This is a genomic window from Pseudomonas psychrophila HA-4 (assembly GCF_000282975.1).
Lineage (GTDB): Bacteria > Pseudomonadota > Gammaproteobacteria > Pseudomonadales > Pseudomonadaceae > Aquipseudomonas > Aquipseudomonas psychrophila_A.
The window spans coordinates 1-115,343 of sequence record NZ_ALJC01000100.1 but is presented as its reverse complement, the minus strand read 5'-3'; the positions used below and the strand labels follow the sequence as shown (position 1 = coordinate 115,343).

Here is a 115,343-nt window from a genome sequence, read left to right as displayed (position 1 = left end):
GGATCTGAAATCGGGCAAATATAAAGTCTCGATTGGTGACGTAAGCACCGCCGCTCAAGCTGCCAACGGCGTTTTGGCCGCGGCCATCGCCAATAAAGGCGATGAAAAGAACATTCAGCCAGCCCTGTTGATGTTTGCTGACATCGCGAAACAAGGCCGCCTGTCGCTGGCCAACCCGACCATCGCAACGATGGAAAAAGGCGAAATCGAAGTGGGCGTGGTCTGGGACTTCAACGGTCTGAGCTACAAGGCAAAAATGGCCAACCCGGATGACTACGTGGTACTGATCCCGTCCGATGGCTCTGTCATCTCGGGTTACACCACCATCATCAACAAATACGCCAAACACCCGAACGCAGCCAAACTGACCCGCGAATACATCTTCAGCGATGCAGGCCAAACCAACCTGGCACGTGGCAACGCGCGTCCGATTCGTGCCGAGCACCTCACGCTGCCCGCCGATGTCCAAGCCAAGCTGCTGTCTAACGATCAGTACAAGAATGTGACCCCGATCAAAGACGCCGACGCGTGGGAGAAGACCTCCAAGTCCTTGCCTCAGAAGTGGCAGGAAGAAGTCATCATCAACATGAACTAAAGGACTGACCAACCCCTGTAGGAGTGAGCTCGCTCCTACAGATTTAGTGCTTTACCCCGGAGTCGCAGTGCATGAGACACAAGGTTATTTTGGTGGTACTCGACGGACTCAACTACGACGTTGCCCGCCATGCCATGGGGCATTTGCAGGCCTATGTCGGCGCAGGACGCGCAGCACTTTACACACTCACCTGCGAATTGCCGGCGCTGTCGCGGCCTCTTTATGAGTGCATTCTCACGGGTGTACCACCCATTGAAAGCGGTATTGTCCATAACAATGTGTCGCGCCTGTCCAACCAACGCAGTGTTTTTCATTACGCCCGCGAGGCTGGTTTGAGCACCGCAGCCGCGGCCTATCACTGGGTCAGCGAACTGTATAACCGCTCGCCGTTTGTCGCCGCCCGCGACCGTCACACCGATGACAACGATCTGCCCATTCAGCATGGGCATTTTTATTGGAACGACCACTACCCCGATTCCCATGTGTTTGCCGATGCCGAAAGCCTGCGCGTGCGCCATGCGCCGGACTTTTTAGTGGTGCATCCGATGAACATCGACGATGCCGGGCACAAGCACGGCCTCGACACCCCGCAATACCGCAACAGCGCGCGCTCGGCCGACATTATTCTGGCCGACTATCTGCAAGGCTGGCTCGATGCCGGCTACCAGGTCGTGGTCACCGCCGATCACGGCATGAACAACGACCGCTCGCATAATGGCCTGTTGCCCGAAGAGCGCGAAGTGCCGCTGTTTGTGCTGGGCGAAGCGTTCAGTCTCAACCCGGACGCCACACCTAAACAAACCGAACTGTGTGGCACGATTTGCCAGTTGCTGGATGTCGTCCACGACAAACCGTTTTGCCAAGACTTACTGAGGCCCACGTCATGACTCGAGGTAAATGGCTGGGCTTATTGTGCTTGGTGCCTTTCGCCGTCGTTTTCATCGTGTTCCAGATCGCCCCGCTGGTGTGGGTGATGATTCATAGCGTGCAATCGGAAGAAACTGGTTGGGGTCTGGACAACTTCAACAAGATATTCGCTTCAAAATTCTATTTGCAGGCGATCCAGCACAGTCTGGAAATCAGTTTCTGGTCCAGCGTGTTCGGGATTGTGATCGCCGTGCTCGGGAGTTATTCACTGCACAAGGTCGATTCACGCCTGCGCAATTTTGTGAATGCCTTCGCCAACATGACCAGCAACTTCTCCGGCGTGCCACTGGCGTTTGCCTTCATCATTCTGCTGGGCTTTAACGGCAGCATCACGATCATGCTCAAACAGGCGGGGATCATCGAAGATTTCAACCTCTACTCGAAAACCGGCCTAATCATTTTGTACACCTACTTCCAGATTCCACTGGGGGTGTTGCTGCTCTACCCAGCCTTCGATGCCTTGCGTGAAGACTGGCGCGAGTCGGCAGCCTTGCTCGGCGCCAACAGTTGGCAGTTCTGGCGCTATATCGGCGTGCCGGTTCTGACGCCAGCACTGCTCGGCACCTTTGTGATTCTGCTGGCCAACGCACTCGGCGCCTACGCCACGGTGTACGCCCTGACCACCGGCAACTTCAACGTGCTGCCGATTCGCATCGCCGCGATGGTGTCAGGCGACATTAGCCTGGATCCGAACATGGCCAGTGCGCTGGCCGTGATTTTGGTCGGGTTGATGACCTTAGTGACGCTGGTGCATCAGTGGCTATTAAAGAGGAGCTACCATGTCGCGCGCTGAAGCCGGGACTGCCAGCGTTTACCACCGCAGCGTGGTTTACCTGCTGTTCATCATTTTGCTGTTGCCGCTGCTCGGCACCTTTGTGTATTCGATTGCCAGCAGTTGGTCAGCCACCGTGTTACCCAGTGGCTTTACTTTCAAGTGGTACCTACAACTGTGGAGCGACCCACGTTTTTTGACTGCATTCGGGCATTCGCTGCTGATTTGCGTCGGGGCGCTGGTACTGTCCGTAGTGCTGATTTTGCCCTTGTTGTTCGTCGTGCATTACCACTTCCCCAAACTCGACGCGCTGATGAACATCCTGATTCTGCTGCCATTTGCCGTGCCGCCAGTGGTGTCGTCGGTCGGTCTGCTGCAACTGTACGGCTCCGGGCCAATGGCCATGGTTGGCACACCCTGGATTCTGATCGGCTGTTACTTCACCGTGGCCCTGCCGTTCATGTACCGGGCCATCACCAACAACCTGCAAGCCATCAACCTGCACGACCTGATGGACGCCGCCCAACTGCTTGGCGCGAGCACTTGGCAGGCAGCGTTTCTGGTGGTGCTGCCAAACTTGCGCAAAGGCTTGCTGGTGGCGTTGCTGCTGTCGTTCTCGTTCCTGTTTGGAGAGTTCGTCTTCGCCAACATTCTGGTCGGCACGCGCTACGAAACCTTGCAGGTGTTCCTCAACAACATGCGTAACAGCAGCGGCCATTTCACCAGCGCGCTGGTGATCTCCTACTTCCTCTTTGTACTGGTGCTGACGTGGGTTGCCACCTTCCTGAACAAGGACAAAAGCCAATGAGCTTCGTCAGCGTCGAACAACTGCAAAAAACCTACTCCGGCACTCCGGTGTTTAGCGACATCAATTTCACCATCAGCAAAGGCGAGTTCGTGACCCTGCTCGGCCCTTCCGGCTGCGGCAAGTCCACATTGCTACGTTGCATCGCCGGGCTGACGCCGGTGGATCAAGGCAAGATTCTGCTCGATGGCCAAGACATCGTCCCGCTCAACCCGCAGAAACGCGGGATTGGCATGGTGTTCCAGAGCTACGCGCTGTTCCCCAACATGACCGTTGAACAAAACGTGGCCTTCGGCCTTCGCATGCAAAAGGTCAAGGCGGATGACAGCCACAAGCGGGTGGCCGAGGTGCTGCAACTGGTGGAGCTCAATGACTTTGCCAAACGCTACCCGCACCAGCTCTCCGGTGGCCAATGCCAACGCGTCGCGCTGGCCCGTTCGCTGGTAACACGCCCGCGTTTACTGCTGTTGGATGAACCGCTGTCGGCACTGGACGCACGCATCCGCAAACACTTGCGCGAACAGATCCGTCAGATCCAGCGCGAACTGGGGCTGACGACGATTTTCGTCACCCACGACCAGGAAGAAGCGCTGACCATGAGTGATCGTATTTTCCTGATGAACAAAGGCCGAATCGTACAAAGCGGTAACGCCGAAAACTTGTATGCCTCTCCAGTAGATGTGTTCGCCGCAGGTTTTATCGGCAACTACAACCTGCTGGATGCCGAAACGGCCAGCCGACTGTTGCAGCGCCCGGTCACCAGTCGTATCGCCATTCGCCCGGAAACCCTAGGTTTGAGCCTGCAAGGCGAGCCGGACACGTTAATACACAACCATAGTCTGCTGGGCAATGTGATCCGCTATCGCGTAGAAGTACGCGGCGTGGAACTGGTCGTCGATGTACTTAACCGCTCACCGGCCGATCTGTACCCGGATGGTCAGCGCGTGGCGCTATCCATCGATACCAGCACCTTATGTGAGGTAGCCTGATGCGTTTGAGCATGATGAAGAGGGAGTTGTACTGATGGCCCTGGCAATTTTTGATCTGGATGAGACCTTGATACACGGCGACTGCGCCACCCTGTGGAGCGAACAAATGGGCCGCTTGGGCTGGGTCGACCCCAAGTCGTTCATGCAGCGTAACAACGAGCTGATGCATGCCTACAGCCAAGGCCAGTTGAAGATGGAGGACTATATGGCCTTCAGCCTAGAGCCCTTGGTGGGCCGTACGCCTGAAGAAGTCGAGCATTTGGTCGGGCCGTGGGTTGAAGACTTCATCGAGCCGATCATTTTCAGTGATGCGACCAAAACCATTGCTGAGCACCGCAAGGCAGGCGACCGCATTTTGGTTATTTCAGCGTCGGGCACGCATCTGGTCAAACCCATAGCCGAGCGCTTGGGCATAGATGAAGTGCTGGGGATCGAACTGGACGTGGCCCATGGTTTTTACACGGGTAAAACCGTCGGCACCCTGACCTACCGCGAAGGCAAAATTACCCGCCTGCTGGAGTGGATGGACGCGCAAGAAGAAAACCTCGAAGGCGCGAGTTTTTACTCCGACTCTCGCAACGACTTGCCGTTGTTGCTCAAAGTGGATCACCCGCATGTGGTCAACCCGGACCCGGTGTTGCGTGAACACGCTGAAAAGGCCGGGTGGCCGATTCATCATTGGAAGTAAGGTCAAAAACACCCACCCTAGCCCTCTCCCGCAGGGAGAGGGAACTGATTGGGGAATATTCAAGATTCGCAGCGACATCAACGTGCTATTTCGAATCCATAATCGACGCGGTTTCTCAGGTCGCTGACTACCTGAAGACTACTCGGTTAATCCCCTCTCCCCCCGGGTTAGGGTGAGGGAAAATGGCCGTTTTAAACCAAGCTCGCGTCGATCACTAACACCAGCTTGCCCGACACCTGATTACCGGCCAGTTCGTCAAACGCCGCTTGCGCCTCTGCAATTGGGAAGGTTTTGGCCAACTGTGGGCTTAAACGACGCTCAGCGAACAACGGCCAGACCTGCTGACCCAGATCGCTTAACAAATCAGCCTTGAACTGATCATCACGGCTGCGCAAGGTCGAACCCAGCAACTGGATTCGCTTGCCCAACACCAATGCCAGGTCCAGCTCAGCTTTGCGCCCGCCCATCAGGCCAATCAACACCCAACGCCCGTCCAGCGCCAGCAACTTGAGGTTGGACTCCACATAATTGGCGCCCACTGGGTCCAGCACTACGTCAAACGGGCCAAACGCTTTAAGGCTGTCCAGCCCTTCTGTGCGCACAGCGCCACCCTGCGCGCCCAACGCCTCGCAATAGGCCAAACGCTCGGCCGAACCGACCGTCACCCAGCACGGGCTGCCAAAGGCTTTGCACAGCTGAATAGCGGCTGAACCAACTCCACTTGCTCCGGCATGCAACAGCACTTTTTCGCCGGGCTTCAGGGCCGCCAGTTGGAACACATTAAGCCAGGCGGTGCTGTACACCTCGGGCAATGCCGCCGCTTCAATCAGCGACAAACCTTCCGGCACGGGCAAGGCATGGCGCGCATCAACGACCACCTCCTCAGCCATACCGCCGCCCGCCAACAGCGCGCACACCCGGTCGCCGACCTGCCAGGAAGAACCCGGCCCCACTTCACTGATCACGCCTGAACACTCCAGCCCCAGCATTTTGCTGGCGCCCGGCGGTGGCGGATATAAACCCGCACTTTGCAGCAGATCGGCGCGATTCAGCCCCGCAGCCGCCACACGAATCCGAATTTGCCCTACATCGCAGCGTGGGCTTGGCTCTTCAACCCATGTCACTTGACCTTCAACGCCTTGCAATGCTTTCACAGTGCCTCCATAGTGAGTCTGGACTGAGCCCGGTGCTGTTGCATCGGGCTTCTTGCATTATGCGGCCGGTCCTTCACGGAACCGGCGACTTCAAAGACGGCCTAATATGCGTTATCAATTGCCCCCGCGTCGAATCAGCATGAAGCATTTATTCCCTAGCACCGCACTTGCCCTCTTCATTGGCTTAGGCGTTTTGCCGTTCTCGGCCACTACGTTCGCCGCTAACAGTTGGGATAACCTTCAGCCAGATCGTGATGAGGTAATTGCCAGTCTTAACGTCGTTGAGCTGCTCAAACGCCATCATTACAGCAAGCCGCCACTGGATGACGCGCGTTCCGCGATCATCTATGACAGCTACCTGAAGCTGCTCGACCCTTCGCGCAGTTACTTTCTGGCCAGTGATATCGCCGAATTCGACAAATGGAAATTCCAATTTGACGATTTCCTCAAAAACGGCGATCTCAACCCCGGCTTTACCATGTACAAGCGCTATCTGGACCGCGTGAAAGCGCGCCTAGACTTCGCACTGGCCGAGTTGAACAAAGGCGTTGATTCGTTCGACTTCACGGCCAAGGAAAACTTGCAGATTGATCGCAAGGACGCCCCATGGCTCAAGACCGAAGCCGAACTCAATGACCTGTGGCGCAAACGCATCAAGGACGAAGTCCTGCGTCTGAAAATCGCTGGCAAAGAGCCATCGAAAATCCAGGAACTGCTGACCAAGCGCTACAAGAACCAATTGGCGCGTCTGGACCAGACCCGCAGCGAAGACATCTTCCAGGCGTATATCAATACCTTCGCCATGTCGTACGACCCGCACACCAACTATCTGTCGCCAGATAACGCGGAGAACTTCGACATCAACATGAGCCTGTCGCTGGAAGGCATTGGCGCCGTGTTGCAGAGCGATAACGACCAAGTGAAGGTTGTACGTCTGGTACCAGCAGGCCCGGCCGACAAAACCAAACAGGTCGCTCCGGCTGACAAAATCATCGGCGTTGCCCAAGGCGACAAAGAGATGGTCGACGTCATCGGCTGGCGTTTGGACGAAGTGGTCAAGCTGATTCGTGGCCCTAAAGGCTCTGTGGTGCGCCTGGAAGTGATTCCGGCCAGCAACGCGCCTAACGACCAGACCAGCAAAATTGTGTCCATCACCCGTGAAGCGGTGAAGCTTGAAGAGCAGGCGGCGAAAAAATCGATCCTGAACCTCAAGCAAGATGGCAAAGACTACAAACTGGGCGTGATTGAAATCCCGGCGTTCTACTTGGACTTCAAAGCGTTCCGCGCTGGCGACCCGAACTACAAGAGCACCACCCGCGACGTCAAAAAACTGCTAACCGAGTTGCAGAAAGAAAAAGTCGATGGCGTGATTATCGACCTGCGCAACAACGGCGGGGGTTCGTTGCAGGAAGCGACCGAGCTGACCAGTCTGTTTATCGACAAGGGTCCAACGGTACTGGTGCGCAACGCTGACGGTAAAGTCGACGTACTCGAAGACGAAAACCCGGGGGCGTTCTACAAAGGCCCAATGGCGTTGTTGGTCAACCGTTTGTCGGCGTCAGCGTCGGAGATTTTTGCCGGGGCCATGCAGGACTACCACCGTGCACTGATTATCGGCGGCCAGACGTTCGGCAAAGGGACGGTGCAAACCATCCAGCCACTGAACCACGGCGAGCTGAAACTGACACTGGCCAAGTTCTACCGCGTGTCCGGTCAGAGCACCCAGCATCAGGGCGTACTGCCTGACGTTGCCTTCCCGTCGATCATCGACACCAAGGAAATCGGTGAAAGCGCGCTGCCAGAGGCCATGCCGTGGGACACCATCCGTCCTGCGATCAAGCCTGCGGCAGACCCGTTCAAGCCGTTCCTGGCGCAACTCAAGGCTGAGCATGATGCACGCGTGGCTAAAGATGCCGAGTTCATCTTTATTCGCGACAAGCTAGCCCTGGCCGACAAACTGATGGCCGAGAAGACCGTCAGCCTCAACGAGGCAGAGCGTCGCGCCCAGCACGCTGACATCGATGCCAAGCAGTTGGTGATGGAAAACGCCCGCCGTCAGGCCAAAGGCGAAGCACCGCTCAAGGAAATGAAGAAAGAAGACGAAGATGCACTGCCGGTCGAGCCTGAAAAGACCAAGCCAGAAGATGACGCCTACCTGAGTGAAACCGGGCGGATTCTGCTGGACTACCTCAAGCTCAACTCACAGGTAGCCAAAAAGTAAGGCACCGTCTCAGTCCTGTAGGAACGAGCTTGCTCGTGATCTTTTGAGGATTAAAAGATCGCGAGGCAATCTCATACGACAGTGTAAAAAAGGGCGGGCCGCTAAATGCGGCCCGCCCTTTTTTGTCCTTACTGAGCGCCTAGCGCGTAATGCTTGGCCAATGCAGGATCGGCCAGCAATCCTGGTCCGCCCTGCCGATACAACTCAACCAGCTTGAGCGAAGCCAATGGGTGCCCGCCTTTAGCCGCTAATGCCCACCAACGTGCCGCCTCAGCGGCGTCCGGGCCTCGAACAGTCGTGCCAGCCAAGCTAAATACGCCGAGCTGATACGCCGCCTTGCCATCACCGCCTAACGCCGCGAGACGCAACAAACGCACGCCCTCCTCACGCGCACCCAGCCCTTGGCCACGAAAGGCCAAAATGTGCCCATAGAAGCTCTGAGCACGGGTATCGCCCAGGTTGGCCATGCGCGCAAACTGCCCTTCCATCCAGCGCCACAAACGCGGCTGACGCATACACCATGGCCGGTGAAACAATTTGCGCGCAACGGTATAGCTCACACGGGCCTTTAGCCGGAACAGCACTCACGCCTCCTCATGTTCGTAGGCATGTTCAAACACCCGAACCACCTCCGAGGCATGCCACGATGCTGCCGCAACACCGTCTGGTGGCCCGGAAAAACGTCCCAACCGCTCCACACATTCAAAAAAGCCAGTACGCGGCAAACGGCTGGCCCCCTGACTGATAACCAGCGAACTGCGCAATGGCTGCTCGGCCTTGGCATCCATAGCAGCCAAGTGCTCCAGCGCAGACGTCAGGGTCAGCATGGCCGGACTGGGCAACTGCAAACGCTCCAGCAGCGCGCGATACGTTAGCAAATGGCGCTGTCGTCGCGCCTGATTAAGCTCAGCCAATAACCCATCCCAGTGTTGGCGACTGATGCGCACGCTCATGAGGCTTCCCTCCAGCCCGCCACACCCAGCTCCCAAGCCAGGCTACGGCGAATGGCAAGATCCGGCAGACGTTCGCCGGTTTCGATCATTCCAAGGTACGAAGGGCTGATGCCTACCGTACGCGCCAGCACCTCTAGCGCCAATCCCTTGCCTTCGCGTAAGCCGCGCAACTGATCAAGCCCAGGCAATGCCTGCACGGGCTCTGGCGGCTGTCGCTCAGATTCAGGAGTGGTTGTTGCCGTAAGCGCAGCTACCTGATCATTTAAACCCGCGGCCTTAAGAAGCGCCTGGTAGCTATCCCATGAGAGAACCGCGTATTCGGGTTCACCATCACGCTTGATAATTTGAAGATCCATTGCTAAACCCCGTCAGACTTTTATTCAGATCGAGTCGGAACTTTCCTTAGAAGCTTAATCCTAACAGCAGCCAAGGTCTCTGGGGTTTTGATCTTTGCGAGGCTGCATCGGCTGAGCGGCTGCGAATAACCCAAAAATCGACAAATGTTATCCACACAAATTGTGGATAACCTTGTGAACAGAGCTGATTTTCATCGCTGAAAGCCACGGCCCGCAAGGGCTGCGCTCAGATCGGGCATTTTTTACACACATAAAAAAACCCATAAATTCATTGACTTGCTGGCCCGCAGCTACTAGCCAATGCGACTGATGGGGGAAATTGCAGATGATCAAGCCTGGGTTTAAACCGCCATTTAAACCCCAGAAACGACAACGCCCCGTCGAGACGGGGCGTTGTGCTTACAAAAGGCTACTTATTTAGCAGCGTCTTGCTCAGGTTTTGCAGGGTCTTTGATGCCCAGCAGTTCCAGGTCGAATACCAGCACCGAGTTGGCCGGGATCGACGGGCTTGGGCTTTGTGCGCCGTAAGCCAGCTCGCTAGGGATGTACAGTTTGTACTTCTCGCCTACGTGCATCAATTGCAGGCCTTCTACCCAACCCGGAATCACACCGCTCACCGGCAGATCAATCGGGCTGCCACGCTCTACCGAGCTATCAAACACTTTACCGTCGATCAGCTTGCCTTCGTAGTGAACAGTCACAACGTCGGTTGCTTTTGGCTGTGGACCATCGGCCTTTTTAATCACTTCGTATTGCAGGCCAGAAGCGGTGGTGACAACGCCCGCTTTCTTGGCGTTTTCTTCGAGGAATTTTTTACCTGCGGCAGAGGCTTCGTCGCTCATTTTAGCCAGACGCTCTTCAGCGCGCTTTTGCAGGGCGGCGAACGCTTCAATCAGCTCGTCATCCTTAAGCTTTTGATCTTTTTTGCCAACGGCATCTTCGATACCCAGGGCTACGGCTTTGGAATCCAGATCATCCATGCCTTCTTGAGCCAAGCTTTTGCCCATGTTCAGGCCAATGCCGTAAGAGGCTTTTTGTGCCGGGGTTTTCAGCTCTACGCTGGTCTGCGAATCGCAACCCGCCAGTACCAGGCTTACCAGAGCCACAGCTGCCGCCAACCGATGCTGTTTCATGCTATTTCCTTGTTCATGCGCCAAATGGGCAATCGAATAAAGCCGCGAGCTTATCAGGCGGCCGCAACCAATGGCTACCGGCATGAGAGAGACAAATCGCGGATAAGTTCACGGGCTAATCACAATTCATAATTACCGCAACTTTTGCTAACACTTCAAGCAATCTGTCAAACCTGAACCTCACATTACCGAACAAACCGCTAGCCACTTGATGCTAGACGTTACCTGAGGCATAAGGCTGTAAAAATTCTTACAAGGAGCGTTACTGTGCGTTTGTTTTACCGTGTGTTGGCAGGGTTAGCCGTAATTTTGGCACTGGGGATTTGCACCGTTATTTATTTCATCGCCAACCCAAAACTACCCGCCTACGTGCCCCCGCAGCAATTGCACTATCTGGATCAATGGAGCCCGTCCGACCGGCAAACCTATTACTACACGCCTCAGGGCACGCAAGTGAAAGGCCTGCATTACGACTGGTTCAGCGCCCTTGAGCTACCTTTTTCAAAGCAACCGTTTGCCGCGCCTGAGTACCTGGCGCGTTTTGGCTTTCTGATCGACCCTAAACAGCATGCCAGCGCAGCTAACCCGGCCAACTTGCCCGTGGGTTTCACCCGCCATCAAAACCCGGGTAGCCAGGTTGAGTACCTCGACATCACCTGTGCGGCCTGCCACACCGGCGAACTGCGCTTTAAAGGACAAGCGCTACGGATTGACGGCGGCCCGGCGCAACACGTGCTGCCGTCAAGCGTACCGACCCTGCGCGGTGGCAGCTTTGGTCAGGCGCTGGTCGCCAGCCTCGCGGCCACGTATTACAACCCTTGGAAATTCGAGCGTTTCGCCCGCACCGTACTGGGCGACAAGTACGAATCGCAGCACCAACAGTTGCGCAACGACTTCAAGGCCTCGCTCGACACCTTCCTCGCGGTGGCTTGGAACGACACCCATCGCGGCCTGTATCCCACCCTGGAAGGTCCGGGCCGCACCGATGCGTTCGGCCGAATTGCCAATGCCAGCTTTGGCGACGCGATTTCACCCGACAACTATCGGGTCGCCAACGCCCCGGTGGACTACCCGCATCTGTGGGACATGTGGACGTTCGACTGGGTGCAATGGAACGGCTCGGCCCAACAACCCATGGCGCGCAATATCGGTGAAGCCCTGGGCGTGGGCGCCACCCTGAACTTCTTCGACAACCATGGCCAGCCTCTGCAAGGCGAAGACCGTTACCCATCGAGTGTTCGGGTCCGCGACTTGAACCTGATCGAAGAAACCCTGCAAAAGCTCAAGCCACCCGTCTGGCCCGAAGCCCTGTTCGGCACGATTGATCGCCCGCTAGCTGCCAAAGGCCGCGCACTGTTCACCGAGAACTGTGCCGCTTGCCACGTGCCAGCGGTGGTTGAAGAGAACGGACGCAGGGTCAAGCAACTCAACATGCTGCCGGTCGAGGTGATCGGCACCGATCCCAACACCGCCAATAACATCGCCGACAACCGTTACGACCTGAGCGCTCTGCAATGGGACCCCGCCGAACTCGCCACCCTAAACGTGGATTTGTACCCCAAAAGTGAGCAGCCGCTGGACATGCACCAGCTGTCGGTGGCCAAAGGCTTGGCATACGTCACCGCCTTTGTCGAAAAGCACGCGTATAAAGAAGCCAATATCGGCCCTGAAGAACAAGCGCGCCTCAACGGCTACGGCCTGCCGATTGGCGTGATGGAGTTACGCGCTTACAAAGCGCGACCTCTGGACGGGATCTGGGCCACAGCGCCCTACCTACACAACGGTTCGGTACCTACGCTGTATCAACTGCTTTCGCCGCAATCAGAACGTGACCAGACCTTCTATCGCGGCAGTTTTGAATACGACCCGCGCCACTTGGGCTATCGCACCGACGCCTTTGACGGCGGTTTTGTGCTCGACACGCGCATCAGCGGCAACCACAACAGCGGCCATGAATTTCGTGCCGGCCCCCTCGGCAAGGGCGTCATCGGGCGCCAGTTGCAGCCTGAAGAACGTTGGGCGCTGCTTGAGTACCTGAAAGTGCTTGGCGGCCCACTCGAACAACAGTTGCCCACCGAATAATGGTTTAAAAGGATGTTTGCATGCTGACCACTTTATGGCTTCGACTCGGTACCTGGCTGAGCAAACTGTTGCTGACCCTAATCGTACTGGGACTGCTCGGCTGGGCGCTGGCAACAGGCTGGTATGCCTGGCAGCAGCGCGGCCCGGTGTCAGCTCAGGAGCAGATCCCGGCAGATGAGGCCGCGATGACTCAAGACACCATCCAAACCGCGATCAAAATCGTCGACCAACACCGCGAAAACACCCGCTACCTGCGCGACGCCCACGCCAAGGCCCATGGCTGCGTCAAAGCCGACGTGCAGGTGCTGGATGACCTCGACCCGGCCTTGCGTCAAGGCGTGTTCGCCAGCCCCGGCAAAACCTGGCAAGCGGTGATGCGCCTGTCAAACGGCAATGCCTACCCGCAGTTCGACAGCATCCGTGACGCGCGCGGCATGGCGATCAAGTTGCAGGACGTGCCGGGGACGCAGTTGCTGGCGAGCCAGCAAGGTCGTGGCGAGCAGGATTTTGTGATGTTCAACCATCCCAACTTCTTCGTCAGCGATGTCGCCGAGTACCGCCAGAACATCGCCGCCCAGGCTGACGGCAAAAAGGTGCTGGCTTTCTTCCCCTCGTGGAATCCGGACACTTGGCAAGTGCGGCACTTGTTTATTGCCTTGGCCACTTTGGCGCCTGCACCGGCCAGCCCGACGCAAACCACCTACTTCTCGGTATCGCCGTATAAGTTTGGCTCAGCCAACGCAAAATTCCGCGTGGCACCCGACCCGGACAGTTGCCCGGCGTACACCCTGCCCGAGCAAAATCAAAAACTGCCGAACTTCCTTCGCAATGCACTGAACCAGCAGCTATCCACAGACCGGGTGCCAGCGTGTTTCGTGCTGCAAATCCAGCGCCAAGACGCCAATCGCTTTATGCCGATTGAAGACACCAGCATTGAATGGAAAGAGTCAGATGCGCCGTTCCAAACGGTTGCGCGGATCACCGTACAACCACAAGACTTCGACACCCCAAGCCAGAACCTAGCGTGTGACAACCTCTCGTTCAGCCCGTGGCATGGCATTGAAGAGCACCGGCCGCTTGGCGGCATAAACCGCCTGCGCAAAGCGGTGTACGACTCCGTGAGTCAATACCGACACAGCCGCAACGCCGAGCAATAAGCGCAACCTAGGGATGTCATGTTCGCGCTGCATACACCGCATTGCCCGCGTCCTCGGCCAACCGGCGGAACACCAGCGCCGATGCCATGCAGGCCAACCCACACAGCACCAGCATCCAGGCGACGTCGCTGGTCTGCGGTACGGCGTGGCCACGTATGTCCATCAACACCCCGAGCAACGCCGCAACCAACCCTACCGATAAACTCATGCTCAATTGCACGGTCACCGCTGACAGGCTGCTGGCACGGCTGCTGAGTGCTGCGGGCACATCCGCGTAGGTCAGGGCGCCAAGGGTGCTGTACTGCAACGAACGAATCACCGCACTGCCAAACAGTATTAGTACGATCACGCTGTAGGGCGTGGTGCTGGTGAAGCTGGCACAGGCGGCCAAGGTTAATCCGGTGAGCACGGCATTGGTGATGAGCGTGCGGCGGATGCCGAATCGGCGCACCACACGCACTGCCAGCAGTTTCATCAGAAAAGCCCCTGCGCCCCCGGCCAGAGTCAGCAGACCGGCGTGCAAGGGGCTCAGGCCAAAACACAGTTGAAACATCAGCACCAGTAAAAACGGTAAAGACGAGGTGCCCAGTCGCAACAGATTACCGCCCCAAAAGCTGATGCCATAACTGGGGATACGCAGCAGTTTCAGATCAAGCAACGGCTCGGCGTAACGTCGCGAATGACGCAGGTATAACGCGCCACACACCACCCCGACGCCGACCATCAAAGCCACCCAGTGTCGCGGCAGCAGGCCGTGCCCGAGGGCTTCGAAGCCAAACACCAGCGCCGCCATGGCGATTGCACTGAGCACCAACCCGCGCATGTCTAGACCCCGCTCACGGACACCGGGGTAATGCGGTACATGGCGCAGCACCAGCACGATACCGACCAGACCAATGGGCACATTGATCAAAAAAATCCAGTGCCACGACAGGTAGGTCACCATCAGCCCGCCCAACGGCGGGCCGATCATGGGGCCGATCAACGCCGGGATGGTCAGGTACGACAAATTGCGCAACAGGTCTTCACGCGGCGACCAACGCAGCAAAATCATTTGCCCCACGGGCACCATCATGGCCCCCGCTGCGCCTTGCAGCATGCGCGCCAGACACAGTTGCAGCAGTGAGCTTGAGGCTGCGCACGCCAGCGACGAGACGATAAACAAGATGATCGCCACCACAAACAGTCGACGCGGGCCAAAGCGATCCGCGGCCCAGCCACTGACCGGCACACACAGCGCTGCCGCCAGCATGTACAGAGACACCACCAGGTTCATGCGGATGCTAGGCGCGCCGAAGTCGCTGGCCATTTGCGGCAAGGCGGTCATTACCACCGTCGAGTCGATCAGTTCCATGCACAGCGCGCAGCCAATAATCATCGGCACGCGACGCGACAGTGGTGGTGAGTCCTTCACGCAGATCCCTTCAAATCGCCAACTTCAAAAAGTCGAACGACATACGGCGCCCGCTCTCCAGGTGCGGGATGGCTTCCAGCAATGCCTGGGTATAAGGATGTTGCGGGTGGTCGAACACATCGCGCACGCGGCCGCTCTCGACCGCCACGCCATCCTTCATCACCAGCACGTCGTCGCTCACATGGTTGATCACCCCAAGGTCATGGGAGATGAACAGGCACGCCAACCCCAGCCGTTGTTTGAGGTCATCCAGCAGTTCGAGTATCTGCGCCTGCACCGACACGTCCAGCGCCGAGACCGGCTCGTCGCAGACCAGAATCTGGGGCTGCGCCGCCAGTGCTCGGGCAATGGCGATGCGCTGGCGCTGACCGCCCGACAACTCGATAGGCCGACGCTCCAGCAAGGCCGCATCCAGGTGCACCAACGCCAGCAGTTCTTCTGCACGGGCGGCCCATTCACTGCGTTTATGGCCTGCCACCTCCAGTGCTTCGCTCAACACCCGGCGCACGTTGTAGCGCGGGTCAAACGAACTCAGCGGGTCTTGAAACACCACCTGAATGCTGCGTCGCAGTTGGCGTTTTTCCACGGCAGACAAGCTCAACCACGGCTGCCCCTTGATCTGGATGTCGCCGCTGTCAGGGGTTTCCAGACCAAGGATCATGCGCGTGAGGGTGGTTTTACCCGAACCGGACTCGCCCACGATGCCCAGGGTTTTGCCACGCCGCAGTTGCAGTGACACGTGGTTGACCACTGTGCGCAACGTGCCATCCGGCCCCTTAAAGGCTTTGCTCAGCGCGTTGACCTGCAACAAGGGCGGGGTGTGTTCTGCCTGCGTCGGCACAATGGCCAATGGCGTGCGCGCCGCTCCTTGGGTGCGGCGAAAGTGTACCGCCCTGCCCGCGCGCAGCAGGTATTGAGTGTAAGGATGCTGCGGATCGTGCAGCACCTCGTCGACGCTGCCTTGCTCGACAATAATGCCGTTGTGCATCACCGCCACCCGATTGGCCAGCCGCGAGACCACGGCCAAGTCATGGCTGACGATCAACATTGCGGTGCTCTCCCCGCGCAGGGATTCAAGCAAGGCCAGCACCTGCGCCTGCACGGTGGTGTCGAGTGCGGTGGTCGGTTCGTCGGCAATCAGCAAACGCGGGTTACAGGCAATGGCTGAGGCTATCAGCGCACGCTGACGCAAGCCGCCAGACAGTTGATAAGGAAATTGCCGCGCGCGCAATTCAGGCTCCGGCACCCCCACCGCGCGCAGTAATTCAATGACTCGGGCTTCGCGCTGCGCCCGATCCAGATCGGTGTGCAAGTGCAACGGCTCGGCAATTTCTTTGCCGACCGGACGCAATGGGTCGAGCGAGCCCAGCGCGTCCTGCATCACAAAACCAATCTGCGCACCGCGCACCTTGCGCCACGTGCGCTCATCAAACTGACGCAAATCTTGCCCGGCAAACGCTAAGCGGCTGGCCTGCACCTGCGCCCCAGCACCCGTTAGCCCGGCCAGCGTACGCGAGGTCACGCTCTTGCCCGAGCCAGATTCCCCCACCAACGCCAAGCACTCGCCGCGGTGCAGCTGAAAACTAACGCCCTTAAGGGTCGGGGCTGCATGGCTGCCAAAGCGCACCTGCAGGTCTTGAACATCAATCAGCGGTTGCGTGCTCATGAACGTTTACCTTCGCTGCGACGCAGCAGTTCGCGGCCGATCACACTGATCGAAACCACGGTCAATGTGATTGCCAGCGCCGGCCAGGCCACGAGCCACCAAGCGTTGGCCAGGTAGTTGCGGCCCATGGCAAGCATTCCACCCCATTCAGGCGCAGGCGGCGCGGCACCAAAGCCTAGAAAGCTTAGGGCGGCACCGTTAACGATGTTGCCGCCAATACCAATGGTGGCGAGGATCAAAATCGGTTTGATTGCATTGGGTAGCACATGCCGCAGGATCACTGAATGCCGGGGCAGACCCAGCGTGGTGGCGGCCTCGACGTAACCGGCGCCGCGCACCACCAAAGTTTGAGCCCGCACCAGTCGCGCATAACGCGGCACGTTGGCGATACCGATGGCGATGATCAGGTTCAGTTGCCCCTGACCGAAGAACGTGATGACCACCAGCGCCAGCAACAGGTCAGGGAATGCCAGCAGCACGTCGACGAGGCGCATCACGGCGCCGTCCAACCAGCGCGGTCCAAGCCCCGCTGCCAACCCGAATACCGTGCCAAACAGCAGGCCAATCGCCGTGGCTGACACACCCAGTACCAGAGACGGACGCGCGGCGTACACCAGCCGGGTGAGGATGTCGCGACCGTTTTCATCCGAGCCCAGCCAATACTGACTGCCGGGCGCGCTATACGCCGCACGGGAGATTGCTTGGAACGGGTCGCCCGCCACCAGCCAGCCCGGCTGGATGGCCGCGATCACCAACAGCAGCACGAACAACCCTGCCAGCAGAAGGCCCGGACGCACGGCCCAACGCCGCGTGCTGCGCGGGCGGGCGATGTGGATCAGGCCAGCAGGTACGTTTTGATTAATCGACAGGCTCATGGTTGCGGCTCCTAATGTGCGGCTCACACCGCACTGGCTTCATCGCGGGTGGCGCCGTGCGCGCTGTCCTGCTCATGCAGCGCACGCCACGCAGCACCAGGGCTGATGCCATTGAGGTAGTAATTGCCCAGCGCCCGCTCGCGGTAGATGGCCGGGTTGTGCGAGGCCAGCGTGCGAGCGTTGCGCCAATGCCGATCAAGGCGCCGGGCTTGGCTGGTGGCCGAGGCACCGCCGACTTCAAATAGCAACGTGGTGGCTTCAAGTACCTGCTCAAGCACCACTTGCTGGGCCTGAAACGTGCGGATGTCGGCTTCGACGTAGTCGGCTTCCTGCGCGGTTTCGCTCAGTTCCGCCTGATGCACGTTTTCCAGCACCTGCGCCGTGGCCAGCACCAGGGTTTCGCTGGCGAAGGCCAGACTCGACAGACGACCAATCACCCGCTGCACCAGCGGGTCATCTTTAGGGCTGGATTGACCCGGCACACCAAACGCACGGGTGCGCCCTTGCACAAACTCAGTTGCATCGCGCAACGCGGCACGGGCAATACCGGCCAAAGTGGCGAGGTGGAACAGTTGGTAGAACGATGAGATGTACGACTCGGCTCGTAACTCGCCGGGTTTAAAGCGCCGCAGTACGTGCTCGTCAGGCACCGCGACGTTGTCGAAACGGGTGGTGCCGCTGCCGCTCAGGCGCTGGCCAAAACCATCCCAGTCATCTACCCGGGTCACGCCGGGTGCATCCACGGCCACCACCACGCTGAAAAAATCCTTGTCGTGCATGGCCACGGCGGCTACCCAATCAGCGTAGATCGTGCCGGTGCAGTAATACTTTTCGCCATTTAGCCGCCAGCCGTCTTCTGCCGCTGCCAGAGACACCGAGTTGGTGCTGCTGTCGCTGCGCTCTGCCATGGCCGCGCCCCACAATTGCCCGGCCACCACTTTAGCGAACCAGTAATCCTGAGAGGCCACATCGCGGCTGGCCAGGCGGCCTTCGACAAAGCCGAAGTGCGCCCGCACGATTTGCGGCAGGTTCGAATCAGCCTCGGCCAGATCAATCAACAGGCCAAATAACACCGGTAAGCTGATGCCTGCACCTGCGTGCGCCTGTGGGACGCGCAGCGCGCTAAACCCCGCATCACGCAGCAGGTTCACGGCGTCAAACGCCAACTGGCGCTGCTGCTCACGTTCGATGGCGCCCGCAGCAATCTGTTCGAACAGGGGTTTGAACCGCGCCTGCAGCACGCGGTAAGAGGTTTGCTCAGTCATGGCAGGTCCTTGCGAGAAGATGGCATCACACGGCTTTGGCACGCGGGTCCACCCAGTGATTGATCAGGTCGACGAGAAAGTTCACGACCACGTATATAGCCGCTGCCAACAGGGTGATCCCCAGCAGCAGCGGCACATCCTTAGACACGGCGGCATCGAGCATCAGGCGGCCAATGCCTTGGCGGGAAAACAGCAACTCGATCACCACCGCCCCGCCCAACAAGCTGGCGAAGACAAAACCTGCGAGGGTCACTAAAGGCACCAGCGCATGGCGCAAGGCGTGCTTGAGGCGTACGCCGGTTTCGGACATGCCCCGCGCACGGGCCATGGCGATAAAGGGTTGTTCGAGGATGTCTTCCAGAGACTGGCGCAACACTTGGCTCAGCACCGCTGCGACTGGCAGCGCCAAGGCCACACTGGGCAAAATCAATGCCCGCCAGCCGTTCGAACCGGACGGCGGCAACAGGTGCCAGCCGAAGGCGAACACCAACAACAGGATCAAACCGATCACAAATGAGGGGGCCGAAGACACCACCAACTCAGTGCCTGACACCAACGAGCGAATCCACGGCGCACGGTTGGCGCTGAGCACCGCGACCACCACCGCCAGCAATACCGCCAGCGCCGCCGCGCTGAGTGACAATTGCGCCGTCGCGCCCAGTTTGCTGGCGATCACCTGCCCCACCGGCTTGCGCAAATTGTAAGAGTCACCCAAATCCCCTTGCGCCAACCGGCCCAGGTACTGGCCGTATTGCACGATCAACGGTTGATCGAGCCCGTATTCGGCACGCACCTTGGCAATCAACTCGGCACTGGGCATTGCACCGGGCCCACCGAGAATGGCCATCGCCGGGTCGCCAGCACTCAGATTAACGGCTAGAAATGTCAGGGTGGCCGCGCCCCAGAGCACCCCAAGACCCGACAACAATCGACGAACTATCAGGCGCAGGTTTTTCATTTAGCCTCCGGGTCGAGCCATACGGCGGTGAAGATCGGCGTGTTGTGCGACGTGTCGAACATCAAGCCCTTGACCTTATTGCGAAAGGCCACCAGTACATGGCTTTCGTACAGCGGCACCGCCGGGACGTTTTCCACCAGACGCTGTTGCGCGATGCTGTAGAGCTTTTGCAGCTCGACCGGGTCGGTCGTCAGCCGAGCCGCTGTCAACGCCGCATCCAGTGGCTCGTCACGAAAACTGCCGATGTTCTGGCCGATAAACGTCGGCGTATTGATTGAATGGCTGTGATAGAGGATGTACAGCCCATCCGCGGTGTTGGTGTGCCAATAACCACCCCCCAGTAACTGGAAGTTGCCGGTGTAACGCTGTTCGGTGAGTTGGGCCAGGGGGATCAGATCGATGCTCAGGTCGAAGCCGACCTTCTTCAAATCAGCTTGAATCGCCACTGCCACGCTGCTGGGATAAGCCCCGGTTTCGTAAGTCAGCACCCGCGCTGCTAGGCGTTTGCCATCTTTGACGCGATAGCCTTGGGCGTCGCGCCCGGTCCAACCGGCGCGGTCTAACAGGCGGTTGGCCTCGGCCACGTCATAACGGAGCGCGTCTTTAAACGCCGGGTCGTAATAGCGGGTATTGGACGCCAGCAGATCAGTCTTGGGCTGGTACTCGCCAAAGCCAGTGATCCACGCCAAGCCTTCACTATCAATGGCTTTGGCCACGGCACGACGAACTACGACGTCCTCAAACGGAAATTTTTCAACGTTAAAGGTCAGGCTGCGAAATGGGTTGCCCTTACGCACGCGGCTGTACATCTGCAAGTCGGGGTTGTTGCGAATAGCACGGGCGTTTTGCGCAGGCGCATCGACGGTAAAGTCGGACTGGTCCGATTCCAATGCGCTAAAGCGGATCATCGCCTCGGGCACGATGCTCACTTCTAGACGGTCGAGGTAAGCTTCGCCCTGATGCCGGGTCACCGCAGGCGCCCAGTGGTAGCCCGTGCGTTTAACAAAGTTCAAGCCTTGGTCGCGGGTATAGCTTTCAAGCACGAAAGGCCCGGTGCCGATCGGGTGTTCGGCGATGGATTTAGGGGCATGTTCAATTTGACGCGGCGACAGCATGCTCAGGTAAGACTGCGCCAGCACGTCGAGAAACGGTGAGTACGGTTCGCGCAGGTGCGCTTCAAAGGTGTATTCATCAACAATCCGCCCGTCGACATAAGGGGCGATGTACGCGGCTGCCAAGGGCGACTTGGTGGCGGGGTCGCGCATGTGTTCGAGGTTGAGTTGCACGGCGCGGGCATTGAATTTCTCGCCATCGCTGTAGGTCACGTCATCGCGCAGATGAAAGGTGTATGTCTTGCCATCCGGCGAAATGTCCCAGGACTTCGCCAGCCACGGCGAGATATTGCCGTTTTCATCCTGATAAACCAGGCAGTCAAATAGAATGCGCCCCAGCCACTGTGTGTTGCCGTGGGAAATCGAATGCACGTCCAGCGTTGTTGAGTCGGACGCAGTTGATACCCGCAACGTTCCGCCCGGTTTGCCGGGACTGGTTTCGCGGTAGTCTTCGGCGTGGCTTGCGCTGCCTGCACCAGTAACGTTGGCACGCGGTGCCTCGCTGGCTGGCTTGCAGGCGCCCAGCACCATTACGCAGGCGACTGCGGCCAGACGGGCGAGCTTTGTGGTTAGGGTCATGTGCTTTCTCCGCCAGCGCCGCGTGTTCACACGACGCTGGCTGCGCAGGCTTAGAAGTTGTAAGTCACGCCAGTGAATGCACCGAAACCATCACCCGGATACAGCGCTGCCGTGTCTTTGCCCTGAGCGTCGTAGGACGGCGCGATGGCGGTCACGTAGTCCTTGTCGGTGAGGTTTTTCAGGTCCAGGTACACCTGCCAGGTTTTGCCCGGATCGTCGAAGCCAAGCCGTGCGCCCCAGAGGGTGTAAGACGGTGCGTAGAAGGTGTTGGCGTAGTCCACTGCGGTGCTCGACGCCGAGCGCACGTTGACCCCGGCATAGAAACCGCTGGCAAATTGATACTGCAACTCGGCTTGGTAAATATGCTTGGGCAGCCCTGGTAGTTCGTTCTTTTTGAACCGTGGGTCATTTTCGTAGTGGAAATCGTTGAGGGTGTAGGCTTGGCGCCAGTTCAACGTGTCGCCGTTGGCTCCCTCCCACAAACGGGTGCTCAAGCCCGCTTCAATACCTTGGTGAATGGTCGGCGTGGCATTGGAGGTGGAATTCACCGCTGCTGAGGTGCTGGTCGCAGGGAGCACTTCAACGGTGAGCAACTCGTTCTTGATCCACGACTTATAGAGCGCCAGGCTGCCGTCAAAGATGCCCGATTTACCCTTGATGCCGAATTCAACGGTGTTGGCCGCTTGCGGGACCAGTGGTTTGGCGTAGTTGCTGGTGACCCCGGAGCCCGAAATGGACCAAGAGCTTGGCGGATCGATGGAACGGCTGACGTTACCAAACAGCTGTACGTCGGGGGCGATGTAGTAACGCAGGCCGATCCGAGGCGCGAGTTTCCATTCGTCGTAACGGTAATGGTTCGGCAGGCCGCTGGTGTTGGCCCGGTCGCTGAACGAGACGTCGACATCGCGCTTGATGTTAATCGCTGAAACGCCGGTGGCCAGGTACAACCTGTCGGTCAGGCCCAAGTCGTTTCCGACGCTGAACACATGGTCGAACGAGCCGTCGTACGAGACCTGCTTTTGTAAGATGTCGAGGTCTTTACTGCCTTTGTAGGTCCGCACCCCAGCACGCACATGCTCGGTGCTGCTCCAACCAACCGTGCTGGTGCTCGACAGGCCGAACAGGTCGTCATTGCGGCTGTAATTAAGCGAGTAGTTAATGTCGCGCCAATCCCAGTAGTTAGGGTTAACGGTACTTTTTTTGCTGAGAATCTGCGGGTAGTCGTGGTACACCACCCCGGCTACGAGCGTGGCGTCATCATCAAAGGTGTAGGTGGTTTTGCTGCCAACCCACGTCGAGCCGCGCTTGGTCGAGTCGGCGCGCGTATCGCGCGTGGCCACGTTGGTCTGGGACGAGTTTTTCTTCAGTTGTGCCAGCGTCAGCGCGCCCGAGTTCTCGTGGTATTCCTCGCGGTAACGCAGGTACACACGGGTTTCCAGTTTGGGGTTGAAGCGGTAGCCGAAGTTAGTGACGATGCCCTTGGCCTTGGTGTAGGTGAAATCCTGGTAGCCGTCGCGCTTGGAGTTGTCGATGCTGACGTAATAATCGGCATCGCCCACCACGCCGCCGGTGCTCAGCGTCTCTTTCTGCCAGCCAAAACTGCCGCCTTCAACCTTAATGCGATTGCCCGGCGCCGTGAGCCCGGTATTGGTCACAAAGTTGATGGCGCCCCCCAGCGACAATGCGCCGTACTCAAAGGCATTGGCACCGCGCAACACTTCGGTGTAATTGAGGCCTTGGGTATCCAGCAACTCGTAGGGCGTGCCACCCGCCCCCGTTAGCGCGAGGCCGTCGAAGAGAAACTTGGTGCCTTCGCGGAAATAGCCGGGCGAGGTGTTGGCACCGGAACCACGAATGGAAATCTTGATGGCGTCGTTACCACCTGCCGCTTGGGCATACACGCCCGGCTGATAAGCGAGCGTGTCTTCCAGCGTGGCTGAGCGGCCCTTTTCCACTTCTGCCTGAGTGACCAGGCTCGTTCCGCCAGCCACTTCGTCGAGCTTGGCTTTGGCAGCTTGCACGTCGGTTAGTTTGGCCGCCTGTACCGTGACGGTGCCTAAACGCCTATCGCCATTTGGGCTGACATCATCCGCTAGGGCAAAAGGTGCGAGGGTTAATAGAGCGCTGCTAACAGCGAATAAGGATGAGTGCCGTAAAACAGCCGTTGTTGCTAAATGCACGCGTTTCAAATTGTTGTTCCCCACCTGAATAGAAAATAGGCGAGTTTCTATTGGAATAGTCAATCTCACGATATAGGGGCTATTGCAGCGAACGTGCCAACTGGCCAAGTGCCTTGTTTATGGGCATTCAGGCGGAAATGTCACTCAGGCGACTGTTGCATTACGCGCCTACTGCCGATCAAGTGTTGATAAATAAACAGCTGAGCGAGCTAGACGGGTCGAGATAGTGTGTTGCCAAAAAAAGACCCGCACGGTCGGAACCGAGCGGGTCTTTGAGTGCTAATCCACCTGTAAGCGCGAGCTTGTTCTAGCGCTCTTTTGATCTTTTAAAAGATCAAAAGACACACTCACTCTAGGGGGGCGGCCGCCAATAACGGGGCAACGTAGGCAAAACGTTTAGTTCTACCCCTGATACGTACAGGCTGAGCCTCAGGCAAAGGTGCAAATGGCTCCCATGAGGCGTCTACCCTTCCTTCCTGCGTCCACAGGTCATCCGTTGTAATTACCTCAAGCCGACCCGCTTCAGCGACACGCTGTACATAAACCTGAGCACTGTCGTCATAAGGGAATAGTTGTGCTCGGATATCTGAGACCGTGTTATGTGAGCGACTTATCTGTGACAGTAATTCGGATTCAGAGACCGAGGCTTCACTGTGATATCGCAGCAACCCTCCTTCTCGGGCACAAAAAAACACCTCACAACCAGGCATTGAACGTGCCAGCAACAGGCTGATTAATAAATTACTGGGCGAAAAAAAATCGCCAAACAAATCATTGGTGCTTTCATGCAGAAGCACATCAGGCTCGTCACCCGAAAGATAAATCCCAACGATTTGATACCCATCGGGTAATACCGGCACACCGTGTTCATTCTTGGGGAAAACTAAATCCTGTTTGAACGCCAAGAAAGGCGTTTCTATGGGTCGGGTGCACGCGTAGCCCTCCGCACTAGAGTCTTTAAGAACAAAGCCTGCAAATTGAGTATGCTTGCGTAACTGCATCAGCCCCTGCACCGCCTTTACCGCCTCCACAGAATTGCCAAACACCTTTTCACACAGTGGCTGCTTAACGACCTCAGTCTGCTCACGTTGTTGATCGAGCTTCCAGTCAGGCCCCAGCTTGGAACGCCGTGACCACTGACCGCCAGGCAATACCACACTGAGATCGCCCGCCAAGCAGATCAAGCCAATTAAATGAGACGGCATTAAAGAGCCCAGATCATAAGCGCGTTCAAAAGTACTCGGGTGCTGGGGCCGTGTGCGCATGAATAATGGCAATAGCGCCTGTTCAAGATCAGAACCGCTGGCGATGTAACTCAGCACGCCCTTATCTGGGCAAGACAAATAGAAGCGCGGGTAGTTATGTCTGTATCGAATGGCCAAGCTCAGGTCTTGAATCGAAAAAAAGCTGTCTTGCAACTCGCTTTCTGAATGCACCGTCCACGCCACTCGATCAATGGTGGTATTGGAGTGATACATCCCTTCAATGGTGTATCCCTCAATGGGCAGAAACAGCCCCTCTTCTGATAATGACAATACTGAGGCGGGGTCAAAGGACAATCCCGACCCTGACTGCGGCAAAGTGGCGTAATAGCGATTGTGCTTTGCGAGAATGAAACCGCCATAGACGACGTCACTCTTGATCGCTGCAATTAATGTGTGCGCATACACGGCCGCATCATCAGCACTGATATAGGCAGGGCTTAAAGCTGGCGTTAACACTGAAGCGGTTATAAGGCTGTTACTCATGAAAATATCCTTGTCTTGGCATGGGCTGAGCGTTTACGCCCAGCATGAAGTCATGCGTTGATTGTCAAGGCATTCAAGGCAACACGTGCGTTATTGGGTTAGGCCCACATGCGGTATTGGCTCACGCGCCACTACCGCTATGAATTGGACAGAATCGCCCTTTTACGCATCAGCCTGATCAGTGAACCGGCAGTTCAACCCCTTCAAACAGGTCTTCAAGTTCCTGTTTGTTATGGCAGGCAATCGCCTTGGCCATTACTTCGCGGGTCAGGTGCGGGGCAAACTTCTCAATAAAGTCGCACATGAAACCACGTAGGAAAGTACCGCGACGGAAACCGATTTTGGTAATGCTGGATTCGAACAGTTCGCTGGCATCCAGTACCACCAAATCGTTATCCAACTTGGTATCGACTGCCATTTTGGCCACGATGCCAACGCCCAGACCCAAGCGCACGTAAGTTTTGATGACGTCAGCATCGGCGGCGGTGAACACCACTTTGGGTGTCAGGCCACGATGGCTGAACGCCTCGTCGAGCTTGGAGCGACCGGTAAAACCAAAGACGTAGGTCACGATGGGGTATTCGGCAAGTGCTTCGAGGGTCAACTTCGGCAGCTTGGTCAGCGGGTGGCCCTGAGGTACGACCACACAGCGGTTCCAGCGATAGCACGGCATCATCACTAGGTCGCCGAACAATTCCAGCGCCTCGGTGGCAATCGCAAAATCAACCGTGCCATCAGCGGCCATTTCAGCAATTTGCATCGGCGAACCTTGATGCATGTGCAAAGCCACATCCGGGTATTGCTTGATGAAGTTGCTGATCACCGGCGGCAAGGCATAACGCGCCTGGGTATGCGTGGTGGCAATCGACAAGGTGCCTTTTTTCTCGTTGGAAAACTCTTGAGCAATCTGCTTGATGCTCTCGACCTTGCGCAAGATCTCACCGGCGGTGGTGATGATGCGCTCACCCGCTGGCGTGACACGGGTTAAGTGCTTGCCGCTGCGGGCAAATACTTCCACGCCCAACTCGTCTTCTAGCAAGCGGATCTGTTTGCTGATACCCGGCTGTGAGGTGTACAGACTCTGGGCGGTAGCCGAAACGTTGAGGTCGTGGTGCGCCACTTCCCAGATGTAGCGCAGTTGTTGAAGCTTCATATGCGTCCCTCAAAGCAAATAGGCGCCATGGGTATCGGCGGCGATATATAACTATATGGAAGGTCAGAAGAATAAATCTAGAACTTTTTTATCGTTTTAAGCAGTTGGCCATCTTCACACATCCGTGCGACGCCGACGTTGCAACAAAGGCACCAGGTACACCGGCATCTGTGCCTGCTCTACAACCCGCGCTGCGGTGCGCCCCAAATGGCTATTGCCCCCCGTAGGCTGGCCGTGACTGCCAAGAATCAGCAAGTCGACGCAGAGCTTAAGCGACTGTTCCAGAATGACTTGCGAAGGCTCCCCCTGAATAACCTTGACCGAGCGGATCAAGCCCAGTTCCTGCTCACCTTCGGATAACTCATCACGAAGACTGTCGAGTACACGTTGCTCGATGTTAGAAAGCATCGTGGTCATACCTTGCTGCTGCAACTCATTCAGCGCCTGTTCATCGAGATAGCTTTGCAGTACCGACTCGGCGAACAACCCCATGGGTTCAACCACGTGTAACACGTGCAAGTCTGCTCTGAAGCTGCGAGACAGCCCTAAAGCGTGTTGCATCACTACTGGCGCGTAAATACCGAGGTCAGTGGCGTACAGTATCGAGCGAATCATACGACCTCCTCGCAGCCTGATATGGGCGAGATAAATTCAGCTTAGCAGCGCCAAGAATAGTACGGCGACCCACGCGATGACTTACACGCGATGTTTATTCGTGCACTAAACCACCCCGTTCATTACTGATGCCATGCGGAACATGGCCCGTAGCCACAACTTGGCGTGCGCTCTCGCAATGGCCGGCCTGATCGTCAAAAAAAACATCGGCTGCGAACGCCTCCAAAAATGCAGACTTATCCAGTCCGCCAAGAAACAGCGACTCATCCAGGCGGATGTCCCAGTCGCGCAGCGTACGAATTACCCGTTCATGGGCAGGTGCCGAGCGGGCAGTGACGAGCGCTGTGCGGATCGGGCAAGCATCATCAGGGAACTCGCGCTGTAACAGGTTCAAGGCTTCTAGGAAGCCCTTGAAAGGGCCTCCGCGCAGCGGATTGCGTGCCGAGTTGCGCTCCAGCGACTGGAACGCCTCAAGGCCACCCGACTGATAAATACGCTCTGACTCGTCTGAAAACAACACGGCGTCGCCGTCAAAGGCGATGCGCAGCTCATTGTTTTCAGCCCGTCGGGTACCGCCAGAGAGGATTGTCGCGGCCGCAAACCCTGCGTCCAGCGCACTGCGAACATCATCAGCATGCGTCGACAAAAACAGGTCGCAGCCAAAAGCATTGAGGTACGGGTGAGGGTTGCGCCCGCCGGAAAATGCCGCGCGGGAGATGCCTAGGTCGTGATGCTGGATCGAGTTGAACACCCGCAGCCCAGTGTCTGCACTGTTACGTGATACCAGCACCACCTCTACCCGTTCGCGCCCGAGGCTGGCATTGAAGCTGAGGAGCTTTTTGACCAACGCAAAAGCATCCCCGGGCTCAAGCACTTCATCTTCATGTTCGATCTGGTACTGGCGATAAGCCTCAATCCCCTGAGTCAGATAGACTTGGTGGCTGACGCTCAAATCGAACAGTGCCCGAGACGAGATGGCCAGCACCAGCTTGCCCTTTAAGCCTTTGCTCATATCATCTCCGCAGCATGGTTGAAGGATTCAAGGAAGCTCGTCGGGCTCAAGCTGCAAGGCCAGACGAATGTGATGAGCCAGTTCGCCTTCGCTGAGGCGAGACTTCAATTCACCGTAGAACTCACCGTCACGCACGACAAACAGCGCAGGAAGGTGGAAGATCTCATAGCGCTCGACCAGCCCACCGTTGTTACCCGCGTCAATCCAGCACAACTGATCAATGGGTAACTGCATGTCAGGCAACATCCTGCGCGCTACCCGACAGCTCGAACACCCGATACTGGTGAAGACCACCAGCGAGGTGCCGGGCAACGTCAGCAGGCGCTGGTCGGCATCAAAGTCAGTCAGTTCCATTTCAGTCACTATACTCACTCAAACAATATCAAATTGCTGGCACTCGGAGTGTGCGTACATGGGTCGTTTTTTACCTCACCCAGATGATGTACCTGTTGAGATAACCCCCCGTAAAGAACCCGCTCTTTCGCGCCAGAAGCTGCACTCTATCAGCCTCGGTGGCGTCGCATGCAACAGTGACAGAGGCTGGCGACGCGGCACGGCGGTAGATATGTACATGCCAAGCCTAGGTCAAACAGCGCACTACCCCGGCTATATCGCTTGGTGCAAGAAACAGCCTGAGGGTTATCGGGTTGGCGTGGCTTTTACTGATGACCAAACCTTGTTTGGCGCACGTATGGGCGAGCAGGTATGCCAGATCGAACACTATTTGCGCCTGCAACATCAGCAAAACCTCCTCCCTGCGAATATGGAAGCGCTGGCACTGGAATGGGTCAATTTGCATGCCGTGGAGTTTTCCCAAGCGACCTTGGAGCGTGCATTAGCACAACCCGCGCTGGATTAAACCGCTGTATGCCCATTGTCGAATAACCGCTTAACGCGTTAAGGTTCGGCTCCCCGATGCGCTCAATTAAGCTGTGCTCCGCCGCACGGGGAACGCTGGCGGCCGGCACCCGTGACCTGACGAGTAACACGATGGCTGATTTACCGATCGACGACCTTAACGTTGCCTCCAACGAAACCCTGATCACACCTGACCAGCTCAAGCGCGAGATCCCTCTCAGCGATACAGCCTTGCAGACTGTGACCAAGGGCCGTGAGGTCATTCGCAACATCCTTGATGGCAAAGACCATCGACTGTTCGTTGTCATCGGGCCTTGCTCGATCCACGACCTCAAGGCTGCCCACGAGTACGCAGAGCGTCTGAAGGTGCTCGCGGCTGAAGTCAGCGACACGCTGTATGTGGTCATGCGGGTGTATTTCGAAAAACCACGGACTACTGTGGGCTGGAAAGGCCTGATCAACGACCCGTACCTGGACGACTCGTTCAAGATCGAAGACGGTCTGCACATCGGCCGCAAATTGCTGCTAGATCTGGCAGAAATGGGCTTACCTACTGCCACAGAAGCCCTTGATCCGATTTCTCCGCAATACCTGCAAGACCTCATCAGTTGGTCGGCGATTGGTGCACGTACCACCGAGTCGCAGACTCACCGCGAAATGGCCTCCGGCCTGTCCTCGGCCGTGGGCTTTAAGAACGGCACCGATGGCGGCCTGACTGTGGCGATCAACGCCTTGCAGTCAGTGTCGAGCGCGCACCGCTTCCTAGGGATCAACCAGGAAGGTGGCGTGTCCATCGTCACCACCAAGGGCAACGCTTACGGTCACGTGGTATTGCGCGGTGGCAACGGCAAGCCAAACTATGATTCGGTCAGCGTGGCACTCTGCGAGCAGGCACTGACCAAGGCCAAGATCACCCCGAACATCATGGTCGACTGCAGCCACGCCAACTCCAACAAAGACCCGGCGTTGCAACCGCTGGTGATGGAGAACGTGGCTAACCAGATCCTCGAAGGTAACCAATCGATTATCGGCCTGATGGTCGAAAGTCATCTGAACTGGGGTTGCCAGGCAATTCCTAAAAACCTTGACGACTTGCAGTACGGCGTCTCGATCACCGATGCCTGCATCGACTGGGCGAGCACCGAAACTACCTTGCGCAGCATGCACGCCAAGCTCAAGGACGTTTTGCCGAAACGCGCTCGCGGCTAATTATTCAGCGCACACAAAAACGCCGGGCTAGCCCGGCGTTTTTTATGCAGTGTTGTTTCAGGTCTTGGCCTGGGCGCGCTTGTGACGCTCCATGTAGCGCTCTACATAGGAGCATGAAGGGATTACCTCGTAGCCCATTTTCTCGGCAAAATCGAGCGCTTGCTCGGTCAAAGCCGCCGCAATACCCCTTCCGCGAAGGGCGTTGGGTACAAACGTGCGATAGATATCCAGAGTCTGCTTACCCAGATCCATGTAGGTCAGGTAGGCACGGTGACCGTCGATAGTGGTCTCGAACTGGTGACCTGCCTGGTCATGGTGGATGGACAGCGCCTCGCTCATCATTACTCCTCGCGGGTCTTGGACTGTGACCCCTACCTTACTGGTGTTTTTCCGCCGAGGGAACTACTAGGCCATCATAGTCGCTCTCGCAATTAATGCTCAGTGCGTGCACACACGCAAAAACAGAGGAAAAAACTCGATCAAATTTTTCCCCAAGCTATGCAGCGAATGCGTCCAGAACATTTTTCGGAAGGTTGAAGCTAAGACGCATGCGCCCTCTTGAAGTCACTTCGGACTGTCTTTATATTTGCTCACAGCACGCTGGCAGCCAGCCAAAAATAGCTGTTTTTGTCAGACACATTCTGATAAATCTAGCCTATTGGCGTTGATTGCCAATTATTTTTTTTGGTTCTTGCGCTAGGTCAGTTTACTTACTACAAGTAATGGGTAGTATGTACGCCGGCTGTTTCCTCATGTTGAAGGAGCAGCTTCAATTAGAAAGTCCTTGAAGGGGAACACGATGAACAACGTTCTGAAATTCTCTGCTCTGGCATTGGCCGCAGTTCTGGCTACCGGTTGCAGCAGCGTATCTAAAGAAACTGAAGCCCGTCTGACTGCAACTGAAGATGCAGCAGCTCGTTCCCAGGCTCGTGCTGACGAAGCCTACCGCAAAGCTGACGAAGCTCTGGCTGCTGCTCAAAAAGCACAACAGACTGCTGATGAAGCTAACGAACGTGCTCTGCGCATGCTTGAAAAAGCAAGCCGCAAGTAATAGTCCTTCGGGATTATTATCGAAGCCGACCCATTCATGGGTCGGCTTTTTTTATGCCTGCCCATAACTAAGCCGAGCATAAAAAAACCGCCAGAGAGTTAACCGTGGCGGCTTTTTAGTGCTTTAGCGCTATTACTGAACGTAGTCCAGCGACTGACCTAACGGGGCTGCGGTACTGGCACTGCCAATCTCTTCAGGTATCCCGGTTTCAGCCCCGACAACAGGGAAGGCCTTGTCTTTGTCGATCTGGATGCTGTTTTCAAGGTCTTTATGCTTTAGCAAAAAGTTGATAAAGGCCGCGTACTTGTTCTGAAGGTCTTCGGGAGTCAAATGCGACTTATCACTTACAGCAAGCAATGAGCCATCTTTAACATTTAGCGGTTCGTGGACCTCAAGGAAGACTTTGCCGCCACTGACACCGATTTTGTAAGGTTCGTTAATGATCCTGACTGGAGTGCCGACCGGCACCATGTCGGCCATTTCAAGCACGTTCTTGTTCAGCATTCGGAAGCAACCATGGCTGGTACCTGTGCCGATACCAAACTTGGCGTTCGAGCCGTGAATCAGGTAGCCGGGCATGCCAAGTGTGAATTTGAAGGGCCCTAACGGGTTATTAGGGCCAGCAGGCACAACATTCGGCAGTGGATCACCGTTCAGGGCGTGCTCGGCCTTGATCGAGGCGGGAGGCGTCCAAGTAGGGTTTGGCGTCTTGGCGGTGACTTTCGTCAAGCCCAGCGGCGACCCCCAGCCTTCTCGGCCGATACCCAGCGGAAAGGTATAAACCTTGTTTTGATCTTTAGGGAAGTAATACAACCGGTACTCAGCCAGGTTGATCACGATGCCTTCGCGCTTGCCCGGCGGCAAGATGAACTGGGTCGGCAAGACAATGTCGGTATCGACGATCGTTCCATCTAGGTTCTTTTTGACCGGCAACCAGGCATCGACGCCCGGGTTGGCGGCAATCATTTCCGAGTAACCCAGTTCGTACTCGTTACCAAGGTCAGAGAAGGAATCCTCGTACTTACCCTTGATAACCTGCACCTGCCCGACCACGTCTTCACCTGGCGGCGGCAACGGAAATTCAAGCGCATAAACGGGACCCGCAACACACAGTGCGGCAACTGACAGGTAGCGGGTGACGGCAGGTAGGCGCGACAACATCCGGGACATCCTTCGCAGAATCAACGGGGGATAAAAAAGGGAGTGTACACGCCGCCCTGAAAAGCCGGGAGGCGTCGTATTACGTCTTAAGGCTTCAGACAGGTTGAATCATAGTTCAAAGCGCAACTCAGGCCAGATCGGCTCCGTGCCACGGCGCTGCGACTCGATGATCGCCCGGCACAGCGGGCACAGCCGATGGTCCTGAAAAACCTTGCGCGTGACATCTGACCAACGCGGCTGCGCAGGCAGCAACGAGCCACACAACGTGCGGTCAATCGTGCCGCCCAGCTCCAATTGGCGTGTTACCAAATGCACCCGTACTTCCTGGCAGGCGAACAAATCGAGCTGTTCATCGGGCTCGATCAGTTGATAAGCATATAAAGACCAGGCAGGACGCGACATCAGGGGCTCCAAATCGGGGGGGCGCCACCTTAGCCGAAAGAATGCCGCTAGAAAAGCATCAAAGCAGCGGTTTTAGGGTTGGCCACACATTATCTAGCAAACGGCCCTGTGCATTGGCCTTCGGATGCAGTCCGTCCGCCTGAATAAACTCCGGATGGCCACCCACGCCTTCCATGAAAAACGGCACCAGCGCGACCTTTTTCTCGCTGCCCAGATCGCTATAGACCTTGGCAAAAGCATCGGTATAGCGCGGTCCATAATTGGGCGGCAACAACATGCCCAAAACTAGCACCTTGGCACCCGCTTTTTGCGAGTCGTCGATCATCGCGGCAAGATTTTGTTTCAATTGTGCAGGCGGCTGGCCGCGCAGCCCATCGTTGGCGCCCAGCTCAATAATCACCACCTGCGGTTTATGCTCTGCAAGCAGCGCCGGCAACCGATTTAACCCGCCTGCGCTGGTGTCGCCACTGATCGAAGCATTGACCACTTGGTCGCCATACCCCTGCTCTTTCAGGCGCTGTTGCAGTAAAGAGGCCCACCCCAGACGGGTATCCAGGCCCAAAGCCGCGCTGATACTATCGCCGACGATCAAGATTGTTCCCGCTGCTGCATTCTGCGCTATACACATCAGGGCCAGAGCAGCACTTAAAAACCACGTACGCATTGGATTCTCCATGGGCGAAAGTATTCTCACCGCGCAGAACCTTAGCAAAGTGGTTCCCAGCACGGAAGGCGAGTTAACCATCCTGCACCCTTTGAGCCTTGAACTGCACAAAGGCGATAGCCTGGCGATAGTCGGGGCATCGGGTTCTGGAAAATCCACCCTGCTGGGCCTGCTTGCCGGGCTCGACCTGCCCAGCCAGGGCGAAGTTATTTTGGCAGGGCATGCGCTCAGCACGCTGGATGAAGACCAACGCGCACGGGTGCGTGCCGAACACGTCGGCTTCGTCTTCCAGTCATTCCAACTGCTCGATAGCCTCAACGCGCTGGAAAACGTGATGTTGCCGCTGGAACTGGATGGCCGCAAAGACGCCCGCGAACACGCGCGGCATCTGCTGGAGCGTGTCGGCCTGGGCCAGCGCCTAAGCCATTCACCGCGCCAACTGTCCGGTGGCGAACAACAGCGCGTTGCCATTGCCCGCGCATTTGCCGCCAACCCGGACGTGCTATTTGCCGACGAACCCACCGGCAATCTCGACAGCCACACCGGTGAGCGCATCACCGACTTGCTCTTTGAACTGAACAAAGAGCAGGGCACCACGCTGGTTCTGGTGACCCATGACGAACGTCTGGCCCATCGCTGCCGACGCCTGATCCGCCTTGACGCCGGCCACTTGGTCGGCCCTCTGGAGCCTTGATGGCACGCCTGCCACTGTTGCGCATGATCAGCCTCGCCTTCCGCCAACTGCTGCGCGATGCCCGTGCGGGTGAGTTGCGGGTGTTGTTTTTCGCCCTGCTGGTCGCGGTGGCTGCCAGCACCGCCATCGGCTACTTCGGTGCTCGCCTTAATGGCGCGATGGTATTGCGCGCCACCGAATTCCTGGGCGCCGATCTGGTGCTGGAAGGCAGCTCGCCTGCCCGCGAAGAACAAATCAAGGTCGGTAAAGAACTGGGCCTGCAACATGCGCAGATCGTCGAATTCTCCAGCGTCATTGCCACCGACAACGGCATTCAGTTGTCCAGCGTCAAAGCCGCCGACAGCGCTTATCCGCTGCGCGGGGCACTCAAAAGCGCCGCGCAACCCTTCGCGCAAGAGAAACCCGGCGGCGGCCCAACGTCTGGCGAAGCCTGGGTTGAGCCCAGACTGCTCACCGCACTCGACCTGCATGTGGGTGACGCGATTGATGTCGGCTCAAAAACCGTCAAGGTCACCCGCGTTCTGACCTACGAACCCGACCGCGCCGGTAATTTTTACAGCCTCACCCCACGCGTACTGATCAATCTGGACGACCTTAAGGCCACCGGTATCGTACAACCCGGCAGCCGGGTCAGCTTTCGCGAACTGTGGCGCGGCGAAACGCCTGCACTTGAATCGTATCGCCAAACCATCAAACCGGGCCTCGATGCCAACCAGCGCCTGCTGGACGGCCGCGATGGCAACCAGCAGATTGGCGGCGCCCTAGGCAAGGCCGAGCGTTACCTGAATATGGCCAGCCTAGTGGCAGTGCTGCTCGCCGGGGTCGCTGTTGCCTTGTCGGCAACCCGTTTCGCCAATCGCCGTTTTGACGCCAGCGCCCTACTGCGCTGCCTAGGCTTGTCGCGTCGAGAAACACTGTGGCTATTTGCCCTGCAGTTGGCCATTCTCGGGCTGCTGGCAAGCCTCGCGGGCGCTCTTCTCGGCTGGTTCGCGCAACTTGGCTTGTTCGCCTTGTTGCACGACTTGCTGCCCGCCGACGTTCCGCCCGGTGGCCTGATGCCCGCGATTGCGGGGATGGGCACCGGGCTAGTCGCACTGGCTGGTTTTGCCTTGCCGCCCTTGGCCGCACTGGGACGCGTACCGCCACTGCGGGTGCTACGCCGTGACATCCTGCCGATCCCGGCCAGCACATGGAGCGTCTACGGGGCCGCATTGCTGGCGCTGGGCCTAATCATGTGGCGCATGAGCTTGGATCTGGTGCTGACCTTCGCCCTGCTCGGTGGCGGCGTTATTGCTGCACTGCTGCTTGGCAGCCTGTTGTTGCTCGGTTTGCAGGGACTTCGTCGCGGCCTGGCCGGAGCCTCATTACCGTGGCGCTTGGGTTTGGGGCAATTACTGCGCCAGCCCTTGGCTGCTGCGGGTCAAGCTCTAGCCTTTGGCCTGATTCTGCTGTCCATGGCGCTCATTGCCTTACTGCGCGGTGAGCTGCTCGACACGTGGCAAAATCAACTGCCCAAAGACGCCCCCAACTACTTTGCACTGAACATCCTGCCCGTCGACAAAGACACCTTTGGCGCACGCCTGCATGAACTTCAAGCACAAGCAGCACCGCTCTACCCTGTGGTTCCCGGACGCTTGATCAGTATCAACGGTGAGCCCGTGCAAGAGCTGGTCACTAAAGACTCCAGTGGCGACAAAGCCGTGCAGCGCGATCTGAGCCTGACTTGGGCGGCCGATCTCCCCGAAGGTAACGAACTGACCGCTGGCCAGTGGTGGACGGCGCAGCCAACCGGCGACGTACCGGGGGTGTCGGTTGAGGCCAAAGTGGCCGAAAGCCTGAAGCTAAAACTGGGCGATCACTTAGTGTTTACAGTGGCCGGGGTTAACCGTGAGGCCCAGGTCACCAGTTTGCGCAGCATCAACTGGGACAACTTCCAGCCCAACTTCTTCATGATCTTCCAGCCCGGCACCTTGCAGGATTTGCCAACCACCTACCTCACCAGCTTTTACCTAGCGCCGGGTCACGACAAAGAAATCATCGAGCTGTCACGCAGCTTCCCGGCAGTGACCATTCTGCCGATTGATGCCTTGCTCGAGCAGCTGCGCAGCATCTTGGCGCAAGTCACGATTGCCATTGAGTACGTGCTGCTGTTCGTGTTGGCTGCGGGGATGGCGGTGCTGTTTTCCGGCTTGCAGTCCACCCTGGATGAGCGCATTCGCCAAGGTGCGCTGCTACGGGCACTGGGCGCCGAACGCCAACTGCTGATTAAGGCCCGTCGTATCGAGTTCGGCTTACTGGGCGCCACCAGCGGTTTGCTCGCAGCATTGGGCGCCGAACTGGTGAGTCTGGCCCTGTATCGCTATGCCTTTGACCTGCCTTGGCATCCGCATCCATGGCTGTTGCTACTGCCTGTGATCGGCGCCGTGATGGTCGGCGGTGCGGGGGTGTTTGGCACCCGCCGGGCGCTGAATGCCAGCCCGCTGACAGTGTTGCGCGAGGGCTGATAGACTCGCCACCTTCTCTGCCAACGGATTGCCCATGAGTCGCTACCGTCCTCCCCGTCCTGCCGGCACCGCGCTGATCACTCCCGAAGGTGAAGCGCGGATGCGCGCAGAACTGCATGAGCTGTGGCATGTGCGCAGGCCGCAAGTCACGCAGTCGGTCAGTGAGGCGGCAGCTCAGGGTGATCGTTCGGAAAACGCCGAATACACCTATGGCAAAAAAATGCTGCGCGAGATCGACAGCCGTGTGCGCTTTCTCACCAAGCGCCTTGAAAGCCTGAAAGTGGTGAGCGAAAAACCCAGCGACCCGAACAAGGTGTACTTCGGCGCATGGGTCACGATTGAAGATGAAGACGGCAAACAATCGCGCTACCGCATCGTCGGCCCCGATGAACTGGACCTTAAACAAGGTTTGATCAGTATCGATTCCCCTCTGGCTCGTGCCCTGATTGGCAAATCGTTGGATGCCGAAGTCCAAGTTCAAACACCGACCGGCGAACAGTGGGTCTATATAGTCGCTATTGATTACCCCTGATTAGCAGCACCACTCGTTATTCAAGGCATGGAAGCCACTGAATACAACCCAACATGAAAAATGAATGAAGAACCTGCGTGCGTAAGTGGCATTTCTTACAGGCTGCATCGTAGTTGTGTCGTTGAACGTTGAGCCCGCACAACTAAACTCAGGACTTCAAACACTCACATTATTTTAATGGAATAAATTAATGACACTATTAACTCGCCTATTCGCCGCACTTTCACTGAGCTTGCTCGTCGCCACTACCACGACAGCTCACGAGCCAGAGCCCGCAAGCGCAAACAGATCCGGGCTGTCTGAAATCAAGAAAAAACGATTACCAGGCTCGGGCCCCTATATCTATAGAGGTTGCATTACCCTGTTTGGTGATTATTGGGTTGAAGTACTGCCTTTTCGTTCGACTCACTCGACGGCAGAAGAACTAATGTCCAACCAATCAAATCTTCGAGACTGCGTTAAAGCGTAAAAGTCGACTCAGCAGCATCGCGCAAGTGCTTTCCTGTCAGCGTTGACTGTTAAGCAAGGCTGACCGGAGGGCGCATATACGCTCATTAACGCAGGGTAATCAAACCCTGACGCGATACACGGATCAGGTTGCGAATGACCTGCTCCGCATGTTCTGCGGCGGGCGACTGAATCACCGCTAAGTCAAAACTGTCATCGGCAAAGCGCGTCAGCCCGTCACCCTCTTCGACAAACTGAATCAGAAACGCCGACGCCCGGCCTTTGCGACGTGGCCAGCCGTCGAGATAACGCAGCAGCGTCGGCTGGTGTTTACCACCCAGAAGGATTTTTGGATTGCGAAACGTCTGATTGGCCGTGATCGGCGCAAGACGTACGAAGGGACGTGGTTGACTCATGAATCGGTTCTCCGCCTCAAGGTTCTGCGTGGCAGGTGAGAGGCATCACCGAACCAGCGCTTTAGCGGTATTTCGAGGCCTGTTTCAAGCCTCTTAGAAGGTCATTCGACCCTCTGGCGCCCCGCAAGTAGCTGTTTAAATCGGCGCAAGAAACATCCTAGATAAAGCTGGTTACAACTGTCAAGAATCATGTTTCACGAAAAAGGCTTCGAGCCAAAGAGCGGCGCATGAGCCACTCTTTCAAACCCGTTCGATCAACTGAAACCCCTGCGTCATAATCCCTTGTTAGCCTGCCTCCAAAAAATCTTTTGTAACATTTATTTAGGAGCCCGTAATGAGCGACGAGAAAGACAAGGACACCCTACTGCCTGCCGACACCAGCCGCCGGCGCTTCCTAGCCGGTGCTGCCGCGCTGGGCGTGGGCGCTGCAACCTTGAGCGCGTGCGGGAGCAGTGAGCAAAACAGTCCGGTCAAGGCGCTGCCGCTGACGCCCGCCGAGCTGGACAAAAAACTCCACGAGCAGGTGAAAACCATCGTGGTGATCTATGCCGAGAACCGCAGCTTCAACAATCTGTTTGCCAATTTCCCGGGCGTAGAAAAACCCTTGTCTGCACTCACGCCCGCCGATTACCAGCAGCGGGATCGCGATGGCAGCCTCTTGCAGACCCTGCCAGCCGTCTGGGGCGGCATCTTGCAAGTCGGCCCGCAGACTGTTGACGGCGTGACGTACGAGCAAGGAGTGCAGTTTCAGGAAAACCTGCCTAACGCGCCATTCGCGCTGAAGGGCCCGAACCACGAGGACCTGCCGCTGAGCCTGGTGACCCGAGACCTGTGGCACGTGTTTTACCAAAACCAAATGCAGATCAACGGCGGCAAAAACGACCAGTTCGTCGCATGGGCAGACTCCGGGGGGCTACCGATGGGTTACTACCCTCAGTCGCAATATTCGCTGCGCCTCTGGGACGTAGCGCGCGAGTTCGTATTGTGCGACAACTTCTTTCAGGGCGCTTTCGGCGGCTCGTTCCTCAATCACCAATATTTGATCAGCGCCACCGCGCCGTTCTATCCGAACGCCACCACCTCAGTGGCCAAGCCGCAGATTGCCACCCTGCAAGGCGACGACCCGACCGGAACGCGCCTAAAACCGCTTGAAAAAACCCCGGACAGCGCCATGACCGGCGCGCCTCAGTTCGGTCCCAGCGCACTCACGCCAGATGGTTTTGCCGTCAACACCATGGCCCCGCCCTACTGGCCGACCTGGATTCGTGACCCTGAACGCCCGGACTATTCCAAGCCTGATCTGCCAAGCGTGCTGGTGCCACAAAGCCACGAGCACATCGGTGACAAACTGAGCAAAAAGAACATCGACTGGGCCTGGTACGCGGGTGCATGGCAAGCCACATTGGACCAGTACAAGGATTCGGGCGGCATTCCGAAAATCCCGAACTTCCAGTACCACCACCAGCCGTTCAACTACTTCACCCAACAAGGCCCCCAAAATCCGGCAGAGCGCAGCAAACGTTTGCGTGACGCCGGGCTGGGCGACGAAGCCAGCACCAACCGCTTCCTAGCCGATGCCGAGGCAGGCAAGTTGCCCGCCGTGTCTTTCTACAAACCTCAGGGCAACCTGAACCTGCACGCAGGGTATGCCGATGTGGCCTCCGGCGACCGGCACTTGGACCGCACACTTAAAGTGCTGCGCAACAGCCCGCAATGGGAAAACATGGTCGTTGTGCTCACCGTCGACGAGAACGGCGGTTGGTGGGACCACGTGGCGCCGCCCAAGGGCGACCGCTGGGGCCCTGGCACGCGAATTCCTGCGCTGGTGGTGTCGCCCTTCGCCCGTAAAGGCACGGTTGACCACACGGTATATGACACAGCTTCGATCCTGCGACTGATCACCCGCGTGCATCAGTTGGAAGTGCTCGACGGTCTAAAACAGCGTGACGACGCAATGAAAGCCCGCGGCCAAGCGCCCATGGGTGATCTCACCAACGCGCTAACGTTCTGACTCAGGCCGTTTACCCACCCCCTGCGCTACACGCATAAAAAATCCGCAGCCCTTAGCGGCGCTGCGGATTTTTTGCGTGTACAGGCCGCGGCTTAATCAACAATGGCACGGTCTATCGACAACTTACCCGCACCTTCGAACAACACCGCCACAGTGCCGCCCAGCAGAGCCAGGGCGAATTCATAGCCGTTGTTGGCCATAAACAGACCGTTATGGATGTGAACCGAGAAGATCGCCACCAACAACGTAAACGACAAGCCCAATGCTGCTGGACGCGCCAGTAAACCCACAATCAATGCCAAACCGCCAAAGAACTCAGTACCACCCGATAACAGCGCCATCAGCGTGCCGGGCGCCAGACCAATGCTTTCCATCCATTGCGCGGTGCCGGCCAGTCCACCGCCACCAAACCAGCCAAAGAGCTTCTGCGAACCATGGGCCGCAAAGATAATGCCGACGAAGACCCGCAATACAGTCAGGCCGTAACCGGCACGTGTTCCTAAAACGGTCTGAATCAATTTGCTCATGGTGCAGTCCTTAAATTAGTTGGGGAATGGACGCCATATTAATCAGTTTTTTCCTTGTTAAAAGTCGAATAAATCCTACATAAGAATCGAATTATTCGATTATTTACGTGAGGCCACCGTCCGTTCTGCAGGCTCTAAAGAGTCACGCTCACGAGCGAAGGCCAAATAGTATTTATTCACGCTATTAACATAGCTGACGCCACTCATGCCCACCTGCTCCATGGCAATTCGTTCCACTTGGAAAAACCATTGATTGGGATTCAACCCCCGGCGCTTGGCCTCTGCCCGCATGGCCTGCACCCGTTCAGGGCCCATGTTGTAAGCGGCCAGCACGAAGGCCATCCGCTCACGCTCGTTAAGTTTGGGACTGGAGAAAAATTTGCGACGGATCAGCGCCAGGTACTTGGCACCGGCCTGCACATTGCTATCGACATTTTTAATGTCATTGACCCCCACCCGCTGGGCGGCGGAAGGGGTAATCTGCAGCAACCCGGTGGCGCCACCAGAACCCCGAGCAGCGGGATCCAAGGCCGACTCTTTAAACGCCAGTGCGGCAAGATTAAGCCAGTCCATGCCCTGTTGCCTCGCATGCTTTTGCAGCACGGGCCGCAGTTTTTCGAGCTTTTGTCGGTCCGCTTTGGCCAGTGGGTAATGCACGCGATACAAACGTCGGTACACCCGCTCAAACGCTACATCCTGATTAGACGGCGCCTTATAGCTGGCCAAAAACTTGTCGACACTGGCGTGCAACATGGAAGCATCGCGGCGAACGAACCAGCGCATCGCTGCCGGTTCGCTGATCAGCACCTGGCGATCGAAACGAAGTTTGGGCATCAACGTAGCCCAGCGCTCGGCAATCGGTTTTTCCACAATCGTCAGATGAAAGATCCCGGCCTGTACCATCTCCAGCACATCTTCCACCGCCAGACTCGGATCGACCCATTCAACCTTGACCGGTGGCAATTTGCGCAACGCCAGCTTTTGGTTGATCAGATTGATTGAATCACCCGCTGCACTGCCCGTGGTCAGCGCCACCGTTCGGCCCGAGAGTTGCTCGAATCGGGTGTAGTGGCGCTCACCTTTGACCCCGACCAGCAACAAAGGCACACGTTCGACGATAGGGTCGCTCGGGCTCACCGCGTGGGTAGGTTTGACGTCCAGCAACTCCCCCGGCGCCATTAAATCGCCCTCACCGCGCATCAACGCACCGAGCAACTGGTCTTTTGCCTTAGGGATAATTTTGAGGGAGATCTCTTGCCCGTCACGCGCCCGGGCATTGAGGTAACGCTCGAAGGCGCGCAAGCGGTGGTATTCAACACCGATGTCTTGGCCCTGTACTTCGCCAGAGCTGTTGCGGCTTTGATTAACCAGCACCCGCAACACTTGGCTGCTGCGAATCTGCGCCAGATCGCGGACCTGACTTGGCTGCCCGACCTGTAAAGGTCCAGCCAGGCGTGCCATCGCCGGGACCGGCAACAGCATCAGGCACAGCGCAATCAATAACGTAGGTCTCGTCATCTGTTCTCCGGAAAGAATACAGTCCAGCACCGCGTCGGATTACCCGACAACCGGTCGCCCCAATGAGGGATTTAAGCGCTGGAAACAGAGCGCAATACAGCCAATGCACCCTGAAATAGAAACGGGCATTGCGTTGTTGCGGCATTCAAAGACAACCATAACCGTCTGTAGTTCTTGGTTTTTCTTATAAATCTACAGCTCTGATATGCTTCGCGGCCTGTGGCCTGAGGTAGCACCATGCAACTCATCGATATCGGCGTCAACCTGACCAATCCAAGTTTCGACGGCAAACATCACGCTGTTTTAGAGCGTGCTTACGCTGCTGGCGTCGCGCAATTGGTCCTCACCGGCACCAGCGTTGAAGGCAGCGAACGCGCCTTACAACTGTGCCGCGAGCTGGACGAAAACGGTGATCGGCTGTTCACCACCGCCGGCATTCACCCGCACTCGGCCAGCGACTGGAACGGTGACAGCGCCCAGCGTTTACTGGCCTTGCTCAAAGAACCTAACGTGCGGGCCGTAGGCGAATGCGGGCTGGACTTCAACCGCGACTTCTCACCCCGCGCCCAACAGGAGAAAGTGCTCGAAGAGCATTTGGCAATGGCCGTTGATTTGCAGATGTCGGTGTTCCTGCATGAGCGCGACGCTAACCAACGCCTGCTGGAGATCCTGCGTAACTACCGCGACCACCTGCCGGCAGCAGTCGTGCACTGTTTCACGGGCGAGAAGCGGGCATTGTTCAGCTACCTCGACCTGGACCTGCACATCGGTATCACTGGCTGGATTTGTGATGAACGGCGCGGCACTCACCTGCACCCGCTGGTGCGTGACATCCCACGGGGTCGGCTAATGCTTGAAAGCGATGCCCCGTACTTGCTGCCGCGCACCCTGCGACCTAAGCCCAAAAACGGCCGTAATGAACCGAGCTACTTGCCGGAAGTTTTGCGTGAAGTGGCCGTGCACCGCGAAGAAAGCGAGCACGACCTCGCGGCCCATACCACGGCCTGCGCCCGGGCATTTTTTGGTTTGCCGACACTCAATGCGTAACCCCAACTGCCGCAGGCTTCGATAAGGTCCGAAGGGCCCTGGTTGTCCACAAACAGGGCCGCTACGCTGCCCATCGCAGCCTCCGGCAGCGACTACAGTCCTTGACCCACATCAACACTGCCTTTACTGAGTAGCGGCACAATGATGGCACCTTGCCAATATTGTTTCCGCAAAATCAGAGAAGACCTTCCATGGGTGCCTGGCTTAGCAACATCTCGCTTAAGTACAAATTCTGGGCCGTAAATGCAGTGGCCTTTGTCACGACGTTGCTGTTGGTGCTGTATGCCGTGCAACTCGAACAGCAATCGCGCAGTGACGCTGCACAGAGCAATGCCGAGGCCCAAGCGAATTTACTCAGTGTCTGGCCCGCGGCCCAAGCATGGCCTGAAGCCCGTGATCTACTGCACATCGCGCCCGATGATGTCCCGACGCTCAACGATCAGCCACTTTCGCAGTTGAGCAATGCCAACGGCTGGGTGTCGATCAATCGCATGCCGCTGTTTGGGCAAAACCCGTTATCAGGGGCCGCAGTGGTCACCCGCGAGAATGGCCAAAAAGTCGCCGTACTGGCTTATGCACCAAGCTTGGCTCAAGTGTTCGTTGAACGTTTACCCAATTATGCGATGGCCGTCTTGGTGTTGATGCTGGCCATGCTCGGCGCCTCCCAATTGCTGATCCGCTTTTTGCTCAGCCAACTCAACACCCTTAAAGACGTGATGTTGCATGTCGAAAAAACTGGGGACTTGTCAGCTCGCGTGCCACTGGCCTGCACGGATGAAGTCGGGCAGATGGCCAACGCTTTCAACGCCATGCAAGCGGGTTACCAGCGCGTGGTGAACACGGTGGCTGACACCGCAGCGCAACTTGACGCCGGGGCTGCGCGCTTGGCCAGCAGCATGAATGACGTGCAAAACGGCATGCTCGGCCAGCAAAGTGAGACCGATCAGGCCGCGACCGCAATTAATGAGATGACCGCCACGGTTTATCACATCGCACAACACGCAGGCGCCACCCGAGATCTGTCGCAAACCGCCGACAACCTAGCCGGCAGCGGGCAGCAGGTGGTCAGTCGAGTGCAACACTCCATCGCCAGCCTGTCTGACGGGGTACAAAAAACCGCCGAGATGATTCAGCAATTGGCGCAAGACAGTCAGAAGATCAATAGCGTAGTCAATGTGATCCACAGCATTGCCGAACAGACCAACCTGCTGGCACTCAACGCCGCCATCGAGGCCGCACGGGCGGGCGAGATGGGGCGCGGCTTTGCGGTCGTCGCCGACGAAGTGCGGCACTTGGCCAAACGCGTACAAACGTCCACCGACGAAATAACCTCAATGGTGTCAGCCTTGCAAGCAGGCACCCGCGATGCGGTGGACTTTATGCAGGAAAGCTCCTTCAAGGCCGACGATTGTGTGCAACAAGCACAGGAAGCAGGCGCCGCCCTGGCCGAGATTACCCACGCAGTGGCGCAGATGCGCGAAAGCAACACGCAAATCGCCGTGGCCGCCGAGCAGCAAAGTCAGGTTGCGGAAGAAATGAACCGGGCCGTGGTCAGCATCCGCGATGTGACTGAAAACACCGTCCAGCAAACCGTCGATTCGGCGACCACCAGTAACCAGTTGGCAACACTGGCCGCAGAGTTAAACCGCGCCATTGGTCAGTTAAAGCTATAAGGCCAATAGCCAGACTTGATTCGCCGTGCGCCCATCACGGCCCTATTCTCTGTTCATCCGGTTCAGACACGACTGAACCCTTCAAACAAGGAGATTGATCATGGGCAAACGTCATCCCAACCTACCCGCCTGGCAATGGCGCTCAAACCCACAGAGCAATCACAGCGCCAACCGTCAGGCAGTGCACCTGATCGCTGTACCGATGATGGTGCTGGCCTTTCTTCTGTTGGCCTCTGGGGTGTTCAGCAACGATGCACCGAGCGCCGTGATTGGCTTAGTCGCTCTGTGTGCAGGCATGGTGATACAGCGCCAGAGCCGTCAGCAAGACGCCAAGGCTCAGGCGGCACAGCGCAGTAAAACCTTTTGACTAGCCAAAGATGGCTACGGTCTGGCGACTGATCGCTATCAGTTCGCCATTGGGGGCCCACAGATTGGCCGCCACATGGCCGTAGCCGTCACGGGCATGCTCAATAACTGCCAAGTATTGGCACCACTCAAGGGTGCTGGCCTGAGGCAGCGGTTGCACAAACTCAACCGTCCACGTCAGCGTGCTGCCCGAAGTCGGCTTGTTCAAAAGCGGCAGCAAGGCCGGTGGCCACGCATCAACCAGCGCCAACAAATGGGTTTCAGTCAACGGTTGTTCTTCCACCTCGCCCGCTAAACGCACCCAACCGCCCATTTCCCGCGTGCCACGCCCGGTAAACGGAAACGCACCCACTGCCCAGCCCATGGACAAATGCCGCATAAACTCTGGCGTAACGCCTTTGATGTAGGGCAATAACGGGCATTCTTGCGGCGCTTTCATTTGCGGTGCAGGCACACTATCGACCTTAACCACAGACTCGCGGGCCGCACCAAAGCTGCCTTGAACCAGTGTCACCACCTGGCCTTTTTGCACAGCACGGCCCAGCACTTGGCTGACAGCCTTGCCTTCACGCAGCACCTCAACTTCAAAACTGATCGGTACGCCAGGCTCGGCAGGTCCGACAAACGTGACGGCAAGCGAGCGCAACGCACGCTCGGCCGACACCTGAGCAAGCATGGCTTCGTATTGCAAAGCCACCACCAACCCGCCAAAACTGGCACGCCCCTGCCCCCAATCTTCAGAGATCGTCACGTCTGACGGATTTTTGCGCACTGCGTCGACCAATTCTGAAAACTGCATAAACACCTCAAAGCAGAGAAATATGACGCGATACTACTGATCTGCTTGAGGCTGCACAGCACTCATTTACGCCAAATCAGCTGCTGAAAGAGCAGTCAGGCAGCAATATGGCGCACGCAACTGCTACGAAATCGACATGCTATACACGGCTAAACCGCGCCGCACTCAATTTGACCAGCGCCCGGTCAGCGCGTTTCTCGCTGCGCTTGAGCGTTGCACGCCATTGCTCGATGCAAGGTTGCAGGTCTGGCTGCTGCTCTGCCTGCAACAACCACTGCCAGGCGTCATGCCATTCACCCAAAGCCTTTTGCGCGTCTTTGAGCCGGTTCATCAGCCCTGCGGGGATGCTTTCCAGTTCTGGATAGGCTTCGGCGCCATAACGCACGCGCTTGATCAACAACCGCACTTCATGCCGGTCGTGACCCGGATCACTCAATGCTTTGTGCAATGCCTTCCACTGCTTGGCCAACACCGCGCCAATGCGCCCACGCAACCCGCGCAGCAAGCCTTCACGTTGGGAGGCGCGCAAAAATCTCGGGAACACATCCAGGATCATCAGCAGTTGCGACAGCTCAGTACTGTCTGCCACCCGCTCATAACTGCCTGCCAGCTGTTTCAAACGTCGCGTGGCCAGTGCGGGGTGACCGTGTTGCTCAAGGTGCGCGGCCAACACTTCCAGGTCACGCAATGGCGTTGTTAACACACCGACCTGAGACGCCGACATTTCAAGCTGAACCACGCCCGGCAAGCCCCGCAACGGGCGTAACAAGCTGCGCAAACGACGCACAGTGGTCCGCAGGTCATGCAGCGCCTCTGGGTCTGTCTCAGCCTGCAAGCGCGCCTGACAGGCCAGCAACCTGACCTCCAGGCGCAAGCAGTTGACTACGATCCGATCAACCAAATCAGACATCCTTTCCCTCCCCCGTTACCCCGATTTAACGCCCGGCACGGGACTCACGAATATAGAAACGCGCTTTCTCGGCTTTGGTGGTGCAGCCTTCAAACGCTTCGAATTGTTGCTGGGTTTTTGCCGCCGTCAGCAAAGACAACGCCTTGGAATAACTGACCGTGCCTGCAAAACCTTCAGCTTTGGCCAAATCCAGCTCATGCCACGCCGCATCCAGCTGAGTACCGCAACTGTCACGATAAACCGTTTTACCCGCGCAACCGGCCAAAGCAATTGCCATTAATGGCACACAGATCCAAGCTTTCATGGTTCATCCCTCAGATTATTGTTCACAGCCAACTAAGACGAGCTACAGGCCTAAAAGTGCCCTTATGCCAAATACTGCACGCTCAAGCGTACCCAGCGATCTTTTGATCCTTTAAAGCACCCTAGGCCAGATCGCCTTTACAGCCTAGCTGGCAGATACGGTTTGAGCTGTCGTTACACGCCACAAAAAGGCATTGTAAGCACTTGTCTGGCAAAGGGCCGCGTCATGAAAAAGCGTATTGCATTGGTACTAGGCTCAGGTGGCGCGCGTGGGTATGCCCATATCGGCGTAATAGAAGAACTCGAAAGCCGTGGCTACGAGATCGCCTGTATTGCCGGTTGTTCGATGGGCGCGGTGGTCGGAGGCGTTTATGCGGCGGGCAAACTGGATCAGTACCGCGACTGGATTCAAAGCCTCGATTACTTGGATGTTCTGCGTTTGGTGGACGTGAGTTTTCGGCTGGGGGCCATTCGGGGTGAAAAAGTCTTTGGGCAAATACGTAATATCGTGGGCGAAATCAACATCGAAGACCTGCGCATCCCCTACACAGCCGTTGCCACTGACCTGACCCACCAACAGGAAATATGGTTTCAGGAAGGCTGCCTGCACCAAGCCATGCGTGCTTCTGCCGCTATTCCTAGCCTGTTCACCCCCGTGATGCAGGGCAACCGAATGCTGGTTGACGGCGGCTTGCTCAACCCTTTGCCCATCGTCCCGGTGGTGTCCAGCCATTGCGACCTGATCGTCGCCGTAAACCTGAACTCAACCACACAAAACCACTATCAATTACCCGTCATTCAGCGCCCGGCAGCGTTTAAAGGGCGCTTTGATAATTTGATGAGTTCGCTGGGCTCGCACATTCCGTTTCGCACCAAACAGGCCGAACACCTGCGCAACCTAGAACAGGAAATGCTCAAGCCGTTTGCCGAGCAGCCCGTTGAAGAGCAACCCAACCCTTGGCTTGAGTCAGCCTATCCAAAAAGCCGGCAACCCGCCCTCGCCAACGAAGGCGCGCCAAAATCGGCCACGGGCTCGGTCATCGTCGACAACGTCGGCCCCGCGTCGCTACTGGATTTGATCAACCAGAGTTTTGAAGTGATGCAAACCTCTTTGGCGCAATACAAGATTGCGGGCTACCCACCCGACATTTTGATCAACGTGCCAAAACGGGTGTGCCGTTTTTTTGAGTTTTACAAAGCGCCGGAGCTCATCGCTTTAGGCCGTGAAATCGCCAAGGACACGCTGGATCGCTACGAAGCGGATCAACGCATGCACCTCTGACGAAATTTCAGCTCAAGAGCCGATAACCGACCCCGGCCTCGGTGGCGATAAAACGCGGCGAGGTTGGCTCATCAGCCAGTTTCTGGCGCAAATGGCCGACCACAATGCGCAGGTAGTGACTGTTCTCGATGTGGCTCGGCCCCCAAATATCCTTGAGCAGTTGCTGCTGGGTAATCACCCGGCCCGGATGCCGCGCTAGTTGCGCCAGCACCGCGTATTCCTTGCGCGTCAGCGCCACTTCCACACCGTCGAGCAGCACCCGGCGAAACGCCAGGTCGATGGTTAACGGGCCCAGCTCAACCGCCGCTTGCTGGGCTTCACCCGTGGGCGCCTGACGCAGCAAGGCGCGGATGCGCGCTAAAAATTCCTGAATCCCAAATGGCTTGGTCACGTAGTCATTGGCCCCGCCATCCAACGCCTGAACTTTTTGCGTTTCACTGGCGCGCACCGAGAGCACCAGCACCGGCGCATTGGACCACTCGCGAAACTCGCGCAATACCTGTTGGCCGTCCATGTCCGGCAAGCCCAGGTCCAGCACCAGTACGTCCGGCTTGTTCAACGCCGCTTGGCTCAAGCCTTCAGCCCCGGTCGCGGCTTCCAGCACGTTGTAGCCTTGAGACACCAGACTGATGCGCAAGAACTTGCGAATCTGGGGCTCATCATCAATGACTAAAACAGTCGCGGGCAGGCTCATGACAGTTCATCGCGGCAAAAGTATGGCCAAAGAATATCAGTCTTCACGCTCCGCCTCTTCCTGATCCATGGCCGGTTGATCGCGCAACGGCAAATACAAGGTGATGCAGGTGCCCTGCCCGCCAATGCCGTCGCCCACGGTGATGCGGCCACCATGCGCGCCGACCATCCCCTGACAAATCGCCAACCCAAGCCCCGTGCCCTGCCCCCCGCGATCTCCACGGGCAGCGGTGTAGAACATGTCAAAAATCTTCGACCGGTCTTCTTCGGGAATACCCGGCCCCTGATCGCTGACGGAAAACCACAACTCACCTTCGTCAGCACCTGCGCTCAATTGCAACTGAGCATGAGGCGGCGAGAAGCGTGCAGCGTTTTCCAGCACATTAATCAGCGCCTGCTCGATCAAGGCGGCATGAACGTGGAGCAATGGCAGTTGTGGCGGCACATCGACGTGTACCTGCAACGGCGCCAGCACGGTGCGCAATCGGTTCAAGGCGCTGCCCGCAATGTCGGCGGGTGAGACCCAGTCCCGGGCCAGCTTCAAGGCGCCGTGGCCAAGCCGGGTCATGTCTAGCAAGTTCTGTATGTAGCGATCCAGACGCTCGGCTTCATCGCGGGTGCCTTCGAGCAATTCGCGTCGATCAGCCAGCGCGATGGCCTCGCCCAAGGCCAGCAAGGTATCGATGCTGCCGCGCATGGTGGTCAGCGGGGTGCGCAAGTCATGGGACACCGACGCCAGTAACGCGCTGCGCAATTGTTCGGTTTCGCCGTGCAAACGGGCCGCTTCCAGGTCTTGCGCCAAGCGTGCACGGGCCAGCGCCTGTGCCAGCGGCTGGCTCAGTGCCATCAGCAAGCGCCGACGTTGGCCGCTCAGTTGCTGACCCTCTTTAGGGCAAACCCCAAGCAGGGCCAACGGCCCTTCTTCAGCACTCAATGGCCACCACCACCAATTGCCCATTGGCAAGGTGCCCGTGCCTTTACCCGCCGGTTGGTCGTGTGTCCAAGCCCAATCGGCAGCGGCTCTTTCCGATTCGTTAAAGTGCAGCGGGCCGCCGGTTTCGACAGTCCAGCCGCCGCTGCCATCACGGTTGAGTAGGCACACATTGAGTTCTTGCCAGGCGCTCAAATGCTGAGCCGCCGCATTGATCACCGCTTGGCGATCCGTCGCTGCCGTGAGCTTGCGCGACAGGTCGAGTAACTGCGTGGTTTCTTCCTGAGTGTCACGCAACGCTTGCAGTTGCCTGCGCTGACGGGCCGCCAAGTTGCCGGTGAGCGCAGCCATCAGCAAAAAAAACAACAGCGTCAGTACGTCTTCTTCACGCTGAATGCTTAACGAGAAGTTGGGGGGAATAAATAGAAAGTCGTACGCCAGAAATGACAGCGCAGCACAGGCCAACGCGGGGCCTAGGCTACTGCGCACAGCGACCAGCAACACCGCGGCCAAAAATACCAGCGAGATATTGGGCAGCGCCAACACACTGGCGACCGCCCATGCCAACGCACTGGCCAGCACCGTTGCCACCAGCGCCAAGCCATAGTCAAACCACACCAGCGCATGTTTGCCACGACTCACGGCGGGCTCGCAGGACTGCTCGTTGTCGAGTACGTTGATTTCCAGACCGTGTGAATTACGCAACAAGCGCGCCGCCAGCCCGCCACCGAACACACGTCGACGCCACGTCAGCCGTGACTGCCCCACCAGCAGTAAGCTGGCACGCCGTTCACTGGCGTGCTGGATTAAGGTTTTGGCTACTTCACCCGCGCGCAACAGCACCACTTCCCCGCCCAGCCTTTCGGCCAATTGCTGAGCGTTTTGCAGGCGTAAACGCGATTGCTCGTCACGGGCGCTGCCGTTGTCGACGTGCACCAAGCTCCAAGGCAAGTGCCGCCGCTCCGCGACCCGGCTCGCATGGCGCACCAGACGCTCGGCATGTACATCGCCATCAATGCCCACCAACAAGCGGCCACGTAACGCGGGCGCCGACTGCCCTTGTTGGCGATAGCCTTTGTCGAGTTCATCGTCGACGTACACAGCGGCGGTCTGCATCGCCAGCTCGCGCAGGGCGTTGAGGTTGGTCTGGGAGAAAAACGCATCAATGGCCGCCCGCGCCTGCTCGGGCACATAGACTTTGCCCTCGCGCAGCCGCTCCAGCAATTCACGCGGCGGCAAGTCGATCAGCAGCAGTTCGTAGGCTTCCTGAACGATCCAGTCAGGCAGGGTTTCACGTACCTGCACCCCAGTGATGCCACGCACTTGATCGTTGAGGCTTTCGAGATGCTGGACGTTGACGGTGGTGTAGACATCGATGCCCGCGGCCAACAGTTCTTGTACGTCTTGCCAGCGTTTGGCATGGCGGCTGCCGGGGGCGTTGCTGTGGGCCAGTTCATCGACCAGCACCAAGGTTGGTTGAGCCGCGAGCAGGCCATCGAGGTCCATTTCTTCGAGCTGCACACCCCGGTACTCAGAACGCAGCATGGGTTGCTGGGGCAAACCGTTGAGCAAAGCCTCGGTCTCGGCCCGACCATGGGTTTCGACCACCCCGGCCAACACCGCGACCCCTTGGCGCAGTTGAGTATGGGCGGCTTGCAGCATGGCGTAGGTCTTGCCCACACCGGGGGCCGCACCAAGAAACACTTTAAGCCGCCCACGACCAGCGCGAGGCAAATCAGCTAACAGCGCATCGGCGCGACCGGAATTTGTCATGGCACCTACCTAATGAATACATAACTTCTGTCGGAGCGAGCTTGCCTCGCGATCTTTTGATCTTTAAAAAATCGTGAGCCCGTTCGCCCCTACAGATTGAAGTCAGCTTTTGAGCTGCGCCAGCGCCTGGTTCAACAACAACACGTTAACCACCGGCGGACCTACCAGCGGCTGTTCGATGTGTTTTTGCACCAGTTGCTCAAGCGTTTCTACCGGCACATTACGCGCTGCCGCAACCCGTGCCAGTTGATAGCGTATTGCCTCTGGTGGCAAGTGCGGGTCCAGGCCGCTGCCCGAGGTGGTTAACAGTGCCAGGGGAACCGGACCTTGATCAGGCACGGAAAGCTGCACAGCACTCTCTTTAACCCGCGCGGCCAAGGCCGGGTTGCTCGGCGCCAAGTTGCTCGCCGAGCTAGAAACCGTGGCAAACGCCCCCGCCGACGGCCGTGGATGAAACCAGTTGTCGCCGGTAAAGTCTTGCGCGATCAGCACCGACCCCACCACGTTCCCTGTACTGTCTCGCACCAGGCTGCCATTGGCCTGCGCCGGGAAGGCAACTTGGGCGATGCCGGTGACAACCAGCGGGTAAACCACGCCAGTGATGGCGGTCATCAACAGCATCAGGCTCAGGGCCGGACGTAAAAAAGAAGCCATCATTCATTCCTCCGAAGGCGCTTAAACCAAGTGCAGCGCGGTGAGCAGCATGTCGATCAGTTTGATCCCGATAAAGGGCACCACCAGCCCGCCCACGCCATAGATCAGCAGGTTGCGACGCAGCAAGTGCGCGGCACTCGCCGCCTGCACCCTGACGCCGCGAAGGGCCAGCGGAATCAACACGACGATGATCAGGGCGTTGAACACGATGGCTGACAAGATCGCGCTCTGCGGGCTGTTCAGGTGCATCACGTTGAGCACCCCAAGTTGCGGGTAGACGGAGGCAAACAGCGCGGGCAGGATGGCGAAATACTTGGCCACGTCGTTGGCGATGGAAAAGGTCGTCAGCGCGCCACGTGTCACCAGCAGTTCTTTGCCGATTTGCACCACGTCCAACAGCTTGGTCGGGTCGCTGTCGAGGTCGACCATGTTGGCCGCCTCACGCGCCGCTTGCGTACCATCATTCATCGCCATGCCGACGTCAGCCTGCGCCAGCGCCGGGGCATCGTTGGCACCGTCGCCACACATGGCGACTAAACGACCATCGTTTTGCTCGTGGCGAATACGCGCCAGTTTCTTCTCCGGCGTGGCCTCGGCCAACACGTCATCCACGCCTGCTTCGGCGGCAATCGCAGCGGCGGTCAGCGGGTTGTCGCCGGTGACCATCACGGTGCGAATCCCCAGCTTGCGTAATTCGGCAAAACGCTCGCGAATCCCTGGTTTAACGACGTCTTTGAGGTGGATCGCGCCGAGCAGCCGACCTTGAGCACACACCAACAACGGTGTGCCGCCACTTTGGGCAATTTTGTCGATTTCACGCGACAGTGCGGGTAACACTTCGCTGCGTTTAAGGCCGACAAACGCCAGCACTGAATCCACCGCGCCTTTGCGATAGACCCGGCCGTTAAAGTCGATACCCGACAAGCGCGTTTCAGCCGTGAACGGTACTGCGTTGAAGTCTGACGCGGGGGGCTCAGGCAAGGTCTGTGCAGCGCGAATAAACTCGACGATGGACTTGCCCTCCGCCGTCTCATCCGCCAGAGAAGCCAGCAACGCGCCTTCGGCCAACTCTTTGGCAGTCACGCCCGGTGAAGCGTACAGCGCGGTGCAGCGACGGTTACCAAAAGTGATGGTGCCGGTCTTGTCGAGCATCAGCACGTGCACATCGCCCGCGGCTTCAACGGCACGGCCCGACTTGGCGATCACGTTGAGGCGCACCAGCCGGTCCATGCCCGCGATACCAATGGCTGACAGCAACCCACCGATGGTGGTCGGAATCAGCGTGACCAGCAGCGCCACCAAAAATACCATCGGCAGGCTGCCAGCGGCATAGTAGGCAAAAGGTTGCAGGGTCACGACCACGATCAGGAAGATCAGGGTTAGGCCGATTAGCAGAATATCCAGCGCCACTTCGTTCGGGGTTTTCTGACGCTTGGCGCCTTCGACCAGCGCGATCATGCGGTCCAAGGTCGACTCGCCGGGGTTGGCGCTGATTCGCACCACCAGCCAGTCCGAGACCAATCGCGTATTGCCGGTGACCGCCGAGCGATCACCGCCCGACTCACGAATCACGGGCGCAGATTCGCCGGTAATCGCCGCTTCGTTGACCGCGGCAATCCCTTCGATCACCTCGCCGTCTCCGGGGATCATCTCTCCCGCTTCGACGCGCACCACATCACCTTTGCGCAGACGGGTGGCCGGGACGATTTCATAACCGCCCGTGCTTGTACGTCGACGCGCACTCAAGCCTACGCTGCCAGCCTTGAGGCTGTCGGCACGGGCTTTACCCCGGCCCTCGGCCAGGGCTTCGGCAAAGTTGGCGAACAGCACGGTAAACCACAGCCACAAGGCGATTTGCACCGCCACCCCGGTAGGCACCGCAGGCTCAGGCATAACGCACAGGATGGTGGTGAAAATCGCCGTCAATTCGACCACCAGCATCACGGGTGAGCGTTTGAGTTGGCGTGGGTCGAGCTTGACGAAGGCTTGCAGTAAGGCTGGGCGCCACAGATCGGCGAACGCGGTTTTCGGTGATTCAGGCGCCTTGGCATCAGGCGTAGGTGTCAACGTTGAAACAGGAGCAGGCATAGTCATGATCGTCTCCTCAGAAGCCCAGAGTCAGTTGTTCAGCGATGGGGCCAAGGGCCAGCGTCGGCAAGAAGGTCAGGCCGCCCACCAGCAAAATGGTCACGGTCAGCAGTGCCACAAATAACGGGCCGTGGGTCGGGAACGTGTTCTGGCCAATCGGCGCGGTTTTCTTCATCGCCAGACTGCCTGCCAACGCCAGCACCGGCAGGATGTAACCGAAGCGTCCCAGCAACATGCCTAGGCTCAGCATCAGGTTGTAGAACGGCGTGTTGGCACTCAGGCCGCCGAATGCCGAACCGTTGTTGGCACTGGCCGAGGTAAAGGCGTACAGGATTTGACTGAAACCATGGGGGCCAGGGTTACTCACGGCGGCCACCGCACTCGGCAACACCGAAGCGATTGCCGCCAGCACCAGCACGCCGACCGGCATCACCAGCAACGTCACAACCAACAGTTGGACTTCTTTGGCTTGCAGCTTTTTGCCGAGGTATTCCGGTGTGCGGCCAATCATCAGACCGGCAAGAAACACCGCGATCAGCACGTTCAGCAGCATGCCGTAGAGCCCGGCACCCACACCGCCGAAGATCACTTCACCGACCATCATGTTGACCAGCGCGACCATCCCGCTCATAGGGTTGAGGCTGTCGTGCATGCCGTTTACTGAGCCGTTGGACGCTGCGGTCGTGGTTTCGGCCCACAGCACAGTGCCGGTGGTGCCGAAGCGCGTTTCCTTGCCTTCCAGTGGGGCGGTGTGTTGAACCAGCGGGCTGTTCAGCGCCGGGTTGGGTTGGTATTCGGCATATAACGCGGTACCGCCACCGATCAAGAACAACGCCAGCATGCAAGCGATGATGGCTCGGCTCTGGCGCAGGTCTTTGACGTAATGGCCAAAGGTAAACACCAGCGCTACCGGGATCAGAATGATCGATGCCAGCTCAAACAGGTTGCTCCAAGCGCTCGGGTTCTCGAACGGATGCGCCGAGTTCACACCAAAGAAACCACCGCCATTGGTGCCCAGTTGCTTGATCGCAATCTGGCTCGCGGCCGGGCCCAGCGGGATCACTTGGTCCACGCCCTGCATCGTCACCGCATTCACGTAATGAGCAAAGGTTTGTGGCACGCCTTGCCACACCAAAAACAGCGCCAACACCAAGCACAGCGGCAGCAAGCCGTAGAGCGTGGCGCGGGTCATGTCAGCCCAGAAGTTACCCAGGGTTTGCGCCGAACGACGACCAATACCCCGGCACAATGCGACCAATACCGCCAGACCAGTCGCTGCGCTGACGAAGTTTTGCACCGTCAGGCCAGCCATTTGACTGAAGTCACTGAGCGAGGCTTCGCCGCTGTAACTCTGCCAGTTGGTGTTGGTGACAAAGCTCACCGCCGTGTTGAACGCCAAGGTCCATTCTTGCCCTGGCAACTGTTGCGGGTTGAGCGGCAGGTACTGTTGAAACAGCAGAATCGCGAACAGGATCACAAAGCCTGCGAGGTTAAAGGCCAGCAACGCCAAGGTGTATTTCTGCCAGCTTTGTTCGCTGCTCGGGTCAACCCCGGCGACGCGATAGCAGAGCTTTTCGACAGGCCCTAATACCGGCGTCAGCCAGGTTCGCTGGCCTTCCATCACCTTGTAGTAAAAGCGCCCCAACCACGGCGCAGGCAACAGCACCAAGACGAAGAAAGCCAGAATCAGCGCATAGTCATAACTGTGCATATCCGCTCCTAGTTCCGATCTGCGCGCAACAGCGCAACCAGCAGATAAACGAACAGCCCCACTGCTAACAGCAGGGACACCCCATCCAGAACGCCCATGACAACTCTCCCAAAGCGGCATGTGCCGCGTGTAGGAAGAGTGTGTGCAATGTGCGCGTAAAGGATCGAGATCGAGGGGGATGCGGGGGCGTAAAGAAGGCGTAAAAAAACTTAACGGCGCACCGCGGTGCTCTCCTGTAGGAGCGTACGGCCTGTTTTGAGTAGTCGGTGATCATTACCCGCTGCCATAAAGCCCGCTGCGGCATTAAATAAAGTCCCAACGGGTCTGGAAGGCCCTTGGGTTTTCGATAACCAATGAGCAGCCGCGCTAAAGTGAGCACCTGTGTTGGAAAGGCCTCCGTTTTCAACCTCTTTCGCTGTGTCCAGATAAAAACCTGCGTGCGACACACTCAGATGCGGATCTGCGTGGGAGATTAAATTTTTATTAGTCTCGGAAAGAAGCTGTGTGAACGAGTTATTTCTAGTCATATTTCCAAGCCCCTCATCTAGAAGAACTCTCCCAGGTGCGACCAGCTCTGGGTTGGATAGGTTGCGTGTTAATGAGCTCTTTGCAATATCGACAACTTGTTTAATCAGGCTCTTATGTTCAGTGGGTGAAACTCCGGCTGCTGCACCGATCACGCTTAACCGTTTGGTTGGCAAACGGAAACGCCCTGTTGAATCCTGCCAATTCACTGGATCTCCGGAACAATAAGCGTAGGTATTAATGCCGCCTTTTAAAAATGGGCTCAGTGAGTCGGGACTATTAAACCGCATGAGCACCGGGTTATATGCCCGATAACCAATGCCCAACAGATAATGCCCAGTCATCGGGTCTGGCGGCTCGCCATTAAAACCAAGCAACGTACCCAAGCCATTGAAGACAGTGCGCTGCCCATACGGACTGTATCCCTGATGGGTGTGCTTATCGGTGCTTAGTACTGAGCGCTGAACGTCTGTGGCCAATAACAGGGTGTGCTCGTTATCACATTGCGCCAAGAGCTGATCAGCGCACTGAAACAGGCAGGTATAGGTGGCGCCGCTAATTTCAGTAACCAAGCGTTGGCGTTGATAGAAACGCTGCGATGGCGGTTCGCTGGCCGACGTAGCGCTGGTCAGCCGATCTAATGGGTCATAGTTGTATACACAAGAAGAAACGTTCATATCAGCACTCAACCTTTCAGTTAAAAGAAGAGTTTCGGCTTCATCCTCCTGCCTGAATACCTAGCAGATTTGATAGGCAGAACCCGCCATCAGCGCAACAACGGGCTATCCAGCACCTCAGATCGCCCGCCCAACACGCTTTCACTCAGTTGGATAAACGACTGGGTATTGACCTTGTCCATGCGCATCAGTGCCTGACTGACGTCATCCAGCGAACGCTTGTTATGGGTTTGCAAGCGGATTTCGCGGTCCAGCGCCTGTAACAACATCACTGCCCTCGCCACCATCGGCGGGGTAGTTTGTGCGCCACGCAGGTGGGTCACGCCCTTACCGACAGCGTTAAGCTTGTGTTGCAGCGCTTGGTAACGCTCATCGCTCATGCCTCCAGCACGGCGCAATAATTCAATGGCGTAGTACTCGCTCAGCCCTTCGCCGATCCAGTCATGGCCCGGCTCATCATTGATACCGCTGAACACCTGCACCACTTCACGCAATAGCGGGCTGCTGCCGTTCTCGCTGACCAGCGGCAGGCCACTGTAGAGATAAATCGAATTGCGCGCCGCCGTGCTGCCTTTCCACATCGGGCTGCCCGCGCCGACGATCAATAGTTTTGGCGGATTGCGCGGGAATACCGCCTGCACTTGCGGCCAGACAAACGTGAGCAAGGTCAATACATCCAAGCGGTGCATGCCCTGCCCTTGTGGCGCGGTCACCGTCACTTCGGTTTCGCCCAGAGTGCTGCGACGGCTGCCCAAGGTGCCGGCAAGCATCCAGCCCGTTGGTCGGTCGAAGAGACGTGATACATCGTCGATCCGAAAACGGTTTTTACCGATGCGCGGCCACGCGGTTTCAACGCTTTTCCAGCCCTTGGGCAGTTCAAACTCCAGACGCGAGACCAACTCGGTGCCGTCTTGCTGATCAAGACTGGCAGGCGGGATCAGTTGCTCGCCGCGAAACAGTGCCCATTTAGGGGTCATGCGCGTGTCAAAGCTGCCGTTCTTGAGTTGATGATTCAACTGCACGCGGTAGCTCAGGCTGGCCTTGCCCGGCGCCGGGTGCCACAGCCCGCGGCTGTGTTGTGGGTCGGCAGTCAATTGCCAGTGGCCGTCTGCTTTGAAATCGCTGTAATTACCGGGAACTCCCAGATCGAAGTCCAGGCTGCGTACAGCAGAACCTTCAGCCAGGGTTACACTCACTTGCGCCTGATTGCTCAGTGGCAACAGTTGCACGTGGTAATCCAGATCGACTTTTTTGGCGGCCCAAAGCGGGCTGCTAACTATTAATAGCAGCAAACCCAGAGGCCATTTGCAACGCAGCGCCATACTCACTCCTTGACTTAGCCGGCGCGAAAAATCAAATGATCTTCCCAGTCATCTTCTGGCACGCTGCCTTCAGCGAGCATGCGCCCTGATTGTGAAATTCGTTCGTGGTGCACCGCATCCGGATCACCACAGACCAAAGGGTGCCAGAGCGGCAGATCCTTGCGCTCGCTGACCAGTCGGTAACCGCAGGTGGGCGGCAGCCACTTGAACTCTTCAGCCTTGCCGGGTGACAACTGAATGCAATCCGGCACGCTGTCACGGCGATTCGGATAGTCAGTGCACTGGCAGGTTTTCAAGTCGAGCAATTTACAGGCAATACGCGTGTAGTAGACGCTGTTGTCGTCCTCATCCTCGAGCTTTTGCAGGCAACACAGGCCACAGCCGTCGCACAGCGACTCCCATTCCTCTTGATCGAGTTGATCGAGGGTTTTTCGGATCCAGAAGGGTTTAACGATTGCGGCCATGGCTCAAACATCAACATCAGGGAGTGGAAAAGGCCGCCAGTCTAGTGCCCAACCCCTCGCGGGCCAAGCGCTTGTGACTGACGGTGTAACAGGGCTTGTCACCTTAAGGCCATGACAGTAGCTTTGCAGCTGGTTAAATCAACTCAGGAAACTTGAATGCCAGCCTCCAACCGCGTTGCCGAACACCCGATTCATGAGCAGTTCACCCAACGCTGGTCGCCACGCGCCTTCACCGACGCCAGCATCGACAAACCCACACTGCTGAGCTTTTTCGAAGCCGCTCGCTGGGCGCCGTCGGCTTACAACGCGCAACCTTGGCGCTTTCTATTCGCGCTGCGCGGTACCCCAGAATTCGATCGCTACTTGAGCCTGCTGATTGAGTTCAATCAGGGTTGGGCCAAACACGCTGCCGCGCTGGTAGTGATTGTGTCGAAAACTACTTTCGCCGCACCGGGCAGCACTGAAGAAAAACCAGCCCCGACCCATGCGTTCGACACAGGTGCTGCTTGGGGTCACTTAGCGTTGCAAGCGCACTTGAGCGGCTGGCACACCCACGGCATGAGCGGCCTGGATTTCCAACGCGCGCGCCAAGAGTTGAAGATCCCTGAGGGTTATGAGGTTCAGGCGATGGTTGCTATCGGCAAATTGGGCGACAAGGCAAGTTTGGTGGATTACCTGCAAGCCAAGGAAGTCCCAAGCCAGCGCGAGCCTTTGAGCAAGCTGGTGGCCGAGGGTGATTTTAGTCTGTAACGGAAATCCCCGGAGCGAGCGTGCTCGCGATCTTTTGATATTTAAAAGATCGCGAGCAATCGAGCGTCGGCCGGCTCGTCCCACAGTTCTCAGCATGGCGGGATCGATCAAACGGCTGTTAATAGCCGCGTTCGAAGTCCACTTCGCCCCGCAGCGGTTCGCCCGCATGGTACGCCCGCAGGTTGTCGATAAACAGTTGCACCATCATGGGCGGCGAGGTCGGTGCCGAGCTGTGGCCGGTCAACAACAAGCCCCAAGCCGTCCAGAACGGGTGCTTGGCCGGTAACGGCTCTTGGCGGCAAACATCAATGATTGCACCCGCCAAATGCCCCTGACGCAAGGCTTCAACCAAGTCTGCATCGACTACCGCTACACCACGCCCGGCATTAATGAAAACACCATTGGGGTTGAACTGTGCAAACAGTTCGGCATCGTACAGGTCGTGGGTTTCAAGGGTGTTGGGCAGCAAGTTGATCACGTAGTCCATCTGCGCAACCAAACGCGGTAGATCGCTCAACACCGCGACTTCTTTGAACGGTGCTTGCTCGCGCGCAGCACTGGCAATGGCGTACAACTCGACCCCGAACGGTTGCAGAAACTGCGCCACGGTCTGGCCGATGTCCCCTGCCCCGACGATCAAGACTTTGCGCCCCACCAGGCTCTGGCCCGTGCGGTTGTCCCATTTGCGCTCGACCTGGCTGACCAAGCGCGCCATGACTTCACGTTCATGACCGAGCATGTAGGTCAGCACGTACTCAGCCATGACTTGGCCAAAAATACCGACTGCACGGCTCAAGCGGTAGTCACGCCCCAGCCCTTCGGCCAAGAGCGGCGTGATACCCGCCCAGGTCGATTGCAGCCATTGCGGCTTATGCCCTTGGCGCAACAGGGTGGCCATCAGGTCCGGCTGGCCCAGCCACACCGGACAGTCAGCGGCCAATTCGGTCAATTTCGCGGAGTCGCCGCTGGTGTGTATTTCCAGTTCCGGCGCTGCTTGTTGCAAGAGTTGGGCGTATAGAGAGTAATCGTGCTCGGCAATCAGGACGCGCATGCTTCTAACCTTCTAAAACCACTGCCAGTGCCCATCGCTCAGGTTTGCCCCGCTGCGTTCGGCCACCGTCAATCAAATTGAGTCTGTGGAGACAGGCGCCCGGAACCGGGCACCTGGCGCTGCATTTACATCGGGTCGTTGCGACGCAACAGCTCTTCGGGCAAGTGCTCGATGTATTCGTCTTCAGCGGGCGGCATTTGCAGGTGGTAACCCTGGGTTTCAAGGTTTTCCAGGACCTTGACGATGTCTTCCCGATTGAGCTTGCGCTCTGGGGTCAGGACCAAATCAAACGCGTGGATGGGTTTACCAAATGCCAGCATCAGAGTCTCTGGCACACGCTCCAACGCATCGGCCTTGAGCACGTAGAGGTACATTTCGTTGCGTTTGGTGCTGCGATAGATCGAGCAAATACGTTTCAAGACTGTTCTCCAACATTGGCCAGGCAATCGAGCAACGCCTGGCCCATCAATTCACGGCGCCAGCCGCGCAGTGAATCGGGCAATTGATAAGGGCCCTCAGGGAAGCCACTTTTGAGCAGGGCTTCTAGGGTTTTCTTACGCAGCATCAGTTCCGGCGCAATGTTCAGGCGCTCGGCTTCGGCCTGGCCTACGGCGCGCAGGCGTTTGATCAACAAGGCGGCTTCAACCGGCAACGGCTCAGGCACGGCAGGCGGCCATTGCTCCGGCGGCAGACTGCCAGCACGTTTGATCAAATCGAGAAGAAACTCGCCATCCTGACGTACGGTACGCGGGTGCATGTCTTCAATACGCGCCAGCGCTACTAGGTTATCGGGCTGAGTTTTGGCCAATGGCCACAGCGCGTGTTCACGAACGACACGATTGCGCGGCAGGTCGCGAGCACGGGCTTGCTGCTCGCGCCAGGCGCAGATTTCACGCAATACCGCGAGTTGGGCACGAGATAGCTTCCAGGCCAATTTGGCCTCGCGGTATACCTCGTACGGGTCAACTTCACGGCGCAGGTTGGCTACCAACTCGGCGCCATCATCCAGCACCCAGTGGTACTTTTCATCCGACAGGCGCGGACGCAATTGCACATAGACTTCCGCCAGATGCTGGGCATCTTCGGCGGCGTAACTGACCTGCGTGTCAGACAACGGACGTTGCAACCAGTCAGAGCGGGTTTCACCTTTGGGCAGGTCGAGGTCGAGCACCTCTTTGACCAGACGCGAATACCCCATGGAGAAACCCAGGTTCAGGTAGGCCGCTGCCAGTTGTGTGTCGAACAAAGGTGCCGGCAGACTGCCAGTCAGGCGCAACAGGACTTCTAAGTCTTCACTGCACGCGTGCAGCACTTTGACCACTGCCGGGTTTTCCAGCAGGGCGGCCAGAGGCTGCCAATTGTCAATGGTCAAGGGGTCAATCAGGTAGGCTCGCTCGCCGTCGCCAATCTGAATCAGGCCGGCAATCGGGTAGAAGGTATCGACCCGCATAAATTCGGTGTCGAGGGCGACGAATGGCAAGTGCTGCCATTCGGCACAATGCTGGCCGAGGCTATCGTTGTCGCAAATCCAGTGAATATCGATGGCCACACGGCTCTCCCTTGAAGAATGGCGCGCAGTATATATCGGCGCCAGGTGTTTCCGGACATTGACTCGCAATCTTGGCGACGAAAAAGCCTACGCAATTACAAGTAATGACCTTCACCACTTAAGCTATTTCTGTCGGTAATTGACCCGCTGACATGGCCCGGTGCAGGCCGTACCTTTTAATAGCGGTCGTTGTATTGACCACACGGCCATCGTTACGAAATATGACGTGACAAGGTAATCAGGTGTTTTACCCTTTAAAAAAATTGAGAGTGCCCCGAATGTGCATCACCCGAAAACTGTCCGCTGTTGCGGCCTCTGTGCTGAGCCTGTGCGCGTTCATCCAAGCGGCCCACGCGCAGAACCTACCTTCCGACCAAGAAGCCCGCGTGCAACAAGCCGCCAACGCTGTGATGCAGCAGTACGCGATTCCTGGGCTGGTGATTGCCATCAGCAACAACGGTCAGCAGCACTTCTATAGTTTCGGCGTCGCGTCAAAAACCACACAAACCCCTGTCACGCCCGACACGCTGTTTGAAATGGGTTCTATCAGTAAGTTGTTTACGGCCACGCTAGCCTCGTATGCCCAGGTCAAAGGACTGCTGTCATTCACAGACCCCGTCAGTGACTACCTGCCGCAATACGCAGGCCGCGCATTTGGCCAGGTTGCCCTCCTGCATCTGGCCACACACACGGCAGGGGGCTTGCCGCTGCAAGTGCCTGACAACGTGCAGAACGATCGTCAATTACAGGACTACCTCACCGCCTGGCAGCCGACCTATCCGGCGGGCACTCAACGAAGCTATGCTAACCCCAGCATCGGCATGCTGGGCGTGATTGCGGCCAAAAGCATGAGGCAGACGTTTTCGCAGGCTCTGCAAACAACCTTGTTCACCGCACTGGGCCTGGATAACAGCTACCTGCACGTACCGGAAAATAAATGGCCGTTGTATGCCCAAGGCTATAACAAACAGGATGTGGCGGTGCGGCTCAATCCCGGCGTCTTGGCCGACGAAGCCTATGGCGTAAAAAGCAGCGCCCGCGACCTGATCGAATTTGCGCAACTGAACATGGGGCTCGGCAAGGTTGAGGCAGACCTGCAACGGGCCATTACCAACACGCACACCGGCTACTTCCAGATTGGGCCAATGACTCAAGACCTGATCTGGGAGCAATACCCTTACCCCGCCACCCTTAAGCATCTGTTGGAGGGTAACGCTGACCAAATGGCCTACGAGAGCAACAAGGCAATTGCCTTGAACCCAGTGTTGCCGCCCCAGCAAGCGGTGTGGCTCAACAAGACCGGGTCAACCTCGGGCTTTGGCAGCTATATCGCGTTAGTGCCTGAAAAAAAGCAGGCGGTAGTGATACTGGCCAACAAAAACTACCCCAACAGCGCTCGCGTAGAACTGGCTTACACGGTATTCAAAACCTTGAACTAGGCGCCTTTGCGCAACACATAAATGCTGCCCTGCGCACCGCCGGGCAGCACGTCGTAGTGCTTGAGAATGCTGAAACCGGCCTGTGCAAACTGCTCTTCTACTTCATGCTTGCTGATCACGGCCCGCGGGCTGCCGCGCTGTAATGAGGGGCGCCCCACGCACACCGAGACGATCAAACTGTCGCGGCTCACCCGGTAAAACTCACGCAGAAGCGTCAGGCGATGTTCACTGTCGTAGACATGGTGAAACAGCTGCATGCAAAAAATGCTGTCCACAGCGTTCTCGGACATTTCTATGGAAAATACCGAGCTTTTAAACAGCGTAATTCGCTTCAGCAGACTGGCCGAATGATGCGTCTGGGCATGGTCGAGCATGCCTTGCGAGGAGTCAGCGGCCAGAATGACCCGATTGGCGTGCTCAGCCAGCAGTGGCCAAAAACGTCCGGCACCGCAGGCAACATCCAACACCAAACCCGGCTCACCGGCGACTTTCAGCGCTCGGCGCACGAGTCGTTGTTCCCGCCACATAGCCAAGCGCTGCGCGAGCCCTTGCGGCCGAGCTTCGCGACAGAACTGTGCGTGTTCGCGGTCGTAGCGTTCGGCAAACTCTAGCTCAATGGTGGAAGGTGACTGCAACGACATAGCCCGCTGACTCTTGTGTTTAATGATATTCGACACAAAGAGTAACGGGCTTGCAGTGAAAAAATTGTCAGAAAAGTATGAAAACCAATGAGATTGGGGCTACGGCCTTACGCTGTGTAGCGCCGTTCGGACAGTCAAAAGATCGCAGCCTTCGTTAGTTCCCACAGGTAACTATCACGCTTGATGCAAATACCAGCGCCAGTCTTGTTCGCCAACTTCGCCCATAAATTGGCGGTATTCGCCATCTTTCACAGCCAGGTAGACCTTTAGGAATTCAGGGCCGAAGGCTTCGTTGGCCCATTCAGAGCCTTGCAGGGCGCGCAAGGTGGTCAACCAGTCTGTTGGCAGCATCTCAGTAGCCTGAGCGTAACCATTACCTTCAATAGGCGCGCCGGGGTCGCGTTGCTCACGAATGCCACGATGGATGCCCGCCAAAATCGCAGCAGCCGCCAGGTAGGGGTTCGCATCTGCCCCACAGATGCGGTGTTCGATGTGCCGCGAATAGGCCGGGCCACCTGGCACACGCAAGCTGACGGTGCGGTTGTCGACGCCCCAGGTCGCGGCCAGCGGTGCGTAGCTGTTGCTCTGAAAGCGACGATATGAGTTGGCGTTCGGGCAAAACATCAGCAATGAATCCAGCAAGGTGCTGAGCATCCCACCCACTGCCTGTTTAAGCAGCGGCGTGCCTTCGGGCGCTTCGCTGGCGAACAGGTTATTGCCCTGTTCGTCGGCCAGGCTCACGTGCATGTGCATCCCGGTGCCCGCCAAGTCATCGAAGGGTTTGGCCATGAAGCAGGCTGTCATGCCGTGTTTGTGCGCCACGCCTTTTACCAAGCGCTTGTAACGCACCGCTTCGTCCATGGCTTGTAGGGCATCACTGCGATGCTCAAGGGTAATTTCAACCTGGCCCGGCGCGTACTCGGAGATCGCGGTGCGCGCAGGAATGCCTTGCAGTTTGCAGGCGCTGTACAAGTCAGCCAAAAACGGCTCGATTTGCTCAAGTTCGCGCAGCCCATAGACTTGCGTTGAACGGGGCCGCTGGCCGTCGGCATCGCGTGCCGGTTGAGGGCGACCGTTGCTGTCGCGCTGCTGGTCGAGCAGGTAAAACTCCAATTCGGCGGCCATCACCGGGTAGTAGCCATCGGCCTTGAGGCCATCAATGACCTTGGCCAACAAGTGCCGAGGATCGGCTACGGTGGCGGGCATGCCTTGCTGCGGGTGCATGCTGACTTGAACCGCTGCCGTCGGGATCAAGCGCCATGGCATGCGCTGCAAACTGCCACTGATGGGATAGGCCCGGCAGTCGATATCGCCCACGTCCCAGACCAGCCCGGTGTTTTCGATGTCATCACCATTGATGCTCAGGCCCAGAATCGTGCTGGGCAGCGGTCGCCCACTTTCATACACCGCTATCAACTCATCGCGGTGCAGCAACTTGCCCCGTGGGACGCCGTTGTTATCGATGATGAACAGCTCAAACATCTCGATATCCGGATTCAGTTCCAGAAAGTCTAGGGCTTCTTGCTGTGGGGCAAACGCGGTGGTGGCACTCATGGGGATTACTCGTCATTTCGTATCAGGCAGGCGCACAGACGCGCCAATGTAGCTGCAACCCCTAAAGGGCGCAGGCATTCAAGACTTAACGGGCAATCGGAGGGTCCGGCGGGCGGGCATGACGACAGTGAAACAAGGCCCAAAAGGCCAATTTGGAAGGCAGTGCGCAACGGCTGGAGGGTGACGGGGCAAAATGACGTGAACGTACGCCACGCAATACGGGAGTTTGCGACATGTCGCGTCGTTCAAGCTCACCGCGTAAACAACCCATACCTTCGACCTTGGTCAACACTGAGTCAGTAGCCTCACATGACTGAACGCTCAGATGCAACACGCGGTTTCAGACTTTTAGTTATGGATTGGCTAAACATTGCGGGCGACCGCCCCGCAATCCACCGCCAGCGCTCTGTGTACAGGCAAACAGCCCTGTAGCCGCTGCCGAAGGCTGCGATCTGTCGCGCAGCGGCAGCGCTTTGCGTGTGTGTGTACATATCCATATGATGCTTAACGGCGTTTTACGGGTTTCGCCCTTACGGCGAGGCACTTTTGGCAAACAGCCCCAAAAGTACCCAAAAGGTCCTTGCCCCTGCGTACGGCCTTCGCTTCGCTCAGGTTCCCTCGCGCAGGTTAGCTCCGTGGGCACGCCGCGACGGGCCATCCTTGGCCCAGCGCGGCTCTCCCGGCATCCATGCCGGTCGACCCACTGCGCAGAACCTCCACTCGGCCTCCCGATGGGGCGGGTAGGTCAAGATCAAAAACCAGATCAACTGCCAGATCAACTGCCAATCGCAGATGAAGACATTTTCATCGAACGTTTTAAAAAACGGCAAGGTCAGATGCAGTGTCTATTCTGCTTGGGCATCGGGTTGCATCAGGCAACGCATTGAGTCCAGGCCATCTCTTTTCTTACTTTTCGAGGCGCTTTTCATGTCCAGAACTGTGGCTGATTTCATCACTGAGACTTTGCAGCAAGCAGGCGTACAGCGTGTGTATGGCGTGGTCGGCGACTCTTTGAACGGTTTCACGGATTCGTTGCGGCGCCAGGAGCAGATTAAGTGGATTCATATGCGCAATGAGGAGGCTGCCGCGTTTGCTGCGGGGGCTGAAGCTCATTTAACCGGCGAACTGGCCGTCTGCGCCGGCAGTTGCGGCCCCGGCAACCTGCATTTGATCAACGGCCTATTCGACGCCCATCGCAGCGGTGTGCCGGTGCTGGCCTTGGCAGCGCATATCCCAGGGAGCGAAATCGGCATTGATTACTTTCAGGCCACGCACCCCGAAAGTCTGTTCAAGGAGTGCAGCCATTACGTGGAGTTGGTGTCGCAGCCCGAGCAATTGCCGCAGATTCTCGAACGCGCCATGCGTGTCGCCATCGCCAAGCGCGGTGTGGCGGTGGTGGTGATCCCCGGTGATGTGGCGCTGCAAGCCACCGAGGCCAAGGTGCCGAACTGGCTCACCCCGACTCAGCCGCTGATTCGCCCGAGCGACAGCGATGTTGATCAGTTGGCGTTCTTTCTTAACGCCGGTAAAAAAGTCACCCTGCTCTGCGGGGCTGGCTGCGCAGATGCCCACACCGAAATTTTGGCCCTGGCCGAGCGCCTGAATGCGCCGATCGTGCATGCACTGCGTGGCAAGGAGCATGTTGAGTACGACAACCCATATGACGTCGGCATGACCGGGCTGATCGGCTTTGCATCGGGTTATCTGGCGATGAAGAACTGCGACACGTTGCTAATGCTCGGCACTAATTTCCCGTATCGCCAGTTCTACCCGGAGCACAACCACATCGCACAAATCGACCTGCGCTCTGAAGCGTTGGGCAATCGTTGTGGCTTGGAGTTGGGCCTGATCGGTGATGTGAAGCTGACGTTGCAGGCGGTACTGCCCAAGCTCGCGCAAAACCCCGAACGCGACCACCTGGATAGCGCCCTCAAGGATTACAAAAAAGCCCGCGAAGACCTCGACGCGCTGGCAGAAAGTGGGCCTGACAGTTCAATCATTCACCCGCAGTACCTGAACCGGCTGGTCAGTGAACTGGCCGATGAAGACGCCATTTTCACCTGTGACGTCGGTACGCCCACTGCGTGGGCCGCGCGCTACCTGAAAATGAATGGCCAGCGCCGCCTGATCGGATCGTTTAACCACGGCTCAATGGCTAACGCCATGCTCCAAGCCATCGGCGCGCAAGCAACGTTCCCGTATCGCCAGGTGATTTCGATGTCTGGCGACGGCGGGTTCACCATGATGATGGGCGACTTTTTAACCCTGAATCAGGTGGGGTTGCCGGTCAAAGTCATTGTGCTTAACAACGGTACCTTGGGCTTTGTCGAAATGGAGATGAAGGCGGCGGGCTTCCCAGATGTTGGCTGTGACCTGAACAACCCGAACTTTGCCGCGATGGCCGAAGCGATGGGGGTCAAGGGTATTCGGGTTGAGCACCCGTCCGAGCTGGAAGCAGCCTTGCGTGAAGCCTTTAGCCATGACGGCCCGGTGCTGGTCGACGTGGTCAGCGCCCGCCAGGAACTGGTGATGCCTCCCACCAAAACGTTTGAGCAAGCCAAGGGCTTTAGTCTGTTTATGCTCAAAACGGTGATGGATGGCCGAGCCCGCGAGTTGATTGATTTGGCCAAGGTCAATCTGTTGCGTTAGTTAACGCTGCGGCGCCTTCGGGTGCCGCTGCTCTCACTGGCTTAAAAAACACGTCGATAGATTGCCTCGACGTCTAGCTCGTCCATGTCGCGCGGGTTGCTGTCGATCAAGCGCCGAATCCCCACGACGACCTCTGAGGCCATCACAGCGAGTGACGCTTCATCCACCTTCAAGGCGGACAATTTGAGTTCCAGACCGCTGTCGCGAACCAGGCTTTCTATCGCCTGGACGAAGGCTTCGGCAGCGCTGGCCTCGTCATCAAACTGCTCACCCGGTAACAAATGCACCGCCAGTTCGGCGTATTGGTGCTGCGCGTTCAGCAGATTAAAACGGATCACCGGGGCCATGACCAAGGCGTTGGCGTGCCCATGGGGAATGTGAAAACGCGCGCCCAGCGGATAAGCCAGCGCATGAATCGCCGCCACAGAGGCGTTGACGAATGCCATGCCCGCCATCAACGAACCTTGCAGCATGGCGGTACGGGCTTCGAGGTCCTGACCATTGGCTAAAACCTTGCGCAAATTAGTACCAAGCAACGTCAGTGCGGCTGTCGCCAGACCATCTGAAATTGGGTTTTTACGCGTGCGGCTGGTGTACGCCTCAATGGCGTGAACCATGGCATCCAACCCCGTGGCAGCGGTGACTTTAGGCGGCAAGCCAAGGGTCAGCTGCGGGTCGAGTACAGCCACATCCGGCAGCAGCTGGGGCGAGTACACCGCCTGTTTTTTATGCTGTGGGTCGGTGATCACCGACACCCACGTGACTTCCGAGCCAGTGCCCGACGTGGTCGGCATCAGCACCAGCGGCGCGCGTTGGCCAAGGGCTTTGTCGGTGCCGTACACGTCGTGCAGCGGTTGGTCGCTATTGATCAACAGCGCCACCAGCTTGGCGGCGTCCAGCGAGCTGCCACCGCCCAGTCCCAATACGCCATCGGCTTTAAATGCCCGCGCTTGATGCGCGGCTTGCTCAACCACGGTTGATGACGGGTCGGGGGTTACTTGGTCAAACACCGCCACTTCACAGCCGCACGCTTCAAGCACCGCTTGAGCACGACCGGCAAACCCGAGGCTGACGATGCCCGGGTCGCACACCACGATCACCCGTTGCGCGCCCAAGCCTCGAAAGACATTGCCGACTTGTTGCAGTGCCCCGGCCTCGCAGATGATGCGCGGCACACTCCTGAATTCATGGTTCATCGCTGACTCCTGTTGACTGATGAATAACTGCTTTTGTAGGAACGAGTTCGTCTCGCGATCTTTTGATCGTTTAAAAGATCGCGGGGCAAGCTCGCGCCTACAGCACCGAGCTGTAGATAGCGTGAATGTCGTCGCGGTTGAGCGGGCGCGGGTTGTTGATCAACAGTCGCTCGATTTTCAGCGCGTCATCGGTCAGTTGATCAAGGTCCTCGGGAGTGACCCCCACTTCGTTCAGACGCTGGGCAAACGGCATGCGCGCCACCAGTCGGGTCATGAAGTCGATAAAACCATCACACGCCTCGCTGACATTCGCAAAGTGTTCACCCGGCAACACTGCCGAGGCCAATTGCGCGTACAACGTTTCGGCTGCCGGGCGGTTGAAGTTCAGTACCGGCACCAGCACCAGCGCGTTGCTCAGGCCGTGGGGCACGTGAAAATGCCCGCCCAGCGGATAGGCCAGCGCATGCACCGCCGCCACCGGCGCATTGGCGAATGCCATGCCCGCCAGCATCGAGCCCAACAGCATATTTGAGCGCGCCTGCAAATCACTCGGCTCAGCCAGCACACGGTCCATGTTCGCCGCCAGCAAGGTCAGGGCCTGCACCCCTAGGCCATCGGACAACACGTTTTTTTTGTGCACGCTGGTGAAAGACTCAATGGCGTGCACCATCGCATCGACGCCGGTCATTGCGCTGATGGCTGCGGGTAATCCAACCGTTAGGCGCGCGTCCAGCAGCGCAATGTCGGGATACAGCAACGGGCTGACCACGCCTTTTTTCTCATGGCTCAGGGTGGTCACAATCGCCACTGCGGTGACCTCCGAGCCCGTGCCCGCAGTGGTCGGGACTTGGATCAGCGGCAAACGCGGGCCTTGGGCCAAACCGATGCCGTAGATGTCCTCCAGCCGCTGTTCGTGGCCGCAGAGCAAGGCCACCAACTTGGCAATGTCCAGCGAGCTGCCGCCGCCCAGTCCGATCACCGCCTGGGCGCGGCATTCACGCGCCACCGCCACCGCCTCTTCCACGCAGGCTACCGGCGGGTCTGCCTGCACATCGCTGTACAACGTGACCTGCACGCCGCTGTCGCGCATGGCCTGCATGGGCGCATCGAGCAAGCCCGCACGCAGCAGGCCAGGGTCGCTGACCAACAGCACGCGCTCGGCCTTAAGTTCGCGGCACAAGGCGCCAAGGCGAAGTGCGCCGTCAATTTCGCAGATCACTCGCGGTGTGGTTTCAAAGGTAAATTTTGACATGATGCTCCCCTACCCTGCGGTCACACTGCCGCGCTCGATGCGAAAGAGCGCATCGACCAGATCGGCAGAATGAGTGTCATCGGATTCAGAAATCAGTACGCACAGGCCCTCGCGGCCCAGCTTGGCGATCACTTCGCTGAGGCGCCGGGACAAGACGGGCGCCACGCCTTCAAACGGCTCATCGAGCAACAATAACTTGTGCCCCGGCATCAATGCCCGCGCCAGCGCCACCAGCTTTTGTTGCCCACCGGACAGTTGCATCGCCTTACGCTCGCGGAACTGGGCGATTTCCGGGATCAAGCTGTACACCCATTCCAGGCGCCGCTGGCTGTCTTGTAACTTGTTCGCCCAAACCGGCAGCAGGATGTTTTCTTCAACGGTCAGCGCCGGGATCAATCGACGGTCTTCGGGCAAGTAACTGATGCCTGAGGAGGCTCGGGTAAAACCCGGCTGGTTGCGAAGGTCTTGACCGGCAAAGGTGATCGAGCCCGAATCGGCCTCAAGCAAGCCCATGATGGCGCGGATCAAGGTGGTTTTTCCGGCGCCGTTGTGGCCAATCAAACCGACCATTTGCCCGGCCCCCACGTGCAACGACACGTCATGCAGAATCGGCACGCCTTCAATCGAGACGTGCAGGTTGCGAATATCCAGACTCATTGCGCTGCCCTCTTGTGAGCGTTTGGCCCGCCCGTCACGAACTCTTGCACACGGGCGTTGGCCAGCACCGCTTCGGGTGCGCCATCGGCCAATACTTCGCCGCTGTAGAACGCCAGAATTCGCGACACGTAGCGGCGCACCACGTCCATGTCATGTTCCACGAACAACACCGTGACCTGGTGCTGCGCAACCACCCGCATCACGGTGTCCATGAGCGCGGTTTTTTCTTCGGCGCTGACGCCGCTGGTGGGCTCGTCTAGCAGCAACATTTGCGGGTCGCCAATCAACGCCATGGCGATGTCGATCAGTTTGCGCACGCCTTGCGGCACCGCAGTGACTTGAGTGTCGCGCCAGCGGCTGATGTCGAACTCGGCAAGAATCGCATCCGCTTGGGCGATGCGTGACGCGTTGCGCATCGGTGCCAGCAGTGACGGAAACGGACTTTGCGCGGCTGATACGGCAATCAGCAAGTTGTCCAACACACTCAACTGTGGGAACAACTGCGCGACCTGGAACGACCGGGCCATACCCGCCCGGGTGATGGCGCGCGGGGTACGGCCAATGATCGACTGGCCATTGAACAGAATCTCGCCACGGCTGGGTTTCAGGTAGCCGGTGACCATGTTGATAAACGTGGTTTTGCCCGCGCCGTTGGAACCGATCACTCCCACCACTTCGCCTTTATGGATCCGCACGTTGACGTCTTTAGCGGCTGTCACTGCGCCAAACTCTTTGCACAGCCCTTGGGTCTCAAGAATGCAGTTCATGCTTTTGCCCTCCGCGCTTGCCCGGTGAACAGGCTCCACAAGCCTTTAGGCAGGAAAACAATGATCGCCAGCAGGGTGAAACCCAGAATCATTTGCCAGCTGTGAGGCACCAATTCAATGGCGTAGGTGCGTACCACGGCAAACAGGATGGCCGCGATAAACGGAGCGGCGACGTGTGCCGTGCCGCCCAGCAACGCGATGAACACAAACTCGCCGGAGGTGATCCAGTACGCCATTTCCGGGTCGATGTGCCCGGCCGACAAGGCCATGAAACCACCGCCCAACGCCGACACGGCAGCCGCCGCCACGTAGTTCATGTACAGCACCCAACGCGGTGACTGGCCGAGGTATTCGACCCGTACTTCGTTCTCGCGGATGGCCTCGCACATCATCCCCGCGCTGCTACGGCTGTAGCGATGCAGCAACACCGCCAGCAGCCCTGAGCAGGCCACGATGATGATGAACAGCGCCAGCGGCGCTTGGCCCGAAGCGGGCGTCCAGCCGAACAAGGTCCAGGCTTTGACGTTAAAGCCATCGGTGCTGCCCAGCGCCGAACTCTTGACCAGCACGCCGTACAGAATCATCGAGAACGCCAACGACAGCATGGCAAAGAAGATCTCGCGGTAACGGGTCATCAGCAGCCCGAGCAGCATGGCCAGCAGTACCGCCGCGCCTACCCCGATCAGCAGCAACAGGGCCAGGTCGGTGATGTTCAGAAAGTGCCCACTCATGCCCACGGCGTAACCGCCAACGCAGAAGAACAAGCCCTGGCCAAAGGTCACCAGCCCGGCGCGCATTTGCATCACCACGCCTTGCACCACCATGGCCTTGGCCAAGGCCATGGTCAGCAAAAACACCAGCCATTGCGGGGCGATAACACCGCCTGCGGCCAGCAGCACGGCAACGCCGAGCAGAATCAATTCGGTTTTACTCAGGCGCATTTTAGATTTTCCTCGCCAGTACACGGCCGAATAGCCCTTGGGGACGCACAGCCAGCACCAGCGCCATTACCCCGTAGATCACAAAGAGTTCGAACTCCGGCGCGTAATGCACAGCGGCGGCGCGACTCAAACCCACCAGCAAGGCACCCACCGCGGCCCCTTCGATGCTGCCCATGCCGCCAATCACAACCACGGCAAACGCCAGCACGATGACTTCGACGCCCATACCCGGCACCACCGAAATCGCAGGGGCGGTCAAGGCACCTGCCAAGGTGCCGAGCATGGTGCCCAGCACAAAGACCAAGGTGAACATGCGCCGCACATTGACGCCCATGGCCATGGCCACTTCGCGGTCGTGGATCACGGCGCGCAGCACTTTGCCTTGGTGCGTCCGTTCCAGCCATAACCACAGCCCCAGACCCAGCACCAGAGAGATACCGACCAGCATCAGGTCGTAATTCGATACTTTGAGCCCGGCCAGCGCACTGCGGCCCATTTCGGCATAGGGCTGGTAGGCGAAATAGGGGTTTACGCCCCAGATCATCTTCATGGTGTCTTCGAGGATGAGTAGAAGCGCGTAGGTGATGATCACCATCAGCACTTCGTCGCGGCCGTACATGAAGCGCAGCAAGCCGCGCTCGATGATCAGCCCGACGATCAAGCCGGCTACCAGCGCGCAGCCGAGCATCAACAGATACCCTGCCCAGACTGGGCCAACCCCGTTATTGAAATACCAGCCCACCAGTGACGCAGCGGCGTAGGCACCAATGGCATAAAAGCTGCCGTGGGCCATGTTCAGGATGCGCATCACCCCGTAGATCACCGTGAGCCCGGCCGCGACCAAAAATAGCCACGAGGCATAGATGGTGCCGTCAATCAGCACCGCGAAAAGACTCATCATTGAGGTCCTACCTTGGCAAGAAACATCAGGTCAATCACACAACGGTTTCTGTAGTCGCTGCCGCAGGCTGCGATGAAGTCCGCGAGGACTTCAAGGAAACGGGGTGCTACGCCCCCCTTCGCAGCCTGCGGCAGCGACTACAGGTTGTGCTTGTCAGTTGCACTGTGCGCCAGGGAACCCAGCTTTAATCCAGTCCAGCGCGGTGGTGCCATCCGGCGGGGTCACACACTCACCCGAAAAGGCGATGACGTTTTGCACGCCGCCTTTTTTGCTTGCCGGGTCGTATTGGTATTCGCCGTAGGCAATGCCTTGCATGGCTTGATGGCCATCAGCACGGGCCATTTTTACGGTGCCGGACACCGACTCAAAGGTCGCGCCTTTAAAGGCCTTGGCGATTTCCAGCGGCGCTGGGATCTTACCCGGCTCAACCTTGGCGTTTTCCGCTGCGTGCTTGAGGCCGAGAATGGCCTGGGCCATTTTGCTCGCCGGGTACGTCGGCGCAGTCTTGTAGGCAGTCTGGTATTGGTCTTTAAACCAACGATTGAGCGCGTTATCCGGGGCAAATGCGCCGAACGGACCACGGCCGCCGATGATCATGCCGTTGGGTGCCTGATCTTTGTAACGGTCGATGGCCGACTCGCCGCAAGTGAGCACGGCGGTGGCGTCTTCCAGCAGGCCGCGCGCGTTGGCTTGCAGCACCAGCGCTTCCATGTCGCCGCCCCAGAAGCTGGAGTGAATGATGTCGGGACGTTTGACCGAGATCGCGGAAATTTCAGCGCCGTACTGGCCCTGGAAGACTTTGGGCATCTGCGACTCAACCACCTTGGCCTTGGGCATCAGTTGCTCCATGGAGTGGGTGAAGTCGCTCCAGCTGTCTTGGCCCCAGGCGTAGTTCTGCTGAATGCCTGCGACTTTCTGCGCGTCGGGGCGCACCTTGCTCAGGTAGCGAGCTGCGCCGATGTTGTCCACCGCCGCATCGAGGCTGGTACGGAATACGTACTGAGGGGTTTTGTCTTCTTTGAACAACTGCGAGGTGCCGCAATCGTAGAACACGGTCATTGCGCCCAGTTCTTCTGCCACCGGCGCGATGGCCAGGCAGTCACCGGACGAAATGTAGCCGACCACAGCATCGACTTTCTGGCGCTGCACCAGGTTGCGGAACTCTTCGACCTGCTTGGCCGCACCGCCGGCCTCATCAATGATCACCACTTCGATCTCGGCACCATTGATGCCAATTTTGTCGTAAGGCGCGGGCAGTTGGCCCTTGTTCAGGCCCTCGACCAGTACCTTGGCGGCATTCGCTGAAGGTTCGCCAAACGGGCCAGCGGCCGGGCCAGAAAGGAAGGTGACGACGCCAATCCTGAACTTGCCGTTTTCAGCGGCCTGCACCGAGGCGCTCAACGACAGGGCCAGCCCGGCAGCTGTGATGGCAAAGGCCAAAGGGTGTTTCAACATGCTTTTCTTGGAATTATTCATGCTTGAGTCTCTGTGGGTGAACGAGCGGTTAAGGCTCGGCAAAGGGTTTTCGTGCGGCCAGACGCCGCTTTAATGTGGCGCTATCGAGCTGTAGCTCTTGCGCCGAATACACCGACCAGTCACCCAACATCAGTTGGGCAGGCGGGTAATCGGTATTGCTGACCGGCGTGCCAATCGCTTGGCTTTGCTGGATTTGGTGGGTCACTGGGTCGATGCGAGAAAACGTCCCGGGAGGGTCTTCGGGCAAGGCGATTTCAAGGCCTTCAAGTGCGTGGATCAGGGCCTTGCTGTCGGTGACGCCGCCGGTTTTTTCAAAGGCTTTGGCCATCACCATGACGCCGGTGTAAGCGCCCTGCGCGGCGTAAGTCGGGTAGCGCCCGCTCAACTGGTGAAAGCGCTCGACAAACGAACGATTGCGCTCGGTGTCCGGCCAGTTGTTGTGGTGGCGTGCAGAAAGGATCAAACCGGCAGGTGCCTTGTTGCCCAGCGACACCAAAAAATCGTAATTGGCCCCGGTGTCGAAGTTCGCCAGACGCGAGGTTTCCAGCAGTCGGCTACCAACGGCCTGTTTGACGAATGCATGGAAGTCACCGCCCCAAATCGCCGACACGATGATGTCGGGCTTAGCCTCTTCCAGCGCGGCGATATAGGGTGAGTAATCCGGCTCATAGAGGCGCGGCCACAGCTCAATGACGTCTTCAAACTTCACGCCCAACTGGTTCAGCGCTTCGTGCAAATCATCGCGCGACACATGGCCGTATTCGTAATCGGGGCCAATGAACGCCAGGCGCTTCCAGCCAGTTTTTTTCTGCAACGCTTGCAGGTAACGCGCACCCGCGGCCATGGAGGTCCAGGTGTCGTTGGTCACGCGAAAATAGTAGGGGTGGCCGTTTTCCAGGGTCATGCGTGACGAGGCGTGGTCGGTGCCGATCATCAGCACTTTTTCTTGGCGGGCCAACTGGCTGACAGCCAGCGCGACCCCGGACGAGACCATGCCACAGAGCACTTGCACACCGTCTTTATGGATATAACTCTTGGCCAGACTGACCCCGTACGAGGCTTTGGACTGGTCGTCATCAACGATCACCCGCACGCGTGGTACCGGCTCACCGGCCACACGACGGGCTTGCAATTCATTGAGTGCGACTTGAATGCCGAGGATGCTGTCATGCCCGTAAATGGCTGCGCGCTCGGTCATCGGGTACAGGCAGCCCATGGTCAGATCGGCTTGTGACGCAGGCACGCCGAGCTCTAAGCGGCCGACTTCGGCGCTGGCTGAAACACTGACGAGCAGGCCGCTCAAAGTCAGTAGGCAATAGGCCCATATACGCATCGGGTGCATAAATTCCTTTAGGGCGTTGAAAACGCCTCTTGTTGGAGTGCTGGAAGTGATAGAGCAAGTGCTGTGCCAACACCTACGAACCGGGTCGCAGCAGCCGGTCGACGCTCGATTGCCTCGCGATCTTTTAAAGGGTCAAAAGATCGCGAGGCAAGCTCGCCCCTACGGGTTTGGTATGCCTTTTGAGCGGTTTGCGCTCAACAAGCGCGCGGGGATGAGCGGTTAGCGCTCAATACCCAGGCGTTGCAGGCGGCGTTTGAGCGCATGCCGGGAGATACCAAGCAGTTGCGCGGCCAGGCCTTTGTGGCCCGCCGAGCGGCTTAGCGCATCGGTCACCAGGTCGCGCTCGGCGCGTTCGAGTTGATCGCCCAGCACCAAGGGCGCCGACGATTCAGACGCTTGCAGGTGCGCGGGCAACATCGCAGCGCTGATGCCTTGCCCCGGCAACAGAATGGTCAGACGCTCGACCAAGTTTTTCAGTTCGCGCACATTGCCGGGCCAGCGATGGCCACGCAGGGCCGCCACACAATCGGGCAAGAACTGAATCGGGCTAACGCCCTCTTCTACCGCCTGGCGCTGGGCAAAATACTGCGCCAGCAACAGCAAATCATCGCCGCGCTCGCGCAAGGCCGGGATGTCGACGGTGATGACGTTCAGGCGGTAAAACAAGTCTTCGCGAAACCGCCCTAAGCGCACATCGTCCGCCAGGTCACGGTTGGTCGCGGCCACCACCCGCACGTCAGCGTTGCTGGCCTGACTGGCGCCAACGGCGCGGTAGCTGCCGTTTTCCAAAAAGTGCAACAACTTAGCTTGCAGGCTGAGCGGCAACTCGCCAATTTCGTCGAGGAACAAGGTGCCCCCGTTGGCCTGGCTGACTAGCCCAGCGCGTTTTTGATGAGCGCCGGTGTAGGCGCCTTTCTCGGAGCCGAACAGTTCAGCTTCGATCAGTTGCTCGGGCAAGGCCGCACAATTCACTTCAATAAATGCACTCGCGGCACGCGCGCTGTGGCTGTGCAGGGCTTGGGCCACCAGGGTTTTGCCGGTGCCGGATTCACCCAGTAGTAGAATCCGCGTCGCTGAACTGTGGGCAATCCGTTGCACGGCAGCATGCAGCGCGCTCATGGCCGCACTTTGTCCTTGCAACCCCGCGACCGCCGCCCCAGGTGCATCAAAGGCCAGGGTGCTGCTGATGGTCGCCAGCAAATCATCTAGTTCAAAGGGTTTGGTCAGGTAGTCGGTGGCACCACTCTTGACCGCCTGCACGGCGGCCCGCGTATCGCCATGGGCCGAGATCATGATCACCGGCAGGTGCGGGCTGCGCTGGCGCAAACCCTCCAGCGTGGCCATGCCATCAATGCCCGGCAGGCCCAGGTCAAGCAACACAATGTCGATATCATCCAGCGTCTGTTGTAGCGCGGCTTCGCCACTGTTGGCCGTGCTGATACGCATGCCCTCCCCACGCAGTGCATAACTGAGCGAGCGCACCAGCGCTTCTTCATCATCGACGATTAACACGTGAACATCGGACATCTGCGACTCGCTTAAACGGATTCAGAGGGCTGATTACAAAAACCGGGTGAACGCTGGAAAGTCCAGCGTCACATGGGTGCCTTCACCCAACACGCTGACGATTTGCATGCGCGCACCGTTGGCCTCCAGCAATTGCTGGCAAATGCTTAAACCCAAGCCGGTGCCACGGGGTTTCAAGGTGAAGAATGGCTGGCGCACCTGCTGCAAATGCTCGGCAGAAATTCCGCAGCCCTGATCAACAATCAAAATCCGCACACGCCCTTGCCCGGTCTCGGCACACAGCCGCACCACCGCGCCGTCAGGGCTGGCTTGCACGGCGTTCATACACAGGTTGAGTAACACCTGCTGGGCCTGATCGGGATCGACAAAAATTTGCAAATCGCCTGCCGCTTCGCACACCAGTTCGATGCTGCGCCCTTGCAGTTGCGGTGCAACCATCGCGCCGGTGTGTTCGAACAACTGCGCCACAGACACCACACACGGCTTGGGTGGATGCGGACGACCGTACTCCAGCAGGTCATTGGTGACGCGGGACAAGCGGTCGATTTCCTTTACTAGATCACTCAGCAGTTGCCGACGCTCAGGCTCTTGCTCGCGGCGCAACAAGGCCTGCACGGTGGTTTTCATCGTCGCCAGCGGATTGCGTACTTCATGGGCCACACCGGTGGCAAAAGTGCCCAGTACGGCGAGATTTTCGGTGCGTACGGTCTGGTCCATGACCTGCGCCAAGCGCTCGGCCATGACGTTGAAAGCGCGAGCCACATGGCCTATTTCGTCGTCTTGCGGCTGTTGCGCCAAGCGATAGCTCAAGTCGCCCATGGACAGTTGATGAGCGCCTTGCAGCAGTGTGCTGACCCGCGAGCGCAACTGGCGCGACAGGGTAAAAAACACGATGAGGATAAACCCGATAAAACCCGCAGCGACCCAGTACAACCACCAGCGGGCATCGTTCAGCGGTTTGAGGATGGCTCCCGGTTCCACGCTGAAGACCAACTGCCAACCCGGCAATATCATCGGCCCTTCGTGCCATTGCTCCGGCGCCTTGACCTGGCGCCCGGTGGGGTCGACAAACGCACCTCCCGGCACGTGTAACAGGGGCGCAACCACGCCGCTCATGCCCGCGCTGACCAACAACTCGGTCAAGGACGCCAAGCGTAAATGCAGGGCGATTCGCACTCGCTGGTTGGTGCGCCCCACACGGATGCTTTTGCGGATCAGAAAACTGCCAGAGCCGCCCGCTTTAGGCAGCAACGGCCCAATCACTTCAACATCGCCCACCCATTGCACCGGCAAGCCTGCGATGGACCAATGCTCGCTGCCCCAGTACGGCTCGCCGGAGGCTGACTGGCCCGGCAGCACTTTAATCAGGCGGTCACGCTCATCAAAAAACAGCACGCCATACATAAAGGGCAAATCACCCTCAAGCTTGAGTAGCGAATCCACGTCACTGATGAGGCGCGATTGGTCGACGATAAATTCCGGCATGTTGGGGTGATTCGACAACGCCGAGAGTTGGTAAAAACGATCATCGAGAAAGGACGACAAACGGTTGGCCGTCGATAGCGCTTGCGCGTCCAACCGCTCGCCAGTCAGCCGATTGAGCAAGTCTTTGGCCAGTTGTTCGTAGAAAATCGCCAGGGTAATCAGCGCCACGCTCATCACCACAACGGACAACAAGGTATAGCGCGCCACCAGGCTGCGGTGCGGCCGGGCAAGCCATTGCAACAACACATGGAAGGGAGAATCGAGGTTCATGGCGTTCTTGATTGTTTTTGTAATGGCCCCAGCATAGGGACCGAGCCTCGGACCTGTCCATGGCTGTGATGTTGCACATCAGGCCGACCATCGCCTAATATACGTTTCGCTTACATTTCATACATATCACACAGTGGACGATTGCATGGGCATCGTAAAAATCTCGGAACATATGCACGAAAACCTGCGCGTCGCCAGCAACGCCCTGAGCCGCTCGATCAACGCTCAAGCCGAACACTGGATGCGCATCGGAATGCTGACCGAGCTGCACCCTAATCTGAACCATAACGACATTTGCCGTTTACTGGTACGCGCCGAGCTCGCCGGGGACTATGACTTGACCCGGCTGTGTCAGCTTGAAGGCATTGCGTCGCAGGCCAGCCAATGAGAACCCACGTCGTTATCAACACCCCGGCACACATTGCCCAATCCAAAGTAGCGGGCAAGCTGGCGGCCGAGGTGCTGGCCATGATCACGCCGCACGTTAAGGCTGGGGTGACCACCGACCAGCTCGATCAGATCTGCCACGACTACATCGTCAATGTGCAAAAAGCCATTCCCGGCAACGTCGGTTATCACGGCTTTCCGAAGACCGTGTGCACCTCAGTCAATGAGGTGGTGTGCCATGGCATTCCATCGGGCCGAGTGCTGCACGATGGCGACATCGTGAACATCGACATCGCCGTGATCAAAGATGGCTGGTACGGCGACACCAGTCGCATGTACTACGTGGGAGAACCCAGCGCGCAAGCCCGGCACCTGGTCAAAACCACCTATGAAGCCATGTGCGCTGGTATTCGTAAGGTCCGCCCCGGCGCGACGCTGGGCGATATTGGCCACGCCATCCAGACGGTCGCAGAGAAAGAGGGTTTTAGCGTGGTGCGCGAGTACTGCGGACACGGTATCGGCAAGGTCTACCACGATGAGCCGCAAGTGCTGCACTACGGTTTTCCGGGCCAAGGCATGAAGCTGAAGGCCGGCATGATTTTCACCATCGAGCCGATGCTCAATGCAGGCAAGCGCCATGTAAAGACCCTCGCCGATCAGTGGACCGTAGTGACCAAAGACCTGTCGCTGTCAGCCCAGTGGGAACACATGGTCGCCGTGACCGACGACGGCTTTGAGGTACTGAGCCCTTGGCCAGACTCGCTTGAAGAGTTCCCCTCTATTACCTAAGCAGCTACGCTCCAGACGAATCACTGTGCAACGCCTTGGCATTCAGGCCGCGGCGTTGCGTCGAGTCCGCCCCTTCCAAGACACGTCCATCGGCATGATAAAAAACCACAGCCCTTGTATAACGCCAACTTGGCCACTGACGAAAACGCTGGGCATCACAACCGGGCAGGTAAAACACATCGATCTAAAAATAAATAATGTTTTTTATTTGATTATAAAAGGCTCATAGGATTTTTAAATCACTCGATTATCTCGCGATAGCTTTGAGGCGTCATACCAAACCAACGCAGCGAGGCTTTATGAAAGCTGCTTCTCTCACAAAAGCCTAACGTCGCGCAGATATACTTCAAATTATAGGTAGAGTTTCTGAGCAAATGATGAGCCAGTTCTCTGCGTGTCTCCTCAAAGACAGCGGTAAAGCTTAAACATTCACTTTGTAAGGCATATTGCAGAGTTCTTGAGCTGATTTTTAGCAGTTTTGACGTAGATTGAAGTGTAGGAATGCAGCCCGCTGACAACTCATCAGCGACCGTTTTTTTCACTTTAGCAGACATCAGACCATTCACTGTTTTTTGCAACTGAACCTTCAACAACTCAGTGTGTATGCTATCGAGCTTTGAGGAAGCGGAAATCAAGGGGTAATCATAAATTTCTCTTGCAAAAAATAAACTGTTCGCGTCTGATGAGAACTTAATATCTTCACAAAATATTTCTCTCAAAGACGCTAACCCTGCTGGCTCGGGGTATACAAACTCAGCGGCTAAAGGCTTTATATTTTGATGAGGAACCAGCCATTTAATGATCCCCAGAATGACTGCAGCACCTGAATCAATAAAGGCTCTTGGCGCTTTGTAACCTATTTCAAACCCTATCAACTTTAAGCGTTCCTGCTGAAGTTCAACCTTTAGAAAAGAACCATTACTGATCAAAGGATGGTAGGTTACAACTCGCTCCAGTGCTTGACCCAGCGTGGCACACGACATGACGGCATACCCTAGGATACCCAGCATGGCAGGGTGTGTGTTGTGATAAGCCTTTAGCCCAAGGTCAGGGTCTCCAGAACTTAGTGTTAAGCTAGCAAGCCACTCATAGACCAGCAATATATCAATATAGTCATCACACTCTAAAACCGAATTACCAAACTTACTGCCATTAAAGTTTTTGCAACCCAACGCACTATCAAGCAACTGCACATATAACTTGCTAATGTTAAACATCTACTACTCATCCATGGCATTAGATAAAATCGGCTCACAAACAAGCGAGTTTGGATACTATTAAAATCTTTAATGACTTCTCACGCCAGCGTCAATCCGCATGGCGCCACTGAACACTACGTTCGCGTCAGAGGACACTTACTACTGTGCCGACGATGTGCAAGTATAGTCCGGCCAAACTAAACAACCCCTTTTGAAAAGTCTCTAAACTATTATGACTAGCCACAAAAAAAAAAGAGGGTGGGTGTGGGCCTTTAAGAAAATCAGGGCTTATCAATGCTCACTTTCTACCGCTATATTCCGAGCGACTGCCTACTCCCTAAAAGGTGACACCGGGGTTTTCGGGCCAAAAAACAGATACGAAAAGTTCAGAATACGAAAATAGAAGTGCACCATTCCTGAAGCCTTCAGCCTTGCTGTGCTATTTATCACAAAAAAACTGACACGGCACAGCATTAATGAATTTAATAAAAACCCCTCAGGTAATAGTGATCGCCAGTGGCAAAGGGGGAACAGGAAAAAGCACGGTAGCCATTAACCTTTCAATGGCATTAACGGAGCGTGGGAAAAGAGTTACTCTCTTAGATGCCAACCTGGAACTGCCCAGCATCGCAACGCTTTTAAATATGTCACCCGCTTACACACTGACGGATTTAATTGAAGGCCGTCGATCACTGCACGAGATTACTTTCAGCGGGCCTCGGGGTATTAATTTTATTCTCGGCAGCACGGTAACCAAGCCGATAACAAACCTTAGCCCTGCTCATCACTTCGGCATCGTCAACGCCTTTAATACGATTGCAGGAGAGGTCGATATCCTTATTGTTGACACGGCGCCGGGCATTAACAAATCAGTTTTCAACTTTATTAGGGCCTCTCAAGACATCTTACTGGTCACCAATAGCGAACCCACAGCCCTCGCCAGCACCAACGCACTTATCAACGCCCTGCACCTTGATTACAACTTACAAAACTTCAGAATACTCATCAACACGGTTTCAAACAGATATGAAGGCAGGGCCGTTTTCGAAAAGCTATTAAAGATGAACGTGCACCGCACTGATTTATTATTAAGCTATGCAGGCCACGTGCTCGATATCAAATCAGCGCGCCGTGCGGCCATCAAAGGCCAGGCACTCTTCGACCTGTATCCGAAATCAGAATTCGCACAAGACATAAGAAGATTGGCGCGTGCAATTGATAGATGGCCTGTACGTGACACCCCCACAGGTAATATTGAATTCTTTATGGAGAGTCTCATCAAAAACACGTGATGCTACTCTGTGTTACACGTCGACGCACCTTGCAGAAACAAACAACTCAACACGATCCGTCACACACTGACATCACCGCCTGTCAATAATCCACAGCCGGGGATCAGACAACTCACCCTATTGGACTACTTGCCAGTCAACGCCCCATAACGCACACGCACCTACGAGGTTAAATACACCATGTCATGGACGTTCAAAGACCGATTCAAGCCCAATAGATCGATCACCATCAATGATGACTTCCCTCAGTTACTGGCACTGTTAGAAGAGACTTTCCAAGATTTTCGCGATTATAAAAGCTTAGATGCTATCGCACAGACCAAACGCGTATTAGAAAACGGCAGGCTATTTGCCAAAGTTATTTTTATCCACACACAAATCAGCTACTGCTTGGGCACCCATGACTGCCAAGAAGATTTCTACTACGACTTTTATTGCACGGCCGTTAGAAAATATTTCATTAACGTTCACCCCCTGTTTGCCATGAAAAAATACGCTGAGTTCGTGGCATTCATTAAGAATGAAACTGAATCAATTGACGGTGAAATGCCCGATTTACTGAAAAAGAATATTGATAAATACACAGATGATATTTAAATAACACCACCGCCATTGCCCCCATAAAAGAATTGGCCGGCAATTTCTGCGTGGTGGTGGTCGATCAAAGGTTGCATCCCATGCGAGAAGTTGAAAACGGACTGAACGCAGCAGCGGTGTGGATAACGCCACCTACGCCGTGGCGAGTTCAACCCATCTATTACGCCCCCCTAAAATTCACACCGATTACCCCACTCAAAACAGAGTAATTGCGAAGAGCAATGCCGCAACTGTAGTACGCGCTATCACGGCGCTGGACGGGGCCTGCGAGCACCTGAGAGACCTTACCGGTTGCTGTTTAACGCGCCTCAAGCGTCGCCGTCTGAGAGGCGATTACTCTGCCAGCAGCTCTGCCACTATCGTATGCGCCAGAGTATGAATCCGGATCTATCCTAGGCTTTTTTGTTGTTTTACTATGTCGGGGTTAATGATTGTTTAGCACTCAATCACCCGCTGCTGATCAGTGAGTAGCACTCGATGCGCTACCTACCGTCACACTGAGGTTCAACTCTTATCAGCGGCTCACCTAAAACAATAAAAAACAGGTGTATCCATGCTTTTCGACCATGCGTTGTTAACCGATGTCAGCGGTAAGCCGATAAGCCAGCACCATAAAAACTTTTCAAATGATTGGGATGAAATCAGCGACTGGTCAGATCGCGTTTACATGCCCTATCGCGTCCTTCCCGTCGGGCATGCCATCAAGCCGCACGCGACCATGCATTCATCCAGGATTGGCGAGTTGACGCTGACCCGTTTTGCCTATGGCGTCGGCGTGAGCGTCGATGATTTTTCGTGCGAGGCAGGGAATGCATTACTGCTCACGACTATTCGCGGTAACGCCCGGCATTGGACTCAGCGTTCGGTCACCGAAGATACAGCGGTAGGCGAATCCTTTATTGCCAATTGCAGCCGTGTCGATTACCGGATCGACCTCGACCCGGATCACTTGCAACTGAATCTGACTATTCCTCATGCAGTTTTGGAGAGGATGGCGCTGCAGTGGTTTGGGTTTGTGCCCGATGATCGATTCTGGAGACATAAATGCATAATCGGCGGCATCGGCTCTAGCTGGCTAAGTCTGTTGGAGTACACGATTCGTTGTGTAGCCGAGTCTTCTGAACAAATGGCGGAAGGACGCATTGGGGCACATTTAGAGCAAAGTCTGTGTGTTCATTTACTGCGCGAGTGGGCTGCCCGCGCCAAACAAGCCGGGTTTGACTTCAATAGTCCAATGAACCGGATTGCACCGCGTTATGTCAGGGCCGCTGAAGAGTACATGAGTGCCAATGCAGCAAATCTACCGACGATGGCAGAGGTTGCCAGTTTCGTCGGGACCAGTGTGCGAGCACTTAGTGGGGCCTTCACGCGTTTTCGCGGTATAACGCCCAGTGCGTTCTTGCGCGAACAGCGGTTGCAAGGCGTGCGCCGAGATTTATTGGCAACGGATCCGACGTCAGGTACGACTGTTTCCACCATCGCCTATCGATGGGGCTATCTAAATCTGGGTGAGTTTGCGGGCATCTACCGCAAGCGTTTCAGTGAATTACCCTCCCAAACCTTGCAGCGCCAACTGCGCTAGCGATGCAAGGCGGGAAAGAACACCGAGAGTGACGCCTAACCCTGTCTCAGCGCCTAGGAAACCAACGGCGTGTTGGGGTCAAAACACCCACAACAGCCGTAGGTTAAGGCGTTGTTTTTCCTTGAAGCCGTTGTCGACCACAAGGTCTTGGCCATAATTGAGCAGGGCCTGAAACTTAGGCGTGATCCAGTACGATCCCCCGACACGTAAATTGCTTGTATTGGGCTCATCGTTCTGACTCTTACCCTCAACACTTGTCTCCCCCCCCCAGAGTTGAGAGGCACCAACATGCACCGAGAGCTTAGGTGTCACGGCGTACCTGAGGTAGGTCTGGGCTTGCCATTGAGGCTTCTGACGTAACGTCAGGCCTTGACTCGTGAAGTCGTCATTTTTTCCGAACAAGGTCACATCAGCGGTGAGGTCCAACGACAGCTTTTCAGTGAGTCCGGTGACATAGCCTGTCTGCAACGTCATTTTCCAACGATTTTCGCCAAGGTTGAGTGCACGGTCTCGGTCATAGTTACCGGTCGGCACGAACAGGTAGGGCGCTATCCCCCAGTAGCGATTGTTCGCTGGATCATTCACGAGCCAAAGGGTGGAGGCCAAAATCAAGTCGCCTATGCCACTGGTACGTCCCAACGAGTCGTTGTCGCGTGTTCCTTCCAGACGCCCGAATGGCAGCAAGAACTGCGTATTAATTGTGTAGTCACCCAACTGCTGGTAGTTCGCGGCGCGCAATATGCCGACATCCGAGTCGAGTCCCGCTTTGATCGCAACCTTGTGACCGTCACTGTAAAGCGACCGCCGCTCAGCATGCTGGAGGTAAAGCAGGCCAATATTGCTGCCGGCTGGTAACGCTGCGGTGTATTCGCCGGCATCCACATCGATGGCTTGGGCGTTGCCCGTCAGTGTCAGTAGCAACGCGCCGGCGCTGATCGTTGAAGCGTTAAATACGCATACTGCAGATCGAGCGCGCGCAGGGATACGTTTGGAGATCTCCATGAGTCACCTATTTTGTTTTTGTTGTGTTTGGAGAAGGGAATGGTGTTCTTGCACCACTTCCTAGAGCCCTTGGGGGGCTCTTGTGCAAAGCGAGTCAGTACGTTTTAGGGGGTCAGATTGCGGTAGGCCGCCGTCTCGAAATCCAGATAACCCTTGGTCGAAATAGGGTCTACGAATGGCAATATCTGAGTGGCCCAAAAACCACCGATGCCATTTTTGCGGTCAATCCAATAAAACAGGTTGGCTAACCCAGCCCACGCCAAAGAGCCAGCAGGACGACCGGTGGGGGCGTCCTGTTCATTGATCATGAAACTCAACGCCCATGACTTTGGCATGTTTGGGAAGAACTCCGCAGTATGGGAAATACTCGGAATAACACCGGGAAGGGCTTTTATTTTCAGATTGTCGAGCCCGTTTTTTTCAGCGAAACGAATGGTCTCAGGTTTCAGAATTCGTCCGTAATCACCCTGCCCATCGTTTAGCCAGGCCCGGATAAACAGGCAATAATCCTTCACTGTCGAGAACAGACCATGGCCTCCCATGTGCACTTCAGGATCTTCTGGAAGGAGGGAGCCCTCAATTGGGGTAAGCGATCCATCCTCTTCACGCTGATGCATTCCAGCTCGTCGCTGGAGCATCGAGGCGTTCATGCTAAAGGCGGTATCAGTCATGCCCAAAGGCTCGAAAATACGCTGCTGCATCACTTCGCCCAGACGTTTACCGGTAATGGCCTCGACCACCAGGCCGGCCCAATCGATGTTGGATCCGTATTCCCACTGTTCACCAGGCTCAAACAGCAAGGGCGTTTTCAGTGCTGCCAACGAGCCGCTGATGATGCTGGGCTGGTGCCCTTCCACAACTAGCCTGTTGTAGTTCTCGTTAAAAAACTCGTACCCCAGGCCTGCCGTGTGAAGCAGAAGCATCCGGGTCGTGATGTGTTTTTTGGGAGCGCGAAGCCGCGGAGTGCCGTCGGGATCAAACCCTTCGAGCACTTCAAGTTCGCCGATCATCGGCACATAGTCTTTGGCGGGCGCATCAAGATCCAGAAGGCCGTCCTCGACCAATTGAAGCACTGCCGTGGCAGTTATCGCTTTAGTCGTGGAAAACAAAGCGAAAACACTGTCGGTCGTCATTGCATCAGCTTGACTGAGCGTTCGTTGCCCTGAAGCACCCTCGTAGAGCAAACCATCTCGGTCTGTTATGGCTGCAACTACGCCTGGCACGCGTTGTTGTCCAGCCGTGATGGCTTCGAGCAGAAGATCGATTGATGAAGTGATACCTGGATTCATTATTCTTATTCTCTTTGAACCCACCCCTAATGTGCTCGGTAGAGCCTATTGCGGGATGTGCAGTGGCAAGGCTGGTTTAGGCCGACGAGAAGCATTAAGCGTCGGCCTGAGGGGGAGAGTAAGAAAACCCATTCGAAGCGTCTGTCGTCTGCCAGCACAGGGTGTCGGAATTAGGCACTTATTTAATTAGAGGCAAGTGGGCGATGTGTATGCCTAGCAGGGGGGGGGTTGAGCTCACCCACACAACATCCTGATAGTGATTAGAAGGAAATGCCCGAGACAGCCGGATGGCATAGCGCCCTCCTCGCCTAATTAAATCCACGGATCGTCGACAGCGAGCTATCGTGAAGCACTGTGTCGCGTCGACGAGCAGCCCTGAAAGATGTCTAGAGCCGCCTAACCCATCGAAACCGTTGCAGGGAGTGGCTTAAACAATGTTTTCAAGCATCTGCGAGAGCAGTGGTTTTGGACCATGAACATGAACGTAACGGTGCTAGTGCTGGCCGCCGGTAAAGGTACGCGCTTTGCTTCCAGCGGTGGGCATACCCATAAACTGCAAGCACTGCTGGCTGGAAAACCGGTAATGAGCCATGTGCTGGAAGCCGTGGCAAAGGCTGGCTTGCAGTGCCATGTCGTCAATCCTGCGGGTGCAGAGACTGAAGGCATGGGTGACTCCATTGCCTGCGGTGTGCGTTCTACGCAGGGTGCGGCCGGTTGGTTGATCTTGCCTGCTGATATGCCACTGGTGCGCTCTACGACATTACGCGCCGTTGCGCAGGCTTTAATCGCAGACGAACCCTATCAGGCCGTCGTCCCCTATTGGGAACAGCGCCAAGGCCACCCTGTCGCTTTCGTAGCGAGTTGTGCTGAGGCGTTGCTGGCCTTGCGGGGTGATCAAGGGGCTCGTTCAGTACTGCAAGCCTTGGACAATCAAGGGCAAGTCAAAACCCTTTTGGTTAATGACCCAGGCATCGTGTATGACATCGACACCGTAGAAGATTTGCAACAAGCCGAGCTTTGGCTTTGCACCCATTGATCACACCTCACAGGTGTCACAACGTTGTTATCGGAGAAGCCATGGATGCTGTCGATATAACGGTTTTGCGTGCCCTGCACGCATGGCGGAAAGCAGGACAAGCCGCGTTGCTCATCACGGTTGTAAAGACTTGGGGATCATCGCCTCGACCTGTCGGAGCGATGCTGGCTCTGCGGGTCGGGGCAGAAATGGTGGGATCAGTCTCGGGCGGGTGTATTGAAGATGACCTGTTTGATCGTTTTAGAGAGATAGAGACCACGCCATCAACCACTGTGGTTCGCTACGGCGTGACCGCAGAGGAAGCACACCGTTTCGGCTTACCGTGCGGGGGCACCATTGAGTTGATGTTGGAGCGTAATCCTTGTGCGGAGCAGCTTAAACAGCTCTTGGATTATCTGGATGGCGGCGCCTTGGTACGCCGTACTGTGGATTGCAGAACAGGCGATGTGCAGTTGACCGTCGTCAACAAATACGCACCTTTGTTTTTAGATAATCATCAACTAACTATGTACATAGGACCTCGATGGCGCATGTTGCTGATCGGTGCCGGGGTGCTCGCCAAGTATCTTGCGGCAATTGCGCAGAGCACGGGATTTACGGTCACGGTCTGCGACCCTCGTCCTGAACATACTTATAGCTGGAACGAGAGCGAAGTTCCCCTGTTGCGGTGTATGCCAGATGATGCAGTCACCGCTTTCAGGCCAGACCCAAGTTCATGCGTGGTGACACTCAGTCACGATCCTAAACTTGATGATTTAGCGGTACTGGAGGCGCTCCAGAGCCCCGCTTTTTATATCGGTGCCATTGGTTCGCGTCAGAACAATGAGGCTCGGCGTGCACGATTGATGGAGCACTTTGAGATTAAAAAGGAAACGATGCAACGGTTGCACGGCCCCATAGGTTTATTCATCGACAGTAAAACGCCTGCTGAAATCGCGGTGAGCATCATGGCGGAGATTATTGCCATTAAAAACGGCGTCATCCTTGAACCTGCGATGCAGATTAGCGTGGGCAAACAAAAAAAAGAGCAACTTGAGCGCACCTGATTGAGTGGGGCCACATGAACACCCTGACAGTTAGCCAACTAACGTCCAAGAGAATTTCTTTTACTTAAATGTGGCTATCTAACGCTTTGTATCTAAGCTTTTTATTTTGCGCTTGCCTCTCTGCTCAATGGCAACTTAAAGCGGTATGACTGTGTTTAAAGGAAGCAAACATGGCCTCAGGTATCAATCGACGCGACTTTATCAAGCTGGGTACGTTTGCGGGCATCACGGTTATGTTCGGCCGCTTGCCTGCGCTTCAGGCGCGTGAAGTTCATTCAGGAGCGCAAACATCTGAATGGATGGCGCCAGATGGCAGTGTGAAATATCGATGGGATGCGATACGAAAAGTCACCGGAGAAAAGGTGTTCGCCCGGGACTTCCGCTCCAAAAACTTGCCGGGCTGGCCTGAAAAACAAGCGCATGGTTTTTTCCTCAAAGCAACCGACGTCGAACATGCATTTGACGATATTGACCTGTCAATGCTTGGGCCGGACTTGCAGCCAGATCGGGTTTTAAAGCATGCCGATTTAGAAAAGGACGGGGTCCGTGTCCCGGAACTGGCCGATTTAGGCATTGGGTTTTACGGTCAAAACTTTCTGCTGCCGGCGGGTGACACGGCCCCCCTTTACGGGCACCCCGTGGCCTTGTTGATCTTCCATGACTTTGACCGCTTTGAAGCGGCCAAGCGGCGTTTGCGATTTGAAACCACTGCCGTCAAATATGGCAAGCAGACGGGATTGATCCAGCCTCCCAATTATGGTGCAGCGCGTTATGTGAGAATCGGTGGTGAGACGCCATCTGACCCTCCGGCTTTTTCACCTATCCAGGATGCTGTTATTTGGGGGAATTTTGACGGTGATACGCCGACCTGGCCTAAGGCAGATCCGGACGGAATCTTTGTTCCACGTTCAGTGTTGTTGCCTCATCGCGGCGGTGGAGGTGTTCGCGATCCATTAAAAGTCGCTCAGGAGACCGATGCACCGATGCGCCGAGGTATGGCCGCTGCGGGGATTATTGAGGCCGATATTGAAGCAGCACGTAACAATCCTGCAAAACTTGTCCTGCAACGCCAAGGTTTTTCGCAGTCCATTGACCCCAGTGCCATGGAGCCTGACAACGGTAATGCTTGGTACGATGCATCGACACGTACCTTGCATGTACTGATTGCGGCGCAGTCGCCCTATGAAGTGGCGCGGGTAGCCGCGTTCATGGTCAAAGATAACAAGCACTTTCCCGTTGAGAAGATTGAGCTGGTGTCTGGCACGACCGTTGGATATGGCTCCAAAGATCACTCCATATTCCCCTTCTACACGATCGCAGCTTGTTTCTATGGCGATGGCCTACCCGTGCGCCTGGCAAATGACCGCTACGAACAGTTCCAGTTGGGTATGAAGCGCCACAGTATTGAGATGGATCTAACGCTGGTGGCTGATCGCAAAACAGGGAAGTTCGAGGTGCTCAAAGCGTTCTATAACTGTAATGGTGGTGGTCGCGCCAATTTCTCTTTCTCTGTGGCGCAAGTTGCTGCCACCGCAGCTCAGTCCATCTATTACTTCCCCACGTCCGATCTGGCCACTGCTGCGATAGCAACCCCCGCTGTCGAAGCGGGCTCGATGCGCGGCTACGGCACTCTCCAGGCCATGTCTATCACCGAGTTACTGATTGACGAAGTGGCTGCGCAGTTGGGAATGGACGCCATTGAATTGCGTAAAAGGAATGCATTACGTGCGGGCGATCCAAACACTCAGGGCGCGGTCCAATTGGGTGACCCACGTAACGTGGAAATGCTTGACCTCGCCTCGCGTCATCCACTGTGGCTAAACCGCGAGCAGGAAAAAGTTAAATACGAGGCAGCCAATCCCGGGCGTCGCTATGGCGTGGGCTTTGCTCAAGTTCAGAAAGACTATGGAACAGGCGCAGATACCACGGCACTGTTATTAGAGTTCGATGCCGCAGGCAAGATCACAATGCGCCACTGTGTACAAGAAATTGGCACCGGTGCTACGACGGCGCAGCAAGTCATGGTGCAGCGCTTATTGGGCAAGGCACCTGATATCGCAATTTTTGGCGAAACCCACTTTGCTCAGTTACCGCTCAAGAGTAATTTCGAACCGTTCTCCATTACACAGGAACAACAGGACGAACTTGAACGCGACCCTTTCTGGGTGCCCGCTATTTTGCCAGCGATGAGTGCTTCAAACAGTGTCTACTTCATCGGATTTGGCACACGCCAGGCGGCTCAATTTCTGCTTGAAAATACTGTTTGGCCTGCCGCTCAGGCCATTTGGAGCAGTGGCCCCGCAGGTGGTCAACTGGCGAGTGGCTATATGACCGCCAAAGACCTGAGGGCGGTGCCTGGCGGCATAGGCGGCGGTGGTATGGCGCCAATAGCATTCGAAACAATCGCCCGTAAAGCGCATGACATGGGGCTTGTCACAGGTGTCGCCCTGCACTGCTTCAGCCGTTGGCAATGGGCCCGTGCGGATTTCGATATTCCTGGACTTGGGGTTAAGAATTTACCCGCAGATGCGATTGCAGTGCGCTATGGAGAGGCCGCTCCTGAGTCGCTGAAAGCAAGAATGTCCACCGGCGGCTATGACTTTATCAAGCGTAGTAACGTTCAGTTTCCGTCTGCACAGCGCAACAACGCGGGGGTCACCACCTATACCCCCGCAGCCTGTCTGGTTGAACTGAATGTCAACACCTTCACCGGGCACGTTGAGATTATGAAACATCACAGCTTGCTCGATCCCGGCAATGTCATTGTGCCTGCTCTGGTGTCAGGCCAGCAGCAGGGCGGTATCGCCATGGGCATTGGCCACGCGCTGATGGAGGAGCTCCCTTTGTACGGTGATGGCCCGGGGAACGGCACCTGGAACTTCAACCGCTACACGTTGCCACGAGCCAAAGATGTCGCCGTGTGGACGCAAACGGCAACCTATCTTGATCCTCTTACTGAAACATCCCCACCCAAAGGGTTGGCCGAGGTGGTGATGATCCCGGTTGTAGCGGCGACAGGGAATGCCATTACTCATGCCATTGGTACGCGCTTCTATCAGCTTCCAGTGACAGCCAACAAAATTAAAAAGGCGTTGATGCGATGAGTATTGAGAAACGCTCACTGACTCTGACCATAAACGGTCAGAAAGTAGGTCCGGTAGACACGCCTGTGGGCATGCCCATGATCGATTTTTTGCATGATTATCTTGATCTCACAGGCACACGTTTTGGGTGCGGGCAAGGTATTTGCCATGCGTGCACCGTCATGGAAATACAACCAGACGGCGTCCCCATAGAAACGCGTACGTGCATCTTTGACGCTCATTTTTTTAATGGCAAAACGCTGATTACCATTGAGGGCCAGGCCAAGCGGGATGCGCAGGGCGAGGTGAGCGCCCTGACCCCGATACAGCAGGCATTTATCGAACACTTTTCATTTCAGTGCGGTTATTGCACCCCGGGGTTCGTGACGGCAGCAACCGTGTTTGTCGAATCGTTAAAGCGCCAACCTGTAAAACGTGCCGACTTACAAAGTCGAATCGAAACAGCGCTCAATGACCATATCTGTCGCTGTACCGGGTATGTCCGTTACTACCAGGCTGTTCAGGACGTCGCGCTAAAGACGCCTGGCTGTGTGATCGACTAAGGAGCAGGCGATGAAACGTACTCGTTTACGCAATGGCTTGGTGGGTTTCCTTGTTGTAGCGGTTGTGCTGGCTCTAGCCGTATTACTGGGTCTGTTTCGCCCCTCCACTGTTGCACCTGGTGTGCAGGAGCCGCTAACGGATGCGCAGACCCGGGAGTTGCTCCCGCGTGGCCGTGAGTTGGCCTTGGCAGGCAATTGCATGGGCTGCCATTCGCTGCCTCAGGGGCCGGGAGGTGCTGGCGGTGTACCTATTGATACACCCTTTGGAACCCTCTATTCGTCCAACATAACCCCGGACAAGACCTACGGTATCGGCAAGTACACCCGTGAAGATTTTCATCGTGTGCTGCGTGACGGCATCGCGCCAGGCAACAGAAATCTGTATCCGGGCATGCCGTTCGTTTTCACCCATATCACGCGCCCCGAAGACATTGATGCTTTGTATGCCTACATCATGAGCCTGCCGTCGGTTGCTGAGCCCAATGTTGCTAATACCGGAGTATTCAGGCTGCCAGTGCGGCCATTCATGAATTTTTGGGCACTGATCAACTTTCCAGACCGTCAACCACCTGCACGGGAAGGAGCATCGGAACAATGGTTGCGCGGCGCCTATTTAGTGGAAGGGTTGGGGCATTGTGGTGCCTGCCATACGCCGCGCAACGTGACTATGGGTGTTTCTTTCGCACGCTCTTTAGAGGGCGGCGACGTCGTCGATGGCCTAGTGGTCCCTGATATCACTGCCAACACGCTGGCAAAGCGGGGCTTCAGCACTGCCTCATTGAGCGAGTATCTACGCTCCGGCATCTCTGCCCAAGGCACAGCCTTTGGCAGCATGTATACGGTGACGCACTTCTCTACCAGTGCGATGCAAGCGACTGATGTGGAGGCTATCGCCTCATACCTGATGACAGGCAAGGATGGTCAGTTGCTTACGCCCGCAAAAGGACCTGAGCCACTGCCTTCTGCCAGTGATACAGCGTTGCAGCGTGGCCGACTCAGTTACATGTCCGCGTGTGCCGGTTGTCACGGTACCGAGGGGGAAGGCATTCCAAATGTTGCGCCGCCAATGAATGGCAATATTGCTGTGATCATGGCCAGCCCGGTTAATCTGCTGACCGTTATCTTGCAGGGTGTTCCCACGCAAACGTTCACCGGTAACCAACGTATGTACGCCATGCCGGGATTCGCGGATCGAATGAGTGCTGAAGAAGTTGCGGGGTTAGCCTCGTGGATGCGTGCTCAATGGGGAGGCCAAGGCAAGATAATTACAGCAGAGCAAGTCGAGGCAATCGCGCCGGTCAAAAAAACCAAAACAGACTAAAGTCAAACATCACTCAAACTGGCGCCTGTCAATAATGGCGGGCGCATGACGTTAACTAATGAGCACAGGGAGTGTGACATGTTGAACCTATTCGCCGAGCGCCCCGTAAACGACAGAAGAATGACGTTAGCGCTTTTCGCCGGGGTCGTGGCCGGCATCATCTCTGCGCTTGTGAAGTCGGGCTTTGAGACATTGATTCCACCTCGAACCCTCAGTACAACGCCGCCGCCCGTGGTCCTTCTGGAGAAGTTGGGCGTTAACGTGGATGCCCTGACTTATGACTGGATGGGCTACAGCATCAACTGGGGGGGAAACGGCGTCCATATTCTTTTCTCCATCACCATTGCAATCATTTATTGCCTCGCGGTTGAACGCTTTCCCAGAGCCAACCTTCTGCACGGCATTGTGTTTGGAATCGGCGTTTCAGTGTTGGCCCATGGGCTCGTCGTGCCGCTAATGGGGCTTTCCGGCTGGTTGTGGATTGCAGGCCCGCAGGCGTTGATTTCCGAGTTTGTGGGAACGGCATTCTGGATCTGGACCATTGAAGCTGTGCGGCGTGACCTGCGCTCCCGCGCATCATTAAATCGCTTCTGAATTCCGGGCCGCGAATACCATGCTATCGTCATGGCTTTAAATCGGGCTTCGAGCAGCATGGGCTGGCTCGAGGACCTCAGGGCGTATAAAGAGGAAAAACATGAGAAGTAAAATCAAGAAGCATCATGTAATCGTGGTGTGTTTAGTGGTATTTGCGGTATTCAGCTTCTTAATGACTAACTGGGATCAATCGTTGTAATACCCAGCCGTTTAAAGGCAACGCCTGCGCTTCGCCTCTTCTTTGCAGCGCCTAAAGATCGAAACAAAACAAAAGGGTGAACGCCATGCGTTCACCCTTTTTTGCTGCCCCACTCCCCACTCACATCATGCGCGCATGTTGATCCCACAAGATCCAGATAGTCCCCAGTACGATCAGTAGCAGTATCAATGAGGTAAACAGGATGAGCATCAGATCATCGCGATGGGACTTGCCCAAATCGATGTGCAAGAAGAAACGCAGGTGCACCACCACTTGCACCAGCGCTAACACCCCCAGTACAGCGAGAGCCTGAGTGCCGCTCACCATTTTCAGCCAGACCAGGCCGAACGCGATCAGGGTCAGCACCAGCGCTAGGCAGAGGCCAATACAATAATTGCGTTGTTCATGGCGCGACTCGGCCGGTGGGGCACTGTTCGATACGGTTTTTAGATTCATGCGGCGACTCCGAACAGGTAGACGAAGGTGAAGATCCCCACCCAGACGATATCAAGCATGTGCCAAAACAGCGCCAGGCGCAGAAGGCGCAGTTTGACGAGGGGGTTGGGCCCAAGTGTCATCACTTGGACCGCCAGGACGATCATCCACAAAATGCCTGCCGATACGTGGACGGCATGGGTGCCGGTCAGCAGGTAGTAAGCGGACAGGAAGCCGCTGGTTTGCGGCCACGCGTCGTTGTTCACGATCATCACGTAATAATCGTGAAGTTCGAAAGCCACGAACGCCGCACCGAGCAATGCCGTGACGCCAAGCCAGGCAAGCAGCCGCAGACGGCTGGTGCTGTACTTCATGGCCAATATGGCGAAGCCGAACGTGAAGCTCGACAACAACAGCAAGAGCGTTTCAATAAAAGCTGAACCGAGGTCAAAGACCTCGGAGGGGGTCGGACCTTGAGCAATACCTTGTGTGCTCATGGCCGCATACGTGGCAAAGAGCGCGGCGAACAGCACCAGGTCGCTCATCAAGAAAATCCAGAAACCGAAGATGACTTCTGACGCTTTCTCATGGCTCTTGCGGTCAGTCACATCCAAGTTCACGCCTGGATGCAGAGGTTGAGGCGCATTCATATTGCTGACTCCAGCACGTCATCAGGTCGTTTCTGGCCTGGCTGTCCAAGCCTGTCGGGGGCCGCCTTACCTCGGTTTTGCGGGCTCATTTCCAGGTCGCGCGTCACCCCGGGAGTGGCACGTGCGGCGGCCAAAAAGGCTTCGTGTTCGGCCTCTATTCGGCTGGCCGGAATGATTTCGTTGGTCTGCGCGACAAACGATCGGGCGATCACCACCCCCCAGACCACGATGAACGACACCACGACGAGCCACCAGATATGCCAGACCAGGGCAAACGACAAGGTAAAGGTAAAGATGCCGATTAACGGCGCGACCATGGAATTGCAAGGCATTTCAATGTCGCTGTAGGCCGCGGGTGAGCGATAGGCTTGGCCGTTTTTCTTGGCCTCGGTAAAGGCATCCCGGCCGTCCACCTGTGGCACCACGGCGAAGTTCCAGGCCGGCGGTGGCGAGGGAATCGACCACTCCAGCGAACGCCCGTCCCAAGGATCGCCCAGCGGTACGGCGAGCTGGCGGCGCTGACGGATCGACACGCCAATCTGTACCAGCAAGAACACAGTGCCCACCAACAGCAGCACCGCGCCCAGCATCGCTAAGGCCAACCAAGGGTAAAACGCGGGGTCTGCCCACATCACGGTGCGCCGTGGCGCGCCATTCATACCGAGCCAGTAGAGCGGGAAAAACGCCAACAAAAAGCCCGGTGCCAACGACCAGAACGCAGCCTTGCCCCAGCCTTCGTGCAAACGGAACCCAAAGGCTTTGGGGAACCAGTACTGAACGGCGGCAAACATGCCAAACAGCACGCCCGGAATGATCATGTTGTGAAAATGCGCGATCAAAAACAGGGAGTTGTGCACCTGGAAGTCGACAGTGGGGTTGGCCAGCAGGATGCCGGTCATGCCGCCCAATACAAAGGTCAACAGGAAGTTGATATGGAACAGCATGGGCGTGGTGATGCGGATTCGGCCCCGGAACATGGTCAGAATCCAGTCGTACACCTTAACCCCGGTCGGTATGCCAATGATCATCGTGGCAATACCGAAAATGGCGTTAACGTTGGCGCTTTGCCCCATGGTGAAAAAGTGGTGCAGCCATACCCCGAACGAAAGCACCGCGATGCACATCGTCGCGTACACGAGTGAGGTGTAGCCGTAGATTCGTTTGCCGACAAACGTCGACACCACTTCAGACCACACGCCCAGTGCTGGCAGCAACAGGATGTAGACCTCCGGGTGCCCGAACAGCCAGAACAGGTTGGCAAAGTTCATCATGTTCCCACCGTCACCGTTGGTGAAGAAGTGGAAACCGGCGTAGCGGTCCAGGGCCAGCATGATCGTGGCGACGGTGAGCGGCGCCATGGCGAAGATCATCAAAATCGAGGTACAGAGTGTGGTCCAGCAAAACAGCGGCATGCGGAACATGTCCATGCCCGGGCAACGCTTTTTATAGAGTGTTACCGCGAAGTTTAGCCCGGTCAGGGTCGAGCCGATCGAGGCCAAGGTGACTGACCATATCCAGTAGTCCACGCCCTCTCCCGGGCTGAACTCGATGCCGGTAAATGGCGGATAGCCGCTCCAGCCGCCGGTTGAGAACTCCCCCACCACCAGCGACACCATGATCAGACCCGCGCCAGCCGCCGTCAGCATCAGGGATATGGCGTTGAGCAGCGGGAAGCTGACATCCCGCGCACCGATCTGCAAAGGCATCACGTAGTTCATGAGCCCGGTGATGAACGGCATCGCAACGAAGAAAATCATGATGGTGCCGTGGGTCGTGAACAACTGGCCAAAGTGGTCAGCTGACAAGTAGCCCGCACTGTCGTAAGCGGCCAGTTGTTGCGAGCGCATCACACCGGCTTCGATCAGAGCTCTCAAGAACATGACGAGGGCGATCACGATGTACATGATGCCGATTTTTTTGTGATCGACACTGGTCAGCCAGTCGCGCCAGAGCGGCCCCCACCAGCGCATCACGGTTAGCAGAACCACAACGGCGACGGCCCCCAGCACCACAATACTGCCCGCGCCGAACGCCACGAACTCGCTGGCGGAAGGGTGCTTGATGGCGCCGGTAAAGACCAGCGAGTCCCAGCCAAGTTGTCCGAAAATAGTCTCCCAACTCACTGTTCTGCCCCTTTTGGATTGTTCTGTGGGTGATGGTGCTCACGTATTTGTGAGACCTCGGCGGGGGTGCTGTCAGCGTGGGCATGCCCAGCAGTGAACCTGGCAAGTACGCGGTTAAACAAACCGGCGTCGACCGTGCCGTAATAACGCGGAACATGCTCGATGCTGGGCTTGAGCAGTGCCTCATACGTGGCCAGATCCAAGGTCTGAGTGTTTTTTTGCGTGTGTATAACCCAATTGTCGAACTGCGACTTAGGCATCACTGCCGTGCGGAAGGACTGGGTGGCGAAACCATCACCGTTGTACTGGGTGTTTCGCCCTAGGTACTCACCCTCCTGGTCGGCCAGCAGGTTCAGTTGCGTGGTCATGCCAGCCATGGTGTAAATCTGCCCGGCCAATTGCGGGATCATGAAGGACTGCATGACGGTGCCGCTGGTGAGCTTCAGCCGGATAGGACGGTCTTGTTCAAGGGCCAGGTAATCCAGCGTTGCGATGCCCTGTTGCGGGTAGATAAACAGAAACTTCCAGTCCAGCGAGACCACTTCAATGTCCAGCGGATCATTGCCCAGCGGTCGGTAAGGGTCGTACTTGTGTGTGTGCGCCCACAGCGCCGAACTGAGGATAATGATCAGCACAATCGGGACGCCCCACAAAACGGCTTCGTTGCCCCAGTTGAAATCCCAGTCTGGCCGGTATGCGCCGCGACCGCCGCGGCGATAACGCCAAAGCACCCATGGAACAAGAATGAAAATGGGCACGACCACAATCAGCATCAGCGAAATAATGGTCTGGAAATGCTCGAATTGCGCGGCCGCGACCGGGCCGGCCGCATCGATAAAGCCAGCTGAATACACCTGCGTTTCGGCAGGTAAAGCGGCTTGTGCCAGGGTTGGCAACGAAAGGGCCGAAACAACCAGGGCCCACGTGATGATTCCTTTCACGCTGTAATCTCCTTAGGTCTTACTACTTGATCAGCACTTCTATGAGCGTTGCCTTGGAGCAAGGCATGCGCCGAGGTGGCGCCAGTCCATGCCACCGTCAGGAGGCTACTTCGTGACGGCCTTGGCACCGTTCTCGCAAAACTCGAAGGTTAACGGGTGTTTGTTGTCAGGCCATACGCAGCCGGGGCAATCGAAGCCGTCGAGCTGGTTGGATCTCAGGAGGGTGGTAACGGCGTGCACATTGCCCAGTTGCGCGCGAATGGCACTGGCTATTGCCTTTAAAGCGCCCCACCCACCGACGGGTGCGATGAAATCGCGAATACCATCAACGTTCACTTCAGGCATGTTCACTCCTTGAACAAGTTGGAACCCTTTGTCCTTAGGCAGGACACCACGACTGATGCAAAGCGTAGCCAACAAACTCACTCAGGTTAGTGGTCTTTTTTATAGGGGTATTAGCGTTTCGATTGAACATAGATAAGCGCTATTGATCTGTCAAGAATGATACCGCAGAGCTCGGGGCCGTTGTGAGCCAAGGCGTTCCCCCATCACTCACCTCGCTGGGGCTTATCAAAATATTAGTACCCGACACTCATTCAGTCACACAGTAGGTACTGAATCGCTTTCTAACGACTCAGTACTGACTCCGAATAAATTTACGGGTTAGCTATTTGATTTAACCGTCCCAATTCGAGAGTTGATGGGGATATTGCTACTGCCATGCCCTGGGACTTGTTGATGCGTATCGAATTCAATATCAACGTCAGGACCAAAGAACAAACAATGCGTAGACCCACCAAAATGAAACATGCCTAACTGGTCTCCCTTTTTAACATGCTGCCCTTCAAAAACCGTGATGTCACACGTAGACACTTCAGCCATTCCGATGGCCATGAAACACATCAAGCCAATATCCTTGTTATCTGCCTCGATAAAAACAAGACCCCGCGTGGCTATTTCCGCAATATACGCTTGTGACAAATCAGGACCAGACGCATCCACGCTGACACTCAAGGTCTCCGAGTAGTAAGTTCCTTCAATCAGTCGTGTTTTCACAACCCGGCCAGAAACGGGTGCATGCCACCGGTGATAACTCAACGCACTCAGAAATGCCTGATAAACAGTACCTCCAACAAACTTTGAAACTAACGGATCATTATCCATCATAAATTGCAATGCATAAGGTTGGGCTTTTATCCAGAACTCATCCCGCAATTTAACATTGCGGGAGATACGATAAGGCGCTGATTCACAGGCATTAATCACAACCGCATCGTTCTCAGGCTCTGCGACTGGACGGGCACCTTCGCGCAAATTACGAGTGAAAAAATCATCCCAGGATTTATAGCCATAATTAGGGAGATCTGGCTCACACTGAAATTCACTAGCAAAATTCGGCATGAGCGCCATTGCATCAGATCCGAACCAGCCCGATCTAGGATCGTTATTTAATACATGGGCACTATCAGGAGAGCGCAAAAAACGACCCCATTCATTGAGTACGTCTTTCAAGTGCATATTTACTTTATCATCCAAAAACCCTGCCCAGCCCTGCTTAGTTGCCATTGACCAATCAAATATTGCATTAAAAGGACACCCCACCAAACCACTTTTGTTAAATTCAGGCGCGTGAGTCATGATCACATTCATCAATTGAAGCATGTGCTTATAGTCACGAACTTGAGGTAGCCCAGCAGGTGAAATATCCCTCTTTTTAGATACCTGATCAAACATTTGATTGAAAAACATATACGCCTTTGGGTCCGTCTCAATGAAATTCTTGAAACGCTCTACTGCTGGCAACAGTGGACCCTCATTACTTTCAGCCTTGGACATTATCAACCTAAGCCAATCAGAGAGCGTCTTCTGATCAGACGGCATCCACTTCCCAATCATGAATGTTGTATCGCTAGGTTTCAATTGAGTCGTCATAAAGAACCTCAGTTTCTGTAAACGTTTAAATGCCAAAGGGCAACCGGGAATAAAAATTACTTCTGCACAACCTTTTCGGTTGTAGACGTCGCATTTATATTCAACTGGCTTGACATATAACGACCAAATATAATCCAGCCAGCAAACGTCACTAATGAACCATACACAAGGGCTTCACTGCCTGAACTGTACATGGCGTACAGGGTGTAGGCATTCGCCAGAAAACACACAACACCAACAAGCACCAATTTACTGTGCTTTATTTTTCCAGCTTTATAATCATCAGACGACTTCATGATCGTCGAGCAAGCCGACATACAAAGAATATAGGGCACCAAATCAATAACCACAGAGAAGTCAACAATGACATTGAACTCGCGATTAAAGCTTGGCGTGATTGACATCAGCAGGAAGGCTGACTGAATCAAACAAATGATAACAAGGCCCATTACCGGTGCGCCTCGCTTGGTGACACGCCCAAAAATCTTGTAGAAATACCCAACATCCGCACAAGATTTAAACACCTGACCCGTCGTGAACTGCCATGTCAGCAACGAACCCAAACAAGCAATGCACATAATAATTTCGATAAATTTACCGACACCGTCGCCAAACATATGGGCGTACACAAGCCCGAAAGGTGCTGACGAAATGGCTAATGTTTCATAAGGAATGATCCCACCAATGACTGCCGTAGACATAATGTAGACAATAGCCGTAAACAACGTCCCCCCTAAAACAGCAATAGGCACGGACTTTTCAGGATTCTCTACAGCATCTGAGTTGGCGCTGGCTGATTCGAGCCCCAAAAATGCCCACATGGTAAGTGCAAGTGCTTGGGGCAAAGCATCAAAAAAACCGAGTTGATGAGGGTTCCATCCCGCGACGTAGATATCCGATTTAAACCAATACCAACCAATGAATATAATCCCGATAACGGGAATAATGACGCCCCACACTGTCACCGTACCAATTTTTCCGGTTATCTTAGAACTCCAAAAATTAGGCAACGTCGTCAACCAGATGAAGAACATTGTCATTAATGCCGTTGTGATACCCCCGATCTCAATATCGACAACTTTACAAAAATAACCCACGGCTGAGATGGCAACCCCCACGTTAGCAATGACGATAGCAACGGCATAGGTGTAGTTCGCCAACATATTTCCTGACTTTCCAAAAGCATACTGAGAGTACCCACCCATCCCCCCAATGTTTTTACTGTAACGACCACACTTTGCAAATCCATAGGCAAGGGCCATTGCGCCCATGGACGTTAAGACCCATGAGATGATGGTGATATTCCCCACGCCCGCTAGCTGGGCGGGGAGCATAATAATCCCTGACCCCATCATATTAACGACTGTAATGATCGTTAATTGCAGCGTTCCCATTTTATGTTTCGGAGGACTTTCCATAGCAACCCCTATTCCAAGTAATCAAACACGCTAATTTAAATCAAGCACCCACACCGTCAAATCAAATTCAAGGGCGAATGAACTCCGCATCGATGAACTGCCGCGCAGCAATACAGAGATTTCAATACACTGACTACGCGACAGCCTATTCGTGATGAGTTAATGCTCGAACATTGTCTTTAAGCGGCTTCAGTTCTAACGGCAATTATTGCTATTTATCGCCCGTTGCACAGAACGTATGTTTGCCATCCGAGGTCATAAGAACACCGTACATTTCTGGCCGCCTGTCACGAAATAGCCCCCACCAACTACGCTGTGTTTCTATTGCGTCAAGATCAAATGTATGGACTAGTACACAATCCGACGTTTTATCGGCCTGAGCAACCAGTGTGCCGGTTTGGTCTGAAATAAAAGAGCTCCCATAGAACGTCATGTTTAACTCTTTTACGTACTTACCCTCTTCAACACCTACGCGGTTGGACGCAATGACAGGAACCATATTCGCACCTGCAGCGCCACATTGAACATTGGTCCAATGAACCTGACTGTCATAACTCTGTGCCCCCTCGCCCGGCTCACTGCCAATCGCTGTTGGGTGAAAAATAAGCTCTGCGCCCATGAGTGCCAATGAGCGCTGCGTCTCTGGAAACCATTGATCCCAACAAATACCCACACCAATCTTGCAGAAACGGGTATCCCAGACTTTGAACCCCGTGTCGCCCGGTGTGAAATATTGCTTTTCTTGATAGCCAATGTCATTAGGAATATGTGTTTTGCGATAGAAATCAAGAACACTGCCATCGGCATCAATGACAACCAGCGTATTGAAAAAAGCATTATTAGCTTTTTCAAAAAAAGACAAAGGTAGAACGACGCCCAGTGATTTAGCCAACGACTGAAAATGCTTAATCAGCGGACTGTCATCAATAGACTGCGCAAGCTCAAGATGCCTCATATCCTGTTCGATACAAAAATACGGCGCCATAAATAGCTCTTGAAGCAATATGATATTGGCGCCTTTAGCGTGCGCTTCTCTGACTAACTTTTCAGCTCGAGATATATTCCCCTCTATATCCCAAGTGCAGTGCATTTGCGTTGCTCCGACAGTTACTTTCCGTGCCATAGTGAAATCCCTTTGTTGGTTAACTTCTCAAAACAAGACGTTGGCAAACACAAAATCCCAGCGTAGACCAAATTTTTAAACTGGAATTATTTGCATAAAATAGAATTTTAAGTCGACCAAAAACCACGACCGGGTCACAACATGAATTAAAATACATTCACGTGCGCGAGCGTAACGCATTGTTTTATATAGTTAAAACTCAACAGATATCCATACGGCCACTGTTTTCTTTGCTAAAACGGATTTATTGACCCTCCTTTTATTCTTTTTAGCTATGTATTTACTGTAATCAATTTCGAATAATTTTATAAAATTGAATTCAAGCACATTATTTTTATAACCATCTAACCTTTATCATTTTCACTAACGGCACATAGTAATGCAGCCCGTGGCTCACCTGGCGATAGTCCAGGTTCCACTTGAGATAATCCAGCAAAGCGCATGGACGTGTGGTTCAGAGTCTTATCTAGAACGGCTGCTTCTTTTCACCCGGCACTCATTACAGCCATTAGTACCATCCATCAGCCGGAATCAGCGCCCTGTGGCCTGGGAACGGATCCTTGTAGAACTTACCCTTCGCAACCGTCTAACGCGTGCACTGATGGGCTGTACAAGCTTGGGCGGGGCTCTACGCGCGCCTCGATGACATATACCCAAGTCCTTTGGGCATACTGACGACAAAACAGCTTGTTCGCGCTCATAGCAGCCCACTAAGGTCTGATTCCTTCACGCTAATGGCTTTTAAGGCAAGCTGGCCGCTTTTAAGACCTATGTGTCAAATTTTCAGCAAAAAAAAGCCCCGATCCAAAGATCAGGGCTTTTTTATCGGTCTATTTTTCTAAACCGAACCTCTTAAACACTTGATTTATGAGGGTTTTAAATAATGGCGGAGAGATAGGGATTCGAACCCTAGGTACTGTCGCCAGTACAACGGATTTCGAATCCGTCCCATTCGGCCACTCTGGCATCTCTCCAACGGCGCGCATCATAACAACGCTTTCTGATTCAGGCAAAGCCTTTTTTCAAAAAAAACGCGTGCTATCAGTTGCTTGCGCGCGTTTGCAGCTTAAAGCGGGACGCCGAGGCGGTTTGCAACTTCTTCGTAAGCTTCGATGACGTCGCCTAGACCTTGGCGGAAGCGGTCTTTGTCCATTTTCTTGCCGGTGGCTTTATCCCACAGACGGCAGCCGTCCGGGCTGAACTCGTCGCCCAACACGATGCTACCGTCGTGGAATACGCCGAACTCAAGTTTGAAGTCGACCAGTAACAAGCCCGCGTCGTCGAACAGTTTGTTCAGTACGTCGTTGACCTTGAGCGACAGTTCTTTCATACGAACCAGTTGCTCGGCCGTGCCCCAACCGAACGCCACAACGTGGGATTCGTTGATGAACGGGTCACCCTTGGCGTCGTCTTTCAGGAACAGTTCAAAGGTGTAAGGGTTGAGCTTCATGCCCTCTTCTACACCCAGGCGCTTGACCAGGCTGCCTGCGGCGTAGTTACGCACGACGCATTCAACCGGGATCATGTCGAGTTTTTTAACCAGACATTCGTTGTCGCCCAGCAGTTTGTCGAATTGAGTCGGCACGCCGGCTTCTTCAAGTTTCTGCATGATGAAGGCGTTGAACTTGTTGTTCACCATGCCTTTGCGATCGAGCTGCTCGATGCGCTTACCATCGAACGCCGAGGTGTCGTTGCGAAACAACAGGATCAAGCGGTTTTCGTCGTCGGTCTTGTACACCGATTTCGCTTTACCGCGATAGAGTTCTTCACGTTTTTCCATGATGGGCTCCGAATGCTAAGTAGGTGGGCTAGGCGATTGTGCGCCAGTCGAGCCCTGAATCTTGATCCGCCATTTGCAGCCAGTCCGGGTCGCACCCGAGGGTGTCGACGAAACATTGACGGGCCAACTGCGGCAGGTTGTTCTTGCTGCTGAGGTGGGCCAGTACCAGGTGTTGCAGGTCTTTCCAGCCCAACTCGGCCACCAGGTTTGCGGCCTGATGGTTGTTCAAATGTCCTTCCTGACCACCCACTCGCTGCTTGAGAAAGTAGGGGTAGTGACCACGAGCCAGCAGGTCGCGACAGTGGTTGGCCTCAATCATCAGCGCATCCAGGTCGCGATAACGGTGCAGCACTCCCGCGCAATAAGAGCCCAGATCGGTCAGCAAGCCAAAGCGCCGCTGCCCATCGCTGAACACATACTGAGTGGGTTCTTGGGCATCATGCGCAACACGGGTCACGCTGATACTCAAGGCGCCGATCTGCAACGTTTCACCGTCTGCCACAAAACCGGCCGGCTCCAGTGGTTTGCGCATCCCGCGCTGTGTGCCACGACTCATATACACCGGCAAATTGTAGCGCCGAGACAGCGAACCCACGCCATGCACGTGATCGGCATGTTCGTGGGTTACTAGAATCGCGCTTAATTGGTGCGGGCTGATGCCTAACCGAACCAAGCGGCGCTCGGTTTCTCGCAATGAGAAACCGCAATCGACCAATACATAGGTGCTGTCGCTGCTTACCAGCGTGCCATTCCCTTGGCTACCACTGCCGAGAACGGCAAAACGCATAAAGTTAGCCCAGGTTGTCTTGAATCTCGCCCAACACTTTGCGCGCCACTTCTGGCGGTGCAACTTTGTTGATGTTTTCTTCGACAGTCACTTGCACGCTGTCGCCAACCTTGCTCAGGCGAACCTGATAACGCTGGGCACGGGCTTCAACTTGTTCCTTGTCCGGTTTGCCGCCAAAGAGGCCGGAGAAGAAACCAGGTTTCTCGTCCTTCTTCTCGGCTTTTTCCGCCAGGTTGATGTAGTACAGGCCCAAGGTCCGGTTGATGTCTTCAACGCGCCATTCGCCTTGTTCAAGCGCACGACCGACGCTGGACCAAGCACGGTCGAGGTCTTCGGTAAGGCTTAGTACCGGGTTGCCGCTGCCGTCTTCGTTCAGGCTGACACGTGCAGGGGTATCGAAATCACGCGCTGCCAGCAATGACACCGAACCGCCTTTCTCGGCGCTACGGCTCATGCTGATGAGCATTTCATCAACCAGTCCAGCATCCAGACCGGTGTTAACCGAGTTCTGGGTGAAATCGACATTACCCGTGCTACCGGCTGGGCGGTTGGCACTCACCACGTAGATTTCACTGGTGTTGCGTTGCACGCCCGGCTCGATGCGAACCCGTAGGCGCGTTTCGCTGTCTTGCGGCAGGCCGCTGCTCGTCACGTGACGGGCCATCGGTGCTGAGAGTTCGCCTGCCTGCTGCCAGGCAGTGGTGAACTCACCTGTTTGCGGGCGCTGCTCGTCAATGCGAAAGCCGTTGTCTTGAAAGAATTGCATCGCTACCGGCCAGACTTCAGACGGTACGTGCTGCGCAATCACCCAACGGCTGTCGCCGGTTTTTTGCAGGGTGTAGTCGCTGGCACTGGCAATCGCAGCCAATGGCTGCGGACGTGGCACAACAAACTCGCCTTTGGCGGTGTCATCAGCCACGTTGCTTGGAATAGGTAGCAGCGGCACAAGGCGTTTGTCAGTCTGAACACCTTCCGGCAACTTCATCGGCGCGGTTTGTTGCGCCTCTAGATAGTCGCTGCCACGGTCCCGAAAATACCCATCAGGACCCCACAGCCAACCGCAGCCGCTGGTGCTCGAAATAATCACGGCTAGTGCCGAAAGTCCGGCCAATCGCTTCATGCGTAATGCTTCCTCAATTAAACCAGGACGCCGGACTGGCGCATGGCCTGCCGCAGCGGTTCGTGACAGGCTTCGCTGAGCCAGGTGAGCGGCAGACGGATACCGTCCGGCATCAAGCCCATCTCATGCAGCGCCCATTTCACGGGGATTGGGTTGGATTCGATAAACAGGGTTTTATTGAGCGGCATCAGCTTTTCATGAATTGCCCGAGCAGTAGCAGCATCACCACGCATCGCAGCAGCACACAAGTCGCTCATGTCACGCGGGGCAACGTTGGCGGTGACCGAGATGTTGCCTTTGCCGCCGAGCAAGATCAGCTCAACCGCTGTGGCGTCATCGCCGGAGTACACCAAGAAGTCGCTGCTCACGCCGGCCAGAATCGCCGGTACACGGCTCAGGTCGCCAGTGGCTTCCTTGATACCGATGATGTTTTTCACCGTCGACAAACGCACAACCGTCTCTGGCAGCATGTCGCAGGCCGTGCGGCCCGGTACGTTGTAGAGGATCTGTGGGATGTCGACCGCTTCAGCGATGGCCTTGAAGTGCTGATACAAGCCTTCTTGAGTCGGCTTGTTGTAATACGGCGTGACCAGCAGGCAGGCATCTGCACCAGCGGCCTTCGCATTTGAGGTCAGTTCGATCGCTTCACGCGTCGAGTTGGCGCCTGTACCGGCAATTACCGGAATACGCCCCGCCACCTGTTTGACAACGTGACGAATCACTTCGATGTGTTCGTTCACATCCAGAGTTGCTGATTCACCTGTAGTGCCAACGGCAACAATGGCGTTGGTGCCCTCTTGCAGGTGAAAGTCCACCAGTTTGCTCAGAGCGTCCCAATCAAGACGACCTTGTGCATCCATAGGTGTGACCAGTGCCACCATACTGCCCGCAATCATGCAACCGCTCCTGCCGGAAAAAGAGAGCCGTAATGGTACTGGCGCCATGACCCTTGCACAAGCAACAGCGAGCCTCATGAGCATTCCCCTTCGCGTTGCTTTTCGCTACCCTTCACCCTTTGATTGGTACCGATGTGTGCGAACGTCTGTTTTACAGGCCAATATGTAAGCATTGCGCGCCCTGCCCCTACACCGCCGAACACGATTTGCACTTTTAGCAAAACGCCTGTGGCGGCGTGCTGGCGGGCCTATCGTGCTTGCTAGACGCCTGATTACGCTCCGCGCTTCATCGAACGTACTGACCGCTCATCGTTTTAGGAAGGCTGCATGTCCACCCCCACAGTCCGCGAACAATTCCTTGTCATCAGTGCCCTTGGCGCCAACCCAATGGAGCTGACTAACGTCCTGTGCCGCGCCAGCCATGAAAATCGCTGCGCTGTTGTGACCTCTCGTCTGACTCGCCACGGCGAATGCAGCGCGCTGGTCCTGGAAATCACTGGCAGTTGGGACGCCTTGGCCCGCCTCGAAGCCGGTCTGCCCGCCCTCGCCAAAAAGCACGCCTTTAGCGTTAATGTGGTGCGCAGTGCCGCACTCGAAACCCGCCCACAGGCGCTGCCCTACGTGGCTTATGTGAGTTCTGCCTACCGCTCGGACATCATCAACGAACTGTGCCAGTTCTTCATGGACCACAATGTTGAACTCGAAAACCTGACCTGCGACACGTATCAGGCACCGCAAACTGGCGGCACCATGCTCAATGCCACGTTCACCGTTACCCTGCCGGCTGGCGTGCAAATCAGTTGGTTGCGCGATCAATTCCTGGATTTCGCCGACGCACTGAACCTCGACGCGCTAATTGAACCATGGCGCCCACAGAACCCGATGTAAGGGAGCACTACTCATGGCCGTTGCAATTGACCAACCCGTAAGCGACTTCAACATCCCAGCCACTGGCGAGCAAACCGTCAGTTTGTCGGGGCTCAAAGGCAAACACGTGGTGATTTACTTCTATCCCAAAGACAGCACCCCGGGATGCACCACCGAAGGCCAGGGCTTTCGTGACCACTACGCTGATTTCCAAGCGGCCAATACCGAAGTGTTTGGTGTGTCACGCGACAGCCTTAAATCCCATGAGAATTTCAAAGCCAAGCAGGCATTTCCGTTTGAGTTGCTGAGCGACAAGGACGAAGCCCTGTGCCAGCTGTTTGATGTGATCAAGCTGAAAAAGCTCTATGGCAAGGAATACCTTGGCGTGGATCGCAGCACCTTCCTGATCGACAAGGACGGTGTGCTGCGCCACGAATGGCGCGGCGTGAAAGTGCCGGGCCATGTTGAAGCAGTGCTGGAGCAGGCTAAGCAACTGAACAAGGCCTGACTCCCTGTAGGAGCAACCGACTGTAGACCGGCTGCTCCTACACGATCAAATCGTTTTACTGACGCACCAACCGCACGTTCTTAAATTCAACCGCTTCGGTACTGCGGTACGGGTTGATGTCCAGCCCGCCGCGGCGCACGTAGCGCGCATACACGGTCAATTTCTCGGGTTTGAGCAAGCGCTGCAAATCGAGAAAAATCCGCTCGACACATTGCTCATGAAAGTCCGAGTGCTGGCGAAAGCTCACCAGATACGCCAACAAACTGGCGTGATCCAGGGCCGCACCACGGTACTCGACCACGACCGTGCCCCAGTCAGGCTGACTGGTCACCGGGCAGTTAGATTTGAGTAAATGGCTGTGCAGGCTTTCTTCAACGACGAGCGAGTCATCACACTTCAGCAGTTCCGGGCGCGGTTGCTCGTAATCGCTGACGGTAATGTCCAGATCATCAATACACACACCTGGCAGAACGCCCACACCATCGGCCTGAACGTCGTTCAAGTTGCGCACGCGAACGCTCACAGGTTTGCCAGAGGCAACTGACAAGTCCAACTGCAACGTGGCTTCTAGGCTTGCTTTGTCAGCAAAAACGGTCTGATTGAGCGAATTCAGGTACAGCTTGAAGGACTTGGATTCGACGATATTCGGCGAGTCGGCCGCAAAGCAAAACTCACCAATGGCGACCACTGGTTTGCCCGATGGCAACAACCACGAAAGTTCGAAGCAATTCCAGAAGTCGACCCCAACGTAAGGTAGCGTTTCGGCGCTCAGCCCAAGCTCTGCCCATTTCGCCGCACGCGGGATCGGGAACAGCAAAGACGGGGTATAGGTGCTGATGTATTCACTGGACTTGCCCAGCGGCGAATGTTCGGCTGCGGGATGCATGACAAAAACCTGGCTATAAAAACCCGGCAATTCTACAGGCTTTCAGGCCCCGCAGACGATCAGGCCGATTTAAGGCGCAACTTTCACCTGCCCAACCATACCCGCCTGGTAATGCCCCGGCACGTTGCAGGCAAATTCCAGGTTGTCGGCCTTGGTGAAGGCCCAGGTCAGCTCAGCGGTTTTACCCGGCTCAACCAGCACACTGTTAGGGTCGTCGTGCTTCATGCCCGGCATGCCCATGGCGCCGTGCCCCATCGCTGAATGGTCCATACCCGCGTGATTCATACCGGTCGGCGTCAACATCCCGCTCTGCTGCATCTCTAGCATTTCCTTTTGATGCTCGGCGTGCATGGCCGCATGCCCCAGATTGAACTCGTGCAGCAGTTGGCCTTTATTCACCAGTACAAAACGTACGGTCTCGCCCGCTTTCACGTCCAGCGACTTGCGGTTGAATGCGATGTCGGTCATGTCGACCTCAACCGTGCGCGTTGCGCTCCCAGCCGGCGCAGGCTGACCAAAATCAAAAGGCTCCCCCGGCGAAGCCATGACCGGCAAGCTCAGCGCCAGCAAACAACCTGCGAGAGACAAACGCTTAGGTACCGTCATACTTACCTCCAAAGCTTAAAGTCAGTCTTTCAACTACCTTAAGGCCTCGTGACTGGCATTGAACTGACTGCAAGATTACAACTTTGTCAGCTTGACCCCACAGACGAAAGCCCAATGTATAAGGCTGAGGTTATTTTTGTAATGAGCCCTCCATGAAACTGCTGATTGTCGAAGACCAGACCAAGACCGGCCAGTACCTGCGCCAAGGCTTAAGCGAAGCCGGCTTTAGCACTGAACTGGCCGCCGATGGGATTACTGGGCAGCATCTGGCACTGACCGGCGATTACTCGCTGTTGATACTTGACGTGATGCTACCCGGCCGCGATGGCTGGCAAATCCTGCAAGCGGTGCGCAGCGCGGGACTGGACATGCCGGTGTTGTTTTTGACCGCACGCGATGCAGTGGAAGACCGCGTACACGGCCTTGAGCTGGGTGCCGACGATTATCTGGTCAAACCGTTCGCCTTTTCAGAACTGCTGGCACGCGTGCGTAGCCTGTTGCGCCGAGGCAGCAGCACCACACAAGAAACCAGCCTGCAACTGGCCGATTTGCGTCTGGACCTGATTCGCCGCCGCGTTGAACGCAATGGCCAGCGTATCGACCTCACCGCCAAAGAATTCTCCCTGCTGGAATTACTGCTGCGCCGCCAGGGCGAAGTGCTGCCCAAGTCATTGATCGCTTCGCAAGTCTGGGACATGAATTTTGACAGTGACACCAACGTGATCGAAGTGGCGATTCGCCGCCTGCGTCTGAAAATTGATGACAATCACGAGTACAAGCTGATTCACACCGTGCGCGGCATGGGCTACGTGCTAGAAGAGCGCGACCACTGATGCGCCGACTGTCACTGAGTACCCGCCTGGCGCTGCTGTTTGCAGGCTGCACCGCGGTTGTTTCATTGTTTGCCGGGGTGCTGTTCGGACGGGCCAGCGAAGTGCACTTTGTGGAACTCGATCAACAACTGATGGAAAGTCGTCTCGCGGTCTTGCGCGGCACATTGCACGGCGCTAATACCCTTGAAACCTTCAATCAGCGCCTACCGACACTGCTGCAAGACCTCAGCCACCAGCCCGATCTCGCGGTGCGGGTTCGTGGGCCGAACGGACACCTGTGGTTTGACAGTTCGACGCGCTTGCCGCAGGCGTTGCCTACGCAGCCAGGGCTTGGCAGCCTGCAAATCGACGGCACCCAATACCGGGTACTCAACCCAGGGCCTGACAGCCCGGACACACCGCAACTCACCTTGCTGCTCGACATCACTCACCATCAACACTTCCTGCAACGCATGCAGCGGTTGATTTGGATGACGGTGGGCCTCTCAGCGCTGGCCACCGCAATTCTCGGCGCGTGGGCGGCCCGAAGCGGCTTGCGCCCATTGCGCCGCATGAGCGCCATTGCAGCGAGTGTTTCGGCAGACTCGCTCAACGCCCGCTTGCCCCACACGCAGATGCCAGCCGAACTGGCGGAACTGGCCACTGCGTTTAACGCCATGCTCGAACGGCTGGACGACTCATTTCAGCGACTGTCGGCGTTCTCCGCCGATATTGCACACGAACTGCGCACGCCGCTCTCGAACGTGCTGACCCACACCCAAGTCACCCTGACCCGGCCACGGGACATCGAAGCCTACAAAGAAGCGCTGCACAGCAACCTCGAGGAACTGCAATGGATGGCGCAACTGGTCAACGACATGCTTTACTTGGCCAAAGCCGACCATGGCTTGCTCACACCCCGGCGCGAGCCGTTGGACGTGGCGCGTGAGCTGGAATCACTGCTGGAGTTTTATGCGCTATCCGCCGAAGACTCGCAAATTACACTGAGCTGCGAAGGCAATGCCCATATCGCCGGTGACCGCAGCATGCTGCGTCGCGCCCTCTCCAACCTGCTGGATAACGCACTGCGTTACACCCCTGCTGGCGGCGCGATAAAGGTAATGATCAGAGAAACCGCAGCCTGGGTACGGATCAGCCTGACAAACACCGGTGCCGGGATTGCTCCTGAGTTGTTGCCACGCTTGTTCGACCGGTTTTATCGAGCAGATTCGGCACGCAGTGAAGGCAGTAGCGTGCATGCGGGATTAGGGCTGGCCATCACCCAATCGATCATTCGCGCCCATGGCGGGCAGATCAGGTGCGAGTCGCAGGAAGGCATGACGCGATTTGTGATTGAGTTGCCGGAAAAACCGCCCTCACTGTAGAAACCGGTACATCCTTTACACATCTGA

106 protein-coding genes and 1 tRNA gene (1 of these 107 running past the window's edge) are annotated in these 115,343 nt (G+C 56.4%); 38 read left to right on the top strand and 69 right to left on the bottom strand.

Annotation, left to right across the window (positions count from 1 at the left end):
- The 6 genes from B347_RS0116290 to B347_RS0116265 all read left to right on the top strand — a co-directional run.
- Positions 1-595, top strand: the 3' portion of a protein-coding gene (locus tag B347_RS0116290; RefSeq protein WP_019410755.1) for an ABC transporter substrate-binding protein. 473 nt of this gene lie to the left of the window's left edge; only the last 595 of its 1,068 coding nucleotides appear in the window; the start codon falls outside the window, past its left edge; its stop codon occupies positions 593-595.
- Between the two features lie 71 nt (positions 596-666).
- Positions 667-1,482 (top strand): alkaline phosphatase family protein, encoded by an 816-nt coding sequence (locus tag B347_RS0116285; RefSeq protein WP_019410754.1) that lies wholly within the window; start codon positions 667-669, stop codon positions 1,480-1,482.
- Positions 1,479-2,315, top strand: a complete 837-nt coding sequence (locus tag B347_RS0116280; RefSeq protein WP_019410753.1) for an ABC transporter permease — start codon at positions 1,479-1,481, stop codon at positions 2,313-2,315. Before B347_RS0116285 ends, B347_RS0116280 begins: the two co-directional genes overlap by 4 nt.
- On the top strand, positions 2,302-3,102 hold the full coding sequence (locus tag B347_RS0116275; RefSeq protein WP_019410752.1) for an ABC transporter permease: 801 nt from the start codon (positions 2,302-2,304) through the stop codon (positions 3,100-3,102). Before B347_RS0116280 ends, B347_RS0116275 begins: the two co-directional genes overlap by 14 nt.
- A complete protein-coding gene (locus B347_RS0116270) occupies positions 3,099-4,088 on the top strand; it encodes an ABC transporter ATP-binding protein (RefSeq protein ID WP_019410751.1) in 990 nt (329 codons plus the stop codon). The genes B347_RS0116275 and B347_RS0116270 overlap by 4 nt, the downstream gene beginning before the upstream one ends.
- A gap of 34 nt (positions 4,089-4,122) precedes the next feature.
- Entirely contained in the window at positions 4,123-4,776 is a 654-nt protein-coding gene (locus tag B347_RS0116265; RefSeq protein ID WP_019410750.1) for an HAD family hydrolase, read from the top strand.
- Between the two features lie 191 nt (positions 4,777-4,967).
- On the opposite strand, the gene B347_RS0116260 is transcribed toward B347_RS0116265, so the two are convergent.
- Positions 4,968-5,930, bottom strand: a complete 963-nt coding sequence (locus B347_RS0116260) for a zinc-binding dehydrogenase (protein WP_019410749.1) — start codon at positions 5,928-5,930, stop codon at positions 4,968-4,970.
- A 139-nt stretch (positions 5,931-6,069) separates the two neighbouring features.
- Here B347_RS0116260 and B347_RS0116255 point away from each other — a divergent pair, with 139 nt between their 5' ends.
- On the top strand, positions 6,070-8,151 hold the full coding sequence (locus tag B347_RS0116255) for a carboxy terminal-processing peptidase (protein WP_192812385.1): 2,082 nt from the start codon (positions 6,070-6,072) through the stop codon (positions 8,149-8,151).
- A gap of 128 nt (positions 8,152-8,279) precedes the next feature.
- Here the strand turns inward: B347_RS0116255 and B347_RS0116250 are convergent, their stop codons facing one another.
- The 4 genes from B347_RS0116250 to B347_RS0116235 all read right to left on the bottom strand — a co-directional run bounded on the left by B347_RS0116250 (position 8,280) and on the right by B347_RS0116235 (position 10,593).
- Entirely contained in the window at positions 8,280-8,735 is a 456-nt protein-coding gene (locus tag B347_RS0116250; RefSeq protein ID WP_019410747.1) for a tetratricopeptide repeat protein, read from the bottom strand.
- Positions 8,736-9,104: a hypothetical protein gene (locus B347_RS0116245; protein WP_019410746.1), complete on the bottom strand. Its 369-nt coding sequence runs from the start codon at positions 9,102-9,104 to the stop codon at positions 8,736-8,738.
- On the bottom strand, positions 9,101-9,460 hold the full coding sequence (locus B347_RS0116240; protein ID WP_019410745.1) for a helix-turn-helix domain-containing protein: 360 nt from the start codon (positions 9,458-9,460) through the stop codon (positions 9,101-9,103). Before B347_RS0116240 ends, B347_RS0116245 begins: the two co-directional genes overlap by 4 nt.
- A gap of 413 nt (positions 9,461-9,873) precedes the next feature.
- Entirely contained in the window at positions 9,874-10,593 is a 720-nt protein-coding gene (locus tag B347_RS0116235) for an FKBP-type peptidyl-prolyl cis-trans isomerase (RefSeq protein ID WP_019410744.1), read from the bottom strand.
- Between the two features lie 267 nt (positions 10,594-10,860).
- On the opposite strand from B347_RS0116235, the gene B347_RS0116230 reads away from it, so the two are divergent.
- Positions 10,861-12,675 carry a di-heme-cytochrome C peroxidase gene (locus tag B347_RS0116230; protein ID WP_019410743.1) on the top strand — a complete coding sequence of 605 codons (1,815 nt, stop codon included), beginning with the start codon at positions 10,861-10,863 and terminating at the stop codon, positions 12,673-12,675.
- 20 nt (positions 12,676-12,695) lie between these two features.
- Complete coding sequence (locus B347_RS0116225; protein WP_019410742.1) at positions 12,696-13,832, top strand: catalase family protein; 1,137 nt, start codon at positions 12,696-12,698, stop codon at positions 13,830-13,832.
- A gap of 16 nt (positions 13,833-13,848) precedes the next feature.
- Here B347_RS0116225 and B347_RS0116220 read toward each other — a convergent pair whose 3' ends face one another.
- The 12 genes from B347_RS0116220 to B347_RS0116165 all read right to left on the bottom strand — a co-directional run bounded on the left by B347_RS0116220 (position 13,849) and on the right by B347_RS0116165 (position 28,763).
- A complete protein-coding gene (locus B347_RS0116220) occupies positions 13,849-15,210 on the bottom strand; it encodes an MFS transporter (RefSeq protein WP_019410741.1) in 1,362 nt (453 codons plus the stop codon).
- A 46-nt stretch (positions 15,211-15,256) separates the two neighbouring features.
- Positions 15,257-16,912 carry a dipeptide ABC transporter ATP-binding protein gene (locus tag B347_RS0116215; protein ID WP_019410740.1) on the bottom strand — a complete coding sequence of 552 codons (1,656 nt, stop codon included), beginning with the start codon at positions 16,910-16,912 and terminating at the stop codon, positions 15,257-15,259.
- Entirely contained in the window at positions 16,909-17,787 is an 879-nt protein-coding gene (locus B347_RS0116210; RefSeq protein ID WP_019410739.1) for an ABC transporter permease, read from the bottom strand. The genes B347_RS0116215 and B347_RS0116210 overlap by 4 nt, the downstream gene beginning before the upstream one ends.
- Before the next feature lie 23 nt (positions 17,788-17,810).
- Positions 17,811-19,052: an acyl-CoA dehydrogenase family protein gene (locus B347_RS0116205; RefSeq protein ID WP_019410738.1), complete on the bottom strand. Its 1,242-nt coding sequence runs from the start codon at positions 19,050-19,052 to the stop codon at positions 17,811-17,813.
- A 25-nt stretch (positions 19,053-19,077) separates the two neighbouring features.
- Positions 19,078-20,010, bottom strand: coding sequence for an ABC transporter permease (locus tag B347_RS0116200; protein WP_019410737.1), 933 nt, complete (start codon positions 20,008-20,010; stop codon positions 19,078-19,080).
- Entirely contained in the window at positions 20,007-21,701 is a 1,695-nt protein-coding gene (locus B347_RS0116195; protein WP_019410736.1) for an ABC transporter substrate-binding protein, read from the bottom strand. Before B347_RS0116195 ends, B347_RS0116200 begins: the two co-directional genes overlap by 4 nt.
- Positions 21,702-21,751: 50 nt before the next feature.
- The gene (locus B347_RS0116190) at positions 21,752-23,881 is read right to left on the bottom strand and encodes a TonB-dependent receptor family protein (RefSeq protein WP_100218040.1); all 2,130 of its coding nucleotides are present in this window, start codon (positions 23,879-23,881) and stop codon (positions 21,752-21,754) included.
- Positions 23,882-24,228: 347 nt separating this feature from the next.
- Positions 24,229-25,629: a DUF4329 domain-containing protein gene (locus B347_RS0116185; RefSeq protein WP_019410734.1), complete on the bottom strand. Its 1,401-nt coding sequence runs from the start codon at positions 25,627-25,629 to the stop codon at positions 24,229-24,231.
- Positions 25,630-25,807: 178 nt separating this feature from the next.
- Complete coding sequence (gene cysB, locus B347_RS0116180; RefSeq protein ID WP_019410733.1) at positions 25,808-26,782, bottom strand: HTH-type transcriptional regulator CysB; 975 nt, start codon at positions 26,780-26,782, stop codon at positions 25,808-25,810.
- A 114-nt stretch (positions 26,783-26,896) separates the two neighbouring features.
- Positions 26,897-27,397, bottom strand: coding sequence for a universal stress protein (locus tag B347_RS0116175; RefSeq protein ID WP_019410732.1), 501 nt, complete (start codon positions 27,395-27,397; stop codon positions 26,897-26,899).
- A gap of 94 nt (positions 27,398-27,491) precedes the next feature.
- On the bottom strand, positions 27,492-28,409 hold the full coding sequence (locus B347_RS0116170; RefSeq protein ID WP_019410731.1) for a 5'-nucleotidase: 918 nt from the start codon (positions 28,407-28,409) through the stop codon (positions 27,492-27,494).
- Between the two features lie 27 nt (positions 28,410-28,436).
- Entirely contained in the window at positions 28,437-28,763 is a 327-nt protein-coding gene (locus tag B347_RS0116165; RefSeq protein WP_019410730.1) for a thioredoxin family protein, read from the bottom strand.
- A gap of 58 nt (positions 28,764-28,821) precedes the next feature.
- On the opposite strand from B347_RS0116165, the gene B347_RS0116160 reads away from it, so the two are divergent.
- Together B347_RS0116160 and B347_RS0116155 are read left to right on the top strand one after the other, a co-directional pair.
- Entirely contained in the window at positions 28,822-29,268 is a 447-nt protein-coding gene (locus B347_RS0116160; RefSeq protein WP_026014237.1) for a PilZ domain-containing protein, read from the top strand.
- 131 nt (positions 29,269-29,399) lie between these two features.
- Entirely contained in the window at positions 29,400-30,476 is a 1,077-nt protein-coding gene (locus tag B347_RS0116155) for a 3-deoxy-7-phosphoheptulonate synthase (protein WP_026014236.1), read from the top strand.
- 57 nt (positions 30,477-30,533) lie between these two features.
- Here the strand turns inward: B347_RS0116155 and B347_RS0116150 are convergent, their stop codons facing one another.
- Positions 30,534-30,815, bottom strand: a complete 282-nt coding sequence (locus B347_RS0116150) for a GNAT family N-acetyltransferase (protein ID WP_019410727.1) — start codon at positions 30,813-30,815, stop codon at positions 30,534-30,536.
- A gap of 460 nt (positions 30,816-31,275) precedes the next feature.
- Between B347_RS0116150 and oprI the strand changes: the two genes are divergently transcribed.
- Positions 31,276-31,527, top strand: a complete 252-nt coding sequence (gene oprI, locus B347_RS0116145; RefSeq protein ID WP_003172710.1) for an outer membrane lipoprotei OprI — start codon at positions 31,276-31,278, stop codon at positions 31,525-31,527.
- A gap of 132 nt (positions 31,528-31,659) precedes the next feature.
- Here the strand turns inward: oprI and B347_RS0116140 are convergent, their stop codons facing one another.
- The 3 genes from B347_RS0116140 to B347_RS0116130 all read right to left on the bottom strand — a co-directional run bounded on the left by B347_RS0116140 (position 31,660) and on the right by B347_RS0116130 (position 33,754).
- Entirely contained in the window at positions 31,660-32,688 is a 1,029-nt protein-coding gene (locus tag B347_RS0116140; protein ID WP_019410726.1) for a L,D-transpeptidase family protein, read from the bottom strand.
- A gap of 108 nt (positions 32,689-32,796) precedes the next feature.
- On the bottom strand, positions 32,797-33,090 hold the full coding sequence (locus B347_RS0116135; protein WP_003446817.1) for a hypothetical protein: 294 nt from the start codon (positions 33,088-33,090) through the stop codon (positions 32,797-32,799).
- Between the two features lie 58 nt (positions 33,091-33,148).
- Positions 33,149-33,754, bottom strand: a complete 606-nt coding sequence (locus B347_RS0116130; RefSeq protein WP_019410725.1) for an arylesterase — start codon at positions 33,752-33,754, stop codon at positions 33,149-33,151.
- 10 nt (positions 33,755-33,764) lie between these two features.
- Between B347_RS0116130 and B347_RS0116125 the strand changes: the two genes are divergently transcribed.
- Genes B347_RS0116125 through greB form a run of 3 tightly spaced genes read left to right on the top strand, consistent with a single transcriptional unit; the run spans position 33,765 to position 37,484 of the window.
- A complete protein-coding gene (locus B347_RS0116125) occupies positions 33,765-34,448 on the top strand; it encodes an ABC transporter ATP-binding protein (protein WP_019410724.1) in 684 nt (227 codons plus the stop codon).
- The gene (locus B347_RS0116120) at positions 34,448-36,952 is read left to right on the top strand and encodes an ABC transporter permease (protein WP_019410723.1); all 2,505 of its coding nucleotides are present in this window, start codon (positions 34,448-34,450) and stop codon (positions 36,950-36,952) included. Before B347_RS0116125 ends, B347_RS0116120 begins: the two co-directional genes overlap by 1 nt.
- A gap of 34 nt (positions 36,953-36,986) precedes the next feature.
- Positions 36,987-37,484 (top strand): transcription elongation factor GreB, encoded by a 498-nt coding sequence (gene greB / locus B347_RS0116115; RefSeq protein WP_019410722.1) that lies wholly within the window; start codon positions 36,987-36,989, stop codon positions 37,482-37,484.
- Positions 37,485-38,038: 554 nt separating this feature from the next.
- Here greB and B347_RS0116110 read toward each other — a convergent pair.
- On the bottom strand, positions 38,039-38,347 hold the full coding sequence (locus B347_RS0116110; protein WP_019410721.1) for a hypothetical protein: 309 nt from the start codon (positions 38,345-38,347) through the stop codon (positions 38,039-38,041).
- 334 nt (positions 38,348-38,681) lie between these two features.
- Between B347_RS0116110 and B347_RS0116105 the strand changes: the two genes are divergently transcribed.
- On the top strand, positions 38,682-40,358 hold the full coding sequence (locus B347_RS0116105; protein WP_019410720.1) for an acid phosphatase: 1,677 nt from the start codon (positions 38,682-38,684) through the stop codon (positions 40,356-40,358).
- 92 nt (positions 40,359-40,450) lie between these two features.
- Here the strand turns inward: B347_RS0116105 and B347_RS0116100 are convergent, their stop codons facing one another.
- Both B347_RS0116100 and B347_RS0116095 read right to left on the bottom strand, forming a co-directional pair.
- Positions 40,451-40,885 (bottom strand): DoxX family protein, encoded by a 435-nt coding sequence (locus tag B347_RS0116100; protein WP_019410719.1) that lies wholly within the window; start codon positions 40,883-40,885, stop codon positions 40,451-40,453.
- A 99-nt stretch (positions 40,886-40,984) separates the two neighbouring features.
- Positions 40,985-42,403, bottom strand: a complete 1,419-nt coding sequence (locus tag B347_RS0116095; protein WP_019410718.1) for a transglycosylase SLT domain-containing protein — start codon at positions 42,401-42,403, stop codon at positions 40,985-40,987.
- Positions 42,404-42,640: 237 nt separating this feature from the next.
- On the opposite strand from B347_RS0116095, the gene B347_RS0116090 reads away from it, so the two are divergent.
- The 3 genes from B347_RS0116090 (at position 42,641) to B347_RS25110 (ending at position 45,490) form a co-directional block, all read left to right on the top strand.
- The gene (locus tag B347_RS0116090; protein ID WP_019410717.1) at positions 42,641-43,450 is read left to right on the top strand and encodes a TatD family hydrolase; all 810 of its coding nucleotides are present in this window, start codon (positions 42,641-42,643) and stop codon (positions 43,448-43,450) included.
- Positions 43,451-43,641: 191 nt separating this feature from the next.
- On the top strand, positions 43,642-45,123 hold the full coding sequence (locus B347_RS0116085; protein ID WP_019410716.1) for a methyl-accepting chemotaxis protein: 1,482 nt from the start codon (positions 43,642-43,644) through the stop codon (positions 45,121-45,123).
- A gap of 100 nt (positions 45,124-45,223) precedes the next feature.
- A complete protein-coding gene (locus tag B347_RS25110; protein WP_019410715.1) occupies positions 45,224-45,490 on the top strand; it encodes a hypothetical protein in 267 nt (88 codons plus the stop codon).
- Here B347_RS25110 and B347_RS0116075 read toward each other — a convergent pair whose 3' ends face one another.
- The 3 genes from B347_RS0116075 to B347_RS0116065 all read right to left on the bottom strand — a co-directional run bounded on the left by B347_RS0116075 (position 45,491) and on the right by B347_RS0116065 (position 47,502).
- A complete protein-coding gene (locus B347_RS0116075; protein ID WP_019410714.1) occupies positions 45,491-46,288 on the bottom strand; it encodes an acyl-CoA thioesterase in 798 nt (265 codons plus the stop codon).
- A gap of 139 nt (positions 46,289-46,427) precedes the next feature.
- The gene (locus B347_RS0116070; protein ID WP_019410713.1) at positions 46,428-47,198 is read right to left on the bottom strand and encodes a CHAD domain-containing protein; all 771 of its coding nucleotides are present in this window, start codon (positions 47,196-47,198) and stop codon (positions 46,428-46,430) included.
- A 25-nt stretch (positions 47,199-47,223) separates the two neighbouring features.
- Positions 47,224-47,502: a hypothetical protein gene (locus tag B347_RS0116065; protein ID WP_026014235.1), complete on the bottom strand. Its 279-nt coding sequence runs from the start codon at positions 47,500-47,502 to the stop codon at positions 47,224-47,226.
- A gap of 225 nt (positions 47,503-47,727) precedes the next feature.
- On the opposite strand from B347_RS0116065, the gene B347_RS0116060 reads away from it, so the two are divergent.
- Positions 47,728-48,783: a patatin-like phospholipase family protein gene (locus B347_RS0116060; RefSeq protein WP_019410711.1), complete on the top strand. Its 1,056-nt coding sequence runs from the start codon at positions 47,728-47,730 to the stop codon at positions 48,781-48,783.
- A 7-nt stretch (positions 48,784-48,790) separates the two neighbouring features.
- Here the strand turns inward: B347_RS0116060 and B347_RS0116055 are convergent, their stop codons facing one another.
- From B347_RS0116055 to B347_RS0116015, 9 genes are all read right to left on the bottom strand, one after another.
- Positions 48,791-49,477: a response regulator gene (locus B347_RS0116055; protein WP_019410710.1), complete on the bottom strand. Its 687-nt coding sequence runs from the start codon at positions 49,475-49,477 to the stop codon at positions 48,791-48,793.
- A 36-nt stretch (positions 49,478-49,513) separates the two neighbouring features.
- Positions 49,514-52,180 carry a sensor histidine kinase gene (locus B347_RS0116050; protein WP_019410709.1) on the bottom strand — a complete coding sequence of 889 codons (2,667 nt, stop codon included), beginning with the start codon at positions 52,178-52,180 and terminating at the stop codon, positions 49,514-49,516.
- Positions 52,181-52,282: 102 nt separating this feature from the next.
- Positions 52,283-52,834, bottom strand: coding sequence for a potassium-transporting ATPase subunit KdpC (gene kdpC, locus B347_RS0116045; protein WP_026014234.1), 552 nt, complete (start codon positions 52,832-52,834; stop codon positions 52,283-52,285).
- Positions 52,835-52,855: 21 nt separating this feature from the next.
- Positions 52,856-54,928, bottom strand: coding sequence for a potassium-transporting ATPase subunit KdpB (gene kdpB, locus B347_RS0116040; RefSeq protein ID WP_019410707.1), 2,073 nt, complete (start codon positions 54,926-54,928; stop codon positions 52,856-52,858).
- 10 nt (positions 54,929-54,938) lie between these two features.
- The gene (gene kdpA / locus B347_RS0116035; protein ID WP_019410706.1) at positions 54,939-56,633 is read right to left on the bottom strand and encodes a potassium-transporting ATPase subunit KdpA; all 1,695 of its coding nucleotides are present in this window, start codon (positions 56,631-56,633) and stop codon (positions 54,939-54,941) included.
- A gap of 8 nt (positions 56,634-56,641) precedes the next feature.
- On the bottom strand, positions 56,642-56,731 hold the full coding sequence (gene kdpF / locus B347_RS25105) for a K(+)-transporting ATPase subunit F (RefSeq protein WP_003446770.1): 90 nt from the start codon (positions 56,729-56,731) through the stop codon (positions 56,642-56,644).
- A 111-nt stretch (positions 56,732-56,842) separates the two neighbouring features.
- Complete coding sequence (locus B347_RS26030; RefSeq protein WP_081498309.1) at positions 56,843-57,835, bottom strand: RHS repeat-associated core domain-containing protein; 993 nt, start codon at positions 57,833-57,835, stop codon at positions 56,843-56,845.
- Positions 57,836-57,924: 89 nt separating this feature from the next.
- Positions 57,925-59,157: a hypothetical protein gene (locus B347_RS0116020; protein WP_019410704.1), complete on the bottom strand. Its 1,233-nt coding sequence runs from the start codon at positions 59,155-59,157 to the stop codon at positions 57,925-57,927.
- Positions 59,158-59,171: 14 nt separating this feature from the next.
- The gene (locus tag B347_RS0116015; RefSeq protein ID WP_019410703.1) at positions 59,172-59,621 is read right to left on the bottom strand and encodes a YcgN family cysteine cluster protein; all 450 of its coding nucleotides are present in this window, start codon (positions 59,619-59,621) and stop codon (positions 59,172-59,174) included.
- A 156-nt stretch (positions 59,622-59,777) separates the two neighbouring features.
- On the opposite strand from B347_RS0116015, the gene B347_RS0116010 reads away from it, so the two are divergent.
- Positions 59,778-60,371 (top strand): nitroreductase family protein, encoded by a 594-nt coding sequence (locus B347_RS0116010; RefSeq protein WP_019410702.1) that lies wholly within the window; start codon positions 59,778-59,780, stop codon positions 60,369-60,371.
- A gap of 118 nt (positions 60,372-60,489) precedes the next feature.
- Here B347_RS0116010 and B347_RS0116005 read toward each other — a convergent pair whose 3' ends face one another.
- The 3 genes from B347_RS0116005 to rnd form a co-directional block, all read right to left on the bottom strand.
- Positions 60,490-61,422 carry a D-2-hydroxyacid dehydrogenase gene (locus B347_RS0116005; RefSeq protein WP_019410701.1) on the bottom strand — a complete coding sequence of 311 codons (933 nt, stop codon included), beginning with the start codon at positions 61,420-61,422 and terminating at the stop codon, positions 60,490-60,492.
- Positions 61,423-61,547: 125 nt separating this feature from the next.
- Positions 61,548-61,841 (bottom strand): YcgL domain-containing protein, encoded by a 294-nt coding sequence (locus tag B347_RS0116000; protein ID WP_019410700.1) that lies wholly within the window; start codon positions 61,839-61,841, stop codon positions 61,548-61,550.
- Positions 61,838-62,971, bottom strand: a complete 1,134-nt coding sequence (rnd, locus tag B347_RS0115995) for a ribonuclease D (protein ID WP_019410699.1) — start codon at positions 62,969-62,971, stop codon at positions 61,838-61,840. Before rnd ends, B347_RS0116000 begins: the two co-directional genes overlap by 4 nt.
- A 278-nt stretch (positions 62,972-63,249) precedes the next feature.
- Between rnd and ampC the strand changes: the two genes are divergently transcribed.
- On the top strand, positions 63,250-64,410 hold the full coding sequence (gene ampC / locus B347_RS0115990; RefSeq protein WP_019410698.1) for a class C beta-lactamase: 1,161 nt from the start codon (positions 63,250-63,252) through the stop codon (positions 64,408-64,410).
- Here the strand turns inward: ampC and B347_RS0115985 are convergent.
- Positions 64,407-65,051 carry a class I SAM-dependent methyltransferase gene (locus B347_RS0115985; RefSeq protein ID WP_019410697.1) on the bottom strand — a complete coding sequence of 215 codons (645 nt, stop codon included), beginning with the start codon at positions 65,049-65,051 and terminating at the stop codon, positions 64,407-64,409. The genes ampC and B347_RS0115985 overlap by 4 nt on opposite strands.
- 174 nt (positions 65,052-65,225) lie before the next feature.
- On the bottom strand, positions 65,226-66,605 hold the full coding sequence (locus B347_RS0115980; RefSeq protein WP_019410696.1) for a glutamine synthetase family protein: 1,380 nt from the start codon (positions 66,603-66,605) through the stop codon (positions 65,226-65,228).
- A gap of 927 nt (positions 66,606-67,532) precedes the next feature.
- On the opposite strand from B347_RS0115980, the gene poxB reads away from it, so the two are divergent.
- Complete coding sequence (poxB, locus tag B347_RS0115970) at positions 67,533-69,254, top strand: ubiquinone-dependent pyruvate dehydrogenase (RefSeq protein WP_019410694.1); 1,722 nt, start codon at positions 67,533-67,535, stop codon at positions 69,252-69,254.
- A 41-nt stretch (positions 69,255-69,295) separates the two neighbouring features.
- Here poxB and B347_RS0115965 read toward each other — a convergent pair whose 3' ends face one another.
- The 10 genes from B347_RS0115965 to B347_RS0115915 form a co-directional block, all read right to left on the bottom strand.
- A complete protein-coding gene (locus B347_RS0115965) occupies positions 69,296-70,450 on the bottom strand; it encodes an iron-containing alcohol dehydrogenase (protein ID WP_019410693.1) in 1,155 nt (384 codons plus the stop codon).
- A 97-nt stretch (positions 70,451-70,547) separates the two neighbouring features.
- Positions 70,548-71,702 (bottom strand): iron-containing alcohol dehydrogenase, encoded by a 1,155-nt coding sequence (locus tag B347_RS0115960; RefSeq protein ID WP_019410692.1) that lies wholly within the window; start codon positions 71,700-71,702, stop codon positions 70,548-70,550.
- 9 nt (positions 71,703-71,711) lie between these two features.
- Positions 71,712-72,359, bottom strand: a complete 648-nt coding sequence (locus B347_RS0115955) for an ATP-binding cassette domain-containing protein (RefSeq protein ID WP_019410691.1) — start codon at positions 72,357-72,359, stop codon at positions 71,712-71,714.
- On the bottom strand, positions 72,356-73,126 hold the full coding sequence (locus B347_RS0115950) for an ABC transporter ATP-binding protein (protein WP_019410690.1): 771 nt from the start codon (positions 73,124-73,126) through the stop codon (positions 72,356-72,358). The genes B347_RS0115955 and B347_RS0115950 overlap by 4 nt, the downstream gene beginning before the upstream one ends.
- Complete coding sequence (locus B347_RS0115945) at positions 73,123-74,067, bottom strand: branched-chain amino acid ABC transporter permease (RefSeq protein WP_019410689.1); 945 nt, start codon at positions 74,065-74,067, stop codon at positions 73,123-73,125. Before B347_RS0115945 ends, B347_RS0115950 begins: the two co-directional genes overlap by 4 nt.
- Position 74,068: 1 nt before the next feature.
- Positions 74,069-74,968 (bottom strand): branched-chain amino acid ABC transporter permease, encoded by a 900-nt coding sequence (locus B347_RS0115940; protein ID WP_026014233.1) that lies wholly within the window; start codon positions 74,966-74,968, stop codon positions 74,069-74,071.
- Between the two features lie 153 nt (positions 74,969-75,121).
- Positions 75,122-76,444: an ABC transporter substrate-binding protein gene (locus B347_RS0115935; protein ID WP_019410687.1), complete on the bottom strand. Its 1,323-nt coding sequence runs from the start codon at positions 76,442-76,444 to the stop codon at positions 75,122-75,124.
- 28 nt (positions 76,445-76,472) lie between these two features.
- The gene (locus tag B347_RS0115930; RefSeq protein ID WP_019410686.1) at positions 76,473-77,777 is read right to left on the bottom strand and encodes an ABC transporter substrate-binding protein; all 1,305 of its coding nucleotides are present in this window, start codon (positions 77,775-77,777) and stop codon (positions 76,473-76,475) included.
- A 228-nt stretch (positions 77,778-78,005) separates the two neighbouring features.
- Complete coding sequence (locus tag B347_RS0115920; protein ID WP_019410684.1) at positions 78,006-79,313, bottom strand: sigma-54-dependent transcriptional regulator; 1,308 nt, start codon at positions 79,311-79,313, stop codon at positions 78,006-78,008.
- A 33-nt stretch (positions 79,314-79,346) separates the two neighbouring features.
- Positions 79,347-81,068 carry a sensor histidine kinase gene (locus B347_RS0115915; RefSeq protein ID WP_019410683.1) on the bottom strand — a complete coding sequence of 574 codons (1,722 nt, stop codon included), beginning with the start codon at positions 81,066-81,068 and terminating at the stop codon, positions 79,347-79,349.
- Positions 81,069-81,213: 145 nt separating this feature from the next.
- Here B347_RS0115915 and B347_RS0115910 point away from each other — a divergent pair, with 145 nt between their 5' ends.
- Positions 81,214-81,456 carry a ParD-like family protein gene (locus B347_RS0115910; protein WP_019410682.1) on the top strand — a complete coding sequence of 81 codons (243 nt, stop codon included), beginning with the start codon at positions 81,214-81,216 and terminating at the stop codon, positions 81,454-81,456.
- Complete coding sequence (gene map, locus B347_RS0115905) at positions 81,453-82,244, top strand: type I methionyl aminopeptidase (protein ID WP_019410681.1); 792 nt, start codon at positions 81,453-81,455, stop codon at positions 82,242-82,244. The genes B347_RS0115910 and map overlap by 4 nt, the downstream gene beginning before the upstream one ends.
- Positions 82,245-82,483: 239 nt before the next feature.
- Here the strand turns inward: map and B347_RS0115900 are convergent, their stop codons facing one another.
- Complete coding sequence (locus B347_RS0115900) at positions 82,484-83,461, bottom strand: AraC family transcriptional regulator (protein WP_019410680.1); 978 nt, start codon at positions 83,459-83,461, stop codon at positions 82,484-82,486.
- Between the two features lie 458 nt (positions 83,462-83,919).
- Here B347_RS0115900 and B347_RS0115895 point away from each other — a divergent pair, with 458 nt between their 5' ends.
- The 3 genes from B347_RS0115895 (at position 83,920) to B347_RS0115885 (ending at position 86,914) form a co-directional block, all read left to right on the top strand.
- Positions 83,920-84,735: a P-loop NTPase gene (locus B347_RS0115895; RefSeq protein ID WP_019410679.1), complete on the top strand. Its 816-nt coding sequence runs from the start codon at positions 83,920-83,922 to the stop codon at positions 84,733-84,735.
- 180 nt (positions 84,736-84,915) lie between these two features.
- Complete coding sequence (locus B347_RS0115890; protein WP_019410678.1) at positions 84,916-85,332, top strand: hypothetical protein; 417 nt, start codon at positions 84,916-84,918, stop codon at positions 85,330-85,332.
- 553 nt (positions 85,333-85,885) lie between these two features.
- Positions 85,886-86,914 (top strand): AraC family transcriptional regulator, encoded by a 1,029-nt coding sequence (locus tag B347_RS0115885; protein WP_019410677.1) that lies wholly within the window; start codon positions 85,886-85,888, stop codon positions 86,912-86,914.
- A 78-nt stretch (positions 86,915-86,992) separates the two neighbouring features.
- On the opposite strand, the gene B347_RS0115880 is transcribed toward B347_RS0115885, so the two are convergent.
- Together B347_RS0115880 and B347_RS0115875 are read right to left on the bottom strand one after the other, a co-directional pair.
- Positions 86,993-87,916, bottom strand: coding sequence for a transporter (locus B347_RS0115880; RefSeq protein ID WP_019410676.1), 924 nt, complete (start codon positions 87,914-87,916; stop codon positions 86,993-86,995).
- A 104-nt stretch (positions 87,917-88,020) separates the two neighbouring features.
- Positions 88,021-89,205: a serine hydrolase domain-containing protein gene (locus B347_RS0115875; RefSeq protein ID WP_019410675.1), complete on the bottom strand. Its 1,185-nt coding sequence runs from the start codon at positions 89,203-89,205 to the stop codon at positions 88,021-88,023.
- Positions 89,206-89,677: 472 nt separating this feature from the next.
- On the opposite strand from B347_RS0115875, the gene B347_RS0115870 reads away from it, so the two are divergent.
- The 6 genes from B347_RS0115870 (at position 89,678) to B347_RS0115845 (ending at position 96,848) form a co-directional block, all read left to right on the top strand.
- The gene (locus B347_RS0115870; protein WP_100218038.1) at positions 89,678-90,241 is read left to right on the top strand and encodes a nucleotidyltransferase family protein; all 564 of its coding nucleotides are present in this window, start codon (positions 89,678-89,680) and stop codon (positions 90,239-90,241) included.
- A gap of 41 nt (positions 90,242-90,282) precedes the next feature.
- Positions 90,283-91,287, top strand: coding sequence for an XdhC family protein (locus B347_RS0115865; RefSeq protein ID WP_019410673.1), 1,005 nt, complete (start codon positions 90,283-90,285; stop codon positions 91,285-91,287).
- A 170-nt stretch (positions 91,288-91,457) separates the two neighbouring features.
- Positions 91,458-94,391: a xanthine dehydrogenase family protein molybdopterin-binding subunit gene (locus B347_RS0115860; protein WP_019410672.1), complete on the top strand. Its 2,934-nt coding sequence runs from the start codon at positions 91,458-91,460 to the stop codon at positions 94,389-94,391.
- Positions 94,392-94,393: 2 nt separating this feature from the next.
- Positions 94,394-94,933, top strand: coding sequence for a (2Fe-2S)-binding protein (locus B347_RS0115855; RefSeq protein WP_237719140.1), 540 nt, complete (start codon positions 94,394-94,396; stop codon positions 94,931-94,933).
- Between the two features lie 10 nt (positions 94,934-94,943).
- Positions 94,944-96,254 (top strand): cytochrome c, encoded by a 1,311-nt coding sequence (locus B347_RS0115850; protein WP_019410670.1) that lies wholly within the window; start codon positions 94,944-94,946, stop codon positions 96,252-96,254.
- Between the two features lie 78 nt (positions 96,255-96,332).
- Positions 96,333-96,848, top strand: coding sequence for a YagU family protein (locus B347_RS0115845; RefSeq protein WP_026014232.1), 516 nt, complete (start codon positions 96,333-96,335; stop codon positions 96,846-96,848).
- Positions 96,849-97,167: 319 nt separating this feature from the next.
- Here B347_RS0115845 and cyoD read toward each other — a convergent pair whose 3' ends face one another.
- The 13 genes from cyoD to dapA all read right to left on the bottom strand — a co-directional run bounded on the left by cyoD (position 97,168) and on the right by dapA (position 110,252).
- Entirely contained in the window at positions 97,168-97,503 is a 336-nt protein-coding gene (cyoD, locus tag B347_RS0115840) for a cytochrome o ubiquinol oxidase subunit IV (RefSeq protein WP_019410668.1), read from the bottom strand.
- Positions 97,500-98,132 carry a cytochrome c oxidase subunit 3 gene (locus B347_RS0115835; RefSeq protein WP_019410667.1) on the bottom strand — a complete coding sequence of 211 codons (633 nt, stop codon included), beginning with the start codon at positions 98,130-98,132 and terminating at the stop codon, positions 97,500-97,502. Before B347_RS0115835 ends, cyoD begins: the two co-directional genes overlap by 4 nt.
- Positions 98,129-100,240, bottom strand: a complete 2,112-nt coding sequence (locus tag B347_RS25100) for a cbb3-type cytochrome c oxidase subunit I (protein WP_423812787.1) — start codon at positions 100,238-100,240, stop codon at positions 98,129-98,131. Before B347_RS25100 ends, B347_RS0115835 begins: the two co-directional genes overlap by 4 nt.
- An 11-nt stretch (positions 100,241-100,251) precedes the next feature.
- Positions 100,252-101,196 carry a COX aromatic rich motif-containing protein gene (locus tag B347_RS25095; protein ID WP_019410665.1) on the bottom strand — a complete coding sequence of 315 codons (945 nt, stop codon included), beginning with the start codon at positions 101,194-101,196 and terminating at the stop codon, positions 100,252-100,254.
- Positions 101,197-101,301: 105 nt separating this feature from the next.
- Complete coding sequence (locus B347_RS0115820; protein WP_019410664.1) at positions 101,302-101,541, bottom strand: hypothetical protein; 240 nt, start codon at positions 101,539-101,541, stop codon at positions 101,302-101,304.
- 318 nt (positions 101,542-101,859) lie between these two features.
- Positions 101,860-103,128 (bottom strand): phosphatidylserine decarboxylase family protein, encoded by a 1,269-nt coding sequence (locus B347_RS0115815; protein WP_019410663.1) that lies wholly within the window; start codon positions 103,126-103,128, stop codon positions 101,860-101,862.
- A 56-nt stretch (positions 103,129-103,184) separates the two neighbouring features.
- Complete coding sequence (potE, locus tag B347_RS25090) at positions 103,185-104,546, bottom strand: putrescine-ornithine antiporter (protein ID WP_050997509.1); 1,362 nt, start codon at positions 104,544-104,546, stop codon at positions 103,185-103,187.
- A 211-nt stretch (positions 104,547-104,757) separates the two neighbouring features.
- Complete coding sequence (gene aguB / locus B347_RS0115805) at positions 104,758-105,669, bottom strand: N-carbamoylputrescine amidase (protein WP_033387856.1); 912 nt, start codon at positions 105,667-105,669, stop codon at positions 104,758-104,760.
- A gap of 884 nt (positions 105,670-106,553) precedes the next feature.
- Positions 106,554-106,643, bottom strand: a tRNA-Ser gene (locus B347_RS0115800).
- Positions 106,644-106,735: 92 nt separating this feature from the next.
- Positions 106,736-107,449 carry a phosphoribosylaminoimidazolesuccinocarboxamide synthase gene (gene purC / locus B347_RS0115795; RefSeq protein WP_019410660.1) on the bottom strand — a complete coding sequence of 238 codons (714 nt, stop codon included), beginning with the start codon at positions 107,447-107,449 and terminating at the stop codon, positions 106,736-106,738.
- A gap of 28 nt (positions 107,450-107,477) precedes the next feature.
- Complete coding sequence (locus B347_RS0115790) at positions 107,478-108,236, bottom strand: MBL fold metallo-hydrolase (protein ID WP_019410659.1); 759 nt, start codon at positions 108,234-108,236, stop codon at positions 107,478-107,480.
- Between the two features lie 4 nt (positions 108,237-108,240).
- On the bottom strand, positions 108,241-109,356 hold the full coding sequence (bamC, locus tag B347_RS0115785; protein WP_019410658.1) for an outer membrane protein assembly factor BamC: 1,116 nt from the start codon (positions 109,354-109,356) through the stop codon (positions 108,241-108,243).
- Between the two features lie 17 nt (positions 109,357-109,373).
- Entirely contained in the window at positions 109,374-110,252 is an 879-nt protein-coding gene (gene dapA / locus B347_RS0115780; RefSeq protein WP_019410657.1) for a 4-hydroxy-tetrahydrodipicolinate synthase, read from the bottom strand.
- Between the two features lie 327 nt (positions 110,253-110,579).
- Here dapA and B347_RS0115775 point away from each other — a divergent pair, with 327 nt between their 5' ends.
- Together B347_RS0115775 and B347_RS0115770 are read left to right on the top strand one after the other, a co-directional pair.
- Positions 110,580-111,140 (top strand): glycine cleavage system protein R, encoded by a 561-nt coding sequence (locus tag B347_RS0115775; protein WP_019410656.1) that lies wholly within the window; start codon positions 110,580-110,582, stop codon positions 111,138-111,140.
- Between the two features lie 13 nt (positions 111,141-111,153).
- Positions 111,154-111,627 carry a peroxiredoxin gene (locus B347_RS0115770; protein ID WP_019410655.1) on the top strand — a complete coding sequence of 158 codons (474 nt, stop codon included), beginning with the start codon at positions 111,154-111,156 and terminating at the stop codon, positions 111,625-111,627.
- 55 nt (positions 111,628-111,682) lie between these two features.
- Here the strand turns inward: B347_RS0115770 and queF are convergent, their stop codons facing one another.
- Together queF and B347_RS0115760 are read right to left on the bottom strand one after the other, a co-directional pair.
- The gene (gene queF, locus B347_RS0115765; RefSeq protein ID WP_019410654.1) at positions 111,683-112,513 is read right to left on the bottom strand and encodes an NADPH-dependent 7-cyano-7-deazaguanine reductase QueF; all 831 of its coding nucleotides are present in this window, start codon (positions 112,511-112,513) and stop codon (positions 111,683-111,685) included.
- A 69-nt stretch (positions 112,514-112,582) separates the two neighbouring features.
- Positions 112,583-113,119, bottom strand: a complete 537-nt coding sequence (locus tag B347_RS0115760) for a cupredoxin domain-containing protein (RefSeq protein WP_019410653.1) — start codon at positions 113,117-113,119, stop codon at positions 112,583-112,585.
- 152 nt (positions 113,120-113,271) lie between these two features.
- Here B347_RS0115760 and B347_RS0115755 point away from each other — a divergent pair, with 152 nt between their 5' ends.
- Entirely contained in the window at positions 113,272-113,952 is a 681-nt protein-coding gene (locus B347_RS0115755; protein WP_019410652.1) for a heavy metal response regulator transcription factor, read from the top strand.
- Complete coding sequence (locus tag B347_RS0115750; protein WP_019410651.1) at positions 113,952-115,316, top strand: heavy metal sensor histidine kinase; 1,365 nt, start codon at positions 113,952-113,954, stop codon at positions 115,314-115,316. The genes B347_RS0115755 and B347_RS0115750 overlap by 1 nt, the downstream gene beginning before the upstream one ends.
- Positions 115,317-115,343 lie beyond the last annotated feature (27 nt).

Excerpts from the sequence above, each read along its gene's own strand:
- B347_RS0116285 (WP_019410754.1), top strand. The coding sequence starts at position 667 with ATGAGACACAAGGTTATTTTGGTGGTACTCGACGGACTCAACTACGAC.
- B347_RS0116280 (WP_019410753.1), top strand. The coding sequence starts at position 1,479 with ATGACTCGAGGTAAATGGCTGGGCTTATTGTGCTTGGTGCCTTTCGCC.
- B347_RS0116275 (WP_019410752.1), top strand. The coding sequence starts at position 2,302 with ATGTCGCGCGCTGAAGCCGGGACTGCCAGCGTTTACCACCGCAGCGTG.
- B347_RS0116270 (WP_019410751.1), top strand. The coding sequence starts at position 3,099 with ATGAGCTTCGTCAGCGTCGAACAACTGCAAAAAACCTACTCCGGCACT.
- B347_RS0116265 (WP_019410750.1), top strand. The coding sequence starts at position 4,123 with ATGGCCCTGGCAATTTTTGATCTGGATGAGACCTTGATACACGGCGAC.
- B347_RS0116255 (WP_192812385.1), top strand. The coding sequence starts at position 6,070 with ATGAAGCATTTATTCCCTAGCACCGCACTTGCCCTCTTCATTGGCTTA.
- B347_RS0116245 (WP_019410746.1), bottom strand. The coding sequence starts at position 9,104 with ATGAGCGTGCGCATCAGTCGCCAACACTGGGATGGGTTATTGGCTGAG.
- B347_RS0116240 (WP_019410745.1), bottom strand. The coding sequence starts at position 9,460 with ATGGATCTTCAAATTATCAAGCGTGATGGTGAACCCGAATACGCGGTT.
- B347_RS0116235 (WP_019410744.1), bottom strand. The coding sequence starts at position 10,593 with ATGAAACAGCATCGGTTGGCGGCAGCTGTGGCTCTGGTAAGCCTGGTA.
- B347_RS0116225 (WP_019410742.1), top strand. The coding sequence starts at position 12,696 with ATGCTGACCACTTTATGGCTTCGACTCGGTACCTGGCTGAGCAAACTG.
- B347_RS0116220 (WP_019410741.1), bottom strand. The coding sequence starts at position 15,210 with ATGATTATTGGCTGCGCGCTGTGCATGGAACTGATCGACTCGACGGTG.
- B347_RS0116215 (WP_019410740.1), bottom strand. The coding sequence starts at position 16,912 with ATGAGCACGCAACCGCTGATTGATGTTCAAGACCTGCAGGTGCGCTTT.
- B347_RS0116210 (WP_019410739.1), bottom strand. The coding sequence starts at position 17,787 with ATGAGCCTGTCGATTAATCAAAACGTACCTGCTGGCCTGATCCACATC.
- B347_RS0116205 (WP_019410738.1), bottom strand. The coding sequence starts at position 19,052 with ATGACTGAGCAAACCTCTTACCGCGTGCTGCAGGCGCGGTTCAAACCC.
- B347_RS0116200 (WP_019410737.1), bottom strand. The coding sequence starts at position 20,010 with ATGAAAAACCTGCGCCTGATAGTTCGTCGATTGTTGTCGGGTCTTGGG.
- B347_RS0116195 (WP_019410736.1), bottom strand. The coding sequence starts at position 21,701 with ATGACCCTAACCACAAAGCTCGCCCGTCTGGCCGCAGTCGCCTGCGTA.
- B347_RS0116185 (WP_019410734.1), bottom strand. The coding sequence starts at position 25,629 with ATGAGTAACAGCCTTATAACCGCTTCAGTGTTAACGCCAGCTTTAAGC.
- cysB (WP_019410733.1), bottom strand. The coding sequence starts at position 26,782 with ATGAAGCTTCAACAACTGCGCTACATCTGGGAAGTGGCGCACCACGAC.
- B347_RS0116175 (WP_019410732.1), bottom strand. The coding sequence starts at position 27,397 with ATGATTCGCTCGATACTGTACGCCACTGACCTCGGTATTTACGCGCCA.
- B347_RS0116170 (WP_019410731.1), bottom strand. The coding sequence starts at position 28,409 with ATGAGCAAAGGCTTAAAGGGCAAGCTGGTGCTGGCCATCTCGTCTCGG.
- B347_RS0116165 (WP_019410730.1), bottom strand. The coding sequence starts at position 28,763 with ATGGAACTGACTGACTTTGATGCCGACCAGCGCCTGCTGACGTTGCCC.
- B347_RS0116160 (WP_026014237.1), top strand. The coding sequence starts at position 28,822 with ATGGGTCGTTTTTTACCTCACCCAGATGATGTACCTGTTGAGATAACC.
- B347_RS0116155 (WP_026014236.1), top strand. The coding sequence starts at position 29,400 with ATGGCTGATTTACCGATCGACGACCTTAACGTTGCCTCCAACGAAACC.
- B347_RS0116150 (WP_019410727.1), bottom strand. The coding sequence starts at position 30,815 with ATGAGCGAGGCGCTGTCCATCCACCATGACCAGGCAGGTCACCAGTTC.
- oprI (WP_003172710.1), top strand. The coding sequence starts at position 31,276 with ATGAACAACGTTCTGAAATTCTCTGCTCTGGCATTGGCCGCAGTTCTG.
- B347_RS0116140 (WP_019410726.1), bottom strand. The coding sequence starts at position 32,688 with ATGTTGTCGCGCCTACCTGCCGTCACCCGCTACCTGTCAGTTGCCGCA.
- B347_RS0116135 (WP_003446817.1), bottom strand. The coding sequence starts at position 33,090 with ATGTCGCGTCCTGCCTGGTCTTTATATGCTTATCAACTGATCGAGCCC.
- B347_RS0116130 (WP_019410725.1), bottom strand. The coding sequence starts at position 33,754 with ATGCGTACGTGGTTTTTAAGTGCTGCTCTGGCCCTGATGTGTATAGCG.
- B347_RS0116125 (WP_019410724.1), top strand. The coding sequence starts at position 33,765 with ATGGGCGAAAGTATTCTCACCGCGCAGAACCTTAGCAAAGTGGTTCCC.
- B347_RS0116120 (WP_019410723.1), top strand. The coding sequence starts at position 34,448 with ATGGCACGCCTGCCACTGTTGCGCATGATCAGCCTCGCCTTCCGCCAA.
- greB (WP_019410722.1), top strand. The coding sequence starts at position 36,987 with ATGAGTCGCTACCGTCCTCCCCGTCCTGCCGGCACCGCGCTGATCACT.
- B347_RS0116110 (WP_019410721.1), bottom strand. The coding sequence starts at position 38,347 with ATGAGTCAACCACGTCCCTTCGTACGTCTTGCGCCGATCACGGCCAAT.
- B347_RS0116105 (WP_019410720.1), top strand. The coding sequence starts at position 38,682 with ATGAGCGACGAGAAAGACAAGGACACCCTACTGCCTGCCGACACCAGC.
- B347_RS0116100 (WP_019410719.1), bottom strand. The coding sequence starts at position 40,885 with ATGAGCAAATTGATTCAGACCGTTTTAGGAACACGTGCCGGTTACGGC.
- B347_RS0116095 (WP_019410718.1), bottom strand. The coding sequence starts at position 42,403 with ATGACGAGACCTACGTTATTGATTGCGCTGTGCCTGATGCTGTTGCCG.
- B347_RS0116090 (WP_019410717.1), top strand. The coding sequence starts at position 42,641 with ATGCAACTCATCGATATCGGCGTCAACCTGACCAATCCAAGTTTCGAC.
- B347_RS0116085 (WP_019410716.1), top strand. The coding sequence starts at position 43,642 with ATGGGTGCCTGGCTTAGCAACATCTCGCTTAAGTACAAATTCTGGGCC.
- B347_RS25110 (WP_019410715.1), top strand. The coding sequence starts at position 45,224 with ATGGGCAAACGTCATCCCAACCTACCCGCCTGGCAATGGCGCTCAAAC.
- B347_RS0116075 (WP_019410714.1), bottom strand. The coding sequence starts at position 46,288 with ATGCAGTTTTCAGAATTGGTCGACGCAGTGCGCAAAAATCCGTCAGAC.
- B347_RS0116070 (WP_019410713.1), bottom strand. The coding sequence starts at position 47,198 with ATGTCTGATTTGGTTGATCGGATCGTAGTCAACTGCTTGCGCCTGGAG.
- B347_RS0116065 (WP_026014235.1), bottom strand. The coding sequence starts at position 47,502 with ATGAAAGCTTGGATCTGTGTGCCATTAATGGCAATTGCTTTGGCCGGT.
- B347_RS0116060 (WP_019410711.1), top strand. The coding sequence starts at position 47,728 with ATGAAAAAGCGTATTGCATTGGTACTAGGCTCAGGTGGCGCGCGTGGG.
- B347_RS0116055 (WP_019410710.1), bottom strand. The coding sequence starts at position 49,477 with ATGAGCCTGCCCGCGACTGTTTTAGTCATTGATGATGAGCCCCAGATT.
- B347_RS0116050 (WP_019410709.1), bottom strand. The coding sequence starts at position 52,180 with ATGACAAATTCCGGTCGCGCCGATGCGCTGTTAGCTGATTTGCCTCGC.
- kdpC (WP_026014234.1), bottom strand. The coding sequence starts at position 52,834 with ATGGCTTCTTTTTTACGTCCGGCCCTGAGCCTGATGCTGTTGATGACC.
- kdpB (WP_019410707.1), bottom strand. The coding sequence starts at position 54,928 with ATGACTATGCCTGCTCCTGTTTCAACGTTGACACCTACGCCTGATGCC.
- kdpA (WP_019410706.1), bottom strand. The coding sequence starts at position 56,633 with ATGCACAGTTATGACTATGCGCTGATTCTGGCTTTCTTCGTCTTGGTG.
- kdpF (WP_003446770.1), bottom strand. The coding sequence starts at position 56,731 with ATGGGCGTTCTGGATGGGGTGTCCCTGCTGTTAGCAGTGGGGCTGTTC.
- B347_RS26030 (WP_081498309.1), bottom strand. The coding sequence starts at position 57,835 with ATGAACGTTTCTTCTTGTGTATACAACTATGACCCATTAGATCGGCTG.
- B347_RS0116020 (WP_019410704.1), bottom strand. The coding sequence starts at position 59,157 with ATGGCGCTGCGTTGCAAATGGCCTCTGGGTTTGCTGCTATTAATAGTT.
- B347_RS0116015 (WP_019410703.1), bottom strand. The coding sequence starts at position 59,621 with ATGGCCGCAATCGTTAAACCCTTCTGGATCCGAAAAACCCTCGATCAA.
- B347_RS0116010 (WP_019410702.1), top strand. The coding sequence starts at position 59,778 with ATGCCAGCCTCCAACCGCGTTGCCGAACACCCGATTCATGAGCAGTTC.
- B347_RS0116005 (WP_019410701.1), bottom strand. The coding sequence starts at position 61,422 with ATGCGCGTCCTGATTGCCGAGCACGATTACTCTCTATACGCCCAACTC.
- ampC (WP_019410698.1), top strand. The coding sequence starts at position 63,250 with ATGTGCATCACCCGAAAACTGTCCGCTGTTGCGGCCTCTGTGCTGAGC.
- B347_RS0115985 (WP_019410697.1), bottom strand. The coding sequence starts at position 65,051 with ATGTCGTTGCAGTCACCTTCCACCATTGAGCTAGAGTTTGCCGAACGC.
- B347_RS0115980 (WP_019410696.1), bottom strand. The coding sequence starts at position 66,605 with ATGAGTGCCACCACCGCGTTTGCCCCACAGCAAGAAGCCCTAGACTTT.
- poxB (WP_019410694.1), top strand. The coding sequence starts at position 67,533 with ATGTCCAGAACTGTGGCTGATTTCATCACTGAGACTTTGCAGCAAGCA.
- B347_RS0115965 (WP_019410693.1), bottom strand. The coding sequence starts at position 70,450 with ATGAACCATGAATTCAGGAGTGTGCCGCGCATCATCTGCGAGGCCGGG.
- B347_RS0115960 (WP_019410692.1), bottom strand. The coding sequence starts at position 71,702 with ATGTCAAAATTTACCTTTGAAACCACACCGCGAGTGATCTGCGAAATT.
- B347_RS0115955 (WP_019410691.1), bottom strand. The coding sequence starts at position 72,359 with ATGAGTCTGGATATTCGCAACCTGCACGTCTCGATTGAAGGCGTGCCG.
- B347_RS0115950 (WP_019410690.1), bottom strand. The coding sequence starts at position 73,126 with ATGAACTGCATTCTTGAGACCCAAGGGCTGTGCAAAGAGTTTGGCGCA.
- B347_RS0115945 (WP_019410689.1), bottom strand. The coding sequence starts at position 74,067 with ATGCGCCTGAGTAAAACCGAATTGATTCTGCTCGGCGTTGCCGTGCTG.
- B347_RS0115940 (WP_026014233.1), bottom strand. The coding sequence starts at position 74,968 with ATGATGAGTCTTTTCGCGGTGCTGATTGACGGCACCATCTATGCCTCG.
- B347_RS0115935 (WP_019410687.1), bottom strand. The coding sequence starts at position 76,444 with ATGAATAATTCCAAGAAAAGCATGTTGAAACACCCTTTGGCCTTTGCC.
- B347_RS0115930 (WP_019410686.1), bottom strand. The coding sequence starts at position 77,777 with ATGCGTATATGGGCCTATTGCCTACTGACTTTGAGCGGCCTGCTCGTC.
- B347_RS0115920 (WP_019410684.1), bottom strand. The coding sequence starts at position 79,313 with ATGTCCGATGTTCACGTGTTAATCGTCGATGATGAAGAAGCGCTGGTG.
- B347_RS0115915 (WP_019410683.1), bottom strand. The coding sequence starts at position 81,068 with ATGAACCTCGATTCTCCCTTCCATGTGTTGTTGCAATGGCTTGCCCGG.
- B347_RS0115910 (WP_019410682.1), top strand. The coding sequence starts at position 81,214 with ATGGGCATCGTAAAAATCTCGGAACATATGCACGAAAACCTGCGCGTC.
- map (WP_019410681.1), top strand. The coding sequence starts at position 81,453 with ATGAGAACCCACGTCGTTATCAACACCCCGGCACACATTGCCCAATCC.
- B347_RS0115900 (WP_019410680.1), bottom strand. The coding sequence starts at position 83,461 with ATGTTTAACATTAGCAAGTTATATGTGCAGTTGCTTGATAGTGCGTTG.
- B347_RS0115895 (WP_019410679.1), top strand. The coding sequence starts at position 83,920 with ATGAATTTAATAAAAACCCCTCAGGTAATAGTGATCGCCAGTGGCAAA.
- B347_RS0115890 (WP_019410678.1), top strand. The coding sequence starts at position 84,916 with ATGTCATGGACGTTCAAAGACCGATTCAAGCCCAATAGATCGATCACC.
- B347_RS0115885 (WP_019410677.1), top strand. The coding sequence starts at position 85,886 with ATGCTTTTCGACCATGCGTTGTTAACCGATGTCAGCGGTAAGCCGATA.
- B347_RS0115880 (WP_019410676.1), bottom strand. The coding sequence starts at position 87,916 with ATGGAGATCTCCAAACGTATCCCTGCGCGCGCTCGATCTGCAGTATGC.
- B347_RS0115875 (WP_019410675.1), bottom strand. The coding sequence starts at position 89,205 with ATGAATCCAGGTATCACTTCATCAATCGATCTTCTGCTCGAAGCCATC.
- B347_RS0115870 (WP_100218038.1), top strand. The coding sequence starts at position 89,678 with ATGAACATGAACGTAACGGTGCTAGTGCTGGCCGCCGGTAAAGGTACG.
- B347_RS0115865 (WP_019410673.1), top strand. The coding sequence starts at position 90,283 with ATGGATGCTGTCGATATAACGGTTTTGCGTGCCCTGCACGCATGGCGG.
- B347_RS0115860 (WP_019410672.1), top strand. The coding sequence starts at position 91,458 with ATGGCCTCAGGTATCAATCGACGCGACTTTATCAAGCTGGGTACGTTT.
- B347_RS0115850 (WP_019410670.1), top strand. The coding sequence starts at position 94,944 with ATGAAACGTACTCGTTTACGCAATGGCTTGGTGGGTTTCCTTGTTGTA.
- B347_RS0115845 (WP_026014232.1), top strand. The coding sequence starts at position 96,333 with ATGTTGAACCTATTCGCCGAGCGCCCCGTAAACGACAGAAGAATGACG.
- cyoD (WP_019410668.1), bottom strand. The coding sequence starts at position 97,503 with ATGAATCTAAAAACCGTATCGAACAGTGCCCCACCGGCCGAGTCGCGC.
- B347_RS0115835 (WP_019410667.1), bottom strand. The coding sequence starts at position 98,132 with ATGAATGCGCCTCAACCTCTGCATCCAGGCGTGAACTTGGATGTGACT.
- B347_RS0115820 (WP_019410664.1), bottom strand. The coding sequence starts at position 101,541 with ATGCCTGAAGTGAACGTTGATGGTATTCGCGATTTCATCGCACCCGTC.
- B347_RS0115815 (WP_019410663.1), bottom strand. The coding sequence starts at position 103,128 with ATGACGACTCAATTGAAACCTAGCGATACAACATTCATGATTGGGAAG.
- potE (WP_050997509.1), bottom strand. The coding sequence starts at position 104,546 with ATGGAAAGTCCTCCGAAACATAAAATGGGAACGCTGCAATTAACGATC.
- aguB (WP_033387856.1), bottom strand. The coding sequence starts at position 105,669 with ATGGCACGGAAAGTAACTGTCGGAGCAACGCAAATGCACTGCACTTGG.
- purC (WP_019410660.1), bottom strand. The coding sequence starts at position 107,449 with ATGGAAAAACGTGAAGAACTCTATCGCGGTAAAGCGAAATCGGTGTAC.
- B347_RS0115790 (WP_019410659.1), bottom strand. The coding sequence starts at position 108,236 with ATGCGTTTTGCCGTTCTCGGCAGTGGTAGCCAAGGGAATGGCACGCTG.
- bamC (WP_019410658.1), bottom strand. The coding sequence starts at position 109,356 with ATGAAGCGATTGGCCGGACTTTCGGCACTAGCCGTGATTATTTCGAGC.
- dapA (WP_019410657.1), bottom strand. The coding sequence starts at position 110,252 with ATGATTGCGGGCAGTATGGTGGCACTGGTCACACCTATGGATGCACAA.
- B347_RS0115775 (WP_019410656.1), top strand. The coding sequence starts at position 110,580 with ATGTCCACCCCCACAGTCCGCGAACAATTCCTTGTCATCAGTGCCCTT.
- B347_RS0115770 (WP_019410655.1), top strand. The coding sequence starts at position 111,154 with ATGGCCGTTGCAATTGACCAACCCGTAAGCGACTTCAACATCCCAGCC.
- queF (WP_019410654.1), bottom strand. The coding sequence starts at position 112,513 with ATGCATCCCGCAGCCGAACATTCGCCGCTGGGCAAGTCCAGTGAATAC.
- B347_RS0115760 (WP_019410653.1), bottom strand. The coding sequence starts at position 113,119 with ATGACGGTACCTAAGCGTTTGTCTCTCGCAGGTTGTTTGCTGGCGCTG.
- B347_RS0115755 (WP_019410652.1), top strand. The coding sequence starts at position 113,272 with ATGAAACTGCTGATTGTCGAAGACCAGACCAAGACCGGCCAGTACCTG.
- B347_RS0115750 (WP_019410651.1), top strand. The coding sequence starts at position 113,952 with ATGCGCCGACTGTCACTGAGTACCCGCCTGGCGCTGCTGTTTGCAGGC.